The organism is Arthrobacter psychrochitiniphilus (assembly GCF_003185915.1).
Taxonomy (GTDB): domain Bacteria; phylum Actinomycetota; class Actinomycetes; order Actinomycetales; family Micrococcaceae; genus Specibacter; species Specibacter psychrochitiniphilus.
The window spans coordinates 229,206-344,548 of sequence record NZ_QHLZ01000001.1 but is presented as its reverse complement, the minus strand read 5'-3'; the positions used below and the strand labels follow the sequence as shown (position 1 = coordinate 344,548).

Annotated in this window: 85 protein-coding genes and 1 pseudogene (1 of these 86 only partly in view); 56 read left to right on the top strand and 30 right to left on the bottom strand. The window is 59.5% G+C overall.

The annotated features are described in order from the left end of the window. Positions 1-2,250, top strand: partial view of a transcription-repair coupling factor gene (mfd, locus tag CVS29_RS01515; RefSeq protein ID WP_110104561.1) — the 3' portion only. It extends 1,407 nt beyond the left edge of the window; the window shows 2,250 of its 3,657 coding nt (coding positions 1,408-3,657); the start codon falls outside the window, past its left edge; its stop codon occupies positions 2,248-2,250. Positions 2,251-2,529: 279 nt separating this feature from the next. Continuing rightward, on the top strand, positions 2,530-4,680 hold the full coding sequence (locus tag CVS29_RS01510) for an acyltransferase family protein (RefSeq protein ID WP_110104560.1): 2,151 nt from the start codon (positions 2,530-2,532) through the stop codon (positions 4,678-4,680). Positions 4,681-4,760: 80 nt separating this feature from the next. On the opposite strand, the gene CVS29_RS01505 is transcribed toward CVS29_RS01510, so the two are convergent. From CVS29_RS01505 to CVS29_RS01485, 5 genes are all read right to left on the bottom strand, one after another. Then, positions 4,761-5,969 (bottom strand): polysaccharide deacetylase family protein, encoded by a 1,209-nt coding sequence (locus CVS29_RS01505; RefSeq protein WP_110104559.1) that lies wholly within the window; start codon positions 5,967-5,969, stop codon positions 4,761-4,763. Positions 5,970-6,521: 552 nt separating this feature from the next. Then, positions 6,522-6,746 carry a hypothetical protein gene (locus CVS29_RS01500; protein ID WP_110104558.1) on the bottom strand — a complete coding sequence of 75 codons (225 nt, stop codon included), beginning with the start codon at positions 6,744-6,746 and terminating at the stop codon, positions 6,522-6,524. 85 nt (positions 6,747-6,831) lie between these two features. Continuing rightward, the gene (deoC, locus tag CVS29_RS01495; protein ID WP_110104557.1) at positions 6,832-7,536 is read right to left on the bottom strand and encodes a deoxyribose-phosphate aldolase; all 705 of its coding nucleotides are present in this window, start codon (positions 7,534-7,536) and stop codon (positions 6,832-6,834) included. 99 nt (positions 7,537-7,635) lie between these two features. Then, complete coding sequence (locus CVS29_RS01490; RefSeq protein WP_373366673.1) at positions 7,636-9,552, bottom strand: phospho-sugar mutase; 1,917 nt, start codon at positions 9,550-9,552, stop codon at positions 7,636-7,638. A 33-nt stretch (positions 9,553-9,585) separates the two neighbouring features. Then, positions 9,586-10,401: a purine-nucleoside phosphorylase gene (locus tag CVS29_RS01485; RefSeq protein ID WP_110104556.1), complete on the bottom strand. Its 816-nt coding sequence runs from the start codon at positions 10,399-10,401 to the stop codon at positions 9,586-9,588. 158 nt (positions 10,402-10,559) lie between these two features. Here CVS29_RS01485 and CVS29_RS01480 point away from each other — a divergent pair, with 158 nt between their 5' ends. Next, positions 10,560-11,996: an NAD(P)H-quinone dehydrogenase gene (locus CVS29_RS01480; protein ID WP_218867989.1), complete on the top strand. Its 1,437-nt coding sequence runs from the start codon at positions 10,560-10,562 to the stop codon at positions 11,994-11,996. A 25-nt stretch (positions 11,997-12,021) separates the two neighbouring features. Here the strand turns inward: CVS29_RS01480 and CVS29_RS01475 are convergent, their stop codons facing one another. Further along, positions 12,022-12,888, bottom strand: a complete 867-nt coding sequence (locus CVS29_RS01475) for a hypothetical protein (protein WP_146212959.1) — start codon at positions 12,886-12,888, stop codon at positions 12,022-12,024. A 291-nt stretch (positions 12,889-13,179) separates the two neighbouring features. Between CVS29_RS01475 and CVS29_RS01470 the strand changes: the two genes are divergently transcribed. The 3 genes from CVS29_RS01470 (at position 13,180) to CVS29_RS01460 (ending at position 16,598) form a co-directional block, all read left to right on the top strand. Then, entirely contained in the window at positions 13,180-14,784 is a 1,605-nt protein-coding gene (locus CVS29_RS01470; protein ID WP_110104553.1) for a sodium-dependent transporter, read from the top strand. Further along, positions 14,781-14,918, top strand: coding sequence for a MetS family NSS transporter small subunit (locus CVS29_RS01465; RefSeq protein WP_110104552.1), 138 nt, complete (start codon positions 14,781-14,783; stop codon positions 14,916-14,918). Before CVS29_RS01470 ends, CVS29_RS01465 begins: the two co-directional genes overlap by 4 nt. 270 nt (positions 14,919-15,188) lie before the next feature. Next, on the top strand, positions 15,189-16,598 hold the full coding sequence (locus CVS29_RS01460; RefSeq protein ID WP_110104551.1) for an MFS transporter: 1,410 nt from the start codon (positions 15,189-15,191) through the stop codon (positions 16,596-16,598). Positions 16,599-16,732: 134 nt separating this feature from the next. On the opposite strand, the gene CVS29_RS01455 is transcribed toward CVS29_RS01460, so the two are convergent. Next, a complete protein-coding gene (locus tag CVS29_RS01455) occupies positions 16,733-17,101 on the bottom strand; it encodes an Hpt domain-containing protein (protein ID WP_110104550.1) in 369 nt (122 codons plus the stop codon). Positions 17,102-17,457: 356 nt separating this feature from the next. Here CVS29_RS01455 and CVS29_RS01450 point away from each other — a divergent pair, with 356 nt between their 5' ends. The 5 genes from CVS29_RS01450 (at position 17,458) to CVS29_RS01430 (ending at position 21,168) form a co-directional block, all read left to right on the top strand. Further along, on the top strand, positions 17,458-18,000 hold the full coding sequence (locus tag CVS29_RS01450) for an alternate-type signal peptide domain-containing protein (protein ID WP_110104549.1): 543 nt from the start codon (positions 17,458-17,460) through the stop codon (positions 17,998-18,000). Between the two features lie 74 nt (positions 18,001-18,074). After that, the gene (locus CVS29_RS01445; RefSeq protein ID WP_110104548.1) at positions 18,075-18,668 is read left to right on the top strand and encodes a hypothetical protein; all 594 of its coding nucleotides are present in this window, start codon (positions 18,075-18,077) and stop codon (positions 18,666-18,668) included. Positions 18,669-18,680: 12 nt separating this feature from the next. Further along, positions 18,681-19,292, top strand: a complete 612-nt coding sequence (locus CVS29_RS01440) for a signal peptidase I (RefSeq protein ID WP_110104547.1) — start codon at positions 18,681-18,683, stop codon at positions 19,290-19,292. Then, positions 19,289-20,158: a hypothetical protein gene (locus CVS29_RS01435; protein WP_110104546.1), complete on the top strand. Its 870-nt coding sequence runs from the start codon at positions 19,289-19,291 to the stop codon at positions 20,156-20,158. Before CVS29_RS01440 ends, CVS29_RS01435 begins: the two co-directional genes overlap by 4 nt. Continuing rightward, positions 20,155-21,168 carry a hypothetical protein gene (locus CVS29_RS01430; RefSeq protein ID WP_110104545.1) on the top strand — a complete coding sequence of 338 codons (1,014 nt, stop codon included), beginning with the start codon at positions 20,155-20,157 and terminating at the stop codon, positions 21,166-21,168. Before CVS29_RS01435 ends, CVS29_RS01430 begins: the two co-directional genes overlap by 4 nt. 3 nt (positions 21,169-21,171) lie before the next feature. Here CVS29_RS01430 and CVS29_RS01425 read toward each other — a convergent pair whose 3' ends face one another. After that, the gene (locus CVS29_RS01425) at positions 21,172-22,839 is read right to left on the bottom strand and encodes a sensor histidine kinase (protein ID WP_110104544.1); all 1,668 of its coding nucleotides are present in this window, start codon (positions 22,837-22,839) and stop codon (positions 21,172-21,174) included. A 222-nt stretch (positions 22,840-23,061) separates the two neighbouring features. Here CVS29_RS01425 and CVS29_RS01420 point away from each other — a divergent pair, with 222 nt between their 5' ends. Then, positions 23,062-23,910 carry a response regulator transcription factor gene (locus CVS29_RS01420; protein ID WP_110104543.1) on the top strand — a complete coding sequence of 283 codons (849 nt, stop codon included), beginning with the start codon at positions 23,062-23,064 and terminating at the stop codon, positions 23,908-23,910. Positions 23,911-24,013: 103 nt separating this feature from the next. Here the strand turns inward: CVS29_RS01420 and CVS29_RS01415 are convergent, their stop codons facing one another. The 4 genes from CVS29_RS01415 to CVS29_RS01400 form a co-directional block, all read right to left on the bottom strand. Next, positions 24,014-25,813, bottom strand: a complete 1,800-nt coding sequence (locus CVS29_RS01415; RefSeq protein WP_110104542.1) for an acetyl/propionyl/methylcrotonyl-CoA carboxylase subunit alpha — start codon at positions 25,811-25,813, stop codon at positions 24,014-24,016. A gap of 122 nt (positions 25,814-25,935) precedes the next feature. After that, entirely contained in the window at positions 25,936-26,313 is a 378-nt protein-coding gene (locus tag CVS29_RS01410) for a winged helix-turn-helix domain-containing protein (RefSeq protein ID WP_110104541.1), read from the bottom strand. After that, entirely contained in the window at positions 26,310-26,753 is a 444-nt protein-coding gene (locus tag CVS29_RS01405) for a hypothetical protein (protein WP_110104540.1), read from the bottom strand. The genes CVS29_RS01410 and CVS29_RS01405 overlap by 4 nt, the downstream gene beginning before the upstream one ends. Positions 26,754-26,860: 107 nt before the next feature. Then, complete coding sequence (locus CVS29_RS01400; RefSeq protein ID WP_110104539.1) at positions 26,861-27,493, bottom strand: Maf family protein; 633 nt, start codon at positions 27,491-27,493, stop codon at positions 26,861-26,863. A 142-nt stretch (positions 27,494-27,635) separates the two neighbouring features. Between CVS29_RS01400 and CVS29_RS01395 the strand changes: the two genes are divergently transcribed. After that, positions 27,636-29,705, top strand: coding sequence for an MFS transporter (locus CVS29_RS01395; protein WP_245932000.1), 2,070 nt, complete (start codon positions 27,636-27,638; stop codon positions 29,703-29,705). Continuing rightward, positions 29,705-30,256 carry a TetR/AcrR family transcriptional regulator gene (locus tag CVS29_RS01390; protein WP_110104538.1) on the top strand — a complete coding sequence of 184 codons (552 nt, stop codon included), beginning with the start codon at positions 29,705-29,707 and terminating at the stop codon, positions 30,254-30,256. The genes CVS29_RS01395 and CVS29_RS01390 overlap by 1 nt, the downstream gene beginning before the upstream one ends. Positions 30,257-30,504: 248 nt before the next feature. Here the strand turns inward: CVS29_RS01390 and CVS29_RS01385 are convergent, their stop codons facing one another. From CVS29_RS01385 to CVS29_RS01335, 11 genes are all read right to left on the bottom strand, one after another. Beyond that, complete coding sequence (locus CVS29_RS01385) at positions 30,505-30,918, bottom strand: DUF779 domain-containing protein (protein ID WP_110104537.1); 414 nt, start codon at positions 30,916-30,918, stop codon at positions 30,505-30,507. A gap of 86 nt (positions 30,919-31,004) precedes the next feature. Beyond that, positions 31,005-32,015: an alcohol dehydrogenase AdhP gene (gene adhP / locus CVS29_RS01380; RefSeq protein WP_110104536.1), complete on the bottom strand. Its 1,011-nt coding sequence runs from the start codon at positions 32,013-32,015 to the stop codon at positions 31,005-31,007. Between the two features lie 179 nt (positions 32,016-32,194). Then, on the bottom strand, positions 32,195-33,718 hold the full coding sequence (gene exaC, locus CVS29_RS01375) for an acetaldehyde dehydrogenase ExaC (protein ID WP_110104535.1): 1,524 nt from the start codon (positions 33,716-33,718) through the stop codon (positions 32,195-32,197). Between the two features lie 236 nt (positions 33,719-33,954). Further along, on the bottom strand, positions 33,955-35,208 hold the full coding sequence (locus tag CVS29_RS01370) for a GAF domain-containing protein (RefSeq protein WP_110104534.1): 1,254 nt from the start codon (positions 35,206-35,208) through the stop codon (positions 33,955-33,957). Between the two features lie 259 nt (positions 35,209-35,467). Next, positions 35,468-38,131 (bottom strand): MMPL family transporter, encoded by a 2,664-nt coding sequence (locus CVS29_RS01365; RefSeq protein WP_110104533.1) that lies wholly within the window; start codon positions 38,129-38,131, stop codon positions 35,468-35,470. A gap of 55 nt (positions 38,132-38,186) precedes the next feature. After that, positions 38,187-38,819, bottom strand: a complete 633-nt coding sequence (locus CVS29_RS01360; RefSeq protein WP_110104532.1) for a TetR/AcrR family transcriptional regulator — start codon at positions 38,817-38,819, stop codon at positions 38,187-38,189. A gap of 167 nt (positions 38,820-38,986) precedes the next feature. After that, the gene (locus CVS29_RS01355; protein ID WP_110104531.1) at positions 38,987-39,367 is read right to left on the bottom strand and encodes a YbjQ family protein; all 381 of its coding nucleotides are present in this window, start codon (positions 39,365-39,367) and stop codon (positions 38,987-38,989) included. 173 nt (positions 39,368-39,540) lie between these two features. After that, positions 39,541-40,989 carry a dicarboxylate/amino acid:cation symporter gene (locus CVS29_RS01350; protein ID WP_110104530.1) on the bottom strand — a complete coding sequence of 483 codons (1,449 nt, stop codon included), beginning with the start codon at positions 40,987-40,989 and terminating at the stop codon, positions 39,541-39,543. A 107-nt stretch (positions 40,990-41,096) separates the two neighbouring features. Continuing rightward, the gene (locus tag CVS29_RS01345) at positions 41,097-41,840 is read right to left on the bottom strand and encodes an amino acid ABC transporter ATP-binding protein (protein ID WP_110104529.1); all 744 of its coding nucleotides are present in this window, start codon (positions 41,838-41,840) and stop codon (positions 41,097-41,099) included. 7 nt (positions 41,841-41,847) lie between these two features. Continuing rightward, positions 41,848-42,966 (bottom strand): amino acid ABC transporter permease, encoded by a 1,119-nt coding sequence (locus tag CVS29_RS01340; protein WP_110104528.1) that lies wholly within the window; start codon positions 42,964-42,966, stop codon positions 41,848-41,850. Beyond that, positions 42,963-43,841: an ABC transporter substrate-binding protein gene (locus tag CVS29_RS01335; RefSeq protein ID WP_110104527.1), complete on the bottom strand. Its 879-nt coding sequence runs from the start codon at positions 43,839-43,841 to the stop codon at positions 42,963-42,965. Before CVS29_RS01335 ends, CVS29_RS01340 begins: the two co-directional genes overlap by 4 nt. 160 nt (positions 43,842-44,001) lie before the next feature. Here CVS29_RS01335 and CVS29_RS01330 point away from each other — a divergent pair, with 160 nt between their 5' ends. The 11 genes from CVS29_RS01330 to CVS29_RS18155 all read left to right on the top strand — a co-directional run bounded on the left by CVS29_RS01330 (position 44,002) and on the right by CVS29_RS18155 (position 56,604). Next, positions 44,002-44,622, top strand: a complete 621-nt coding sequence (locus CVS29_RS01330; RefSeq protein ID WP_110104526.1) for a TetR/AcrR family transcriptional regulator — start codon at positions 44,002-44,004, stop codon at positions 44,620-44,622. A gap of 81 nt (positions 44,623-44,703) precedes the next feature. Continuing rightward, a complete protein-coding gene (locus CVS29_RS01325) occupies positions 44,704-45,915 on the top strand; it encodes a glutamate dehydrogenase (RefSeq protein ID WP_211315073.1) in 1,212 nt (403 codons plus the stop codon). A 105-nt stretch (positions 45,916-46,020) separates the two neighbouring features. Further along, positions 46,021-46,998 (top strand): DMT family transporter, encoded by a 978-nt coding sequence (locus tag CVS29_RS01320; protein WP_179442377.1) that lies wholly within the window; start codon positions 46,021-46,023, stop codon positions 46,996-46,998. 177 nt (positions 46,999-47,175) lie between these two features. After that, positions 47,176-47,769, top strand: coding sequence for a TetR/AcrR family transcriptional regulator (locus CVS29_RS01315; protein WP_110104524.1), 594 nt, complete (start codon positions 47,176-47,178; stop codon positions 47,767-47,769). A gap of 312 nt (positions 47,770-48,081) precedes the next feature. Further along, positions 48,082-49,119, top strand: coding sequence for an ABC transporter substrate-binding protein (locus CVS29_RS01310; protein WP_211315072.1), 1,038 nt, complete (start codon positions 48,082-48,084; stop codon positions 49,117-49,119). Continuing rightward, a complete protein-coding gene (locus CVS29_RS01305; protein ID WP_110104522.1) occupies positions 49,116-50,024 on the top strand; it encodes an ABC transporter permease in 909 nt (302 codons plus the stop codon). The genes CVS29_RS01310 and CVS29_RS01305 overlap by 4 nt, the downstream gene beginning before the upstream one ends. After that, the gene (locus tag CVS29_RS01300) at positions 50,021-50,845 is read left to right on the top strand and encodes an ABC transporter permease (RefSeq protein WP_110104521.1); all 825 of its coding nucleotides are present in this window, start codon (positions 50,021-50,023) and stop codon (positions 50,843-50,845) included. Before CVS29_RS01305 ends, CVS29_RS01300 begins: the two co-directional genes overlap by 4 nt. 1 nt (position 50,846) lies before the next feature. Next, a complete protein-coding gene (locus CVS29_RS01295) occupies positions 50,847-51,941 on the top strand; it encodes an ABC transporter ATP-binding protein (RefSeq protein WP_110104520.1) in 1,095 nt (364 codons plus the stop codon). 15 nt (positions 51,942-51,956) lie between these two features. Then, the gene (locus CVS29_RS01290) at positions 51,957-52,727 is read left to right on the top strand and encodes an enoyl-CoA hydratase/isomerase family protein (RefSeq protein WP_110104519.1); all 771 of its coding nucleotides are present in this window, start codon (positions 51,957-51,959) and stop codon (positions 52,725-52,727) included. A gap of 663 nt (positions 52,728-53,390) precedes the next feature. Continuing rightward, entirely contained in the window at positions 53,391-53,846 is a 456-nt protein-coding gene (locus tag CVS29_RS01285) for a hypothetical protein (protein ID WP_110104518.1), read from the top strand. A gap of 88 nt (positions 53,847-53,934) precedes the next feature. Continuing rightward, on the top strand, positions 53,935-56,604 hold the full coding sequence (locus tag CVS29_RS18155; RefSeq protein ID WP_146212958.1) for a hypothetical protein: 2,670 nt from the start codon (positions 53,935-53,937) through the stop codon (positions 56,602-56,604). Positions 56,605-57,048: 444 nt separating this feature from the next. On the opposite strand, the gene CVS29_RS01265 is transcribed toward CVS29_RS18155, so the two are convergent. Genes CVS29_RS01265 through CVS29_RS01255 form a run of 3 tightly spaced genes read right to left on the bottom strand, consistent with a single transcriptional unit; the run spans position 57,049 to position 58,180 of the window. Next, positions 57,049-57,312, bottom strand: a complete 264-nt coding sequence (locus tag CVS29_RS01265) for a zinc-binding metallopeptidase family protein (RefSeq protein ID WP_146212957.1) — start codon at positions 57,310-57,312, stop codon at positions 57,049-57,051. Between the two features lie 12 nt (positions 57,313-57,324). Further along, positions 57,325-57,771: a peptidase dimerization domain-containing protein gene (locus CVS29_RS01260; RefSeq protein WP_110104513.1), complete on the bottom strand. Its 447-nt coding sequence runs from the start codon at positions 57,769-57,771 to the stop codon at positions 57,325-57,327. 25 nt (positions 57,772-57,796) lie between these two features. Continuing rightward, positions 57,797-58,180, bottom strand: coding sequence for a hypothetical protein (locus CVS29_RS01255; protein ID WP_110104512.1), 384 nt, complete (start codon positions 58,178-58,180; stop codon positions 57,797-57,799). A 328-nt stretch (positions 58,181-58,508) separates the two neighbouring features. Between CVS29_RS01255 and CVS29_RS01250 the strand changes: the two genes are divergently transcribed. From CVS29_RS01250 to CVS29_RS01195, 12 genes are all read left to right on the top strand, one after another. Continuing rightward, positions 58,509-59,720, top strand: a complete 1,212-nt coding sequence (locus tag CVS29_RS01250) for a Glu/Leu/Phe/Val dehydrogenase dimerization domain-containing protein (RefSeq protein ID WP_110104511.1) — start codon at positions 58,509-58,511, stop codon at positions 59,718-59,720. 306 nt (positions 59,721-60,026) lie between these two features. Further along, entirely contained in the window at positions 60,027-62,066 is a 2,040-nt protein-coding gene (locus tag CVS29_RS01245) for an acetate--CoA ligase family protein (RefSeq protein ID WP_110104510.1), read from the top strand. After that, entirely contained in the window at positions 62,063-62,884 is an 822-nt protein-coding gene (locus tag CVS29_RS01240; RefSeq protein WP_110104509.1) for an SDR family oxidoreductase, read from the top strand. The genes CVS29_RS01245 and CVS29_RS01240 overlap by 4 nt, the downstream gene beginning before the upstream one ends. Further along, positions 62,881-64,548: a thiamine pyrophosphate-binding protein gene (locus CVS29_RS01235; protein ID WP_110104508.1), complete on the top strand. Its 1,668-nt coding sequence runs from the start codon at positions 62,881-62,883 to the stop codon at positions 64,546-64,548. The genes CVS29_RS01240 and CVS29_RS01235 overlap by 4 nt, the downstream gene beginning before the upstream one ends. Next, complete coding sequence (locus CVS29_RS01230; RefSeq protein ID WP_211315071.1) at positions 64,545-65,969, top strand: aldehyde dehydrogenase family protein; 1,425 nt, start codon at positions 64,545-64,547, stop codon at positions 65,967-65,969. Before CVS29_RS01235 ends, CVS29_RS01230 begins: the two co-directional genes overlap by 4 nt. After that, entirely contained in the window at positions 65,966-66,934 is a 969-nt protein-coding gene (locus tag CVS29_RS01225) for a C-terminal binding protein (protein ID WP_110104507.1), read from the top strand. The genes CVS29_RS01230 and CVS29_RS01225 overlap by 4 nt, the downstream gene beginning before the upstream one ends. Positions 66,935-66,969: 35 nt before the next feature. Next, positions 66,970-68,127 carry an acyl-CoA dehydrogenase family protein gene (locus tag CVS29_RS01220; protein ID WP_110104506.1) on the top strand — a complete coding sequence of 386 codons (1,158 nt, stop codon included), beginning with the start codon at positions 66,970-66,972 and terminating at the stop codon, positions 68,125-68,127. Between the two features lie 75 nt (positions 68,128-68,202). After that, positions 68,203-68,991, top strand: coding sequence for an electron transfer flavoprotein subunit beta/FixA family protein (locus CVS29_RS01215; RefSeq protein ID WP_110104505.1), 789 nt, complete (start codon positions 68,203-68,205; stop codon positions 68,989-68,991). Positions 68,992-69,006: 15 nt separating this feature from the next. Further along, the gene (locus tag CVS29_RS01210; RefSeq protein WP_110104504.1) at positions 69,007-69,981 is read left to right on the top strand and encodes an electron transfer flavoprotein subunit alpha/FixB family protein; all 975 of its coding nucleotides are present in this window, start codon (positions 69,007-69,009) and stop codon (positions 69,979-69,981) included. Then, positions 69,978-70,907, top strand: a complete 930-nt coding sequence (locus tag CVS29_RS01205) for a cytochrome b/b6 domain-containing protein (RefSeq protein ID WP_110104503.1) — start codon at positions 69,978-69,980, stop codon at positions 70,905-70,907. Before CVS29_RS01210 ends, CVS29_RS01205 begins: the two co-directional genes overlap by 4 nt. A gap of 134 nt (positions 70,908-71,041) precedes the next feature. Beyond that, entirely contained in the window at positions 71,042-72,238 is a 1,197-nt protein-coding gene (locus CVS29_RS01200) for a thiolase family protein (RefSeq protein ID WP_245931999.1), read from the top strand. 257 nt (positions 72,239-72,495) lie between these two features. Continuing rightward, a complete protein-coding gene (locus CVS29_RS01195) occupies positions 72,496-74,637 on the top strand; it encodes an FUSC family protein (RefSeq protein ID WP_170120858.1) in 2,142 nt (713 codons plus the stop codon). On the opposite strand, the gene CVS29_RS01190 is transcribed toward CVS29_RS01195, so the two are convergent. The 4 genes from CVS29_RS01190 to CVS29_RS01175 form a co-directional block, all read right to left on the bottom strand. Next, positions 74,638-74,874, bottom strand: coding sequence for an acyl-CoA carboxylase subunit epsilon (locus CVS29_RS01190; RefSeq protein ID WP_110104501.1), 237 nt, complete (start codon positions 74,872-74,874; stop codon positions 74,638-74,640). After that, positions 74,871-76,454 carry an acyl-CoA carboxylase subunit beta gene (locus CVS29_RS01185; RefSeq protein ID WP_110104500.1) on the bottom strand — a complete coding sequence of 528 codons (1,584 nt, stop codon included), beginning with the start codon at positions 76,452-76,454 and terminating at the stop codon, positions 74,871-74,873. Before CVS29_RS01185 ends, CVS29_RS01190 begins: the two co-directional genes overlap by 4 nt. Before the next feature lie 168 nt (positions 76,455-76,622). After that, positions 76,623-77,393, bottom strand: a complete 771-nt coding sequence (locus CVS29_RS01180) for an HNH endonuclease signature motif containing protein (protein ID WP_110104499.1) — start codon at positions 77,391-77,393, stop codon at positions 76,623-76,625. Between the two features lie 138 nt (positions 77,394-77,531). Then, positions 77,532-78,710: a DUF222 domain-containing protein gene (locus CVS29_RS01175; protein ID WP_110104498.1), complete on the bottom strand. Its 1,179-nt coding sequence runs from the start codon at positions 78,708-78,710 to the stop codon at positions 77,532-77,534. 226 nt (positions 78,711-78,936) lie between these two features. Here CVS29_RS01175 and CVS29_RS01170 point away from each other — a divergent pair, with 226 nt between their 5' ends. The 19 genes and pseudogenes from CVS29_RS01170 to CVS29_RS01085 all read left to right on the top strand — a co-directional run bounded on the left by CVS29_RS01170 (position 78,937) and on the right by CVS29_RS01085 (position 115,329). After that, on the top strand, positions 78,937-79,947 hold the full coding sequence (locus tag CVS29_RS01170; RefSeq protein WP_110104497.1) for a biotin--[acetyl-CoA-carboxylase] ligase: 1,011 nt from the start codon (positions 78,937-78,939) through the stop codon (positions 79,945-79,947). Next, entirely contained in the window at positions 79,940-80,539 is a 600-nt protein-coding gene (locus CVS29_RS01165; protein ID WP_170120857.1) for a PH domain-containing protein, read from the top strand. The genes CVS29_RS01170 and CVS29_RS01165 overlap by 8 nt, the downstream gene beginning before the upstream one ends. Continuing rightward, positions 80,523-81,602, top strand: a complete 1,080-nt coding sequence (locus tag CVS29_RS01160; protein ID WP_110104495.1) for an adenylate/guanylate cyclase domain-containing protein — start codon at positions 80,523-80,525, stop codon at positions 81,600-81,602. The genes CVS29_RS01165 and CVS29_RS01160 overlap by 17 nt, the downstream gene beginning before the upstream one ends. Positions 81,603-81,756: 154 nt before the next feature. Then, positions 81,757-86,856, top strand: a complete 5,100-nt coding sequence (locus tag CVS29_RS01155) for an Ig-like domain-containing protein (protein WP_110104494.1) — start codon at positions 81,757-81,759, stop codon at positions 86,854-86,856. Continuing rightward, on the top strand, positions 86,769-87,896 hold the full coding sequence (locus tag CVS29_RS01150) for a fibronectin type III domain-containing protein (protein WP_146212955.1): 1,128 nt from the start codon (positions 86,769-86,771) through the stop codon (positions 87,894-87,896). Before CVS29_RS01155 ends, CVS29_RS01150 begins: the two co-directional genes overlap by 88 nt. Positions 87,897-88,123: 227 nt before the next feature. Continuing rightward, positions 88,124-94,321, top strand: a complete 6,198-nt coding sequence (locus CVS29_RS01145; RefSeq protein WP_110104492.1) for an Ig-like domain-containing protein — start codon at positions 88,124-88,126, stop codon at positions 94,319-94,321. Between the two features lie 268 nt (positions 94,322-94,589). After that, on the top strand, positions 94,590-95,561 hold the full coding sequence (locus CVS29_RS01140; protein WP_110104491.1) for an AAA family ATPase: 972 nt from the start codon (positions 94,590-94,592) through the stop codon (positions 95,559-95,561). 80 nt (positions 95,562-95,641) lie between these two features. Next, a complete protein-coding gene (locus tag CVS29_RS01135; RefSeq protein WP_110104490.1) occupies positions 95,642-96,973 on the top strand; it encodes a DUF58 domain-containing protein in 1,332 nt (443 codons plus the stop codon). Next, the gene (locus CVS29_RS01130) at positions 96,970-99,537 is read left to right on the top strand and encodes a transglutaminase domain-containing protein (protein ID WP_245931998.1); all 2,568 of its coding nucleotides are present in this window, start codon (positions 96,970-96,972) and stop codon (positions 99,535-99,537) included. Before CVS29_RS01135 ends, CVS29_RS01130 begins: the two co-directional genes overlap by 4 nt. Before the next feature lie 16 nt (positions 99,538-99,553). Further along, positions 99,554-99,637: pseudogene (locus tag CVS29_RS19350) on the top strand (zinc-ribbon domain-containing protein); the annotation flags it as partial. A 3-nt stretch (positions 99,638-99,640) separates the two neighbouring features. Next, positions 99,641-101,509, top strand: a complete 1,869-nt coding sequence (locus tag CVS29_RS01125; RefSeq protein ID WP_110104489.1) for an RDD family protein — start codon at positions 99,641-99,643, stop codon at positions 101,507-101,509. 5 nt (positions 101,510-101,514) lie between these two features. Then, complete coding sequence (locus CVS29_RS01120; RefSeq protein ID WP_373366714.1) at positions 101,515-102,504, top strand: PP2C family protein-serine/threonine phosphatase; 990 nt, start codon at positions 101,515-101,517, stop codon at positions 102,502-102,504. After that, on the top strand, positions 102,497-104,668 hold the full coding sequence (locus tag CVS29_RS01115; protein WP_110104487.1) for an FHA domain-containing protein: 2,172 nt from the start codon (positions 102,497-102,499) through the stop codon (positions 104,666-104,668). Before CVS29_RS01120 ends, CVS29_RS01115 begins: the two co-directional genes overlap by 8 nt. Continuing rightward, entirely contained in the window at positions 104,665-106,446 is a 1,782-nt protein-coding gene (locus CVS29_RS01110) for a serine/threonine-protein kinase (protein WP_110104486.1), read from the top strand. Before CVS29_RS01115 ends, CVS29_RS01110 begins: the two co-directional genes overlap by 4 nt. 37 nt (positions 106,447-106,483) lie before the next feature. After that, positions 106,484-107,188, top strand: coding sequence for an FHA domain-containing protein (locus CVS29_RS01105; RefSeq protein WP_110104485.1), 705 nt, complete (start codon positions 106,484-106,486; stop codon positions 107,186-107,188). Then, the gene (locus CVS29_RS01100) at positions 107,185-111,621 is read left to right on the top strand and encodes a type VII secretion EssC family protein (RefSeq protein WP_110104484.1); all 4,437 of its coding nucleotides are present in this window, start codon (positions 107,185-107,187) and stop codon (positions 111,619-111,621) included. Before CVS29_RS01105 ends, CVS29_RS01100 begins: the two co-directional genes overlap by 4 nt. Positions 111,622-111,789: 168 nt before the next feature. Next, on the top strand, positions 111,790-112,053 hold the full coding sequence (locus tag CVS29_RS01095) for a hypothetical protein (RefSeq protein ID WP_146212954.1): 264 nt from the start codon (positions 111,790-111,792) through the stop codon (positions 112,051-112,053). A gap of 159 nt (positions 112,054-112,212) precedes the next feature. Then, on the top strand, positions 112,213-114,468 hold the full coding sequence (gene ligA, locus CVS29_RS01090; protein ID WP_373366674.1) for an NAD-dependent DNA ligase LigA: 2,256 nt from the start codon (positions 112,213-112,215) through the stop codon (positions 114,466-114,468). A gap of 18 nt (positions 114,469-114,486) precedes the next feature. Continuing rightward, positions 114,487-115,329, top strand: coding sequence for an inositol monophosphatase family protein (locus CVS29_RS01085; protein WP_110104481.1), 843 nt, complete (start codon positions 114,487-114,489; stop codon positions 115,327-115,329). The last annotated feature ends 14 nt before the right edge of the window (positions 115,330-115,343 follow it).

The window sequence follows — 115,343 nt, the reverse complement described above, 5'->3', positions numbered from 1 at the left end:
GCCGAACCGCAGCCGGGAATCATTGAAGTGACCACCGCGGACACAGGGCGCGGATTTGTTCTGGACTCCCTAAAAATGGGCCTGCTAACCGAGGCAGACCTGTTGGGGCGTGCTTCCGCGGTCTCTACCCGGGACATGCGCAAAATGCCCTCCAAGCGGCGCAACGCAGTTGACCCGCTCCAGCTGGAGGCCGGGGACTATGTGGTTCACGAGCAGCACGGTGTGGGCAAGTTCGTGGAGCTGATCCAGCGCAAGGTTGCCGGGGCAGGTGTTGGCGGTGCGGCCGGGCTGCGCGAGTACCTGGTGCTTGAATATGCCCCTTCCAAACGCGGTGCTCCGGGGGACAGGCTATTTGTACCTACCGACCAGCTGGACCAAGTGACCGCCTATGTGGGCGGGGATGGGCCGGCGCTGTCGAAGATGGGTGGCTCTGACTGGGCCGCCACGAAGTCCAAGGCACGCAAAGCCGTCAAGGAAATTGCTGGGGAGCTGATCCGGCTGTATTCGGCGCGCATGGCCAGCCGCGGGCACGCCTTCGGCCCAGACACCCCGTGGCAGGCCGAGCTGGAGGAGGCCTTCCCTTACGTTGAGACACCCGACCAGCTGGTGGCCATCAACGAGGTCAAGGCGGACATGGAAAAGGAAGTCCCCATGGACCGGCTGATCTCCGGAGATGTGGGCTACGGAAAGACCGAGATCGCGGTCCGTGCCGCCTTCAAAGCGGTGCAGGACGGCAAACAGGTAGCCATTTTAGTGCCCACAACGCTGTTGGCGCAGCAGCACTACGAAACATTCAACGAACGTTTTTCCGGCTTCCCTATAAGGGTGGCTCCGCTCTCACGCTTCCAGAGCGCGAAGGAGTCCAAGGAGATTGTTGAGGGTGTAAAGAATGGTTCCGTGGACGTGGTCATCGGCACGCACCGGCTACTCTCCAAAGATTTTGCGTTCAAGGACCTGGGCCTAGTCATTGTTGATGAGGAACAGCGCTTCGGTGTGGAGCACAAGGAAGCGTTGAAGAAGATGCGCACCAACGTGGACGTGCTGGCCATGAGCGCCACACCCATCCCACGCACACTGGAAATGTCCATGACAGGGATCCGTGAAACCTCCACCCTGGCCACCCCGCCTGAGGAGCGTCACCCCGTGCTGACCTACGTGGGTGCGCACAGTGACAAGCAGGTGGGTGCCGCGATCCGCCGTGAGCTCATGCGCGAGGGCCAGGTCTTTTATGTGCACAACCGGGTTAAATCAATTGAGCGCACCGCTGCGCACATCCAACAGCTAGTGCCTGACGCCCGCGTGGCTGTGGCGCACGGGCAGATGTCCGAGTCCCGGCTGGAGCAAATCATTGTGGACTTCTGGGAGAAGCGCTTTGACGTGTTGGTGTGCACCACCATCATTGAGACAGGCTTGGATATCTCCAACGCCAACACGCTGATTGTGGAGCAGGCCAACAACTACGGCCTCTCACAGCTGCACCAGCTGCGGGGGCGGGTGGGCCGCGGCCGTGAACGTGCCTACGCCTACTTCCTGTACCCGGCCGATAAGCCCCTCGGCGAAGTTGCGCTGGAACGTTTGAAGGCGGTTGCGGCACACAACGAACTCGGTGCTGGCATGGCCCTGGCCATGAAGGACCTGGAGATTCGCGGCGCCGGAAACCTGCTGGGCGGGGAACAGTCGGGGCACATCCAAGGTGTTGGCTTCGACTTGTACATCCGCCTGGTGGGCGAGGCTGTGGCAGATTTTCGCGGCGAGGGTGAAGAGCGTGCAGCCGAGATGAAGATTGAGTTGCCCGTCAACGCGCACCTGCCGCACGACTACGTCCCGGGGGAGCGGCTCCGCCTGGAGGCCTATCGCAAGTTGGCCGCCGCCGTCACGGTGGCAGCCATCAACGAGGTTCAAGAAGAGCTCATTGACCGTTACGGTGAACTACCACCGGCTGCCGTGAACTTGATTGCAGTGGCACACTTTAAGGTGTTGGCCCGTGCCGCCGGCCTCTCAGATGTGGCGCTGCAAGGGAACTTCATTAAGTTTGCCCCCGCAGATCTGCCGGAGTCAAAGCAGATGCGCCTGACCCGCATGTATCCGGGCGCCATGGTGAAGCCAGCGCTGAACTCGGTGCTGATCCCGAAGCCGAAGACCGCCAGGATCGGTGGCCGGGACCTGGCCGATGCTGAGGTGTTGAGGTGGGCGGAGGGCGTCCTTGAGGCGATCTTTGAGGTAACGCCGGAGACTTTGTCCTCACCCTAGCGGCACCTGGTTCCTAAGAGTCTGAAATCTATTGAGAAAGTGTCTGTTCCTCAACTTTCTTTAGTAGTTGGGATTTTTCTCACGATCTGTAATGCGGAGCTCGCAGGAGGCTTTTCAGTGATGATAATTTTTTCGGTATTTGACCGCATTACAGTTTCCTCGACTCGGGAGCCTCAGCTAGACAGCAGACGTTTCAGGGGTATAGGCGGGCAGAGTACATAACCGGATTTATGCATCCCGTAGAATTGGCAAATAATTGACACAATATGGGGGGATTTAATGGCGCTTTTAACGCGCTCGATTAGGGCTGAACCAGAACAGCCAGGTCAAAAAAAGGTGTCATCGTTTCGTCCCGACATTCAAGGCCTTCGTGCACTGGCAGTTGTAGCTGTGATCGCCGACCACCTCTTCGGGTACCCACTAGGCGGTTTCGTCGGCGTAGATGTGTTCTTTGTAATCTCGGGCTTCATTATCACAGGGCTTTTGCTCCGAGAACATGACAAGAGTGGCCGTATTTCCTTTGCGGATTTCTATCGCCGTCGTGTTCGTCGAATCATGCCAGTAGCCTTGGTCGTTCTGACGGTCACTACCGTCGCCTCGTGGTACCTATTCGCGGGAGGGCGGGCACGATCGATTCTTTGGGATGGGATAGCGTCATCGCTTTTCGCGGCCAACTGGCGATTCGCAGCCACCGGCACCGACTATATGCAAGCTGACGGCCCAGTATCACCGCTTCAGCACTACTGGTCGCTGTCCGTTGAGGAACAGTTCTATCTTATTTGGCCGTTGATACTCGTTGCAGTTCTAGGCTTCTTGGCCGGCCGTTTTTCATGGTCCGCGACCATGGCTCGGCGAGTCCTTGGTGTTGTTCTTATTGCAGTTGCCGCGGCATCCCTGGCCTTCGCATTTGGAGAAACCTCCAACGCGCCCACGGTGGCCTACTTCTCAACATTCTCACGAGCCTGGGAGCTCGGCATCGGCGCCTTCGTCGCGGTGCTCGCTCCACAGCTGGCGAGGATCCCGGCTGTCATTCGGCCAGCAATACAGTGGGCGGGCCTTCTTGGTATTATCGCTTCATTATTTGTCATTACTCCAGCCACGGCATTCCCCGCCCCTGGAGCGCTACTGCCCGTCGTCGCTACGGCCATGGTTATCGCCGGCGGTATAGGCAGCCAGCGCTACATGTTGCCACTAACTAATCCCGTGTCGCTATATATTGGTGACATTTCATACTCTCTGTACCTCTGGCACTTCCCCGTGATCGTATTTGGCGCTGTCATAGCACCCTCCATGGGCCCCCTTGGCTATCTCGTGGCACTTGGCGTTATCCTGATGCTCTCAGTTGCTTCGTACCACTTTGTTGAAGATCCGCTGCGACATTCCCAGTGGCTAGAGCCGCGTGGTCGCAATCAGCGTGCGAAAGTGCCCTTCCAGTTGACGGTAAAGACTCAGGTTCTTGGCTTGGCCCTGCTTGCCGTCGCTGCGATTGGCGTGTCAGGAGTTGCTCTTATTAAGGCAGCCCCCACTGACCACGTATACTTTGGCGCCGGTGTAGCTCAGGTGACGTCAAGGGCTGAGGTGCCCGACGCGCCAGCTACCCCGGAAGGTGCAATTCAGGCCAAGGTCTCGGCTGCTTTACAGGCAAGTGTTTGGCCAGCCCTCAAGCCCAGTGTTGACGATCTTGGTTCAGAGGGATTCGAGAAGGACGACTCCGAAGGGTGCGCCCCGGCAACACCGCGAGGAAAGGACTGCTCCCTTGCTTTGCTTGATCCTGAGAAACTAGCAGTCGTTGTCGGTGATTCCATGGGGGCTGCATGGTTGCCAACAATTAGGGCGGCATTGGAGCCCCAAGGCTGGACGGTTAAGTCGATGACGTACGTGGGATGTCCGTTCTTGGATGCAGCCACGGTTGCTGCGGACGATAGCATCACACGTGCATGTCCAGGGCACAAAGCGATCGTTTCCTCGGCCATCAAGGAAGCGAAGCCGGCACTCGTCATTGTCAGCAATCTATACAACCTAAAGTTAGCCTCAGGAGCCACAGGCGATGCCGCTGTTTCTGAATGGAATCGGGCCGCTACGACGGCGCGGACGGGCTGGATTGAGGGAGCAGGCAAGGTGGTGACACTTGCGCCACCACCCACTGGCAAGGACCCTAACGCGTGTTTCACACGTATTTCGACACCTAATGATTGCAGTTCTCGGATCACGTCAACCTGGAAATCCTATGCCGAAGCGGACCAGCGCGTGTCGAAAATTGTCGGTGACCACTACATCGACAATCGGTCATGGTTCTGTTCCGTGGATCAGTTATGCCCCCTATTCATAGATGGAACTATCGTTCGGCGCGACGCCACGCATCTGACTGAGGAATACGCAACCAAACTCGCGCCATTGCTGCAGGCCGAGCTCACTTCGATTCTTAAGTAACTGTCTGAATTAATCGCTGGCCCCTCATCCTGTTCAAGATGAGGGGCCATGCCTTGTGCTGTTATGCCATCACACCAGGATCATCCGAGGTCGCCAAGGTATTTTGGTTCGAACCACAGGTGGTCGAACCGGATTACGGCACCGCCAACGGTGGCTTGCAGTCCCACGTCAACGTTGACTGTCTTGGTGCTTTGTCCTGCTGTGAAGTCGAGCGTGAACTTCTTCCACCCCGCGCCAATGTCCTTGCCGAGTGCGGGTGTCATCTTCACGTCAAGTCCGGCGATGACAGCTTGCCCGTAGTCCAGTGACTGGATGCGAACAAATGCCTTGTCGGCAATGAGGTTTCCTGCATTGCTGACGGACACCGCCTTGCATTGTCCGCTGAAGGTGTCCTGCCTGCCGGGTAAGAATTGCACCTGCTGGCGAATGTAGGCGTAGCCGGCGTTGTCTGTCGTGGAGAGTTCCAATGCTTTGGTTCCCTGATACTCGGGCGCTGGCGTGTCGGTGACGACGCTGCATTTCCCGTTGGCGGCTGTGATGGCATGCCGGCCGGTGGGGTCGACACCGTCTAGCCCGTTTTCAAACCCTGGATTGAGTAGTGAACGAGAGGCCGGGAACGCTTCTTGCGTCGTAATCAAAGGCACGCCAAGCGCCACCGCTAGGTCCAGCATTTCCAGAACGTTCGCTCGCGTTGGATTCACAGCAGTGTCCAGGTTGTGGAAAAGGATTGGGACAACTACGGCGGACGTTGCGGCCTTGCGCACGAGTGTAAGAATCTGCGCCTGGTTAGTCGCGCTCCATGCGAGGCGGTTGATAAGCAGAGGCGGCGTGTCGCTGTAGCGCGGGTAGACCACAGAGTTAGTTGTCATGGCCATGTCGAGCCAGCGGTCGTACCCGAGATAGAGCTGCTGGTCACAGGCGAGGTTGCGGCCGCTGGAGCCAGTTCCAAACGGGTAGGCCCACGTCGTAACCGTGCCAGCGCCGATCAGGTTTTCAAGGTATGTCTTGGGGTAGTCGTATTCCACGGTGCGCTCGGCGGCAGTGATCAGTGACATGTTCGCGTGCGTCTTGGAGTGCGCGGCAATTTCATGGCCCGCATTGTGGAAGTCGATAAGATCCTGGTCAACGATCTTGATCGTTGAGACGTCATTCATAAGGCCCGGAGTGATGTAGAATGTGCCGTTCTGACCGCGTGCGTTCATCCAGTTTGTGCCTGTGCGCATAGCGGCGTAGGCGTCATCCATGGGCAAGACAATCGCGCCACGCCCTGTATCGGTGAGCCGCTGCACTGGCTTTACGCCCTTCCCAATCGTGGCAGCAAGTGCCCCCGACCGCTAGCTCGCAGCTATGAGTCTTAGGCAGGAGGAAGCGCTACAGATGTTGAGTCAAATGCAGCGTATGTTAACGAGAGCGTTGGCCTTGAGCGAGCCTGTAGCTGCAGCGAAGGGACACGCGGTAGATCGCGAGTGCCGGGGATGCCCGACTGTTAGACGAGAGGTATGCCGAGCCCAATAGGGACTACCGGTTAAGTGGATGAAAAAGTGTTGTCATCAAGGCATGAAGTTGGGTACTTGGTTGGTGAGCCGCGCATGCAGCTCCATGGACACATCACGAAGCCCCCGGTAGCCCGAATCGACTCCCGACTGCTGGGTGCCACGTATGCGCCAAAGGAAGGCCAAACCGTGGTGGTCCACAAGGTTCTCCCGCTGACCGTCCTGTGTCAACGTACAGAATGGAAAGGCACAGGCAAAGGACCCAGCCTTAAAACAAATAGGGTCATTCGCATCTGACAATCTCAGCTGCGAATGACCCTATTTAGAATATCGATGGTGCGGAGCTAGTTATTCTCCTGCGGAGTCCGAGCGGCCCATGATGGTCACGGGGACAAAGATGGCCAGCGCGCACAGGCCAATGCCAACGCCAGCCGGCACAAAGGCGTGCGCAAAGCTCTCAAGGCTCCAGTAGGAGAAGGCAAAGATGCCGCCAAGGAACAAGGCAAAGAAAATGACGAACAGAACGACGGACTGCACCAGGCTATTTTCGCCGCGGTAAGCGTTGTTGGACACGGTTCCTCCTGACCCCGAGACCGGGGAGCTGAGTGGGTGCACCGGGGTGCCGGCGCTGATGATCTACCCACGATCTTAGTACGAATTAGTAAGAGCTGGTGCCCACAGCGCCGGTGACGATGGCAATACCTGAGCTGGTACCAATGCGGGTGGCACCAGCTTCAATCATTTCCAGGGCCTTTTCACGTGTTCGAACGCCACCTGAGGCCTTCACGCCCATCTCTGAACCCACGGTTTTGCGCATCAGGGCAACATCTTGGGTGGTTGCGCCGCCGCCATTGAAGCCGGTGGAGGTCTTCACAAAATCTGCGCCGGCTTCGAGTGCTGCCTGGCAGGCCAGAACCTTCTCGTCATCGCTGAGCATAGCCGTCTCGATGATGACCTTCAGCAGTGAATCGCCCTCATGGACCACCTCGGCCACGGCGGAAATATCCGAGACCAGAGCCGCCTTGTCCAGTGCGCGGGCGGAGGCGATATTAATCACCATGTCCACCTCATCTGCACCGTCCATGGTGGCGCCGCGGGCCTCAAAAACCTTCACATCGGTGTTGTGGGTGCCGAGCGGGAAACCCACCACGGTGCACGTCAGCACACCCGTGCCCAGCAAGGCCTTCTTGGCTGTTTCTACCCACACGGGGTTGATGCAAACGGCTTTGAAGTGGTATTCAGCGGCTTCTTTACACAGCCGCAGAACGTCTGCCTGGCTGGCGTCAGGAGCCAAGAGTGTGTGGTCAATGTAGCGAGCAAGTTCGTCGCCGGATTCGGCGGGGAAAGGGCTGTTGGATGTCATGCTGGCAATCCTCCCATGGGCAATTGTGTTTGACTATCCTGCCACAGCGGCGCGCGGTAATCAGGCGCGCCGCTGTGGCAGATGCTGTGGTAGCTGGTGTTAGAGGTCCGCAAGTCCCAGCGCACCTTTGATCTCTTGGACCACGGTGGCCAGTGCACGTTGCGCTTCTTCCCTGGCCGGCTGGAGTTTGTGGTGCCCGGAGACGGGAACCACCACTTCCAAATAGCATTTGAGCTTGGGCTCGGTGCCGCTGGGGCGGACGATGACGCGGGTGTCATTCTCCGTCAGATAAGCCAGACCGTCCGTGGCGGGAAGATCTGCCGAGCCCTGGGCCAGATCGGTAAGCTCTATCACGGCAGAGCCATCGAGCACCGTTGGCGGTTGCTCCCGCAAGGTGGCCATCATGTTCTTGATGCCGGCGGGATCTTCTACCCTGATGCTGATCTGGGTACTCGCGTGGAGCCCGTGAGCTAACGCAAGAATGTCCAGAACATCAAAAAGTGTCCGTCCAACAGCCTTGAGCCCGGCTGCCATTTCAGCAATCAGCAGCCCAGCGGAAATGCCGTCCTTATCTCTGACCAGCTCCGGGGCCACGCAGTACCCCAGTGCCTCCTCGTAGCCGAAGCCCAGCCCCGGAACGCGGGAAATCCACTTGAAGCCCGTCAGGGTCCGCACATGCTCATACCCGGCAGTAGCGGCAATCTTGGCCAACAGCCTCGAAGAAACTATCGAGTTTGCGTAGACGGGAGCCCCCGCACCGCTCTGAGTTGCCTGCAGACGGCCACCTCTTGACACCAGGTGGCTGCCGAGCAAGGCGCCTACCTGATCGCCATGGAATTGGTGCCATTCTCCGGTGGCCGGATCAAGGGCGCCCACGGCCACCCTGTCCGCGTCCGGGTCATTGGCTATCACAAGGTCTGCGCCCACTTCCTTCGCCAAGGCGAAGGCCATGTCCATGGCCCCTTCCTCCTCTGGGTTGGGGAAGGAAACTGTGGGGAAGTCCGGATTAGGGGCTGCTTGTTCGGGGACGGTGTGAAGGTCCGTGAACCCTGCCGAGGCGAAGACAGCGCGTGCCATCTCATCACCCACACCGTGCATGGAGGTGTGCACAATGCGCAATTGACGTGCCGGGAACGTGGCGGGATCAGCCAACCCAGCAACAGCCGCTCGGTAGCCGTCAACAAAGTCCTCACCAAGCACGTTCCAGCCACCCTCAGCCATGGCAATCCCGGAGGTGTCGCCAAAAGAGGCGGTGTCTGAGACGTGGCTGATCTGCGTGGCAATCAAGGCATCATGAGGTGCCACGATTTGGACGCCGCGGGCCTCTGGAACCACCGCACGCCCACCCAGATACACCTTGTAGCCATTGTCCTGGGCCGGGTTGTGGCTGGCCGTGACCATGATCCCGGCATCACACTCCAGCGCCCGGACGGCATAGGCCAGAACGGGGGTTGGCAGGGGTGTTGGCAGAATAAAGGTCTCAATGCCTGCTGCGGTAAAGATCGCTGCGGTTTCCTGGGCAAAATCACGCGAGTTGTAGCGGGCGTCAAAGCCCACCACCGCCCGCGGCCGGTAGGGGCTAGTGACGGCGGCGGTTTGGCTGGCTTCGGGGGGATTGGTCGCGGGGGAGGCGACAGCGCTGTCCATCTCCTGCGTGGGATGCCCAGCCTCTAAGGACTGCTTCATTTCGGTGTGCTGCCCGGTTTCTAAGGGCTGCTCTGCCAGGGCCAGCAGGTGGGCGGCAACTCCTGCGGCTGCGCGGCGCACCACCATCCGGTTCATCCGGTTGGGGCCCGGACCCATGGTGGCGCGCAGCCCGGCCGTGCCGAACTGGAGGTTGCCATCGAAGCTGTCCGCCAGCTCGGCCGCCCCGTTGGGATCATTGATTAAGGACTGCAGTTGCGCGGCTGTTCCGGCGTCGGGATCATGCGCTGCCCATTGCTGGGCAGCTGCCTGCAGGGCGGCTAGCTCATTGGCTGCCGAGGACTCTGTGGGGCTTTCCTGTGCGTGTCTCACACCCCAAATGTAACCGCACCCACAGCTTTTGCCCTAGAGCTTGGCAATGATGGCGGCCAAAAGTGCCGAAATACGCGGCCCGGCAGCGGCCCCGGCTTCCAAAACTTCCTCATGTGAGAGCGGCTGGGAGCTAATGCCAGCGGCAAGATTAGTCACCAAGGAGATGCCAAACACCTCCATGCCGGCGGCTCGGGCGGCAATAGCTTCCAACGCGGTGGACATGCCCACCAGATCGGCGCCAATCCGCTTGGCGTACTGCACTTCTGCCGGGGTCTCGTAGTGCGGGCCCGTGAACTGGGCGTAGACGCCTTCGGACAAGGACGGGTCCACCTCCCGTGCCAGGGCACGCAGCCGGGCGGAGTACAGGTCCGTGAGGTCAACGAACGTGGCACCCTCCAGCGGGGAGGACGCCGTCAAGTTGATGTGATCGCTGATGAGCACCGGAGTACCGGGGGTCCAGTCCGGGTTCAGACCGCCGCAACCATTGGTCAGCACCACGGTTTTGGCGCCGGTGGCAGCCGCCGTGCGGATGCCATGCACCACGGCACGCACACCCTTGCCCTCATAAAAGTGCGTGCGGGCGCCCAGGATGAGCACGTTCTTGCCATCAGGGGTGCGGATGGAGCTCAGGGTGGCCACATGCCCGGGAACTGAGGGGGCGTGGAAGCCGGGGACCTCTGCGGCATCAACGGTTGCGGTGACCTCACCAATGAGATTCGCCGCACCGCCCCACCCGGAACCGAGCACCACAGCCACATCATGCTGGGGGACACCCGTTGCGCGGGCAATGTAGTGGGCCGCCTCGGCAGCTAAAAGTGCGGGGGAGCCGGAAGTCTGTGAAGGATTCATGCATCAAACATAGCCGCAGAGGCGCGCCAACGTCCTGCACAACACCTCAGCCGCATAACACTGTCAGAAGTTCTAGCGGCGGAAGGGACACGTTCCGCACTGTGTGTTGCACCACTTAATCGGGGCAAAGTTGGTGCCTACGCACCGATAGGCGAGAATTGAGAACTGTGACCAGCAATCAGGATGTCTTCAAGCCCTTTGCCCTTCCCCGCCTCGCTATTCTTGGCGGTGGCCCCGGCGGATATGAAGCCGCCATGGTGGCAGCGTCCATGGGCTCCGAGGTGACCATTGTGGAACGCGCCGGAATGGGAGGCTCCGCGGTCCTCACCGATGTGGTTCCCTCCAAGACGCTGATTGCCGCGGCTGAAGCCATGAACCGCAGCATTGACTCCACCGAGCTCGGTGTCAGTTTTAATGCCACCGACGGCAACCCCAAAGCCGCTATGAAGGCCGATCTCAAGCAAATTAATGAGCGCGTGATGCGCCTGGCCCGTGAGCAGTCAACTGATATTCGCCGCGGACTCGAAGCAGTGGGTGTCAAAATCATCATTGGCACCGGCCGGTTGCTGGATAACCGCACCATTGAAGTTGACCGCGGCGAGACCAAGGAAATCATCAAAGCGGACGCCATCCTCGTGGCCGTTGGCGCCCACCCCCGCGAGCTGGCCACGGCGCAGCCTGACGGGGAACGGATCTTGAACTGGACTCAGATCTATAACCTTGAGGAACTCCCCGAAGAGCTCATTGTGGTGGGTTCCGGTGTGACCGGAGCCGAATTCGCTTCCGGCTTCAATGGCCTGGGCTCTAAAGTCACCTTGATTTCCAGCCGTGACCAGGTCCTCCCCGGTGAGGACTCCGACGCCGCCGCCGTTCTGGAAGACGTCTTTGCCCGCCGCGGGCTGCGCGTGCTGTCCCAGTCACGTGCCGAGGCCGTGGAGCGCACTGCCGACGGCGTCATTGTCACCTTGGGAGACGGCTCGCAGATCACCGGCACGCACTGCCTGGTATGCGTAGGCTCCATCCCCAACACCACCGATATTGGTTTGGAAGCTGCCGGCGTGGAAGTCACCCCCACTGGCCACATCAAGGTTGACGGCGTCTCCCGCACCAGCGCCCCCAACGTCTACGCCGCAGGGGACTGCACGGGTGTATTCGCGTTGGCCTCCGTCTCCGCCATGCAGGGACGTATTGCGGTGGCTCATTTGGGCGGCGACGGTGTGCGGCCCTTGAAGCTGAACCAGGTCTCCTCTAACATTTTCACCTCCCCGGAAATTGCTTCCGTGGGTGTCTCAGAGGCGGATCTGGCCTCCGGTAAATATCAAGGTGATGTCATCAAGCTCTCCCTGCAGACCAACGCGCGGGCCAAGATGCGTAACGTCAACGAGGGCTTCATTAAGATCATTGCTCGCAAGGGCTCCGGAACCGTCATTGGCGGCGTAGTAGTGGGGGCGGGAGCCTGTGAACTGATCTTCCCCATTGCCTTGGCCGTGACGCAGAAGCTCCACGTGGATGATCTGGCCAACACCTTTACCGTGTACCCCTCACTTTCAGGCTCTATTGCCGAGGCCGCCCGCCGCCTGCACGTGCACATGTAACGATGTTGCCTGGTTGTGCAGCGCGCTAACACACCTTTGGGAGTGCGGCGCAAATCCGCGGCAGCATTTCTTGGACAGCAGCCTTCAGGCCGGTCATTTTAGTGCCCAGTCCTGCTCCGGGTTCCAGCGCCCTGTAGGCATCGTCCGTGAACGCAGACCATTGGGGTATCTTTGCTTGGCGGCTTTCGCGGGCGGCGCTTTTCCATGAGGTGGCACACGTTCCGGCACTGTTGCTCAGATCCCAGCCGTCCTTGAGCTGCTCAAGGGGATCGTAGTCAACGGTTGTGAGGGACTTGTGTACTTGAGCGCCAGTGTCATAGAGCGCATGAGTGCAGTCCCAGAAGGCTTGGTGCGTGGGGGAACCTTCCGCCATGATTTCATCCAAGGCATCCATACCGTAATCATTGAACGTCTTGAGAATAAAACTGCTTCCCGTCCAGGCCACGCTCAGGTCCGGGTGAATAGCCCAAGAGAGGCTCTGGTCTGCGCCGTTGACGGTGACAATTTCTCCCGGAACCATGTAGGTGGTGCTGTAATAGGATGGAAAAGTACTGTGAAAGAGGGCAACTTCGGGGCTGCGTTCATCTGCCGTGATCAGGGGCGCACGAAAAGAGTCACTGAAAGCCCACACCATCTCGCTATAATTCTGCAGTGAGATTGTCCCGGAAGTTTCGTTACTGCACACCGCTATGTAGTTCAGGTATTTAACTTCGCCAGGATCGCTGGTCTCAACCGTTTCCCGGTGCGGGAAGTCAACCGTACATCCCGGATCATGCGGTGCCAGTGTCGGTGATGGGCTTTGGTTAGAGGAACAAGCGGCGAGTGGCAGAAGCAGCGTCAGCGCCACCGTGACCGCCGCGCTGCGCAGGTGCCGTCTCCTTGCTTTGCTCACACGTCTATTCGAGCTACAAAGCTCAGAGCCCGAGGATTCTAAACTGCCCCAAGAAGCCATCGCTGCCACCTCAATCCTGCACAGAGCGGTGTCCCTGTGTAGCGAGTGTAAGGGAATCCCCAAGCCGTGGCACCAGTAGTGGTACCTGCATTTTTGCGGGCAAGTACTTGCTTCCAGCTGCGGTTGCTGAGCTCGCCGCGGCAGTGCCACTGGGCTCTCCAGGAACGTTTGAGAGCGCCAAGTAGTTCCCAAAATGACGAAACTTGCTCACGGATGGGTTAATGTGGCCTCATGACAAATTCACCCGCTGGCCGGAGTAGAGCGGCTGCTCCGGCCCGTCGAGAGACCTTCTCCTCGCGAAAACTGTTCATCCTCTCAGCGATCGGCTCCGCCGTTGGCCTGGGCAATATTTGGCGTTTCCCCTACATCGCTTACGAAAACGGTGGGGGCGCCTTCTTGATCCCTTACCTGGTGGCGCTGTTGTGTGCGGGCATCCCGCTGCTCTTTTTGGACTACTCCATTGGCCACCGCTTCCGCGGCTCAGCCCCGTTGTCCTACCGGCGCCTGCACCGCGCTGCTGAACCCATTGGCTGGTGGCAGGTACTGATCTGCTTTGTCATCGCCATCTACTACGCCGCGATCATCGCGTGGGCTGCCATGTATACGTGGTTCTCCGTGACAAAGGCCTGGGGAGATGATGCAGAGGGGTTCTTCTTTGGCGATTTCCTGCAGACGGCGGATACGGCCGGAGTCTCCTTTGACTTCGTCTCCAAGGTATTCTTCCCCATGCTCGCAGTATGGATTGTGGTCATTGTGATCATGGTGGCTGGCGTGAACAAGGGCATTTCACGGGCCAACGCAGTGTTCCTGCCGCTGCTGGTGGTCATGTTTGTGGTCCTGGTGGTGCAATCGCTGTTCCTGGACGGTGCCATGGTGGGCTTGAATGCCTTCTTCACCCCCGACTGGACAGCCCTGCAAAACCCCAGTGTCTGGGCAGCGGCCTTCGGCCACATCTTCTTCTCCCTCTCCGTGGCCTTTGGCATCATGGTCACGTATTCCTCCTACCTCAAGCGCAAGACCGATCTGACTGGCTCCGGCCTGGTAGTGGCCTTCGCTAACTCCGGCTTTGAACTTCTGGCCGGGATCGGCGTCTTTGCGGCCCTTGGATTCATGTCCGTGGCCTCCGGGGTGGCCGTGGATGAAGTAGCCTCCGGCGGTATTGGGCTGGCGTTCGTAGCATTCCCCACCATTGTTTCCGAAGCTCCCTTCGGCGCAGTTCTAGGCGTGCTGTTCTTTGGTTCGCTGGTGTTTGCCGGATTGACCTCACTGGTCTCCATCCTTGAAGTCATTGTGGCGGCGTTCCAAGACAAATTGGGCTGGAGCCGCAAGGGCGCCACCCTGGTAGTCACCATTCCCATTGCCGTGATCTCGCTGATCCTGTTCCCCACCACCACGGGCATCCAACTCCTGGACACCTCGGACGCGTTTGTGAACCAGTTCGGCATTCTTGCATGCGCCTTGGTAGCGATCATTGTGATCTCCGCCGGGCTGGGCAGCCTCCCACGCCTGCAAAAACACCTCAATGTGACCTCCACCCTGAAGGTAGGTACCGTATGGCGCATTCTGGTGGGCGGCGTGGTGCCGGTGGTCCTGGGCTACCTGCTCATCAATGAGCTCCAGTCCAAGAGTTCCGAACAGTACTCCGACTACCCTGCCTGGTTCAACGGAGTCTTTGGCTGGGGCATGGCTGGTGCCCTGATTGTGGGCGCACTGCTGCTCTCCCTGATTCCCTGGAGCGAGAAGTCCAAGCTCAAGGATCCCGAATACGAAGCATTCAATGCCGCCGCACACGCGGAAGGCGATGTTGACAACAACCTTAAAGAGGTGAATTCATGACCCCTGTAGCCATCACCATGATGATTATTGCCGTGCTGACCATTGGCGGCGGGTTTAGCCTGGCCCTATGGAACCTTGCCCGTCACCCGGAAGAGGACGAGCAGCTTCCCGAGGATCTGCCCCAGGAGCTCTAGCCTTCCTGCAGCTGAAGCGCTGCCCTGAAGTACTGCAGCTGAAGTGCTGCACCTGAAGTACGACGCCGTAAGGTTCCCTCCGCGTGGAAGGGCACCTTACGGCGTCGTACTTTTTTGTGCCCAAAGCCGGGCAGCTAATTGACAGAAGTGTCCACATACTGGCAGAAGTTGTCCATCAGTTGGACATAGGATTAGGATTGAGCGCTTGAAAGAATTGAAATCGCCGCGCCGGGTATGCAAACTCGGCACAGTCCGGAAAGAAAGCACCTCATGAGCCCATCCCACAACGCGCAGACCGTGGAGACACCTCCTGTCAACAGCCGCGGCCGGGTTATTATTGCCAGCCTCATTGGTACCACCATTGAGTTCTACGACTTCTATGTCTATGCCACTGCGGCCGTACTGGTTTTCCCCGCCTTGTTCTTCCCCACCGCAGACCCCGCCACGGCGCTGTTGAGCTCCTTCGCCATCTTCGGTGTGGCGTTCGTTGCCCGCCCGCTGGGCTCCATTGTCTTTGGCCACTTCGGTGACAAGGTAGGCCGCAAGGGAACCCTGGTGGCGTCACTGCTCACCATGGGTGTGGCCACGTTCCTGATTGGTTGCCTGCCAACAGCGCTGGTACCCGGATGGACTTTTTGGGCACCGGCACTGTTGGTGGTGATGCGCTTCCTGCAGGGCCTGGCCCTGGGCGGCGAGTGGAGTGGCGCGGCACTGCTGGCCACGGAGAACGCGCCCCCCGGGAAACGCGCCATTTGGGGCACGTTCCCGCAGCTGGGCGCACCCATCGGCTTTATCCTGGCCAACGGAATCTTCCTGTGGTTGAGCTTTGGCCTGAGCACCGAACAGTTCCAGGCCTGGGGCTGGCGCGTACCGTTCCTGCTCAGTGCCGTCATGGTGATTGTGGGCCTGTACGTCCGCCTCAAGCTGGTTGAGACACCGGCATTCCAGAAGGTCATTGACCAGGGCGAGGTCTCCAAGCTGCCCGTGGGCCGTGTCTTCAAAACCAGCTGGCGTCCCCTGATCCTGGGTACCTTTGTCATGCTGGCCACGTATGTGTTGTTCTACTTGATGACCACCTTCACGCTCTCCTACGGCACGGCTCCGGCAACTATTGAAGCTGCCAAGGCCAAGGCGGAAGCTGCTGGCAAGCCCATGACGGCCGATGCCATTGCCTCCTGGGTGCCCGGCCTGGGCTACACCCGCAATGAATTCCTGATCATGCTCATCATCGGTGTGGTGTTCTTCGGCATCTTCACGCTGGTATCCGGCCCGCTGGCCGAGAAGTACGGCCGCCGCAAGACCTTGCTGTGGGTCACCGCGGCAATTGCCCTGTTCGGGCTGACCTTTGTGCCGCTCCTGGGTGCCGGCACCGCCGGGGTCATGGCGCTGCTGATTCTGGGCTTCACCTTGATGGGGCTGACGTTTGGCCCCATGGGTGCCCTACTACCCGAGCTCTTCCCCACGAACGTGCGCTACACCGGATCCGCCATCAGCTACAACATGGCAAGCATCCTCGGTGCCGCCGTGGCCCCGTTCATTGCCGTTGCCCTGTGGCAGGCTGCCGATGGAAGCCCCGTCCTAGTGGGTATCTACCTCACCTCAATGGCGGTGCTGACTCTCATTGCCTTGTTTATCATGAAGGAAACCCGCGATCTGGAGTACACCTCCAACGTCAGCTAGCCTCGGCTAGCTTGAACGCTTCTCTAACGAGGCGTGCCGGGTATACGTGCCGGGTACGCGTGCCGGGTATAAGTAAGGGCCCGCCGGGACCGACCATTTCTGGTTGGTCCCGGCGGGCCCTTACTTATGAGGATTTAGTGTTGCTGCTTGCAGAAGTCTGCCAATTGACCGGCGGTTTGATTTCCGCAGGACTGCAGCGTGGCCAGTTTTGTCATGGCTAAAGCATGGCTGTGGGATTCCAAGAGAAGGATGAGGTCTGTGGTGAGTTCACCGAGCCGGGCTGCCCCCACCATGACGGAGGAACTTCTCAGGCTCAACGCCGCATCAAGGGCGGCCTCGTTATTGCCGGTTGCCACAGCGGCATGAATGCGAGCAAAGCGCCCAGGCCACATTTGCAGATAGCGGCTGACAAAGTCGTGGCACAAACGTCTTTCTCCACCTAAGGAATCTTGCAAATCCACCAGTGTCTCCACGCATACTAGCGGCAACTGGGTTACAACCATGTATTTCCCATGCCTCCAGACTCATTAATGGTGCGGCCTTATGCCAACGCTTTAGAAACAACGATAGCGGTGGCACAGACGAAAACTGACGTTTTTTCACTCCTGAGTAACTACTTGCGCGAAGCTTAAGTAAACACCGTGAATGAGGACTTTAACGCTAACCTTTCGGATAGGAAGTTCGCGCTTCCCGCTACATTTCTTGAGCTTTTCTTGAGCATTGAGCGGATCTTTGGTTCTTGAGACTAACTTGTTCAAACCTTCCAGATTTCCAGTGCCCTTCCTTAAGTTGGAGACGGCAGAGTAGTTCTCATCGGCAGGAACGCTTGCCAAGAAGAAAACGAACAAGGGGTCTGGCAATGAACAAGATGACAAAAGGCGTAATCGCAACCGGTGTTGGAATTGTCCTGATGGTAGGCGGCGGCGGCACGTTGGCTACCTGGAACCAAGCGCAGAGCGCCTCCATGGGCAAGGTAGTTTCCGGTGATTTGAACCTGGTTCCTGCCACCGCCGGTGTGTGGACCAACGCTTCCAACACCGTTGTTGACATTGTCAAATACAATGTGGTCCCCGGTGACACACTGACCTACACGCAGCCCCTGACTGTGAGCCTTGATGGTGACCTGATGGTTGCCCGGCTGGCAGTAACCGGCGCCTCTGCAGCAGATGGCTTTGGTGCTAATGCCACCGTCTCAGCAACCACCTTGACCAAGGCCGACAAGACGGTAGTTTCCGCCACTACAGACTTGGTCCCCGCTGATAGCGGAGTTGTGACGGCCTCCACCACCTTCACCTTCAACAAGTCCACCACCGGACGCACGGCCACTAAAACCTCAGTAGACCTCAGCGGCATTGGCTACTCCTTGGTCCAGCAAGCCCCCGTAGCTAGCAACGCCAAGTAACCAAAGCTCCCAGACCCCGGTGGTGTGCCAGCATGTAGCCGGCACACCACCAACCCCTGCCGATGGAAGCAGCCATGAAGAGCATCAACGCATTGAAAGTAACCGGCCTTGTGCTGATTGCAGTCATGCTGGCAATGTTCACCGTCCAGGGGAGCTATGCGCTGTGGAACAAGGCGGTTAGCTCCAACGCCGGTACAGTGCAGGCCGCCGATTTCAGGATCAGCTTGACTGATACCAACACCAGTAAAGTCACGGACATGACGTTGCCCAACGGCACCTCAGCCACACTCTCATTGAGCAGTACCGCCATGGGCGTCATCATCCCGGGGCAAAGTAGTTATGCGGGGGTAGAAGTGAAAAATATTACTAACGCCGGCGGAGATTTTACCGTCCGTGCCAGTACCGCCACTCCCACCATAGGCAACACCGCGGGATCATCCCTGGCACCGTATCTGAGTGTCAAAACCGCTACTGCGAGTTCACTGTCCCTGTGCAGCCAAGTAACACTTTATGACGGGGTCAAAGACTCCGAAACACCAATAGTTGACATCATCAAAAATGGTTCCGGAGTGTTCTGTTTCCAAGTGAGCCTTGCCGCCACCATGCCTGCTTCCCTGAGTGGGCAAAGCGCCCAGGTCACTATCCCGATCCTCGTTAACCAACTCTAAAAGGGACTCGCCATGTCTGTCATCAGCCACTCTGCCATTGATCTTGCGCCCCGTAATGACGCGGCTGCGGCAGAACAAGGCCGTCCCCGCGTGCTACCCCTGGTGGGACAGGCACTGAGCTACGTGCTGCTGCTGACCGTGGCCATGGCTGCCCTGGCAATGATTGTCATTCCCCTGGCCACTGGATCGCAGACCTACTCAGTGCTGACCAGCTCCATGGCACCTAAATATGCTCCCGGAACGTTTTTGGTAGTCAAGCCCACGCCGTTTGAGGCGTTGCGGGTAGGTGATGTCATCACCTACCAGATTGAATCAGGCATGCCTGGGGTCATCTCACACCGCATCATCTCCATTGGAGCTAGCCAGTCCGGTGAACGCGAGGTTCGAACCCAAGGCGATAATAATTCTCTTCCGGACCCCAACCCAGTCCTGGGAGTTCAGGTCAAGGGCAAGCTGTTCTACGCCATTCCGGTGGTGGGTTTCATCGCCAACAGTGTGGGCCAAGAACGCGAGAGCATTATCCCCATCCTCGCTGCAGCATTCATTGGTTTCGGGGCGCTGAGCATGGTTCGCGGGGCTCTCGAAAAGAAGCGGTCCGGGCGTAACTCCAGGCACAGCCAGTGACGGGAGCCAAGACGCGCGTCTTCACCGGCTTGCTGGTGCGGCGCGGGATTCGGACAGCCGCCGTGGTGGTGATGGTTGCCTTGTCCGTAGCTGCACCAGCTCAGGCCGCTCCAGCACTGACTGCACCTGCTCAGGTTGCTAATAGGCCTGAGCCACTGCTGGAGCTTAGCGGTGACGGCATCCATTACAGGACGGAAAAGTCCCTCACAGTGCTTGAACCGCACAGAGGCTATGTCCCTGGCGAATCACGAACCGGTGTTATTTGGGTTCGCAATACCAGCAGCCAGGCCAACAATTTTGCTCTCGCGGTAGCTAATACGGGCTCGGGAAAAGATTCTGCCATAGCCAGCTATTTGCAACTCGAGGCACGTTCGCCCCGTTGGATCTCCAGCGCAGCTGTTCCGGCCAGATCCGGAGCCTGCACCACCATAATTGAAGGCTGGAAAATTGCCAGTGGTGAATCCCTGCGTATTGAGCTCAGCCTGGCGTTGAACATCAACGCGCCGAATTCCACCCGTCACCAAGAGAGCCTCCTTGATGCCATTTTCCTTTTGCATGAGCCGGGCGGGGGACAAGCTGTATCTGCCTGCGCAACGCAAGAGGAAGCCCTCGGCGCCGGGGCTTCCATAGGCAGGGTCCCGGTCAGCGGACGCCCCGGGGACAGCGCTAGCGCAGCCGCGGGTACCACTCAACTTTTCATTCAGGAGGAAGCGGACCTGGGGCCCCTGTGGGAGCTAGCGCAATGGGGACAAAGTAATGTTGTCACTACCAGCCGCAGCCCTTGGCCGTGGCTGGCAATCCTTAGTGCAGGTACGTACGTGGTGATTTCACTGAGAAGGCAAAGAAGGAAAAGAAGAACTCAATGAACCCCCATCAGCTAGATGTTCCTGGCCAAGCCAGTGGTCCGGATGAGAAGAACCGGCGCGTGTCTAAGCTGCCCGGAATGAGGGCTGCCGGCGTTGCCTTTGTCCTGACTCTGGGTCTGGGAGCGGGCGGCATTGCGGTAGCAAACTGGAACCAAAGCGCCACGGCCACCATTGACATCACCGCCGGTGCGGCGCCCGCTCCGTCTCCCACGCCGTCGGCCGTTCCTTCAGTCTCTCCCACGCCCTCGGCTTTGCCCTCCGCACCCAGCCAGCCGCCAGCGGTAGATGCCGGCACCGGGACCATTGTGGTCAACCCTGCCATCAGGACATTGCCGGCAATGGTTGATGCCGGCACCATGAGTTGTGAGAGCTCCGGAAGTTCGGGACGTGTGGATGTTAGCTGGGAAGGGAAACGAGCCAGCAATATCAGCTATATGGTGACGCTGAAGTCCCAGACTTCTCAGACAGTTTTCCTACAGACCCAAACTGTCACGGCCAAAAACGCTATTTTTACACTGGGAAACACCAACTCCTCCTACGGCAACTACTTGCTGCGTATCCAGCCGGTCAATACCGCAACGGGGGCTGTGGGGGATCCGAGCTATAGAACCATGCGCTACTTCGGGAAAAACAATTTTGGTTGCGACTACGGTGCCGCCAACATTCAGCCGCCTTTGGGCGCTTTGGTTCTCAGATCGGAGCCCCCAGCCTCCCGGCCCAATGACAATGTTCTGAAACTCAGCTGGACACCCAGTGAAGCTACCAGCTATGTGGTGACTCTTGTGCTCTCCGGCTCTACTCCCAAGTACGGTACGGAATTTACTACCTCGAACCTTGGAGCAACACTGATTTTCCCTCCGCGGTCCTATAACCAGGCCGGAACTAGTGTCTCCAACGCCGCCTTCTTTGGTCAGTACTCCCTGCGAATCCTGCCCATGAATGGCAGCCAAGCTGGAGACCCTGTCTATAAGACGGTGCAGTACGGGCAATACAATTTCAGCGTTTGGTGAGTGCTAAACGCTCACGAAGTGTGCGCCCAGCACGCACGCAGGGATGACAATCTTCATGGTGGTCCCTTTTCCTAGGTGACTCAGAACGGACAAGGTGCCGCCATGCGTTTCAATGATGGTCTTAGAGATCGTCAAACCCAGGCCTATCCCGGGGATGCCACGTTCCACAGCGGTGCCTGCGCGGTAGAACTTTTGGAACAGGCTCGCTTGCTCCGATTCGCTCATACCCAAGCCCTGATCACTGACCTCGCAGTGCAAGTCAGTGCCATACGTCCACACCTTCACCGTAAGGGTGCCACCATGGGGTGAATACTTGATGGCGTTCGAGACCAGATTATCTAGCACCTGACTGATCCGTACGCCGTCGAGAAATGCCACCAGCGGTTCCTGGCATTGCTGCTCCAAGAGCACATTATTGGCCGCGGCGGATGGTGCAGCAGAGGCAAGGCAATCTGAGAGCAGCTGGGCCACGTTGGCCGGTGCGCGCTCCACAGTGATCGCTGAGTTGGTGAGCAAATCTGCCACCAGTCCGCTAAGACGGTCAGCATTTCTTTCGGCAATGCCCAAGAAGCGGGCTACATCCTGTGGGTCCATGTCCGGTTCTTCAAGAACTAAGGAAATGTATGACTGGATGGCCGTCAGCGGAGTGCGGAATTCATGGGAAACATTGGCCACGAAGTCATTCTTGGCGTTCATCGCCTTGACCATGTCAGTGACATCGTGGAAAGCAATAACGGAACCTTCGCTGGCTCCATCGCCGTGGCGGATCATGCGCGCCGTGGTGGACAATGCCCGGGCCTCTTCACCAGTGCCGATCCAGATCTGGAAGTTGGTGAACGTTTCTCCATTGATGGCACGGCGCACAGGGCGTGATTCTGGCGCCAGCGGCTCTCGGTCCGGGCTAAAGAGCAGAAGCTCACTCTCATTAGGATCGGCATTGTCCACAGGGCTGCCCAAGGAGTGGATGTGCCGTTGCGCTGCGTTCATCAGCTGATCATTGCCGTCAGCATCCACCACCAGTACGCCCACGCCCACCGTGTCCACCACAGTCTCCATAAGACGCTCGCGGTGCTGGCTCTCCGCCAGTGCTTCCCGGAGTTGCTTGTCCCTGATCAGAAGGGTGTTGCGCTGGTGCTCCATGTTGGAGGTTATGACAACCACAGTGATGGCGAAGAGCAAAATTATGAGGGGGAAAAGCAGCGGTTTAGCCAAGGCCACAGCAGTGACATTTCCGGAGATGAAGACCGAAACCCAGACAATTGACAAGCTTGCTACAGTACTGGAAACTACGGCGGTTTTAGGGGCAATTCCAGAAGCGCATAGCCAAAAAACTGGAAAGAGTCCTAGTAGACCGGCCGACGAAAGCAGTGTCTGGCTGCCTTCACGGAAGAATGCCACCACGATGAAATCGAGGTAGGGAATTACCACAATGGAGGACGGATGCAGTTTATCCCACGGGACTACGAAACAAGCTACCGCCAGGAGAGCGTTGATAGTCAAGCCGATCAGCAGACGTGGGTTGCCCCAGAGGCCCGGGTATAGAGCGGCAATCAAAATGCCGGCCAAGGCTACCGTGAGAAAGAACGGGAGCTGGGCAAAGATCACCCGCCCACGCAGGGTTCGCCGGTAGAAGAGATTGCCAAGGAGCTGATTCGGGTGGGTGTCAGGCACAATTACTTCCGCTAAATTTTTTTATCACTTCCCGTGTAGAGGTGAGAGTTGCTCCGGACCAATGTGGCGGCGCTCTCATGCAATTGCTGTCCGGAACGGGAAGAACCAAAGTGTCACAGCTTAAGATGATGTCATACTTGATGTATAAACGGGTCTGTGGGCTCGCAGGACGCCATCTGTGGCGTCATGTTCTAGTTCTCAAAGTGATGTGGTAGGGGAAAAATGGACAGTCCACGTGTGGCTGTAATTGTAGAAGATGACCAGGACATTCGGGAACTGATCAGCGTCATTCTGGGTCAGTCAGGTTTTGAGGTTCATGCAGCCAGCAACGGAGCTGATGGCGTGCGGCTGGTTCGGGATAAGAAGCCTGCAATTGTGACGCTGGATCTGGGCTTACCAGACATTGACGGGTTTGAAGTAGCCCGGCGAATCCGCCTCTTCAGCGATGCTTACATCATCATGCTCACGGGGCGTGCCGATGAAATGGACACGTTGATGGGCTTGGAAACCGGCGCCGATGATTACCTGACAAAACCGTTTAGGCCCCGTGAACTACGGGCCAGAATTAGTGCCATGATGCGACGCCCGCGCTCCGCAGGCGAGGCGCCGGTGGCCGCTGCCGCCGTAGAGAATGTCCCGGTGCTGGCTCAAATGAAAATGCCGCAATCACAGCCTGCACCTGTCAACGCAGCGCAGCCTGTGAGCGCTGTGCTACCGGTGAACGCGATGGAAACCGCCCCAGTATCCACGGCCGCTCTCTCTGTGAACGGACTGGTGCTCAATAGTAGGGACCGTACGGCGGAAGTGGACGGGACGGAACTTGAGCTGACACGCACCGAGTTTGATCTGCTCCGCGCCATTGTGGACAGTGGGCGGGCGGTACGCACTAAATCGGATCTGGTCCGCTGGCTCCGCGGTGAAGAATACGATGCGGGAACTTACATCAGCGATGCTGACGAGCGCACCATTGAGGTTCATGTAGCAAATTTGCGCCGAAAATTAGGTGACAACCCCAGGGAACCCCGGTGGATCAAGACGGTTCGAGGCGTGGGCTACCGGCTAGTTCACTAGCGCAAGCTCACAGACAAAAAGGCCTCGACGGGGCTGACCAGTGCTGGTCAAGCCCGCCGAGGCCTTTTGCGCGTTTGAGCTGTTGGCTGTGTGTGGGTGGGGACTAGTCCTCGATGGTGGCCAGCACGGCACCGGCCGAGACTGTGTCTCCTGCTGCTGCGCTGAGGCCCGTGACGGTTCCGGCGCGGTGAGCTGTGAGGGGCTGCTCCATCTTCATGGCCTCCAGAACCACGATCAGATCGCCCTCGGCCACCACATCGCCGTCGGCCACGGCCACCTTCACAATGGTTCCCTGCATGGGGGAGGTCAGAGCGTTGCCGTTGGCAGCCGCCGGGCCGGAGGTGCGGTTGCGTCCGGCCTTCTTTGCCTTCTTCCCGCCGTTACTTGTTCCATTGGCCACCTGGAACGAGGCAGGCAGCGTCACCTCAAGGCGTTTGCCACCCACCTCAACGGTGACGCTTTGGCGCGTGCCGGAGCCGTCCGCGGAACCGGCGGCACCTACTAAGTCAAAGGCCGGGATGGTGTTGTTGAACTCGGTCTCGATCCAACGGGTGTGCGTGGTGAACGCGGAGCCGTCGGTGGGGGCGAACGCCGGGTCCACTACCACGGCGCGGTGGAAGGGCAGCACCGTGGGCAGGCCGCCGATCTGCATTTCCGCCAGCGCGCGGCTGGAGCGTTGCAGGGCTTGTTCTCGGGTGGCGCCGGTGACGATGAGCTTGGCGAGCATCGAATCGAAGTTCCCACCAATGACCTCTCCGGCGGTGATCCCGGAATCGACGCGGACGCCGGGGCCGGTAGGCAATTCCATGGTGGTGACGGTGCCCGGTGCGGGCATGAAGCCCCGGCCCGGGTCCTCGCCGTTGATGCGGAATTCGATGGAGTGGCCACGGATTTCGGGGTCCCCGTAGCCGAGTAGCTCACCGCAAGCCAGGCGGAACTGTTCACGGACCAGGTCAATGCCGGTGACCTCTTCGGAGACAGTGTGCTCCACCTGCAGGCGCGTGTTGACCTCCAGGAAGGAGATGGTGCCGTCGGTGGCAACCAGGAACTCGCAGGTGCCGGCGCCTAGGTACTTGGCTTCCTTCAAGATGGCCTTGGAGGATTCGTAGAGGCGCTTGTTCTGCTCCTCGGTGAGGAACGGTGCCGGGGCTTCTTCAACAAGCTTCTGGTTGCGGCGCTGCAGTGAGCAATCGCGTGTTGAAATTACCACCACATTGCCTGCAGCATCTGCCAGACATTGGGTTTCCACGTGGCGCGGGGAGTCCATGAAGCGTTCTACAAAGCACTCGCCACGTCCAAAGGCTGCCACAGCCTCGCGGACGGCTGATTCGTACAGTTCGGGTATTTCCTCACGGGTGCGGACCACTTTGATACCTCGGCCGCCACCGCCAAAGGCTGCTTTGATGGCCAGGGGAAGGCCAAATTCGTCGGCGAAGTCCAGAACTTCCTGGGTGGATTGCACCGGGTTCTTGGTGCCAGGAACCAGCGGGGCGCCCACTTTTTCGGCGATGTGGCGGGCCTGGACCTTATCTCCCAGGGCAGCGATGGCCTCGGGGGAGGGGCCAATCCAAGTCATGCCTGCGTCAATGACCAGCTGGGCGAACTCGGCATTTTCGGCCAGGAAGCCGTAACCGGGGTGCACGGAGTCGGCTCCCGAGCGGCGTGCGGCGTCGATGATCTTCTCCATCACCAGGTAGGAGTCCGCTGCGGTGGTGCCGCCCAGGGCAAACGCCTCGTCAGCCATCCGCACGTGCAGTGCTTCCCTGTCCGGTTCGGCGTAGACGGCAACGGAAGCGATGCCTTCATCGCGGGCCGCCCGGATGATGCGGACGGCAATTTCGCCGCGATTGGCGATCAGTACTTTGCTCAGCTTTTTTGCCGGGGCAGATGGTGAAATGCTCACTGACGGACTCCTTCTATTCTCAAGAGAGCCTAGCGTGCATATGTGGATTTTCCTCACACATCATGCCCTTTATGCGTGTGGGCGCGACTTCTTTTGTGGGATTCCTACAATTATTGCCTTGGTTACTCTCCGGCAATAAGGCGCAGCGTAGCCAGGTGGTGTTCCCACGCCTGCGTTCCTGCTGCTGTGAGTTTCACTGATGTGCGTGGAAACTTGCCCACGAACGCCTTCTTGATCTCCACAAATCCGGCCTTCTCCAATGCGGAGAGCTGCTTGCTCAGGACCGAATCGCTAACTTGGATGGTGTTGCGTAGGTCCTTGAAGTCCATGGTCTCTGTCCTGGACAGGGCCGCGGCAATGGAAAACCTGACAGGCTGGTGTAGGACCTCGCTGAGCTCATGGCGGGGATGAAGTGGGGCTTCTTCATGTGCTGGCACGCTTCCCGCTTCCTGCTTACTTGCCTTCTGGCCACCTGCCTTTTGTGCCGGTGACCCGTTCATGCCCGCAGCTCCCTGAATGCGGCGGCCAGGCCAAGTACGGCTAAGGCGGCGGCGGCCGGAATGTAGTAGGCGAGGCTGCCGTGCGGGAAGACGAAGGCACCCACCAGCAGTGCGATGACGTAGAGGCCCATGTATCCGAACATGGATGTCAGGAACCGTTTGCTAAAGCCTGTTTTTGTGGTGTGCTGCATGAGTGGCCAGATGGTGGCGTTGATGGCAGCCCAGATGCCCACTGTCACAGCAAGTAGCGGAGCGCCATAGCCGGTGTGGGCCACGATGTGCAGGCCAATCATGAGCATGGAGCCAAGAATTGCCAGGGAGTTGAAAACCATGGCGGCGGGCCACCCTGCAGCGTTCGTGGCAGTGGTGCCGATTCCTTCGGCCCGGGCGAGAAGTTCGCGGGCTTCCTCGGCGGAGGGGGAGCTGTTCTGGGCTGACATGACCGTCCCTTTCATATACGTGAGCCTTGCTTCTGGCTCAACTATACGAAAGTACTTTCCGCCCCGTCAAGTGGTTTCTTAGGCTCATGGGGCCTGCGGGCGCGGACCTAGCTGCCCCAGAAATCCGTAATGGCTACTCCATGTTTGGCCAACAGGCGGCGCAGCGTTGAAATTGACAGCCCCACCACCGTGTGGGGATCGCCCTCCACGCTGGTGATGAACGCGCCTGCCAGGCCATCGATGGTGAACGCGCCCGCAACGTGCAAGGGCTCGCCAGTGGCTACATAGGCGTCAATTTCAGCATCGGAGACGTCTTCAAAGGTGACCGCAGCGCTGGTGAGCTCTCCGTACCCAACGGGAGTTTCGGCGCAGTCCGTGGCTGTATTGCCTAAAGAAATGAGCCAATGCCCGGTGTGGAGAACTCCCGAGCGCCCGCGCATCAACTGCCAGCGCTCCTTGGCAATGGCCGGCTCCCAGGGTTTGCCGTACGGGACGCCGTCGAGCTCAAAGACGGAATCGCAGCCAATCACCAGTGACCCGGACGGGGCGGTGGCAGCGACGGATTCGGCCTTGGCCCGGGCCAGTAGGAGTGCGGTCTCCGCGGGGGTGATGGGGCCGGCGGCGGCAGTCAACGCATCCTCATCGGTGTCAGAAACCTGGACGGTGTGGGTAATGCCGGCGTCGGTGAGCAGTTTGGTGCGGGCGGCAGAAGCGGAGGCGAGGATCAGCTGCAATGTCATGCTCCCAGCCTAAGTGGGGTTCCTCTCTTTGCTAACTTTTGGGGCAGAAAGATCTTGACGTGAGGTGGTGAACGGTGATTCACTAAAGGAGTGAACGAGCGTTCACCATATTCATTTTCAACGCAAGAGGAAGTACCTGCCAGTGCAATTGCGAGTCCCTCAAGGGAACCAGAGAACCGCCAAGCCAAAGCGCACCTCCCTTGTCATCACCATCTTGTGCCTGGCGGGTACCGTGGTGGCGCTGCAGCAGACCATGGTGGTGCCGCTGCTGCCGGACTTCCCTGGAATCTTGAACACCTCCCCGGAAAACACCTCCTGGCTGGTCACCATCACGTTGCTGACAAGCGCCATTGCCACGCCCATCATTTCCCGTCTGGCGGATATGTACGGCAAGCGCCGCATGATGGTGATCGCCATGATCACCATGGTGATTGGCTCCGTCATTGCAGCCGCGGGCGGTAGCCTGCTCACACTGTTGGTGGGCCGCGCGTTCCAAGGGCTCGCCGCTTCCTTGATCCCCGTAGGCATCAGCATCATGCGTGATGAGCTCCCACGCGAAAAGGTGGCCTCCGCGGTGGCGTTGATGAGCGCTACCTTGGGTATTGGTAGTGCGTTGGGCCTGCCGCTGGCCGGGCTGATCTACCAATCCTTTGGCTGGCAGGCAATTTTCTGGGTTTCTGCCGTGGTGGGCGTATTGCTGATCATCGCCGTCATCATGGTGGTGCCGGAATCTTCCCTACGCACCAAAGGAAAGTTCGACGCCGTCGGTGCTCTCTTGCTCACGGCCGCACTGACATCATTGCTGCTCGCCATCTCCAAGGGTGGGCATTGGGGATGGAGCAGCGAGCCGGTGATTCTGCTGTTCTTGGGAACGGCCGTCCTCCTCGCCTTCTGGTTCCCGTATGAGCTCAAGGTCGGCCAGCCCATGGTGGATTTGCGCACCTCCGCACGGAAACCAGTCCTGCTGACCAACATCGCCTCCATCCTGGTGGGCTTCTCCATGTATGCGAACATGCTCAGCACTACCCAGCAACTCCAACTGCCCAATGTTGGCGGCTATGGTTTTGGGCTCAGCATTGTTATTGCAGGCCTGTGCATGGTGCCCTCCGGGCTTGCCATGGTGGCCCTGGCACCCATCTCCGCGCTCATCACCAAACGCTACGGAGCCAAAATCACCCTCATAGTGGGTGGCCTGGTGCTGGCAGTTTCCTATGTGGCACGGGTGTTCCTCACAGGGGAAGTGTGGATGGTGGTTCTGGGCGCCACGTTCGTCAGCATGGGAACGGCCATTGCCTACGCCGCGATGCCAACCTTGATCATGCGCTCGGTACCCATCACCGAGACGGCGTCCGCCAACGGTTTGAACTCCCTACTGCGCGCCGTGGGTACTTCCACCATGTCCGCCGTCGTCGGTGTTGTGTTGACCTCAGCGGTGGTTCATGTGGGCCCCTTGGCGCTGCCCACCGAGGACGCCTTCAAGACAGTGTTCTGGTATGCGGCCATCGCCGCCTTGCTCTCCATTGCCGTGGCCGTGTTCATTCCGCGTGTCCAGACCGCCCCGGGAATGACACCGGGTACCGTGAGCGGGATATACGCGCCGGATCCCAGAGCCGTCAGTAGTAAACCCGTCACTGAGCGCGCCGCTAAGCCCGCCACTGAGAATGAAATTCTTGTCAACGGCACCGTCACCGGCCCGCATTTGAGGCCGATCAAGCAGGCCGTGGTCAATGCGCTGCACACTAACGGGGAACCTGCGGATTGGAGCCGTGCGGACAATGAAGGGCGCTATTCCTTGATCCTGCCCGATTCCGGCCGCTATCTGCTGGTTTCCAGCGCCGATGGCTGGACTCCGAGTTCGCAGGTTTTGGAGTTTGCCGATCCGACCAGCTGGCATGACATTCACTTAGCGCACCGGCTGATGCTCTCCGGTAGGGTGAGCGATGGTGCTGTGCCACTGGCAGGTGCCATGGTGACATTGACTAAGACCACAGGGGAGTTTGTGATGTCCACGTTCAGTAACGATGAAGGCCTCTACGAGGTTCCGCTGCCACCGGTTGGCCGCTATATTCTGACCGGACTGGATCCCCAAGTGCAGACCAGCACGTCACTGTCCGTGCTGCTCACAGCACGCTCAGCAACTATTGATTTGTGCCTGCCGGCCGCCGGTAAGCCGCCCGCCGTACTGTCAGGAAATGCCTCGGTGCGTCCCTGATGGGCCGTCCCAGTACACGCGAGGCCATCATCGAAGCTGCCAGAAAGCTCTTCGGCCAACGGGGCTACTCCGCCGTTACGGTCAAAGATGTTGCGGCGCTCGCAGGATATTCCCCTGCCATGGTGATGAAAGTGATGGGGAGCAAGGCCAAACTCTATGCGGCGGCCGCCCCCCAGGTGCCGAGTTCAGATTTACAACCGGGTCTAGAGGAGCCGTTGGGTTTTTCCCTGGTGCGGCGGATCTTGTTGCGGCGCCAGACTGAAGAGCCCGAGCCTTGGGCCATGGTGGCTCTCTTAGTCCAGGACGCCCCGGATCATGAGGCCGGTCAGCGCGATTTACGTGAACGGTATGTCCGCTGGATTGCGCAGCGGATCGGGGATACCTCACCCACCCGCTATAAGTCCCAATTAGTGGTCTGCATTGTCATGGGGTTGGGGGCCGGAATCCGGGTCTTGGGGCTCCTGCACCCGGATGAAATGGCCGATGAAGTGCTCATCCAGCAATATGGCGCCCTTGTCCAGGGCATCATTGACGATCCCGCCCTGCCCTAAAACCTGCCCAACCCGCTCCCGAGTATGGAAGTGTTCACGGAGGGGAACCACAGCGCCGGATCAACTCACCTAAGCTGGGGGATGGACACCGCAGGGATCCAGGTGCCGCGAGGCTTCACAACAAGGAAACAGGGGGTGTAGATGGAAATCGCCATGGCAGGAGCCATCATGGTGGCAGTAGTAGCAGTCATTGTGCAAAAGAGCCGGCAAAGCCGGAACCGGCGGAAGTAGCCGCCGCCGTCGCCCGTTCAGCTGGCGGGACGGAAACCGTCCACGAGGCGGGAGCGAATCAAGAATCGTTTGCCTTCAGGGGCTTCCACGGAGAAGCCGCTGCCACGTCCGGCCACCACATCAATGCTCAGATGAGTGTGTGACCAGTAGTTGAATTGTTCCTTGGACATCCAAAATTCAAGTGGCCCACAGCCGGGCACCTCAAAGAGTCCCAGTAAAATGTCAGCCTCAGCCGTGATGAACTCACCTGCCGGGTAACACATGGGGGAGGAGCCATCGCAGCAGCCACCGGATTGATGGAACATCAAGGGGCCGTGCTTCAGCCACAGTTTTTGCAGCAGTTCCACGGCGGTGCCGGACATGGCCACGCGTGAGGCTCTCTCGCCGTCGATGGTGATGGCGGCAGCCAAGGTTTCGGGTGTGGCGTCCATGGAAATGCTCCTGCGCTGAAGGGGATGAGGGGTGGATCCTGGTGCCGGGACGCAATGGGAGCAGCGGCCCGGAACCAGGATATTTTTTAGTACTTGATGACCACGCGGCCGTCAATCTTTCCCGCACGCATTTCCTCGAGGACCTCGTTGATTTCTCCCAAGCTCCGGGTGGCGACTGTGGGGTGGATCAGGCCGCGGGCGTAGAAGTCGATTGCTTCTTCCATGTCCTGGCGAGTGCCAACAATGGAACCGCGAATCGTTAGACCCTTGAGTACCACCTCGAAGATGGGCGCCGGGAAGTCACCCGGGGGAAGGCCGTTGAAGACGATGGTGCCGCCGCGGCGGGTCATGCCGATCGCCTGGCCAAATGCCGCCGGGTGAACTGCGGTCACCAGCACGCCGTGAACGCCTCCGGTTTCGCGCTGAATGGCCGCAACCGGATCCTCGTTGGCGGCGTTGACGGTGATTTCGGCACCGTGTTTGCGGGCCAGGGCGAGCTTGTCCTCGGCAATGTCCACGGCGGCCACGCGCAGCCCCATGGCTACGGCGTACTGGACCGCAATGTGCCCGAGCCCGCCAATTCCTGAGATGACAACCCACTGGCCAGGACGGGCCTCGGTCATCTTCAGGCCTTTGTACACGGTGACGCCGGCACACAGCACTGGAGCGATCTCCACAGGGTCAAGTCCGTCGGGAATGCGGGGCGCAAAGTCAGCATCAACCAGCATGTACTCGCCAAACGAGCCGTCCACACTGTAGCCGCCGTTTTCCTGTGATTCGCACAGGGTCTCCCACCCTGTGCGGCAGTATTCACAATCCCCGCATGCCGTCCACAGCCAGGCATTGCCCACCCGGTCACCCACCGCGAGGGAGGTGACACCCTCACCAATTGCCACAACATCGCCCACACCCTCGTGGCCGGGGACAAAAGGCGGGCTGGGCTGTACGGGCCAGTCTCCCTCAGCCGCGTGGAGGTCGGTGTGGCAGACGCCGGTGGCGATCAGCTTGACCAGTGCCTGCCCCGGGCCGGGAGTGGGAAGAGGGTACTGCTCAATACGCAGAGGTGCGCCAAATTCGGTGACAACTGCTGCTTGCATCGTAGACATGAGGATCTCTTTTCTGTGGGTGGGGCATGGTGGCTGGGTGCGCCGGGCACCTGCGGGAGGTGCCCGGCGTCGTGCTTGGCATTGCTGGGATAGGGATCCCAAAAAACCAACCATTACAGCGATAGCGTTCCTAGGAAACACGCCATTGCTGGGATAGCGTGCGGGGAGGGTTAGAAGAAGCCGAGCTTGTCTTCGCTGTAGCTGACCAGCAGGTTCTTGGTCTGTTGGTAGTGATCGAGCATCATGGCGTGGTTCTCACGTCCTATACCGGAGGACTTGTACCCGCCAAACGCGGCACCGGCAGGGTACGCGTGGTAGTTGTTGACCCACACGCGCCCGGCCTGGATCTCCCGGCCGGCACGGTAGGCAACATTGCCGTTGCGGGACCAGACGCCAGCGCCCAGACCATAGAGGGTGTCGTTGGCAATGTGCAGGGCGTCGGCATAGTCATCAAAGCTGGTCACCGCCAGCACTGGGCCAAAGATCTCCTCCTGGAAGATGCGCATGTCATTGGTGCCCTCAAAGATGGTGGGCTTGACGTAGTAGCCGCCGGCAAGGTCCCCTGGCAGGATGTTGCGCTCGCCGCCGGTGAGGACCTTGGCGCCTTCCTGCTTGCCGATGTCCATGTAGGAGAGGATCTTTTCCATCTGGTCATTGGAAGCCTGCGCGCCGATCTGGGTGTCCGTGTCCAAGGGGTTGCCCTGGATGATGGCTTCGGTGCGGGCTACGGCGTCGGCCATGAAGGCCTCATACATGGAGCTCTGGACCAGTGCGCGCGAGGGGCAGGTGCAGACCTCGCCCTGGTTGAAGGCGTACATGGTGAAACCTTCAAGTGTCTTGTCATAGAAGGCATCATCCTTCTCCATCACGTCATCGAAGAAGATGTTGGGGCTCTTGCCGCCCAACTCCAGCGTGACAGGGATCAGGTTCTGGCTGGCGTACTGGCTGACGAGCCGGCCCGTGGTGGTCTCACCCGTGAACGCGATCTTACGGATGCGCTTGGAGGAGGCCAGCGGCTTGCCGGCTTCCACCCCGAAGCCATTGACTACGTTGATGACGCCGGCGGGCAGGATGTCTGCGAGCAGTTCCATCAACACCAGGATGGAGGCGGGAGTTTGTTCTGCCGGTTTCAGTACCACGGCGTTGCCCGCAGCGAGTGCTGGGGCCAGCTTCCAGACGGCCATCAGGATGGGGAAGTTCCAGGGGATGATCTGGCCCACCACACCGAGCGGCTCGTGGAAGTGGTAGGCGGTGGTGTTCTCATCGATCTGGGTCAGGCGGCCTTCTTGGGCGCGGACCACGGAGGCGAAGTAGCGGAAGTGATCGGCGGCCAGCGGGATGTCAGCGTTGAGGGTTTCACGCACTGCCTTGCCGTTATCCCACGATTCTGCAACAGCGAGCAGTTCCACATTCTCATCAATCCTGTCAGCCACCCTGTTCAAGATGGCTGCCCGCTCCGTGGCGGAGGTGGCGCCCCAGCTCGGTGCCACCTTGTGCGCGGCATCCAGAGCCAGCTCAATGTCCTCGGCCGTGCCGCGGGCCACTTCACAAAAGACCTTGCCGGTCACGGGGGTGATGTTCTCGAAGTATTCGCCCTTGACGGGGGCAACCCATTCCCCGCCGATCCAGTTTTCATAGCGGTCCTTGAACGTTACTACTGAACCCTCGGTACCGGGTTGTGCATAAACAGCCATGGTGCAAACTCCTTCGCGGTGGGGGACATCGGCGTCCTTGACCAGAAGCGTACGGGGAGCCACGTTGCAACCACGTTGCATGAGCTAGATCACACGGGCGCGAGGGGTTGGTAAAAAAGCTGGATGGAACGCTGAACAAAGCCTCACTCTCGCCCACAGAAGCAGACGCGGTGAACAGCAAAGAGTTGGCGGCTGTGCCTTGGGGCGGCGTTGGAGAGACGGGGCGTCCTCGCAACTTAGCCCTCCAGTGCCTCCAGCGCCTCAAGATGAGCCACCACGGCGGAGCGCTTGGGTGAGCGCGGCGGCAGCAGACGCAGTGCTGTGCGCCAGGCATCGACGTCGTCCGCGGCTTCGCGAAGCTGGAGGTAACCCAGCAGAGTTTCCAAGCTGGCATCGGTGAGAATGGCCTCACGCACGTGGATCGCCAACCTGCTCCGGAGCGCCTCAATGGCGGGCGCCAGGGAGCGGGGCATGAGCTCGCCCGGGTATATTTTCAGGGCTAGGCGGTGCGCGCCACGGTCAAGATAATGACGGACCTGCTCGGCGTCCACCACGAGCGCGCGCGGCAGCCTGTAGGGGCGAGATTCCGGGACAAGGCTGGGTGCGGCGGACAGCAGGAGTTTGCGAAGACGCACCATTTCCGCCCGGATACTACTCAGGGATGAGCCGGCAGGATAGATCTTGCCGGTGAGTTCTTCGGCAGTGAGCCCGCCGGGGTGCAAGGCCAGCATGGTCAGGATTTCGGTGTGCCGCTCGCTGAGAATTACAGCCTGGCCGGCCACGTGCAACAGGCCCTGATCGCGCCCTAAAATTTGCAAGCTATCCCGGTACAGAGGCTTGGTGGTGCTGGGAGTGTTGGTGGTGCGGGTGCTGGTGTCCCTGATGGCGGCACGTTGTTCCAGCCGTTCGATCCGCAGCTGGGATTCTGCGGCAGCCACGGTGGCTTGGACCAGGGAGAGAGTGTTGGCGCCTACGGCCTCGGCGCCGCCCGTAATGTCCACAACTCCCAGCAGGGAGCCGGAATCGGGATCGTGCACGGGAACCGCTGTGCAGCTCCACGAATGGACGGCGGAGCTGAAATGCTCTTGGCCGGTGATTTGCACACTCTTTCCCAGCACCAGGGCGGTGCCAGGAGCGCTGGTTCCCACCACCGTCTCAGACCAGTCGGCCCCCGTAGCAAAGTTAATGATTTCGCCGTTGCGCCGGGCACTTGAGTCACCTTCCACCCAGAGGAGCCGGCCATGCTCATCGCCCACGGCCACCAGCAGCCCGGTGTCGCGGCTGGGCTCTACCAGCAGCTTGGTGATGACGGGCATGATCGAGGCCAAGGGGTGATCTTGGCGGATTTCGAGCAGTTCACGGCTTTCCCACACCAGCGGCGGGGTGAGCCCGGCCGGCGTGGTCAGGGTCTTCAGTGAACGTAACCAGGATTCACGCACCAGCGCACGCATGGCGGGCAGGTCCTCAACAAGGTGGCGTAGGGGGGACATTTACTTCTCCATTGCCTGCGTGTGGGTGGTAACGGCCGCGCTAATCCCGCATGAATGTGCCGTAGATCACCACTCTAGTGCAGTGCGCACTGCGGTTGCACGGGCTGTGGTTGCACGGCTGCGGTTGGTGGCTGCGGTTGGTGGCACTGGGCCATTGTGCAGAAACGCAATCGAGTACGCAGCTGGTGGGCCTCTTTGGCTGGCCAACAGCTGCGTACTCGATTTTCAGGAGGCAATTTTTGCCCGCCGGCGTGCGGTCCTAGCCGTTGGCTGGCGCCGGTTCCAGCTCTGAGGCATCCGAGGTAACGGTCAGGTTGGCAAGTTTGGCACCCTCAACGTCAACGTCAGGCAGGATTTTATCCAGCCACTTCGGGATCCACCATGCCGACTTGCCCATCAGGTGCATGGCCGCAGGAACAATGGTCATACGGACCACGAACGCGTCAATGAGAACACCAAACGCCAAGGCAAAGCCGAGGGGGCGCACCATGGTCAGGTGGCTGAAAATGAAGCCGGAGAACACGCTGACCATGATGATCGCTGCGGCGGTGACAACGGGTGCCGCATGTTTGAACCCGGTGCGCACAGCCTGCTTGGCATCCTGTCCATGGGCGTACGCTTCCCGCATTCCTGAGGAGATGAACACCTGGTAGTCCATAGCCAGTCCAAACAGCACACCTATCAAGATGATGGGCAAAAAGCTCAGAACCGCAGCTGGGTTGGGCACATCGAAGATCCCACCGAGCCAGCCCCACTGGTAGACGGCTACCACGCCGCCAAAGGCTGCCACCAGTGAGAGCAAGAAGCCGGCCGTTGCCAGCAACGGCACCAGGATGGAGCGGAAGACCAGGATCAACAGGATCAAGGACAGTCCCACAACAATGGCCAGGTAGGGCGGAAGCGCCGCACCCAATTTCTCGGAGACATCAACATTGGCAGCTGTTTGGCCCGTCAATCCAATGCTCACATCATGATCAGCCAAGATGGTGGCGCCTTCGCTGCGCAGATCATGAACAACCTGGACCGTGCTTTCACTGGCTGGTCCTTCCTTCGGGATGACCTGGTACACAGCAGTGCGGTTATCCGCGCTGAGCGTGACTGGAACTGCCGCGATGACGTTGGGAACAGAACGCAACTGATCAGCAACATCCAAATTCAGTACGGTAGCTTGTGCTTCATCCAGCCCTGCCGGGAGTGAAGCTACTACGATGATGGGCCCGTTCATGCCCTCACCAAAGTTCTTGCCCGTAATGGAGTACGCCTGGTAGGCGCTGGAATCGACAGGCTCGGAGCCGCCGTCGGGCAGGGCCAAACGCAGACCGGTAGCCGGGATCGCGATGACTACTAGTGCTAAGACAGCGGTGATGAGTGAGATCAGGGGATGCCTGGTGACAAGGCCACCCCAGCCTCGGGCGCTGCGAGCAATGTCCGCGGCTTCATCGGCGGCGCCCTGCTCAGTCTTAGTCAAGCCCACCAACGTGGCCTCATGCTTGGCAGTGGCAACAGTATTTTTAGCCCACGCCTTTTTGGAAATGATCCGGGTGCCAATCAGTGAGAGCAGGGCAGGTGTCAGGGTCAGGGCAATCAGCACGGAAACTGCCACGGTGGCCGCCGCGGCCAGGCCCAAGATGGCTAAGAACGGCAATCCCGTCACCGAGAGTGCTGCCAAGGCAATAACCACGGTCAAACCGGCGAAGGTCACTGCATTACCTGAGGTGCCTGTGGCCTTGGCAATGGATTCCCGCACGTCCATGCCCGCCAACAGCTGCTGGCGGTGCCTGTTCACAATGAACAAGGAGTAATCAATGCCTACCGCAAGCCCCAACATCAAGGCCAGCATGGGGGAGATGGAGGACATTTCAATAACCGTGGTCAGGGCCATGGTGCCGCCAACACCAATGCCTACGCCCACAACAGCCATGAGCAGGGGCAGGCCTGCAGCAACAAAAGTACCCAACATGATCAACAGCACGGCAGCGGCAACCGCAATACCTAGCACCTCGGAGATCCCAAACAGCTCCGAGACGTCTTCGACGATCTCCTTGCTGTAGTTCACCGTTACGCCGTCAGTCTCCAGGACGTTGAGCTTGTCCTGAACCAGCTGCCGGTTGGCTGGGGTCACAGCGTTCATTGACTCGGAGAACTGAATCTGGCCAATGGCGGCCTTGCCGTTTTCAGAAACAAAAAGGATACCCTCGGCCGCATCTGCCTTGCGCTGGCCGATCGAAAGTTCGGCCCGCTTGGCAGCCAAGGTGGCCTGCCCGGCGTCGTACTCTGCTTGCCCGGCGTCAACTTTATCCTTGCCGGCCTGCCACTGGGCTTTTTGCGCATCAAGTTGGGCTTGACCGGCGGCGAGCTGCGCGGCAGCCCCCTGGGCTTGTGGGGAGCCGGCCGGAAGGGCCGCAATTTGCTCCTTTTGGGCATCGAGCTGGGCTTGGCCGGCATCTAGTTTGGCCTTAGCTGCGGCAACGTCCTTCAGGCCTGCGTCCAGTTCAGGCTTTTTGGCGGCAGCTTGTGCCTCTCCAGCGGCAAGTTTTTTGGCGCCGTCGGCTAGTTGCGCTGTGCCAGCTTCCTTCTGTGCCGTCACCAGGAAGGGGTCAATGACACCCTTGACGCTAGGAACGGAGGTCACGGACTGCAAGGCCGCGGTGATGTTCTTCTCCTGGGCGGAGGTGAACTGCAATCCGTCAGAACTGGTGAACACCACTGCCCCGGTACCCCCGGAGGCTTCCGGTAGCTCCGCCTGGAGTTTATCCGCCATCTGCTGGGTTTCAGTGCCAGGAATTTCGAAGTTGTTGGACATGGGGCCCATGAACAGTGCAACAGCGCCACCCACCAAACCCATGATGACCGCCCAAGCGGCAATAACCAGCCATGCGCGGCGGGCGGCTAAGCGCCCTAATCGATAAAGCCAAAGGGCCATGATCAATCCGTTCTTTCATGTAGTGCCTGCGCAGAAACTGCGCCAGCGGGTAGACCTAGTTGGGGAAGCCTTGACGAATAAGGGAAATAGCGGCCTGGAGTTTGTTGCGTAGATCGCTCAGCGAGGCTTGCGTGACATCGGTTCCATGTTCTAAAAACCAGACCAGGAAGGCGGCCCGCCCACCGCCAATAACAGCACCTACCAAGGTGAAGAGGAACAGCTCATCTGTGCCTGCAGGCATCCTGTCCCGGGCGAATTGGGTGATCTTGGTGCTGCATTCATCCCACGCTTGAAGTTGGAAACGGCTGAGCTGAGGGTCCTGGGTGAGTGCAAAAGTTTCTGCCAGTATGCCCAGATCGTGGGCATTACCTAGGGCGGAGAGCGCAATTTGTGCGGACTCCAGAAGCGGCTCGCCAGCCGGGCGGGCTTCCAATTCCACAATGACTTGATCCAGATAGTTCTGGGTGAAGCTTGCAACGGCCGCTTCCACAGAGGAGAAGTAGTTAAAGAAGGTGCGCCGGGATACTCCGGCAGCTTCAGCTACGTCATCCACAGTGAAAGTGTTCAAGTCACCGCTGCGAAGAAAATCTAGTGCAGCTAGTGCGATTGCTTCACGGGTGGCTGCCTTATTGAGCTCACGCCGGGACGTGGGCGCCACCGTGAGAGGATGCGATGCAGGAAAACTCATATTGCTACACTAAGTGCAAAGATGCACTAAGTGCAAGTAGACATCTAGGATGCGGTTTAGTCGCTGTGGAGGAGGCTGGGTGCCGGCCCCGGTTGGTACCCAGCCTCCCGACCCAGCAGCTCTCAGCCCGGCGGCTCTCAGCCCGGCAGCTCTTAGCCCGGCGGCTCTTAGCCCTGGGGGTTCTGGGAAAGGTAGACCGACTGGCCGGTTGCGCCGGGTTCGCCCGCGCCCAGCGGAATGGCAAAGACTGCGGTGCCGTAGACGCAGACCTCTGTCCAGGTGCCGCCCATTTCCGAGGTGTCAAAGCGGGTGGCAACAATGGCGTTGGCACCCTTCTGCTGGGCTTCGGTAACCATGCGGGCCACAACTTCCTGGCGGCTTTCATAGAGGGCCTTGGTCATTTCGGGCAGTTCTCCCCCGCCCAAGGAGCGGAAGCTGGCGGTGAACTGTGCGCCCACGTGGCGGGAGCGCACGGTGAGGCCCATGACCTCACCAAAGACTGCATCAATCTTGTAGCCGGGCAGGTCGTTTGTGGTGACGATGATCATTGCTGGTCCCTAAATGTTCGGTGCTGAAAATTCGTTGCGTTAGGAATCATACGTGCCAGTGCTGTGGGGAACTGCCACAGGTGACAGCGCCCTCACGCAAACATCCCGCTAAGGCGAGGTCAGCAGACCGGCCCTAACGGGATGTGTACACGAACAGCGAGCTTGCTTGCGGCTTAGACGTTTGCCGTCTGGCGCTTCGGATCAACCTCATCGGTATCCACGCCGGTGTCAGCCGCGATGGTGGCGCCGGTCACATCCTGGAGCAGATCATCGGAGTCGTCTGCGAACGGGTTGCCATTGCGGGGTGCGTTGTACAGCGCCTCATCCAGGATGTTCTGGCGTTTGGAGACGATGGTGGGGACCAGGGCTTGGCCTGCAACGTTGACGGCGGTACGGCCCATATCCAAAATGGGGTCAACTGCCAGCAGAAGTCCGACGCCGGCCAGCGGCAGTCCCAGCGTTGACAGTGTCAAGGTGAGCATCACAACAGCGCCCGTGGTGCCTGCGGTTGCTGCTGATCCGAGGACGGAAACCAGCACGATGAGCAGGTACTGGCCCAGGTCCAACTGGATACCGAAGAACTGTGCCACGAAGATGGCTGCAATGGCCGGGTAGATGGCGGCGCAACCGTCCATCTTGGTGGTGGCGCCCAGCGGCACGGCGAAGGAAGCATAGGCGCGAGGAACACCCAAGTTACGCTCGGTCACACGCTGGGTCAGGGGCAAGGTGCCAATGGAAGAGCGTGAGACGAAGCCCAGCTGCACGGCAGGCCAAACGCCTGAGAAGTACTGCTTGATGGAGAGCCCGTGTGACTTGATCAGGATCGGGTAGACCACAAAAAGCACCAGTGCCAGGCCCAGGTAAATAGCTACTGTGAACTTGCCCAGTGAGCCAATGGTGGTCCAGCCGTAAGAGGCTACAGCGTTTCCGATCAAGCCGACGGTGCCAATCGGTGCCAAGCGAATGATCCACCACAGCACCTTTTGAATAACAGCCAGGGCTGAACCGTTGAGTTTCAGGAATGGGTCAGCTGCCTTGCCAACCTTCAGTGCTGCGATGCCGATGACAATGGCAATGACCAGGATCTGCAGGACGTTGAAGTTCACGCTGGTAACGAGGTCGCCAGAGTCAGAAGCCTTAGTTGAAGCACCCAGACCCAGGAAATTGGAGGGGAACAAGCCAATCAGGAAGGCCCACCAGTCACCGGTTTTGCCGGTGTAATCCTTGGGAGTGGCTGTTCCGGTGCCTGCTCCAGGCTGGATGAGCGTGCCCAGCGCAATGCCGATGGTGACTGCGATCAGAGCTGTAATGGCGAACCACAGCAGCGTGTTCCAGGCCAAGCGCGCGGCGTTGGTGACTTGGCGCAGATTGGCGATCGAGGAGACAACGGCGGTGAAGATCAGCGGAACCACAGCTGCCTTCAAAATGGAGACGTAGCTGGAGCCGATCAGGCCCAACGTGGTCATGAGCCCGTTAGTTTCAGTCTCAGGATCAGTGCCAAGCTGGCGGGCGATCAAGCCCAATACGAGGCCGGCAATGAGGCCGGCAATGATTTGTACGCCGAAGGAACTCGCCCACTTGGGCAGTTTTGAGACGCGTGGGGTGCTCGCTGTGGAAGTCATTTCTCTACGGTATGCGGCACACAATAACACTTGGAAATTTGTGTGTCCCTCTGTTACATCGGGCAAGGTATGGCTGCCGCCGGTGCCAAACGGCGTCGCCAGTTTCTCTAGAGCCTGCCAGCTTGGATCACACGGCTAAGAAATTGCTGTGTACGTTCCTCCTGCGGGTTTTCAAAGACCTGCTGGGGTGTTCCACGTTCAAGAATCTTCCCTTGGTGCAAGAAGCACACCTGCGAGGCAACTTCCCTGGCGAAACCCATCTCATGAGTGGCCAAGAGCATCGTCAGCCCATCCACGGCAAGTTCCCTGATCATCTCTAAAACATCGCCAACAAGTTCCGGGTCCAGGGCAGCGGTGATTTCATCGAGCAGCAAGACCTGGGGGTCCATGGCCATGGCACGAACAATAGCCACGCGCTGCTGCTGGCCGCCGGACAGCGCGTCAGGGAAGGAGCCGGCCTTGTTCCGCAGACCTATCTTCTCCAGTAGCTCCAAGGCCCGCTGCTCGGCAGCCTCCTTGGATACGCCCCCCACCATGGTGGGGGCTAAGGTGATGTTCTTCAGCACTGACATGTGGGGAAACAAGTTGTAGGACTGGAAGACGATTCCCACATTGCGTCGCAGTGCGTTCAAGTCCACGCCCAGTCCCGTGACCTGATCGCCGTTGACCAGGATTGTGCCCGAATCAATGGGTTCCAGGGCGTTGATGCAGCGCAACAAGGTGGACTTTCCGGAGCCGGAGGCGCCAATAAGGCACACCACCTCATGCCGTGCCACGTCCAGGGTGACCCCCTTGAGGATTTCCAGGGAACCATAAGACTTGTGAAGATCGCGAATCTGTAGAAAATGCATGGTTATCCTAACTTGATCCTGAGCGCTGGCGGGCCTGGTCTTTTTCTAGCATCCGGTCAACAAAGCGTGACTGGGGGATAGTTACCACAACGAAGATGATCGCCACCACGGTCACGGGGGACAGGTTGAACACCGCAGAACCAATCAGCCGGGACTGGGTGAAGGCATCAATGACACCCATGACACCAATTAGGGCGGTGTCCTTTTGTAGACCAATGAAATCGTTCAGCAACGGAGGGATGACGCGCCGGACCGCTTGGGGAATGATGACGGTGCGAAGGGCCTGAGGGTATGAGAGCCCCAGGGAGCGGGCGGCAGCCCATTGGCTGCGATGAATTGAATCAAGCCCAGCCCTATACACCTCGGCTACATAGGCGCTGTAAGTCAAGGTGAGGGCAAAGATCGCCAACCAGATCGGTGGCAGATCCTTGAAGAAGGGCACCTCAGCCAAGGACAAACCAAAGCCGACAAGGTAGAGGACAATGATTCCGGGAATAGCGCGGAAGATGTCCGTATATAAAATTGCCAGCACCCGCAGGGGCCGTCCGGCGCGCCCTGGCAACATGCGCATGATGGCAATACCCAAGCCCAGGACAAGGACTAGTACCTCGGCTCCGAGGGCAACACGTACGTTGACCCAAAATGCAGCGAGAACATCTGAGAAGGCCTGTGCGATGAATGCTGGACGCAAAAATGTTGAGGCGATGGCACCGTCTTTGGTGCTGACAAAGGCAACGAGTGTAGCGAGAACCAAAATGGCTGCCGAATAGCCCATGCTCGTCAAGGCTGCTTCCCGGCCGAGGGCGGCATGGTGCCGTGCGCCCACTACATCATGGGAACGCAAGAGCGCGTTGGCCTTTTGGGATCTACCCATGGCCTGAACCGCAGGAATCAGCGGAATGAGAGCCGCCAACCACAGCGCAACAAAGAGTGCCGTGAACAGCCCGGACGCACCGTTGGGATAAATGTAAGCAAAGAGCCATATCAGGGCGTAATAAGACACCGCGGCGGTCAATGCCACCACAGCAACCGCGGCAATAGTAAAGGGCGTTACGGTGGGCGGGGGTGCGTGCAAACTACTCTTTTGCAGGCTGTCACCGGCCGTGGTGGGGTTCGTGGTGCTCATGGGGTGGGGAACACTGGAATCTTGGCCGGATCTCCACCCAACGTGGGTCCAAGCCAGTCCGCTGAGAGCTTCTCAAGCGTGCCGTCCGTAGACATGGATTCGATGGCGGCATCCATGGCCGCCGCGTTCACTGAACCTTTGGGATAAATGGCGCCATATTGTTCACCCGTTTTGTACTGTCCTATAACCTCGAGGGCGCCGGAGGAACCGCTGGCAAAACCAAGCATGATGGCAGTGTCCTGAAGGGCGGCGTCAATTTGGCCGGAAGCAACACCTGTCACCATGGCGTCGGTTTCTTGGAAGACCCGTGCCGGTGTGCTCGGGTTGATCTTCTTCTGGACAAACTCCACGGCTGTTGTTCCTAAGGCCACGCCCAGTTTCTTGTCCTTCATGTTCGCGGCTGTCACATCCGCACCCTTTTTGGCCAAGATTGCAACATTGGAATCAAAGTACGGTTTGGAGAACTGGACCACTTTTTCCCGTTCGGGAGTGATGGAGATCTGGGCCATGGCGATGTCGTAATCCTTGGTCTGTCCGGCAACCAGGGCATCAAAAGAGGCATTGACTACTTTGAGTTTGCTCAAGCCCGCACGGTGGGCAATATTAGCGGCCAGGCAATATTCAAACCCTCCGGTGATCTTTTCCGGAGAGATACCCTTCCACCAGCCGGGTGAGGGCAGATTTGTCTGAACCGTGAGCGTGTCCGGGGTGACCGGTGTGAGGGATATTGACCCGGCATCGCCGTAGAGCTGGCATTCACCAAAAGCTGCGGGTCCGCCGTCGTTGGCCGCTGGTGTTGAACTGCCACAAGCCGTCAGTGCCAAGCTGGCGGCAGCTACCACCGCTGCCAGAGTTGTGAGTCGATGTTTTGCCATGTGAGACTTCGCCCTTCATTCTTGAAAGAAGACCATAATTACTGACTGGCCATACAGCTAATAAGTAGACTGTGCCGTGTGTCACAGCCAATGTCAACGGCTTGTGTGTAACTTTTTGTTCGCCACCAGTATTTTCGTTGTACGGGATAGGGTTTCGGTTATGAAGAGGATGAATGCCCAAGCGCGCCGGGTTGAGGTACTGGCAGAAACTGTCAAGCAAATTCGAGAAAAGGGAATGCAGGCAGTTCGGATTGCTGATGTGGCTGACGCTATGGACGTTAGTTCTGCACTGATCATTTATCACTTCGAGACCAAGGAAAGGCTGCTGATTGATGCACTGACTTACGCAGCGGAAAGGGACCTGCTCAAACTAGGGCGGATCATGCGAGGTTCTGGCTCTCCTGCCGAACTCCTCATGGCGGCCTTGGAGTGGTATGCCCCAACAGGGCAGGCTAGGGGGTGGCAGATTTGGGTTGATGCATGGTCCGCCGCCATGCGGGACGTGGCGTTGGCGGAGGTTTTGGTAGACCTTCATCGGCAATGGAATAAGGCGATTTCCAGCGTCATTGATGCGGGGGTTTTGGACGGGGTCTTCCAGTCCAGTAATTCCCTTGAGGCAGCTACGCGCTTGACTTCTTTCCTGGATGGGCTCGCCGTGCGGATGGTGGTCCATAAGGAGCCCATTAGTCGCGCAGATTTGCGTGCGTGGCTGGTTCGCCAAGTTGCCTGGGAACTGGCTGTGGACCAGTCCGCGTTAGGTGCTGTGGCGCCTGAAAAATAGGGCTCTTGACAAGCTTCTCTGCTGCGTGAATACTGACTAATCATTCAGTAAGAATGTTCTCAAAAAGCGAGGAGCCATCTCATGCCGGTCAGTGTCCAGGATGAAATGCGCCCAACACCGCGCCCGCCGCTGATGGAAGTGACATGGACCGATCCGGTAACCGGCTATAAGGGCTTCCTGGTGATTGACAGATTGGTCCGGGGCGTCTGTAGTGGCGGGCTTCGCATGCGCAAAGGCTGCACCTTGGAGGAAGTTCGCGGCCTTGCTCAGGGGATGACCCTTAAAGAGAGCCTGCACTACCGTCCGGACAGCGCTTACGTTCCGCTTGGTGGGGCGAAGGGCGGCATTGATTGCGATCCGCATGACGTGCACATGCGTGGCGTGCTCAAGCGATACTTACAAGGTGTCAGTGCCCTAATCAAAGCCCACTGGACCATGGGCGAAGATCTGGGGTTGCAGCAGAAGCTCATCGATGAGGTGCTGAGCGAGCTCGGCCTTGAAAGCTCCGTTCAGGCCATCTACCCATTGCTAGAGAATTGTGAAGAAGCCATAGAACGGCTCAGCCAGGCATTCACCATCACAGTGGATGGGATTGGTCTGGATGAGCTGGTTGGTGGGTTGGGAGTTGCCGAATCCGTATTGACGGCCTTGGATAAAATTCAGCGCCCCCATGCTGGATCACGGGTGGTGATTCAGGGGTTCGGTTCCATGGGCGGTGCAACGGCTAGATACTTGGCGCGGGCATCAATGATTGTTGTGGGAATTGCAGATGCCAACGGCGTGATTGTGAATCCGGCGGGGCTGGATGTGGAAGCAATGCTCGCCTCACGAAATTCATTCGGCGAGATTGACCGTGCATGCCTGCGCGCTGAGGACACGCAGTTGCCGCCCGAGCAGTGGCTTTCCGTTCCCACGGATGTTTTGGTGCCGGCTGCCATCTCCTACGCCATTACCGCTGAGAATGCGCAAGAGGTGAGCGCCTCGTTGATAGTTGAAGCGGCCAATATGCCTGTGCTTCCTGAGGCGGAGAGCCTGCTTATTGCGCGCGGCGTCCACGTAGTACCTGACTTTGTTGCCAACTCCGGAACTAACGCCTGGTGGTGGTGGATGCTCTTTGGTGACATAGACGCCGATGCCGAACAGTCAGAACGGAAAATTCGCACCGAGATGCGCAGAATCGTCACGGACATGTTTGACCGCTCGGCAGCTGAAGGCATTACTTTGCGTGAGGCTGCGTTGGCCTTCACTGCCGATCAATTGCTGGCCATTGAGACGGCGTTCGTCCCAGTCTGATAGTAAAAAAGCGGCGGTTTGACTACGCCTTCCTCTGAGTAGCAAAGATGCTTCTCACTTCTAGCATGCGATTGGACCTTAGTGACACTGGTTGAAGGACAGGCCGTGCAGCCTGATATAAATCAGCAACCCACAGCCGTGACACCGCGAACAGGGCCTGTTGCCGTCACAGTGGGTGTGGGATTCGTTCTCCTCTCGGCTGTTGCCTTCGCGAGCACTCCAGCGTTTGTCAGACTCGCTTACACCGCGCAGCTCAACGGGCTCTCCCTTGTGGCGTTCAGATGTTTGATCGCCGCCATTGTCTTGTGGCTGGTGTCACGGCTCATGCGAGAGAAAAAAGTGGCCGGAAGTATTGCCTGGCGGCTGATACTGCTCGGTGCGCTGCTGTTCGGACCGCAGATGTGGGCGTACTTCGCTGCACTGGAGCGGCTGGATACCTCGATCACGGTGGCGATCATCTACATATATCCGGCTCTTGTTGCCATACTTGTGGCTCTGCGCGTGCATCGATTTCCCAGGGTTGCAGAAATCTTGCTGCTAGCCCTTGGCTTGAGCGGTGTGGGGATTATTGTTTTATCAAATTCCGTGGGGATCGGTTCTAGTGCTGGGATGATGTTGGCCGTGGTGACCGCGGTGGGGTATGCCTTCTACGTTTTTGCGGCAGGTGCAACGGTGGGGGACACTCCGCCGTTGACGGCAGCCAGCCTGGTATTGCTAGGTGCTGGCGTGTCTAGTGTCATTGCCGCGCTGTTGACTGGGCAGCTGGAATTTCCCTCGTCTGGTCTTGGCATGGGATACCTTGCCCTGCATGGGGTGGTGATTGTCCCCATCGGGTTGGCCGCTTATTATGCTGGGCTGAAACGGCTGGGGGCTACATACACCTCACTTGTGGACACTTCACAGCCGGCACTTGCTGCCCTGATTGGAGTTGCTGCGTTGGGGGAACGGCTGTTGCCGGTGCAAACGGTGGGTATTGTGGCCATTATTGCCGCCGTACTGGGCCTGCCAGTGATGGCACTCATCCAGTCTCGAAAAAGCAGGAGGAGGGGTGCTGGCACTAAGAATATGGCCACGAAGACGTGAACCTTGAGCTGTTTGTTGCGCAGCTTGCGTGGCGCTTCCTGACACCTTCCGTGTCCGCTGAGGGTACGGCCTTGTGCTTACGCCCCGGAGAATTTTGGATCTACCCTGAACAGCTACTGCTCTGGCGCGGGTTAGAGTCAAAGCAGTATCCACATTGTGAGAGAGAAGATTGAGGCTATGGCTCGTCCAAGTGCAGTTGCAGAGCGGCGTCACCAGATTCTGGAGGCAACGCGCTTAGTGATCTCCGAACGCGGATTTCGTGATCTGAGAATTGCGGACGTGGCCAAGATTGCCGGTTACAGCACCGGCACGGTGCATTATTATTTTGCCTCCAAGGATGAGCTGTTGGTTGAAGCCTTCCGTTTCCAATATGAGCAATCTGTGGAGCGCCGGGAGAATTACCTTGCGGAGGACGACGACCCGGTTCAGCGGCTTCGCAAACTTGCCAGCGGCTATCTCCCCAGCTCTGATGTCACCATTGAGTCATGGCGAGTGTGGCTTGAGCTGTGGGTTTCTGCGTTGCGTTCGCTGCCGCTGGCCGCCATCAATGATGTCTATTACGGTGACTGGCGCCGTGCCGTCCTTGAGGCTGCCACGGAGGCCCGCGACGCGGGCCTTCTGGATATTCCGGATCTGGCGGCATTTTCAGACGCCTACGTGGCTATGATGGACGGTTTGGCAATCCAGGTTCTGATTGGGTCCGCGCACATGACCCTTGATCGGATGCAAGCCACCTGCACGGCGTTTATTGACAGCTTTCTCCCGCAGTAGCAAGCCCGCACTAGCTGAACCACGGTGGCAGGGCCTTACCGTGCCCACTTGGCCAAACCTGAACCCAGCCTGAATCCGCATGCCGGATCGGGTTGCTTTGCAGCGCCACGAAGGTGCCCGGGATCTACCGAAGTCCGGCCCAAGCCCGGCCCAAGCCGTGCCCAGGGAGATGCCCAGACTGGGGGCCCTGAGAGAACCCGGCGAAAAATTGGCATTGACAAACATCGTGAACTGCGTCACAGTTCTATTGATAACTGACTGATTAGTTAACTATGGAAGTTGGACCTTAAAATGGCACGAAGGTACAAAGTAATGGCAGGAGCGGCAGTGTTGGCGCTCTCCCTTTCCGCGTGTGGCGGAGCCGGAACGGCTTCGGATGAAAAGTCGCTCACTGTCACCATGTGGGGCGGGCAAGCCCAGTCTGCACATGTGGCTAGCTACTTCACCCCCTGGGCTGCGGAGAGTGGTGTGACCATCAAGGAAGATTCACCCACTGACTACGCCAAGATCGAGACCCAGGTCAATGCCGGCAAGGTCAACTGGGGAGTTGTTGAAGTTGAACCCAACTTTGCCAATACTGCCTGTGAGAAGGGCTTGCTGGAGAAGCTGCCACAACGAGTCATTGACGCCGCCAAGGCCGCCGGCGTTCCCGAGGCCCAAATGGGCGAATGCGCCATCCCGAATCTGCAGTACACGTTCAGCATTGCGTACAACACTGAGGTGTTTGCCGATAAGCACCCCACTAACTGGGCCGAATTCTTCGATACGAAGACTTTCCCGGGGAAGCGCGGCTTCTGGAAGTACGCCACCGGCGGACTGTTTGAGGCAGCACTGCTGGCCGACGGCGTCCCGGCAGATAAGCTCTACCCGCTGGATCTGCCCCGAGCCTTTGCCAAGCTAGACACCATCAAGAAAGACATTGTTTGGTATGACACCGGTGACCAGCAGACCCAGCTGGTGGCCAGCGGGGAAGCGCCTCTGGTGCAAGCCTGGAATGGCCGCATCACCAAGGCTGCAGCAGAGGGCCAGGCCGTAGCCAATGACTACGGGCAGAACCTCATCTCCTATGACCAGGTAGTCATCCCCAAGGGATACCCCAACGCCGAATTGGCCGCGGACTGGATGGTCTGGTTCTTGGGTAACGGGCAGGCCCAGGCGGACGACGCCGTCGCATCCGGTTATGGTCCTGTCTCCAGTGACGCGATTGGCTTGGTTCCCGAAGCTGATCGCAAGGACCTTGCCGGCAGCGAAGAAGTCTCCAAGGATTCCGCCGGGCTCATTGACTACTCATACTGGGCCAAGAACTATGATTCGGTCACCGAAGAGCTCAATAACTGGATCGCCAAATGAGTGTAGCCGCAGGGACCAGGGCAGCCCTGCGGCAGCCGGCGCCCCCCTCCTTTGCCAGCAAGATCAAAAACTTCTTGCGCATTGACGGGTGGGGTGCGCTAGTTCTGCCGCTGCTAGTGTTTCTCATCCTGGTCTTTATCCTCCCGTTGTTTGTCATGCTCCAAAAGAGCTTCACTGACCCCACATTTGGGTGGCAGAACTACACGGCAATTTTTGCCCAATCCGTCTATGTGAAAGTTTTGGGCAACACGTTCTTGACAGCGGCAATTGTCACAGCGGTAACGTTGCTCCTGGCTTTCCCCTACGCATACCTGATGACACTGGCAACACCGAAGTGGCGCACAGTGATGTTGGTTTTGGTGCTTGTGCCTTTCTGGACAAGTATTCTGGTCCGCAGCTTCGCCCTGGTCCTGCTCTTGCGTGACACAGGCGTCCTGAACTCGCTGGCACAGGATGCGGGTCTCATCGCTGAACCCGTCACCATCATCCGCACCATGAGCGGAGTGGTGATTGGTATGGTCCAAGTGGCCCTACCGTTTGCCGTCTTGCCGATCTATGCCACCATGCGAACCATTGACCGCCGCCTGTTGCAGGCTGCCGAAGGGTTGGGCGACCGCCCCTCAGGGGCGTTCTTGCGGATTTTTGTTCCGTTGAGCCTGCCAGGTGTTGCGGCGGCAATTTTGTTGACCTTCGTCCAGGCCTTGGGTTACTACATCACCCCGGCATTGTTGGGTGGGCCAAAGAACACCATGATTGGTGAATTGATTGTCCAGCAGGTCAGCACAGTCCTGCGGTTCGGGTTTGCTGCGGCGCTGGCTACCATGCTGCTTGTCACCACATTCCTCCTCATTGGCCTGGCCAGTAAGTACTTTGACCTGCAAAAGCACTTGATGGGACAATCATGAACCGCATCCTTGCAAGAACGGCCTTGATTCTCCTCGCCGCGATCATAGGACTGTACCTGCTGTTGCCCGTACTGGTGGTGGTCCCCATGTCACTGTCCAGCAGCTCCTTCCTTACCTTCCCGCCCAAGGAACTCTCCTTGCGCTGGTACCAGCAATTGCTTGATGACCCCAGCTGGGGACGGTCGGCCTTCGCTAGCCTCAAAGTGGCGCTATTGTCAGCCACCGTCTCAGTAATTTTGGGAACATTGGCCGCACTAGCTCTGGTGCGTGGCAGGTTTCCGTTCCGCAACGCCGTCACGGCAGTGCTGCTGGCACCACTGATTGTGCCGTACGTGATTGTTGGCTTGGCCGTTTACATAGCGTTCCTTAACTTGGGGCTGACCGAGACCACGCTGGGCTTTGTCTTGGTGCACACCTGCTTGGGCGTCCCATACGTCATGATCAACGTTTCCACCGGGTTAGTCTCTGTTGACCGCCGGCTGGAAATGGCCTCCATGAACCTCGGTGCCGGGCCGGTCTCCACCTTCTTCCGGATTACCTTGCCGCTCATTCTTCCCAGCGTGCTCGCGGGGGCATTGTTCGCTTTCATCACCAGCTGGGATGAAGTGGTGACCGCAATTTTCCTCTCGGGCCCCGATATGACCACTATGCCGGTAAAGATGTGGTCCGGCATACGTGTCCAGGTGGACCCGGCAGTAGCCGCAGTCTCCAGCCTTTCCCTGCTGGTGATCATTTCAACGTTCCTTTTGATGGGTGCAGTAAAAATGATCCGAAAAATGATTGACCGTCGAGCGTCCCTGACCATGAACGAAGGAATATGAGATGACGAAGTCTCAAGAAACCCAGTATGAATCCTCTGGTGCCCCGATCCGCATCTCCGGAATCAGCAAGACCTACAAAGAGCTGACAGTGCTTGATTCAGTTGATCTGGACATTCGCGGAGGTGAGTTCCTGACATTGCTTGGGGCCAGTGGTTCCGGCAAATCAACGCTTCTGAACATCCTTGCCGGATTCGTCAAGCCCTCGGGTGGCACCATAGAGGTCGACGGCGTGGATGTGTCCCGTCTGCCGCCGCACAAGCGCGGACTGGGTATGGTGTTTCAGCACTATGCCTTGTTCCCGCACATGAGCGTGGCAGAAAACGTGGCGTACCCACTGAAGCGGCTGGGCGTCCCCAAGGCTGAAATCATCCGCCGGGTAGGGGAGGCCTTGGACATGGTTGACCTTGGCCGCATGGCAAACCGCAAGCCCACCGAAATTTCTGGTGGTCAGCAGCAACGTGTGGCGCTGGCGCGTGCCATCGTGTTCCGCCCCCGCGTATTGCTCATGGATGAGCCTCTTGGAGCGTTGGATAAGATGCTACGCGAGCAGCTGCAGCTGGAAATCCGCAAGCTGCACAAGGACATCGGCATCACGTTTGTCTTCGTCACCCATGACCAAGACGAGGCACTGACCATGTCAGACAGGATTGCCTTGCTCAAGGATGGGCAGATTGTTCAGCTAGGCACGCCAGAAGAGCTGTACAACGCACCGAGCTGCCGGTACGCCGCTGAATTTGTGGGTGTATCCAACATCTTCCAAGGATCCATTAAGAATTCCGCATTTATTGACGGGCAGCATGCCCGCGAGTTCAAACTGCCCCTGGGGCATGCCAAGGAGGGCACCGGGTTAATGATCCGGCCAGAGCATATGCGTGTTTCTCCTGCCGGCCAGATAACCAACACCATTCATGACCAGATCGGAGCTACCGTGGAAGATTGCATCTACCTTGGCAGCAGCCGGACAGTCCAGGCCCGCACGGATGCCGGTGCCCTCTTGATTGCCCGCACCGAAGTTCCCCGCTCACCTGATGGCATCCACGCAGGGGCCCAGATTCAAATGCATTGGGAAGCCGCCGATGCCCGAGTCCTGGCCTAGAACAAGACGGACGCTATGACGTTTGACAATATTGTGGTGGAGCAGGAGGGGCCACTGCTGTGGCTCACCCTGAACCGCCCCGCCGAAGCCAATGCGCTCAGTGATACCTTGGCTGATGAATTTTGCGCCGCCATCGAATTGGCGCAAAACGATCCTGACTGCCACGTTGTGATCCTGCAGGGCAATGGAAAGTATTTTTGTGCCGGTGGCGATGTTCACATGATGGCAGCGGCGCAGGACCCGGCTCGGTTCCTGAAGGCGCTGGCAGAAAAGATGCATGAAGGGTTGCTGAGTCTTGCACACTCACGGCTCATCACCATTGCTGCCGTCCATGGGTTTGCTGCCGGTGCCGGCCTAGGCCTGGTGCTCAATGCCGATTTTGTGCTCGCATCGGACAAGGCTGGCTTCGTCTCGGCTTATGGCAACGTGGGGTTGAGCCCTGATTGTGGCGTCTCTTATCTGCTTCCTCAGATAGTGGGGCACCAGCGCGCAGCCCAGATCTGCCTGCTGGGACGCCCTGTCACAGCTCAAGAGGGCCTTGCTTGGGGACTGGTGAGCGAACTGGTGCCTGCTGAAGAATTGGTTGAACGAGCCCGCGCGCTGGGGACACAGCTGACAGCGGGTGCAACACAGGCTTTGGGTACCACCCGGCAGCTTCTCAAGCGCGCCAGTAACGCGGGTTTCGCTGCGCACCTGGCGTTGGAGGCTGAGAGTATTTCCTCGATAATTTCCCATCCCGACACCAACGCGCGCATCCGAGCATTTGTTGCCAAGAGCACTGCTTGAGATGTGAATAGGCGCGGGACCTGATTTTCTTTGCTCGGGATCTAAAGGGGTTAGCGGGGTCAGCCACAGCGAAACCCAGCCCAGCAACGGGACAAGGGGCGCGCCGTGGCTGACCCACCGAGGAGAACCGTTGTCAACAATGGCCAACGAAGGTCTTGGGATAGGGAAGACTTTTACAGCGCGGTGGGGCGGGGCCTGCTGGGGTTGGACCTATTGCCATGCTGGCCCCGTGCGGACTTGGATGCAGACCCTTCCTAACCGTGTTTGACGGCAATTCATGCCCAGAAGCATCAGATGAGGGTTTATGCCACTGGAGCATTCGAATACTTACACAGCCAAGTCCGCACCATCAAATATGGTTACGCCACTAATTCTGGTCACTGGCTAGGCGTGAATTATGGCAAGAAAACTCTCAACTTCTAGCTGCTGTCCTGAAGGTGGGATGGGTCCTCTTGAGAGTGGTGTGAGCATCTTGAGGCACCCTTGAGTGAAACCTGAGTAAACCTTGAGGCACCCTTGGTGAAAGCTGTGAATAACCTGATTTTTGTGTGGCATAGTGGAGCCTAGGTCGGGATTTGCCCCGAATCTATCCACGTTTGGTCCAGAATCGCGGCTTCACTGCTAATCCGGTCGAAGGACTTCTAAGAATCCCTGGGGGGAATCATGGCTCAGAAAAAGTTCAGCAAGAAAACCAAGCTCGTCGCCGCTACGGCAGGCCTCGTTCTAATCGGTGGTGGCGCCGCATTCGCTTACTGGTCCACCACAGGTGCTGGAACCGGAGCCGAGACCAATGCTGACTCCAACGGCACGGTGACCCTCGTTGCCAACTTTACCGCCGGGCTTACCCCCGCTGGGACAAGGGCTGTCACCTACACGGCGAGCAACCCGGGCACGTCCAGCCTGTACGTCGGGACCCTGAAGAACGTAGTCACCACCAGTGACATTGGTTGCCTTCCAGCTGACTTCACCATTCCCGACGTTGTTTCCAATACGACAGTTGCAGCTGGTGCTGTTGACGCACCCTTGACGGGCACTGGAACACTCACGTTCAAAGACACCGCCATCAATCAGGATGCTTGTAAGAGTGCCACGATTACTTTGACTGTCACTTCTAACTAACTGATCCGCGTAGGGGCGGTCCCGGAACGGGGCCGCCCCTACGCAATGCCCGGCGAAACATGGGCGCAAGCAACCGATAGGGGCCGAGGTGGAATCACCACGTCCGCTTAAACGCGGAACCGGGATAGTGGCGACGAGCGCTTTCCTAGTCCTTGTCCTTGCCTTTGTTGCTATGTTGGCGTCCGGTAGTAGCCCTGCCTGGTCTTTTTACAGTGCGGCCGGTGCCGGGACAAGTGAACCAGTTTCATTAGGAACACTCCAGCCGCCCACCAACGCTACCGTCCCGTCCTCAAGTACCGGAACAGTTCCGGTGTCCTGGACAGCCGCAACCCTCACTCCGCGCCCCACCGGGTATTACGTCACAAGAACAAAAACCAGTGATGGCACCACATCCGCTGCCTGCGGGACCACCCGGACCTCACCAATCGTCGGGGTTTCCTGCAATGACATCCTGGTGTCTGTCGGGGTATACCGTTACACGGTTACTTCCGTCTACCGGAGCTGGACCGCAGCCAGCACCCTTTCCGGCAGTGTCAACGTCACGCCAGCCGGCTCCCCGAGCAAGCTCGGGTTTCTGGTTCAACCCTCCAGCTCTTCCTCGGCTCAAGCGTTCGCCATCCAACCCCAGGTGGCCATCCAAGACTTTCAAGGCAGCATTGTCACCAGTGGTACCCCCCGACTAGTTACTTTAAGTGCTTCCGGTGGAACTCTCAGCGGTTGCGCAGCATCATCGCCAGCGAATTCGGCGATGACAGTCAATGGAATCGCCACATTCTCCGGATGCCGGATCACCGGGCCCGGCAGTTACACACTCACCGCCACTGTGTCCTCACTTACCAGTGCCGTCACTTCTTCGTTTACTGTCGCCGGTCCGGCCACGAAACTAACTTTTACGAGCTCGCCGTCGAACTCCACCGGGGGCATAGCTTTCGACACCGACCCCGTTGTTACAGTCCAAGACAGTGCAGGTCGCAAAGCGACCGACGCTACTGCCTTGGTTACTCTGAGCATCAGCGGTAATCCCTTGGGTGCGATCCTGAGCTGTGACAATAACCCCATCACACCCTCTGCGGGTAGAGCTGAGTTCTCCGAGTGCAGCGTCAATAAGGCCGGCACCTACACATTAACTGCCGCGTCTACCGGCCTTACTAGCGCTACTAGCGCAAGCTTCACCATCCTGGTAGGGCCAGCAAGTAAGCTCGGCTTCACCTCCCAACCCTCTCCGACCTCCACAGGCGGGGTACCCTTCGCTGCCCAGCCGACGGTCAGCATCCAAGACGCCGGCGGAAATACAGTAACCACCAGCACGGCAGTGGTAAATTTGTTCCTCACAGAGACAAAAGGCGCGTCTTTGGCCTGTGCGGCCACCACCCGGGCCGCCTCGTCGGGAGTCGCTTCCTTCACAGGTTGCAGTATCGATAAACCAAACACCAGCACATTGACCGCAACATCAGCCGGTCTGGCCTTCGCCTTCAGCACCGTTGTGACCAATACCGTGGGCCCAGGAGCGAAACTAGTCTTCACCACGAGCCCGGGTAATGGCGCCCGCAATGCCGCCTTCCCGGTTCAACCAGTGGTCACCGTTCTGGACGCTGGCGGCAACACCGTCACTACCAGCGCAGCCACCATCACGCTAACGCTCACAACACCGGGCAATGCCACTCTGGCATGCAGTCCAACCACCAGCAAAGCAGCCGCATCGGGCGTTGCCTCGTTCGCTGGCTGCCAAGTAAACGTAAACAAAACGGGGACGTACAGTCTGACTGCAACGTCAGCTGGTCTTACCAAAGCCCTCAGTTCCACCTTTGTCATGAGCAACCCACCGCCAAGAATGATCTTCAGCACCCAGCCTTCTGCCTCGGTATCTGCAGACACGGCCTTCCCCATCCAGCCCGTCATTACCATCCTGAATGCGAACGGTGCCACGGCGACAGGCCAAAGGCCCACGATTACTTTGGGCCTGAATGATCCGAACGGGGCCACTTTGACTTGCACATCCAATAGTCACAACGCTACTGGAGGTATTGCCGCTTTCTCCGATTGCTCCATCGATAAACCCGGTACTTACACTCTTACTGCGAAGTCTAGTAATGCCAAAATGGTTCCTATCAACAGCGCCACCATCACAGTGACGGGACCTGCCGCGAAACTCGCCTTCAGCACTATGCCCACCAGCGGGACCGCTGGAACCGTTTTCACTACCCAGCCATCAGTGTCGATTCATGATGCTGCTGGCAATGCCACCCCCAGCACCGCTCCAGTGTCCCTGACGCTCACTACACCCGCCGGTGCAACACTGAGCTGTACCGCAAACCCTAAAGCAGCTTTAGCAGGAACTGCCAGCTTCAGTGGTTGCAGCATTAACACACCCGGCACCTACACGATAACTGCCACCTCCCCTGCGCTAGAGAACGCGGTAAGCGCGAACTTGACGATCACGGCGGGGCCTGCCGCCAAACTTGTCTTCACGAGTGTCCCCACCGATGGTAAGGGTGGGGCGGCCTTCGCTACCCAGCCTGCAGTTGCAATACAAGACGCCGCAGGGAACACCATCACTACCAGCACTGCTTCAGTGTCCCTGACCCTCACCACACCCGCCGGCGCTGTTCTCCTCTGCGATAAAATCACTCAACCAGCGGTGGCAGGAATCTCCAGATTCACCGGCTGCCGTATAGATATACCCGGTACCTTCACGCTTACTGCAACCTCTGGTTCATTCGCCTCGGCCGTGAGCGGAATAATCAAGATCACCCCTTAGCCGCCGACGGATATGTTTGCATCAACAACAGACATAGAGAGAGTCAAGCCCGAAACTGGGCGGGATACTCCGCCAAGACTGCGGAGACTTCCTCACTGAACCCCAGAAGCGCACATCTTGTTGCGATCCGCGACAGCGAGGACCTGACTGAAGATCCTTTGAGAGATGTTCCAATTATTTTCCGGGCCACCCAAACACCGAAGATTGATACTTTAAGCGGCCGTTGTCAATCGTCTGCCTCTTCCTCGAAGTTCTTGTACTTTGATTCAAAAAAGATGAGAACTGACGGTGCCCCAAAAGTAGAGATAGCGGTGATCTAAAAGAAAATGGCGGGGATTCCCGGCCACAAGTGCGGGCCGTTGATTTGGGGAATCCGCGTCACAACGAACATGAGGATAAATGGCGGAGAGCCGACGATCCGATACTTACGAATTTAATTCACCTTCACTTAGTGCAGCAAGAATGGACAATGGTCCAGGCCATTGCCTTGCCACCGTCAATCACAGCCTGATCAGTTGATGCGCTCACGCAATACGCGGCAAACTCCGGCTGGTGGATAACTGCTGAAGCAGAATCCACCGTAATCAGGGGATGGATTGAGGGCACTAGGTGCGAGAGGTTACCCATGTCTGTGGAGCCCAAGAGGGAGGACGCGGCGCTGGATGTATCAAACACCCTGTCCAGACTCTGGGCATTACGTTGATACAACTCCACCAACTCCTAATTGTTTAGCATTTCCATGTACGCAGGGGAGAGCGATGTGCTCGAAAGCATACAGCCCGTTGCCAAGGCAGCAGCCTCAAAACAACGCTGCACCCGTTCTTGTAAAACCTGCAGTGATTCGAAATCTGCAGCACGCAGATAGGAGTGCGTTGACGTTTTCCTGGGAATGATATTGGGGGCTTCACCACCGTTGCTGACTATCCCGTGAACTTGGTCCGTGGGCTTGAGTTGCTGGCGGAGCAAAGCTATGGCGACTTGTGTGATGGTCAGTGCGTCGCTGGCATTGATGCCCTCTGACGGGGCCGCACGAGCGTGGGAATGCTTTCCCGCGAACTCGACGAGGATATCTAAAGTTGACAAGGTACGTGCAGTAGAAACATCGCTAGTGCCGGGGTTTACCATCATGGCCGCATGCGTCCCGTCAAAGACTCCGGCATCAATCATGATGGCCTTGTCCGCACCGTTTTCCTCAGCAGGTGTCCCGAATACCTCCGCGGTAATTCCCAGCCTTGAAGTGAAGGGCGCCAAGTGACGGGCACCAGCGCCAATGCCGCAGCCACTGCCGGTCCGGCAATGATGTTGTGCGCGCAAACATGACCAATTCCGGGCAGCGCATCGAATGCCGCGCAAATATCACCACCAATTCGCCTTCACCAATGGTGGCAACAAAGGCGGTAGCGAGCTCTGCGACTCCGGAGGTGATCTCATAGCCAGCATTGGCTAAGACGGAGGCGGTCCATTCAGATGCCTGAAACTCCTTGAACCCCAGCTCCGGGTTCCCATGGATTCCAAAAAACTCGGGTTCGAGGCGGTGGCTGATAGTTCCCGCACTATCCGGGTGCCATGACCGCAACTGCTGACTCGCGGTTCAGGTAATAAATCAACTGTCCGGTGAATCACAGTAGATGTCAACGGTCTTGGTTAATATCTACATCAGAAATAGCTTTTTTACATGCGAATCTCAAATGTATATGCATATTCTGAGGTGCTTGTAGCATGGGAACTGACCCGGAAATGTGACGTAGCCCGCTATTTTTCAACATTTTTCGGGGTGGGTGAGCTGCAGATCCCTCCACACACTGAGTGGGTTGACCACAATCCAGGCTCTTGACAAATGATCCAAGTCTCGTGAATGCTGAATAGCGGTTCAGTAAAGAATTTCCGATACATAGGAGTTATGCATGTCAGTAGCAGTTGAGAATGCGCCGGCCAAGACCGTGGTCCCTTCCTTGCTGGAGATTAGCTGGACTGATCCCGTGACCGGATACAAGGGCTACTTGGTGATCGACAGGCTGGTCCGGGGGGTTTGCAGTGGCGGTCTCCGCATGCGCAAGGGATGCACCCTGGACGAGGTTCGCGGACTCGCCCAAGGCATGACGCTCAAGGAGGGACTGCACTACCGTCCCGGCGCGCGGTATGTTCCGCTCGGAGGGGCTAAGGGTGGCATTGACTGCGATCCGCACGATCCCAACATGCGCGCTGTTCTCAAGCGCTTCCTGCAAAGCGTCAGCGCACTGGTCAGTGCCCACTGGACCCTGGGGGAGGACCTGGGTGTGCAGCAAAAGCTCATTGACGAGATCATTGCGGAGCTGGGACTGGAGAGCTCCGTGCAAGCTGTCTATCCGCTGCTGGAGGATCGCGCTGCTGCCACGGAGCGTTTGAGCCGTGCATTTGAGATTGATATAGACGCAGTGGGGCTGGGAGAGTTGGTTGGGGGTCTCGGAGTTGCAGAATCAGTTTTAACGGCCCTTGATGCATTGGGGCGCCGCAGGGAAGGGTCCCGCGTGGTGATCCAGGGCTTCGGCTCTATGGGCGGTGCCACGGCACGCTACCTCTCACAGGCTGGCCTGTTGGTGGTTGGCATTTCAGATGCCAATGGAGTCATTGTCAACCCGCAGGGGCTAGATGTTGAGGCTTTGCTGGCGTCCCGTAATTCATTTGGCGAAATTGACCGCGCGGTCATGAGGCCTGAGGATGCCTTGGTTCCACGTGATCAGTGGTTGCGCATTGAGACTGATGTTTTGGTGCCTGCCGCCATTTCCTACTGCATCACCGCAGAAAATCAGCACGAAATTGCGGCTTCACTCATCGTGGAAGCTGCGAATATGCCGGTTCTCAAAGAGGCTGAGGAGATGCTCCTGGCTCGCGGCATACAGGTGGTGCCGGACTTCGTCTCTAACTCCGCCACAAATGCGTGGTGGTGGTGGATGCTCTTTGGTGACATTGATGCCGATGCCCAGCAGTCCGAAGCGATGATTCGGCGGGAAATGAGCAGGATTGTCTCGGATATGTTTGTGCGCTCAGTACGTGATGGGTCATCACTGCGCGATGCTGCACTGGCTTTCACTCGTGAGCAGCTGCTTGCCATTGATGCGCAGTACGGTACGGCCTAAGCAGCTGCGCATTCACTTCCTTGGGGTCCGTCAGGTGTGCTATTGGGCGTGCCGGCGGGTGCCCCAGGGCGCCAGTGCGGAAGCTCGCAAAATTTCCACCGCCAACATTGACAACTTGCGTGATGCCAGTCACACTTAGTTATATAACTGACTGGTTAGTTAAAGAACTTCCGGTAACTGTTGTCGGGCCAGTGCAGGAGCCCCAGCCAAAGGCGGCGGGTCCTGCACTGGACCTCAACAAAGTCTCACCTACCAACTACGGTATCCATTCGGATGCCAAGACTCAGAAGCATTCGGAGGCAACTGATGCCAGCGTCCTCGCTCAAAGCGTTTCGTGATCCCTCATCCGTGGCAGTGGTTGGTGCCTCGGATGATCAAGCTAAATGGGGTTACTGGCTAGCCCGCGGGGCCTTGTCCGGAGCGCATCGCCGCGATGTGTACCTTGTCAACGGATCAGCTGCAACCGTCCAGAACGAAACGGCCTACTCCAGCATTTCGGCATTGCCGGGCGTACCTGAACTCGTTGTTCTGTGCGTCCCGCCGCGTTTTGTTACTGAAGTGGTCCGGGAGGCCCTCGCCGCCGGCGTCAAGGCGTTTCTGGGCATCACCGCAGGTGTGCTGGAAGAAGAAGCCCTGGGAGCCATGATTCGCGCCGCTGGTGCACGCATCATTGGCCCCAACAGTCTGGGACTTTTTGATGCTTCCTCTTCTTTGCAGCTGGCATGGGGGCATTTCAGCCCGGGTCCGCTGGCCATCATCTCCCAAAGCGGGCAGCTTGGATCTGAACTGGCCATCTTGGCTGCGCGTGCCGGCATGGGTGTTTCTCGCTTTGTCTCCATTGGAAATCAGCTGGATGTGAACGCTGCGGAACTCGTTGCTGATCTGGCAGATCACGAACAAAGCAAAATCATCGCCTTGTATTTGGAGAGCTTCACCAGCGGAGTTCAGCTGGTGGAAACCATCCGTGACCTGTCCCTGGCAGGAAAGACAACCTTGGTGCTCACCACCGGAGCCAGTGATGCTAGCCAACGTCTGGCCCAGTCCCACACCGGGTCACTCACCTCCGCCCTTGACACTGTTGACGCTGCCTGCCGTGCGGCTGGGGCCATCCGTGTAGCCACCCCCACCGAGCTGGTGAACGCCGCCCGTTACTTGAGTGTTGCCGCAAAACCGGCCAGCCGGCGCACTGCACTCATCAGTGACAGTGGTGGGCAAGGTGGCATAGCAGCAGACGTGGCCGCAGTCCACGGTCTGGACGCACCCATATTCTCCGAACAGTTGCAGCGCCAGCTCGCGGAAATTCTGCCCGCCGGTGCCGCAGTATCCAACCCCATCGACTTAGCTGGAGCCGGGGAAGCGAATCTGGATGTGTACGCCGATCTGGTGGAGGTTCTGATGAGCTCCGGTGAAGTGGACTCGGTGGTCCTCTCTGGATACTTCGGTTGCTACGGCTCAGACACGCCCGCCATCGAGGCCCGTGAACTCAGCGTTGCAGACCGTATGGCGGACATTGTCAAGGCCGCCGGGATGCCCCTGGTTGTCCACAGTATGAGTTCCGACTCGGCCGTGGTGGCGCGCCTCTGGGCTGATGGCATCCCCACCTACCCGGGCATCGAGATTGCGCTGCGGACGCTGTCCCTGGCAGCCCAGCTAAGCGCGTCCCCGGGGCGGGTGCTCGGCTCGCCGGAGCAGAAGCTGGCCGAACCGGAATCAGGATACTGGCAGGCTCGTGCGTTTTTGGCGGAACTGGGTATCTCGGCGCCGGAAGGACGGCTGGCAAACAATCGTGCCGACGTGGCCCGGGCCAGCGAAGAGTTGCGCTACCCTCTCGTCTTGAAGGCCGGTTGGCTTGAGCACAAAAGTGAGCACGACGGCGTGAAGCTGGGCTTGGGCTCGGCCGAGCAGCTGATGGCAGCCTTCGAGGATATGCAGGCGCGGCTGGGGGACGGCGAGTACGTAGTGGAGGAACAGGATATTCGCCAAAATACCGTAGAAGTGCTGGTAGGTGCCCGCCAGGACAGGGACTTTGGTCCGGTTGTCACGGTAGGAGCCGGGGGTACGGAAACGGAACTGCACAAGGACATCAGCGTAGAGCTGGCGCCAGTGGACCACGCTACCGCGTTGGAGATGATTGGCCGGTTGAAGTGCCTGCCGCTCTTGCAAGGATGGCGCGGCCGCCCGGCCACCGACATCCAGGCACTGGCCGCCATGGTGGTTTCAATTTCCGAAGCCGTCGCAGCTAACCAGAACATCACAGAATTTGAAGTCAATCCTATCCGTGTGGCCCCTGAAGGGGCTCTCGCAGTCGATGCATTGGTGCTCACGGCTGCCGCGGTCAACGCATGAAGGAGAACGCCTTGCTTGTTCCGGATATCAGAGAAGAATTTGCTGGAAAAATTGCGGTCGTAACAGGTGGCGGCTCCGGCATTGGCCGCGCCATCGCCGCCCGCTACGCAGCAGCCGGCGGAAAAGTCATTGTCATAGGACGCCGAGAAGAACCGCTGCAGGAGACTGTACGGCTCATTACTGACGCTGGTGGCAGCGCCGATTACATCTCCTGCGACGTCCGTGATGCCCAGGGCATGGCAGATGCCATCAACTCTGTTGTAGAACGCGAAGGACGCATTGATGCGTTAGTGAACAATGCGGCCGGCAACTTCATTGTCCCCGGCGAGGACCTGAGCCCCAACGGCTGGAAGGCCGTCATTGACATTGTGCTCAACGGGACCTTTTACGCAACCCACGCAGCAGCTCAGCACATGCTGGCGGCCGGCAGCGGAAGCATCCTGAACGTCATTGCCAGCTACGCCTGGCACGGACATCCGGGCACAGTGCACAGCGCAGCAGCCAAGGGTGGCATTGTGGCCATGACCCGCACGCTTGCCGTGGAATGGGCAGCCCGCGGAGTTCGAGTGAACTGCATTGCTCCCGGACCCACCGAAACTGAAGGTGCCGGTGCCGCGTTGTGGGGCACCGAGTCCGCCCGTGAAAAGGTCCTCAGCGGCGTCCCGGCAGGCCGGTTCGCCAGCCCCGCCGAAATTGCCGAGTCCGCCAACTACCTCCTGAGCCCGCGTGCCGATTACGTCACCGGTGAAGTCATGGTGGTGGATGGTGGCCAATGGTTAGGTAAGTCCGTCTACACAGATGAGCGAGTAAAAGCATGAGCGCCCTTACAGGTGGAGAAGCCCTGGTTGCCGGTCTGGCAGCCCACGGCGTGGACACCATTTTTGGTATCCCCGGAACACACAACTTGGCCGCCTACGCCGCCATGCCCAGCTACGGCATCAAGCACATCTCGCCGCGGCACGAACAGGGAGCCGGCTACGCAGCCGACGGTTATGCCCGCTCCTCGGGACGCCCCGGCGTGGTCCTTACCACCACGGGCCCCGCCATCCTCAACGCCGCAGCAGCTGCGGCCCAGGCGTACTCGGATTCAATTCCGGTGCTGTTCATCTCTCCCGGCATGCCGCTGGCGCACCCCGGCCGCGGCAACGGCTTGTTGCACGAAATCAAGGATCAGGGGGCAGCATTGGCGGCCGTGGTGGCCTACAGCCACCGTGTGACCTCCGTGGCAGAAATCCCGTTGGCCGTTGCCCAGGCGTTCGCTGCCATGGCAACGGGCCGGCCACGTCCGGTACACCTGGAAATCCCGCTGGACCTGCTCGATGAGGTGGGGCAAGTAACTGTGGTGCCGCCGGTGGCCGCCGGTCAGCTCATGGCCCCTACAGCACAAATCCAGGCTGCTGCGGCCGCGCTCAGCGTAGCTCAACGCCCGCTGCTTTTGGTGGGTGGTGGGGCATCCCGGGCCGCGGCCCAGGTCAAGGACCTTGCACAAGCACTGTCCGCGCCGGTCTTTGCCACCACCAACGGCAAGGGCATTTTCCCGGAGGACCACGTACTGGCCGTTGGTGCTGGAGTCCAACACCCCAGCACTTTGGCTGCCTTCAACGATGCCGACGCTGTTGTGGCGATCGGAACGGAACTTTCCCCCGCGGACTGGTGGCTGGGGCTGCCGAGCCTGGCGGGAAAACTGATCCGGATCGATATTGACGCCACCTCCATCAACACCAACGCCATCCCCGCCCACGCTCTGGTGGGCGGGAGTGTAGCCGTCTTGACGGCGCTGCTGGCGAACCTCAGTGCCACTGATACGGCCACTGATACGGCCACTGATGCAGCCACGGACGACGCCGCCGCCTCCATCGCTGCCCAGCGTATGGTGGCGCTGCGGGCGGACTTTGAAACGGACGCCCAGACTGAAGGCGGACCCTGGTTGGAGATTGTGGACGCCATTGCAGCGGCCCTGCCCCGGGACGGCATTGTTGCCGCAGACAGTGCCATGGCTTGTTACTACGGGGCCCTGTCAAACCTGCCGTTGCACCGTCCCAACGCGTTCTTGTATCCCACAGGTGTTGGCACGCTCGGGTACGGGTTACCGGCGGGAATTGGTGCCAAAGTTGCCAATCCAGAAGCCCCGGTACTGGTCCTGCACGGTGACGGTGGCATCATGTTCACCATTGCCGAACTGGCCATGGCCGCGGAGCTTCGCCTAGCACTGCCCATCGTCATTGTAGATAACGGCGGCTATGGCGAGATCCGCAATGAAATGGCTGACCGCGGCGAACCCGTGCACGCTGTGGCCTTGGGCAGCCCGGACTTTCCGGCGCTCGCCAGGGCTCTTGGCTGCTACGGCGTAGCCATTGCCAACGCCAGTGAACTAGGTAGCGCCATCAAAACAGCGCTCGACGCCGATAGGCCCACCGTTTTGCACATCTATGAGGACAGCCGTGCCGCAGCGGACATGCTGGCCGCCAAGGAGGCACTGTGAACACCGCGGTCATGACCTGGTTCCGTGACGACGTCCTCATTGGCGGTAGCTGGCAACAGGCCGGGGCTACGCAGGAGGTAGAAAACCCGGCCACCGCCGAGGTGATTGGCTCGGCAGCTCTGTGCGATGGGGCCACTGTGGATGCTGCTGTAGCTGCAGCCCGCACGGCAGCCGGCACCTGGGGTGCCAAAACTGCCGGTGAGCGTGCCGATGCCATCGAAGCCCTCGTTGCCGTGTTGCGGCAGCGCCGTGAGGAGCTCGTTGCGGTGACAGTGGCAGAAGTTGGTGTTTCCGTTTCCAACGCCCGTGCCTGGCATGTGGATCTGGCCATTGATTTGATGGCTGCCGCAGCCACCAACGCACGCAACTATGCCTTTGAGGAAGAGTCCGGGACTTCTGTTTTACTGCGCAAACCGGTAGGTGTGGTTGCCTGCATCACCCCGTGGAATTACCCGCTTTACCAGTTGGCGGCGAAGGTTGGTCCAGCCCTGGCCGCAGGGTGCACGGTTGTGCTAAAACCTGCGTTACTGGCGCCGTTGTCCTCCTATATTTTTGCTGAGGCCACCATTGAAGCCGGGCTGCCAGAGGGCGTTTTCAACCTCATTAGCGGTGCAGGCAGTGCCATTGGCGACGCTCTGACGGGCCATCCCGGAGTGGACTTTATCTCCTTCACCGGTTCCACCACAGTAGGCCGTGAGGTGGGGGCCACCGCTGCCCGCAACCTCAAACGCGCCTGCTTGGAACTGGGCGGGAAATCCTCCTCCATCATCTGCGCTGATGCTGATTTTGCAGCGGCCGTGACCGGGACCGTGGACGCGGCCATGCTCAACAGCGGCCAGACCTGCAGTGCCTGGACCAGAATGCTGGTCCCGGCGCAACGCTATGAGGAAGCTCTGGAACTGGCAGCTGCCCACGTCAAAACTCTTGTGGTGGGAGACCCCACTGCGGAGAGCACCGATCTGGGCCCGCTGGTTAGCGCCAAGCAAAAGGCTGATGTGCTTGCCGTCATTGACGGTGCCTTGTGCCGGGGCGCCCGGCTGGTGACGGGCCCGCCCGTCTCAGCCCACGCCGTCGGACACTATGTAAACCCGACCATCCTGGCAGATTTGGCGCCCACTGACCCGGCCAGTCAGCAGGAAATCTTTGGGCCTGTGCTGGTGGTACACGCCTATTCCAGTGAGGCCGAAGCCATTGAGATTGCCAACGGCACGGTCTACGGACTAGCCGGTGCGGTGTGGGCCGGCAGTACCGAGCGGGCACTGGAGCTTGCTCGGCACCTTGACACCGGCCAGGTTGATCTCAACGGTGCCCCGTTCAACCCGCAAGCCCCCTTCGGTGGGTGGAAGGACTCCGGAATTGGCCGTGAACTCGGAGTGGCCGGCCTGGAGGAATACACAGAAATCACTGCGGTGCAGCGATGAGTTCACCCCTTGCGGTCTACACCGACGTGGACGGCACCGATCTTCAGCCCGGTATTGAGCTCTTGGAAGCAGCCGGTTTCGAGGTCCGGGTGGCCAATAGTTCAGACCCTGACGTCATTGCCAAGGTAGCCCAGGGCGCACAAGCCCTGCTGATTGGCTATTGCGTGGTTGATGAGGCTCTCCTGGAGCGCCTTGAGGGTTTGAAGATTGTAGCCACCCAATCGGTAGGCGTTGACACGGTGGATCTTGCTGCTGCCACCAAGCGCGGCATCTGGGTGGCCAATGTACCTGGGGCGGCCACGGAGGAAGTTGCCACCCACGCCTTCGCCATGGCGTTGTCTCTGATGCGGGGACTGCCTTTCCTTGACCGGAGTGTGCAGGCCGGGCAGTGGGACGGGACAACGGAGAGGCTGCTCAGGCTCTCCGGGGCAACCGTTGGCGTGGTGGGGCTGGGCCGTATTGGTGCACGTTTCGCCAAGCTCATGGGACCTACTGTGGGAACTGTGCTGGGCTATGACCCCTATCTGCAAGCCCCCGACGGCGTCCAAGCGGTGGGGCTGGATGAGCTCTTCACCCGCAGCGACCTTGTCAGCTTGCACCTTCCACTAACCGAAGAGACCACCGCCTTAGTGAACGCGGACCGGCTCGCACTCATGCCGAGGGGATCGTTTTTAGTCAATGTTTCCCGTGGCGGGTTGGTAGATCACCCGGCACTGGCGCGGGCATTGGAAAGCGGCCAGCTAGGTGGGGCGGGCCTTGATGTGCTGGCCGTTGAACCACCGGCGGCGGGGGAGGCGATGCTCGGCAACCCCCGGGTTCTACTGAGTCCGCATGCCGCGTATTTATCTGAGCAGTCAGCGCGGGACTACGTGGTGCAGCAAGCAGAAAATGTTCTTACCTGGCACCACCGCCAGATCCCGGAACACCCCGTGAACAGCCCGCTTGCGGCACAGTTCACGGCCTAGACCAAAACACTTAACACCAAAAACAGGAGAAGACCATGGCAAAGAAGAATGTTGAATACTGGCCGTTGAACGATGAGCAGCGCGCCATCGTTGAAATGGTCAAGGATTTTGCTACCAACGAGATCCGTCCCCGTGGCCGCGAAGTGGATGAGGCGGACACCGTCTCACCCGTGGACATTTTCCAGAAAGCCGCAGTGGTGGGCATTACCGATTTCATGATGCCGGAGGAATATGGCGGCGGCGGCTACACCGATGCTTTCACCCAGTGCCTGGTTCAGGAACAGCTGTGCTGGGGAGATCCCGGCATTGGCAACTTTGTCTGCTCCAACGGCTTCTTCGCTGACCCCATCCTGGCGCTCGGCAGCGAGGACCAGAAGAAGCAGTGGCTCACGCCCCTGTCCGGTCCTGATGCACCGTTTACTGCTCTGGCCACTACGGAACCGGGCTCCGGCTCTGACTCCGCCTCCATGGTGACCCGCGCTGACAAGGTTCAAGGCGGTTACTCCATCAACGGCCAGAAAGCGTGGATCTCCAACGCCGGCCTGGCAGATCAGTACGTGGTATTCGCCAAGACTGACCCCTCAGAGCGGTCCAAGGGTGTCACGGCGTTCCTCATGAAGAAGGACACGCCCGGCATTTCCTTCGGGGAGCCGATGAAGAAGATGGGCCAGCGCGCCATTGTGTGCCGCGAAATGTTCTTTGACAACGTCTTTGTTCCCGAAGAAGATCGCTTGGGCGAAGAAGGCCAGGGCTTCTACGGCCTCATGAAGACCTTCGATGTATCCCGTGTTGTCCTGGCAGCAGCGTCCTGCGGCGCCGCCCGTGCAGCGTATGAATACGCACTGGACTACGCCCGGACCCGCACTCAGTTCGGCAAGCCGATTATTGAACACCAGGCTGTGGCGTTCCGTCTGGCAGATATGGCCACCCGCATTGAATCGTCATGGTTGATGACGTTGCATGCAGCCCGTCAGCTCGATGCCGGTGAGGACGTCAATGGCCTGGCCGCCATGGCTAAACTGCAGGCCTCCGAAACCGCCATGTTCGTCACCTGGGCGGCCGTGCAGACCCTCGGTGGTTGGGGCTACTCCCGCGAGTACCCGGTTGAGCAGTGGATGCGTGATGTCAAGCTGGAGGAAATTGAGGAAGGCACCTCGGACATCATGCGCTTGGTGATCTCCCGCAACCTCTAGCATCACCAGCCAACGGCCTCACCCAGCAGGCCCACGCAACAGGTCCACCCATCAGGGATGAGAAGGAAGTACAACGTGAAGATTGCAGTGTTGGTGAAGCAGGTTCCAGACACCGGGGAGCAGCGCAACCTTGACCCCGTGCAGGGGAGCTTGGACCGCTCAGGGGAGAACTTGTTGGATGAGATCAACGAACGTGCCCTGGAAGTGGGGTTGAAGTATAAGGACGCCAACAAAGGTACCGAGGTGGTTGTTATCTCAATGGGCCCGGACACCCTGACTAAGGGCTTGCGTAAAGCCCTCTCCATGGGTGCCGACTATGCTCTTCACGTGTGTGATGCCAGCCTGGCCGGTGCGGATGCGGGACGGACGGCGGAAGTGCTCGCCGCCGCCCTGCGCCACACCGGCGCGGATCTGGTGTTGGCAGGCAACGAGTCAACGGATGGTCGCGGCGGTGTTGTGCCAGCCATGATTGCCGAGCGTTTGTCGCTGCCACTGATGAGTGCTGTAGACACCGTAGAAATTTCCGGCCAAGAAGTAATAGGGGAGCGCGGCACCGAAACAGGTTCAGTGCGGCTCAGCGCACCCTTCCCGGTCATGGTCTCGGTGACCGAACGCTGTGGCGAAGCCCGGTTCCCCAGTTTCAAGGGCATCATCACCGCCAAGCGCAAACCTCTGTCAGTGCTGGGTCTTGCTGAGCTGGGCCTTGCCGACTTGGGCTCACTGCCTTCTACCGGAACAGCGGCTTCCAGCATTGTGATCAGCACGGTGCGCACCCCAGCCCGGACTGCTGGCCGAATTGTTGTTGATGAAGGAAATGCCGGCACCGAATTGGCGGCGTTCCTGCGCTCCAGCCGTTTGATCTAGGACATAAGGACCATCATGAGAAATGTCTTGACACTTATTGAAACCACTGAAACCGGCGCATTGGGCACTACTACCGCAGGTCTGCTCGGAGCCGCAGCCAAGATTGGTACACCCGTGGCTGTTCTAGCCGTAGCTCCCGGCAGCGGCGCCAAACTGGCAGAACAGCTCGGTGCCTGGGGTGCTGAGACGGTATTCCTGGCTGAATCGCCGAACGTTGGCCAGCTTGTGGTGGCCGCGGATCTTGCCGCACTCACGGCAGCGGCTCAGGCCCTGAACCCGGTGGCCATTGTGGCCGCTAACTCCGTGGCCGGGCGCGATGCGGCCGCCCGGTTCGCGGCCCGCACCGGTGCAGGATTATTGGCGGACGTTGTTGATGTCCGTGTTGAGGGTGATTCAATCATTGGCACGCACTCCGTCCTGGGCGGTGACTACACGGTGGAAGCCACCGTGAGCGGCGGTGCTGCGGTTCTCACCGTCCGTCAGGGCGCCATTGAGGACAAGGCCCCGGCCGCCACCCCTACCGTGACTACCATTTCGCTAGATCCTGCCCAGGGACCGTCAGTGACAATCCTCTCAAGCACAGCAGCCACCACAGCCAGTGACCGTCCTGAACTGCGCGGCGCGGCCCGGGTAGTGGCTGGCGGACGCGGGCTGGGCTCCTCCGAGAACTTTGCCTTGGTAGGCCAACTCGCCGATGCGTTGGGCGCTGCCGTGGGAGCTTCCCGTGCGGCAGTGGATGCCGGCTATGTCCAACAGTCGGCGCAGGTGGGCCAGACCGGTGTGAGCGTTTCACCGCAGTTGTATATTGCCCTGTGTATTTCCGGGGCCATCCAACACCGGGCCGGTATGCAAACAGCCAAAACCATTGTGGCCGTGAATTCAGATGCTGATGCACCGATCTTTGAGGTTGCAGACTTTGGCATTGTGGGCGACGTCTTTACCGTGGTGCCTCAACTGATCTCCGCGCTGGAAGCACGCTCAGGCGCATGACGGCGCTGCAGAACAAGCCCTCCCGAGTAAAGAAAAAGGTGCGGCTGGCACTCACGGCAAGTGCCGCCGCTGTACTTCTGGTTTTGATGGTGCTCGGGGCGAAATGGCTCCGCGGCACTGAGGGGGTGCAAGACTTCCTGATTCAGTACACCGGGCATTCGGCGCTGCCAGCGGGTGCGCCTGTGGGGTTGCCGCCCTGGCTGGGGTGGCAGCACTTCCTGAACGGGTTCTTCCTGCTGCTCATTGTGCGCACCGGGTGGCAGGTGCGCACCACTACGCGGCCCGGCGCCTATTGGACGCGCAATAACAAGGGACTGATCAAAACCAAGGGGGCGCCGAAAAAGATCAGCCTTGACCTGTGGTTCCATCTGAGTTTGGATGCGCTGTGGGTGTTGAACGGGATTGTGTTCATGGTGTTGCTGTTTGCCACGAATCAGTGGATGCGGATTGTGCCCACCAGCTGGGATATTGTCCCGAACGCGGCCTCGGCCATGCTGCAATACGCGTCGTTCAACTGGCCGCTGGAATCCGGCTGGGTCAACTACAACGCGCTTCAGGTGCTGGCGTACTTTCTGACAGTGTTTGTGGCTGCGCCCTTGGCATTGATCTCCGGGCTGAGGATGTCCCCGGCCTGGCCAAAGAATACCGTCCGGCTAAATAAGGCCTTCCCCATTGAGGCGGCCCGGGCACTGCACCTACCCGTGATGCTTTACTTTGTAGCATTCGTGGCTGTGCATGTGACCTTGGTGCTGACCACCGGGGCATTGCACAACTTGAACCATATGTACGCAGGGCGAAATGACGGCAGTTGGCTCGGCGCAGGCATCTTTGCGGGCTCCCTTGCCGTTATGGTGGCTGCCTGGTTCATGGCGCGGCCGTTGTTTCTGCGGCCCATAGCCTCCCTCACTGGCAAAGTTAGCCGCTAGCAGGCCCACCGCGGGCCCGCGGTGGGCAGCCCGCCGCCCGCTTGCCGCAGGCGCAGCCCTCGGGCGGGCAGCCCACCGCCCGCTTGCCGCGGGCGCACCACCATAATGAAACTTCTACACGAAGGACACACGCAATGAACGCAGCAGCGATGAATGCCGAGAAAATTGTCATCCTCGAGGGCGCACGGACCCCCATTGGTAGTTTTGGTGGGGTTCTCAAGGATGTGCCAGCCCATGAGCTCGGTGCCGCCGCAGCCCGGGCGGCTATTCTGCGTTCGGGCATATCAGGGGAAGATATTTCCGAGGTGGTGATGGGCTGCATCGGGCAGGTGGGGGCCGATGCGTACAACGCACGCCGCGTGGCGCTGGCAGCTGGCCTTCCGGAGCGCACCCCGGCGTACACAGTGAACCGGTTGTGTGGCAGCGGGCTGCAGGCTATCTGGTCAGCAGCCATGCAAATGCAGTGGTCCGGAACAGACTTCACCCTGGCCGGTGGCAACGAGTCCATGACACGCATGCCGTTCTACGATTTCGCTGCCAGGGCCGGTAACCGGCTGGGGGACCGCACACTTGTGGATGGGACCGTTGCCATGTTGACTGACCCGTTCAGTAACATCCACATGGGTGTCACAGCGGAAAACGTGGCCCGCAAGTATGGCGTGTCCCGTGAGGATCAGGACGAATTTGCCCTTGAATCCCAGCGTCGGGCGGCAACACCAGCAGCACAAGCCGCCTTTGCCGAGGAGATCACTCCTGTGGAGGTGGGCGGACGCAGGCCGCACACGGTCACCTTGGATGAGCATCCCAAGCCAAACACCACCTTGGAGACACTCGCCGGGCTCCGTCCAGCCTTTGAAAAAGGTGGGACTGTCACCGCTGGCAATGCCTCAGGAATCAATGATGGCGGCGCAGCGGTGGTGCTGGCCCGTGCCGGTGCCGCACTGGAGCGCGGACTCCAGGGATTAGTCACTCTGGAAGCCGTCACCACGGCCGCCCTGGATCCATCCTTGATGGGGTATGCGCCCACCTTGGCTCTGCAGAAATTGTTCGCACAGACAGGAACAACTGCGGCTGATATTGACACGATCGAGCTCAACGAGGCCTTTGCCGCGCAGGCAGTTGCTGTTATGCGCGATGCCGGTTTGGACCCTGCCAAGACCAACCCTTACGGTGGCGCTATTGCCCTGGGCCACCCCGTAGGTGCCACGGGTGCCATGCTGAGCCTGCGTGTTGCCAAGGACTTGGTCCGGCGTGATCTGGAACTGGGTGTGGTCACCATGTGCATTGGCGGTGGACAGGCACTGGCAGCCTTGTTCCGCAGAGTTTCCTAGCCTCGCTGGGCCGGTCTTTGGCTGGTCTGTTGCGGCTGGTCTTCTTGTGGCTGGGCCAGAAGTTGCCAGTACGACGCCGTTGCTCGAGCATGACTTTCGGGGGACGGCGTCGTGTTTGGCTTAGAGAGCGCCGGGTTGCTGGGGCCCAGCCACAGCAGGCCGGTGCGCAGTGGCTCCGAGTTGACCCAAATTGCTCCGATCAGGCTTAGCAAGCTAAATCATCTCTTCTGGGGCCGATGGCTGACATACTGGGGAACGTGTTAGCCACTTCCTCAGTCACGGCAACCGTCAAGAAATCGCTTCGGCTGGACTTTTCCCAGTCCGATCCCGTAGTTGCGGGCCGAAATGCCCTGGGGATCGCCATTCCCTTGGTGGTGGGGGTGGCCATAGGAAGTATCCCGATTGCCGTTTTCGGTGCAGTCGGGGCCATGTTTGCCGCTTTCGCTGACAGGCCAGGAAGCTACCGGCTCAGGCTTTCCCGCATGGGCATGACCGCTCTGGCCGCTGGCATTGGCGGTGGACTGTCAGTTCTGGCTTCGCATTCCTGGCTGCTCTCGGTGTTGCTGATAGCTGTTTTTGCCTTTGTCAGTGGCATGCTGCTTTCGCTGGGACCCGTAGTGGCCCAAATCGGGATTGCCGGGACAGCCGTGGCCATTGTGCTCAACCGGTTCCAGTTGCCGGCATCTAGTGCCCTTGGGATAGCGGCGCTGGTGATTGCAGCCGGATTGCTGCAAAGCCTCTTGGCCATTGCCGGCTGGCCAGTGCACCGGCACGCGCCGGAAAGAGCCGCCTTGGGCGCGGTGTATGAGGCTCTGGCGAAGCGCACCCGCTCCCCGCACCCCCAGATGATGAAGCCGGGAGCCGAAGCCAAACTTGACGCTGCCAGGGCCACGATCACCGGTTTTGGGCACGGCCACGGCCCCAGTATGCAGGCTTATCGTGGCCTGGTTGACGAGGCTGAACGGATCCGGCTCGAAGTCATCGCCTTGGCCTATTGTCTCGAACGTTTTGAACGGGTTGACCGGACTACGCAGGCCAATGCCGTGCATACTCTCTTGGCAGCGGCTGGGACCGTGCTCGATGCTGTGGCTGAGTCCCTGTATAAGGGAAAAGTCTTTGACTCCTCTGTCATGGAGGGCGTTGACGAGGCTGTGGACGTGCTCCAAACAATTGTTGGAGATCACCCGGATTCGCCTACTGGCAGGTTTGCTTCCTTGCATGCCCGGGCCTTGGCCGGACAGTTGCGGGCCTGCGCACGCATGACCACGCCGGGGGCGGTAGAAGGGCGCATTGTTGAAGAGAAAGTGCGCATCGGTGGGATACGTGTAGCCGCGCAGGCCCCGTTCGATACGCTGCGGGCTAATCTGAATCCGAGCTCGGTGGTATTTAGGCACGCTGTCAGGCTTGCTGTGCTTGTATCGGCCACGGATGGCTTATCCCGCCTGCTGCCCAGTTCCGACAGAGGCTACTGGATCTCACTGATGGTATTGCTGTTGCTGCGTCCGGACTTTGCCAGCACTCTCCTGCGCACCAGCGCCCGGCTGGCAGGAACACTCATTGGCCTGGGGATTGGCACGGTGGCCACCTCTCTGGTGGGTACGGAGAACCACTATGCGCTGATAGCGCTGGTTGTGCTCTTTGTTTTCGGCGTCCGTGTCTCCGGATTGCCCAACGCGTTTTTCATGGCTATTTGGACGGCCGCCTATCTTGTGGCGCTGCTGGATTTGTCCGGCATTCCGGCCGGGGATGTGGCAGTGCCACGTTTGGTGGACACCGTCATAGCTGGCGCCTTGGCCGTGGCGGCTACCGTGGTGTGGCCCGCGTGGGAGCGCAGCTACCTACCAGCCCGGCTTGCCGAACTACTGGCCAGCTATGGGCGTTATCTGGTGGCGGTGAGCGATCCGGCCGCCCAAAAGTCAGAGATTGACGCCGCCCGAATCGCCGCCAGGTTGGCTCGGACCAATGCGCAGACTTCCCTGGACCGGACCCAGGCGGAGCCAGTGGATGGGCTCTCAGCTCAATATGTTGGCGAAGGTTTACTGGTCCAGAGCCACTTGTTCATCCAGGCCGCCATGGTGATAGACGCAGCCCGGCTCTCCGTCTCGGCGGCCAAGGGGCCGGTGGAGAAACTGCTGGCCCCGCTGGAGCCGTTCGTCAGTGACACCGCCACCACTCTGACGGCATGTCAGGATGCCGTCAGAGACGGAAAAACTCCCCGGGGGGCCGTCAATATGCGTGATTCCTATACCCGGCTAGCTGAGATCCTGCCGCCGGTTTCTTTGGAGTCAGGAGTTGTTCAGCCAGCCATCATGGATGCAACGGACAGGATTGCCAACTCGGTGGACACCATGGTGCACATACTGCGCGGGCAGGGTTCGCCCCGTACCGCTAAGAACTAGCTAGCGGACGGAGCGACGCCAAGAACCTGCGCCAGGCCGTGGGGGCAGATGCAATTGTGCCAGGCGCGCCCACTGACGTTTTGGTTCGTTCGGAGCGTCCTCGCTGCTGCCGGATTGCAGGGCTAGGACGACGGCGGTCACCGCGGCCAGCTCTTCATCGGTGGGGTTACCCCGGGTCACGTTGAGCAACGGTAACTGAACCGGGTTACTCTCAGGACTCTGATCAGCGGCCGTCACAGCGGGATGTTCCCATGCTTCTTTGCCGGCAGGCTGGCCCGCTTATCACGCAGTGCGCGCAATCCCTTGATGAGCTGAAGACGCGTGTCTGAGGGTGCAATAACAGCATCAACGTAACCAAGCTCCGCGGCCTGGTAAGGGTTGAGCAACTCGTCTTCGTAGTTCCGGACAATTTCCGCACGGCGGGCTTCAACATCGCCGCCCTCAGCCTCGACTGCTGCGAGATCGCGACGGTACAGGATGTTCACTGCACCTTGGGCGCCCATGACACCAATCTGGGCAGTGGGCCAAGCCAGGTTCAAATCGGCGCCGAGCTTCTTTGAACCCATCACAATGTAGGCTCCACCGTAGGCCTTGCGGGTGATGACTGTCAGCTTCGGCACAGTCGCTTCGGCATAGGCATAGAGCAGTTTGGCGCCGCGGCGGATGATGCCCTGGAATTCTTGGTCCTTGCCAGGCAGGAAACCGGGAACGTCCACCAGCGTGATGATCGGAATGTTGAAGGCGTCGCAGTTGCGCACAAAGCGTGCTGCCTTCTCGGAGGCATTGATATCCAAAGTGCCAGCGAATTGCATGGGCTGATTGGCGACGATGCCCACGGTGTGGCCCTCAATGCGGCCGTATCCAATGATGACGTTGGGTGCGTAGAGTGCCTGCATCTCAAGGAAGTGACCGTCATCGAGAATCGATTCGATCACCGTGAGCATGCTGTACGGCTGGTTTGCTGAATCGGGGATCAAAGCATCAAGAGCGAGATCGTCGTCGTTGAGTTCCAGCTCCTGCTCGTGCTCCGTGACGGGCGCCTCGGCGAGGTTGTTGGAGGGCAGGAAGTCAAGGAGCTCCCGGACAAACTCAATGGCGTCAGCCTCATCCGTAGCCAAGTAGGTGGAGGTTCCCGTGGTGGCGTTGTGCTGGCGGGCCCCGCCAAGCGTCTCCATATCCACATCCTCACCTGTGACGGTCTTGATGACATCGGGTCCGGTGATGAACATATGCGAAGTCTTATCCACCATGACCACGTAATCGGTCAGGGCGGGGGAGTACGCCGCGCCGCCAGCACAGGGGCCCATGATGAGGGAAATCTGAGGGACAACACCTGATGCGTGCACGTTATTGCGGAAGATGTCCGCGAACATTGCCAGTGAGGCTACGCCTTCCTGGATACGGGCACCGCCGCCGTCATTGATGCCCACCACAGGGCAGCCGTTACGTATGGCAAATTCCTGCACCTTGACGATCTTCTCGCCGTTGACCTTGCTCAAGGAGCCGCCGTAGACGCTGAAGTCTTGGCTATAGATGGCCACTAGGCGGCCGTCCACTGTGCCGTAACCGGAGACCACGCCGTCACCCAACGGCGTCTTCTTCTCCATGCCGAACGCTGTGGAACGGTGGATGGCCAGGGCGTCGAATTCTACGAAGGATTCAGGATCAACCAGCAGATCAATGCGCTCGCGGGCGGTGTTGCGCCCCTTGGCGTGCTGTTTCTCAACGGCTGCTAAACCGGAAGGCATTTCAGCCTGAGTCATCCGGTCACGGAAATCGGCAATCTTGCCTGCTGTTGTCGATAGATCGTGGCTCATTGATACTCCGGCTCAATAGTGTGGATGCTTGCAGACCTTCATAGGAACTGCACAAAACGGCAAACTCTACTGACAGTCTAATAACGAAATCTTCGCCTGCATGTGTAGGAACCCTACAAAGTCGGCCGAAAAGAATCTGGCGTTGTGGAACAGTTGTTGTCTTTTGATCTAGTTGGTGTTTTTTGGGAGGCCGTGGTGGTAGTTGTTGCGGCGTTTGGTTTGGGTGGGGTCGATGGTGAAGGGGGGTGTGTACCAGGGTGTGCCGTTGATGAGTTGTAGTTGCCATTGGCTGTGGTGGAGGAGGGTGTGGTGGTGTTGGCAGAGGAGGGTGGCGTTGTTGAGGTTGGTGGGGCCGCCGTCTTGCCAGGGAGTGATGTGGTGGGCTTCGCACCAGGTGGCGGGGCTGGTGCAGTCGGGGAAGGTGCAGCCGAGATCGCGGGCGTAGAGGGCTTTGCGTTGGGTGGGGGTGAAAAGGCGTTGGGTGCGGCCTAGGTTGATGATGTTTTGGCCGGTGCTGTAGGTGATGGTGGTGATCTCAGGGTCACAGAGGGTTTGTGCGAAGAGGTTCAGCGGCATGGGGCCGCTATGGGTGGTGTAGATAGTGCCGGTGCCGGTGGCGGTGTTGTTGCGGAGTTCTGCTTCGGTGCAGCTGAGGATGAGTTGGGTTTTCAGGCCGCCGTTGAGGGGGAGTTTTCCAGTGCGGGCAGCGAGTTTGACGCAGGAGATGAGTCCGGCGAGGAGTTTTTGTCCGTAGGTGCGGGTGTCTTTCACGGCCGGGTCGGTGCTGTTCGGGTCGATGGAATCTAGCCCTTCGAAGGGTTCATTGCTGCCCGGGGCTGGGACGTTGATGCCGTAAAGCTGATGAGGCCACGGCACTGTTTCCTCAGCATCCACTGGATCCGCAGGGTCCGCAGCATCCGCAGGGTCCGCAGCATTCACTGGGTCCGCTGCTTGTACTGGATCCTCTGTTGCGGCTGGGGCGAACCAGAACCAGGTATCGCCGTCGAAGACGGGGGCGATGGCGTTCTCGGGGGCTTGTGGTGGCCGTGGTGGTATTTCCCCGGGTTCTAGCTTGCGTCACCATCCGTTACTCAGAGGTGGTGGTGTGACTCTGGCCGGTTCTGGTTCCGTGGTTTTCGTCAGCGTTGGCGGGTCAGATAATTCCGGTGGCTCGGGTGGCTCTGGCTCTGGTGGGTTGGGGGTGGTGAACTGGGCGGAGAGATCGCGTAGTTGTTCTAGAAGTGAGCTTTGCCCAGCACATTCTTGGTTCCGGGTGGTGTCGGTCCCGCCGCTGGTGTCTGTGCCGTCATCTTGGTCGGTGCCGTCTTCTTGGTCTGGGTCGTTGGTGTTGATGGTGTTGGGGTTGGTGTGTTTGTTGGGGTTGGTGGCGAAGCTGATCAGGGCGAAGAGTTGTTCGTATTGTTCGATGGTGCAAGCGCCGTAGAGGGAGACGAGTCCGCGGCGGGGTTGGCGGAAGAACAGGCCTTGTTTGGCGATGAGGTCTGAGGTGCTGGGTTTATTGCCGTCGGGGTCTAGGTGACTCATGATCTGGTTGCCTACGGCACGGATGAAATCGGGGCCTTGGAGTTGGGCGGTAGAGACGAGTGCTTCTTCAACCTCGGTGGCTTCTTCGGTGCTGATACGCGCGTTTTTAGCCAGCCGGGAGGCTTCATCGAGGTAATGGGCTACGGTAAGGGCACGTTCTTGAGAGAGGGAGCCGTTGAAGAATGCTGTTGCTAGGCCTGTGTAAGCGGTAGGGGCTGTGGTACCGGTAATGGGGTCGGTGATGGGGAGGACTTCTTTAGCCAGGCGGATGCGCCGGTTCGCTTCGGAGGTGCTTAGTTGCAGAGATTGCACTAAGAGGTTGGTGCCTCCTCGGGCTCCGGTCTCTGCGTAGCGCCCTGCATGGACTCGTTCGTTGAGTTCACCAGCGGCTTGTACTGCTAGGGCTTGGCCAAAGCGTAGGAGTTGCTCAAGGTCTTGAGCCCACCGAACACATTCCACATCAGTGAACAGCCCGAGATCCAGACCCACACTGACCTCCCGGCCCAGAACAGGGCCAGGATCCTGTGAAGGGCCAGCGCTGCTAGAACAGGCAGTGGGCGCAGCAGGCTCGCCCACCGTGTTAGCACCAGTGGGCTCGGTGGTGGTGGATAGTGCGTGGGCGAGGTTGAGAAGTTGATGAACGTGGTCACCAACTCGTAAAGCCCCTGAAAGGGATCCCGGATTGACCGGGTTCCCCCTTGCTGTATCCATACATCTATTCTATTAGCAGGCACTGACATAGAACATGAGACCAAGCACATCCGTGGACCACCACATCACCAACACCCCTGTGGAGGAAACAACACCGCCACCACGGCCGTCGAGATCCGGAAAGCGGACCACTGACTGCCGAAACGGACTGGAAACCCGTGGGAAATGGCCATTCTCCACCTGTGGAGTGATGCATCAGCCTTGAGGCCTGACTAAGATTGGAACCATGACTGGCACAGCCACAACACCTGAACAGAATGGTCCTGGGCGACCCCAAACGGATGTGCCGCAAGCTGATTTTGTTCTAGACAGGAACCAGCTCAAGGCTGCCCTTCTGAGCCCGCAGGGAGGCTTTGCCCGCGTTGATGTAGTGGAATCCGCAGGCTCAACCAACACTGACTTGGCTGCGAATGCTGCTGACACGCAACAATTTTGGCCTGACCTCAGCGTCCTGATCGCCAATGCTCAACCGGCCGGCAAGGGGCGTCTGGGGAGGACCTGGGAGGCGCCAGCGGGTACTGCCATGATTTCTAGCGTGCTGGTATGGCCTGGGGAGCAGTGCGTAAGCAACGGTTCGGGAACTTCCTTCGCGCCCACAGGTTATGGCTGGCTCTCGATCCTTGCCGCAGTGGCGTTGTGTCAGGCATTGCGTACAGAAACAGGTGTCTTGGCCACGCTGAAATGGCCCAATGACGTGGTGGTGAACTCACGGAAACTGGCGGGAATCCTGGCCCAAGTTGTCCCGGGAACCCCAGCTGCGCAGGCTGTCCCGGGGACTGCGGCGGCCGCACTCACCCCGGTGGGGCCCGGCGTCGTGGTTGGGGTTGGTGTCAACGTCAGTGCCCGCGAGGAGGATCTGCCAACAGATCGTGCCACATCATTGTTGGTGGAGGGCGTCCCGGCGCCGGGCCTTGATAGGAATAAGCTCCTTCCTGCGTACTTGAACAATTTTGCGGCGCTGTACCAAGCGTTTGCGGCTGTTGGTGGGGATGCCCAGTTACCTCTCGCGGGGGGAGTCAGTGCGCTGGCGCTTGCTAAGTCTCTGATGAGTACGCTGGGACAGCAAGTGCGGGCCGAGCTGCCCGGCGGCACCATGCTCTATGGCACAGCCATTGACGTCAATGCTGACGGCAGTTTGCGGCTCCGGGATAAGCAAGGAACGCAGCACACGGTCAGTGCTGGCGACGTGCTGCACCTTCGCCGTACCGGATCCGATGGTGCGATCGGCTATGCGTAAGTTACTGCTGGAACATGAGCAGGTGCACATCTCCAACCGTCCCCATTCACGAATACTTTTATGGCCCATCTCCGTGGGCCTGATGGCCGTCATGGTGGGTTCGGCGGCCTTGGAAAAGCTGCAACCTCACACCTTCTCCGAATGGGCTCCAGGGGCTGAGCCGCTCCGTGAGCCGCTGATGGTTTGTGTGGTGGTTTTGGTAGTGTTGGTGTGGCTTTTCTATCCGCTTCGGCGGGTACTGCGGTGGACTGGGACAAAATATGTTCTGACCAACCAAAGGCTGCTGGTACGTAAAGGCCTCATGGGCAGGCGTTTTCAAGTACGCGCCTTGACCCAGATCAAGGAACTGCGTCCGGTGCAGAATTGGCGCCAAAGAATGGTCGGTTCGGGTGACTTGGAACTTCTCATGCACCCCGACACCGTAGTGGTTATACCCGAAATTCCGCACTGGAATGAATTTATTAAAGATGCCCAACAATTTTGGGCTACGGAGTTCCGAGAGCCCATGCAGCAAACACCCCGGGAACGGGACTACGCTGGTGTGGTTGGGATGAGCGAAAAGGAGCAGCGCAAGCTTGGAAGAGACCATTGATCCACCCGAGCCGCTGTTGCCGCCTGCCTCGCACAATCAAACCAAGGCACTGGAAACACAACTCTTGGGCGGCGAACGGACGCTCAGGCGCCGTGAAGTTGCCGCCGGAGTTGGCGTTTCACTATTGTCGGCACGCAAAATATGGCGTGCCATGGGTTTCCCCAACATTGGGGACGAGGATATGGCCTTCACTCCGCGTGACCAGGAAGCCCTGCAAATAGTTGTCACCATGGTCCGTGAGGGGCTATTAACAGAAGAAACCGCCATTTCAGTCACCCGCTCCATCGGTCAGATGACTGACAGGATGGCTGTTTGGCAGATTGAGGCTCTCGTGGAGGACCTCGTGGTGGAACATGGTGTTAGTGACGCCGAAGCTCGGCGCGCGGTGGTTTCCGAGCTCCCCAATCTCATTGCGCCCCTTGAAGAACTGTTGATTTATTCCTACCGGCGCCAGCTCAACGCTGGCGTCCAGCGCCTAGCGGTGCGCGCTGAAGAAGGCCTCGCGTCCAGTGAATTGGGGCGCGACGGCGATGAGGACGACGCGCCGCTGCCCCTGGCACGCGCCGTGGGCTTCGCAGATCTGGTCAGCTACACCTCCCTGTCACGGCGCATGAATGAAAAGACCCTGGCACGCCTGGTCCAGCGCTTTGAAAATGTTTGCGCCGAGATTATCAGCGTGGGCGGTGGCCGCTTGGTCAAAACCATCGGTGATGAAGTCCTCTTTAACTGTGAAACACCGGTGGCCGGTGCCCAGATTTCCTTGTCACTGGCAGAAGCCATGGCAGCGGATGACTTCCTGCCCGAAGCCCGTGTGGCCATGGTCTGGGGACGGGTGCTCTCCCGCTTGGGTGATATTTACGGACCCACCGTTAACCTGGCCGCCCGGCTGACCTCCTTGGCCGAACCTGGGACAGTGCTCATTGACTCAGTGACAGCCTCGGCACTAACTAATGACGACCGCTTTGTGCTGACCCAGCTGCCGGTTGAAAACGTGCGCGGCTTTGGCGAGATTGCCCCTGTATTGCTGGGACGGGGCAAAGGCCAAGGCTTGGTAGTGGACTAAAAAGGTCTGGTAGTGGACTAGTAAAGCAATTTCTGCGGGTATGCCAATCAACTGGAAGAATCCGGTAGTCTAACAGTGGCATTTTGTGGGCACTTTGGGCCGCAAAAATGGTTGTACCCCATTCCCCACTGCAGAGGGGCAGCAAAGGCTAGTCATGGCATTAACAGACATATTCAAGCGCACCGGCAACAAAAAACAATTCTTTGGAGCGTCAGCGGCCGTATTAACGGCCGCTGCTGTTGTGACAGGTGCCATTGTGTACCCGGGATTCACTACGGCTGATGTTGATCTCAATGATGGCAGCGTGTGGGTAACTAACCGTGCTGAAGGCTTGGTAGGTCACCTCAATGACCAATCGAAGGTCCTTGACGGTGGTTTTGCTGCTACCTCCACCACTTTCGATGTGGTGCAAGATGGTGGCAACGTGTTCATGAGTGGCGAGGGCGGCAACCTCCTGAACCCTGTGAACGTGCCGATGATGGCGATGTCCTCCGAGACGGACCTGGGCGGGTCCAAGCAAGTGTCACAGGGTACCAATATTGTCTCGTTGACGGATTCTGGTGCGGGTAAGGTGTGGGCTCTGGCTAATGAGGCGGTGCCTGGTTTTAGTCAAAAGACCACAGCGCCCATCCTGACCAAGTTGGGTAGTGCTGTTTCTGTGACGGCGCCTGATGAAACCATTTTTACGGTGGATGGTGAGGCTGGCGAGCTAATCACCACCACCATGAACGAATCCGGCAAGGTTGCCTCCCAGGATCGGGTGAAAGTTGAGGGGCTGGCTGGCACGGGCGAGAAACAAATCACTGTGGCAGGGGGCAAAGCTGTTGTCTTTTCCCCCGAATCTCAGACCTTGTTCCTGCCGGACGGCAAACGCGTAACCATCCCCGATTCCAAGAGCGCCGTGCTGGCTCAGCCCACTGTTGACGGGAATTTTGTGGCGCTGCAAACGGCCACAGCGTTGTTCACACAGCCCTTGGACGGTTCTGCGGCGAAGGTACTGGAACTGGGGACCACGGCTAAGGCTGTGGCGCCCGTGGTGCAGAACGGCTGTGTTCATGCTGCCTGGTCCGGCGCCAACAAGTACGTACTCGCGTGCAACGGTGCTGGCAAGTTGGTGGAGATTCCCAAGGCTTCGGCAAAGTCTGAGTTTGTGTTCCGGAAGAACCGTGACGTGGTGGTTCTCAACGATGTGAACACCGGTAACGTCTGGCTGGTCAACCAGAACATGCTGCTGGTCAATAACTGGGATGATCTAAAAACCGATTTGAAAAAGGCAGACAACGCGGACAAGGAATCTGCTGACCCCAACGTGGTAAATACCTTGCCGGACAGGACAAAGCCGAACCGTCCCCCGGAAGCTGCCCCAGACTCCTTTGGGGTGCGGGCGGGCAAGACCACTATTTTGCCGGTGCTCTTCAATGACTCCGATCCCGACGGTGACGTACTGACTGTGGAGCCTCCCACAACTGACCCCGAGATTGGTGCACTCCAGTCCATTTACGATGGCACTGGGTTGCAGATCAACGTTCCCGAGAATGCCACTGGCGCAGGCACGTTCAGCTACACAGCCAATGATGGCCGTGCAGGAACCGCTCAGGGGTCCGTTAATATACGCGTGGTGCCCGAGAGTGAAAACTCCCCGCCCAACACCATGCGCACCACCACGTTGGTGATAGAACAAGGCCAGACCATGAAGCAAAACGTGCTGACGGACTGGATAGACCCTGATGGGGATGACATCTTCTTGAACAGTGCCGTCTCCGATGATGACTCCGCTGCCATCAAGACCACGCCCGACGGCGAACTGAGCTACACCGACGATGGTGAAGGCATCGGCATGAAGACCATGACGGTGACCGTCTCCGATGGCCAGGACGTCACCGAGAAGCAGCTCAAGGTCAACGTCAAAGCTGCGGGGGGAGTGCCTCCTGTGGCGAATGCAGACCATGTCCGCGCAGTAGTTGGCCAGCCGGTAGTGTTGGCGCCGCTAAAGAATGATCAGGATCCGGCAGGTGGAAAGCTCCGGCTCGCCAGTATCTCCCGCCCACCGAACACCACAGTGTCAGAAATTGCTGACAACGGCACAGTAACCTTCACCTCGAACACGCCGAAGGAAGAGTATCTGGAATACCAGGTGACCAATGGGCCCCAGAGCGCCACCGGTCTGATCCGGGTGGATGTGGTGGAAGCTGACCGCCAAGGGTTGCCTATAGCTGTTACGGACTTGGTGATGCTGCCTTCAGGTGGTTCGGCACTGGTTGATGTCTTGGGCAACGATTCAGATCCTGCCGGGGGAGTACTGGTGATTCAATCAGTGGAACTACCGGCAGGTTCCCCTGTTTCAGCAACCATCATTGACCGCAGCATCATCAAAATCAATGACTTGCGCGGTCTGCGTGACAAGATGAGCCTTGAATACACCATCTCCAATGGTGCCGGCAGCGCCACCGGAGAGATCTCTGTGGTCAGGATCCCGGCACCCGATAAAATCCAGCCCCCACGGGTTGAACCCGATACTGCGATGGTGCGCGTGGGTGACGTAGTAAGCATCCCTGTCTTGGCCAATGACAGTGATCCCAATGGTGAGGTGCTCAAAGAACCCGTAGTAGATGAGGTGCCTGCCGCGGAATACGGGAAGTTGTTCGCGGATCAGAACCAGCTGCGTTTCATTGCCGGTGCCACACCGAAAACAGTCCAAGGCGTGTATAAGGTGGCCAACAGCTCCGGCCAGTTCAATTCAGCGCCAGTGACCATCACCATTGTGGCACCTGACCCGGAACGTAACCTCCCGCCAGCCCCGAAGAACCTGACAGGCCGTGTCATTGCCGGGGATCAAGTGCGCATTGCCGTGCCGCTGAACGCCATAGACCCCGAGGGTGATTCCGTGGAACTGGTAGGTATTGACCAGGGCCCGGCACTGGGCACCGCAGAGACCGGCAACGGCTACATTTTCTACACGGCAGCCGGTAGTTCTGCTGGCACTGACACCTTCACATACCGGGTTCGGGACAGGCTCGGGGCCGAGGCGGTAGCCCGTGTGGATGTGGGTGTGGCGCCGCCACTGGCACTGAACCACCCGCCCTTCACTGAGGATGATTACATTACAATGCGTCCGGGCCGGAAGGTCTCCTTGGATGTTCTTCTCAACGATTCCGATCCCGACGGCGGCCAGCTGGGCCTGGTCAAGGGTGGTTTCCAAGGCCCCGAAGAGATGTTTCCCGAGATCACCGATCATGGCAAGGTGCTGGTGAGAGCGCCGAAGGAAACCGGCATTGCCACCATGATGTACACGGTTGCTGACAAGTTTGGGGCCAAAGCTACCGGCAATATCCGTATGACGGTCACCCCTGATGCCGCGTTGAAGGCACCCATCGCCCGGGATGACCGGGTCACGGTGAAGCAAATGCTGGGCAAAAACACGGTAGATGTTCCCGTGCTGGAAAATGACGCTGATCCGGACGGTGTCACAGAAGATCTGAAGCTGAGCATTCAACCGGTCAAGGGCATTGTGACCGAATCCGCCACTGTCACCAGCAATGGTGCAGTGCGCGTTGAACTGGGTCCGCAGGAACAGATGATTCCCTACACCATCACGGATCAAGATGGTTTGCAGGCCACCGCCGTGATTTGGGTGCCTGGCATGGACAAGCAGTACCCGGTCCTGAAAAACAATAAGGTCATCCGCATGACGGCGGGTGCGAGTGCCACCATGATGCTCTCCGACTACGTCCAGGTGCGGGAGGGCCGCACGCCACGCCTGAGTGAGGCCGCCAAAATTTCCTTGGTCGGTGCCAGTAATGACAAGGTCATTACCGGTGACGGTGCGGGAATCAACTACGCCTCAGATATTAAGTTCTATGGCCCCGGTTCCATCACCTTCGAGGTCACCGACGGCTCGGGCCCGGATGATCCCGAGGGCCTGAAATCAACGCTGACAGTGATGACTTTGGTAGACCCTGCACCGGCCAGCACCAAGGAAAAAAAGAAGAACACCCCGCCCACTTTCACGGGGGCTTCTCTAGATGTGCCCCAACAAGAGAGTGTGAAGCTCGACGTCGGCCCGCTCGCCTTTGATGTTGATCCCGGCGATCAGCAGAAATTCAAGTTCGCACTAGGGGAGAACAAGCCGGGCAACTTTGAGGTTGGCTTATCCGGAACTGTCCTGACCATCACCCAGCGAGACGGCACCAAGGTGGGCGAGCAAGGCACAATGACGCTCTCTGTCACTGATGGGACCAACGCGCCGGTGACGGCGGATGTAGTGTTGCGTGCGACGTCGTCCGCCAAGCCCCTACCGGTGGCCAACGAGGATCTTGTTGTGGACGCCCATGCCGGCCAGGCCGAGGTGGTCAATGTGCTGGCTAATGACGTCAACCCGTTCCCGGACACGCCGCTGCGCGTGGTGGACACCATGACGGAAACCGGTTCTGCCGGCGTGACAGTCACGCACACGGATGGGGCCGTCACGGTCAATAGCGATCAAGACTACAAGGGCACCGTGGTGGTGCGTTACGTGGTGGAGGACAAAACTAAGGATCAGGCGCGGCACGCAACTGGCCGCATCAAAATCACTATCAAGGGCAGGCCGGACGCACCCACAAAACCTCAGGTTTTGGAGGAGAAGGACCAGGCCGTGTTGCTTACTTGGGATCCGCCAGCAGATAACGGCTCACCCATCACCAAGTACACGGTGGCCTGGGCAGGCGGTTCGCAAGATTGTGGAACTAACACGTGCACCATCACGGGACTGGATAACGCTACGGGCTACAAATTCACGGTGACCGCCACCAACGCGGTGGCGCAATCGCCGGCGTCGCCGGCGTCCGTCACTGCCACTCCGGACCGTAAACCGGATGCACCGGCTGCCCCCACCACCACATTTGGTGACAAGGCAGTGACCGTGGATTGGGTGACTCCAGTGGGTAAATCTCTGCTGTCACTAAATTCACTGTGGAGATTTCCCCGGTACCGGCCGGGCAGAACGGCCAGCGGACGGGGCTCACAGGCAATTCCGTCACCTGGGACGGTTTGGCGAATGGGACCGGGTACCAATTCCGGGTCCAAGCCATTAACAATGCGCCCAAACCCTCTGACTGGGGGCCGTACTCGGCATCCGTGGTTCCGGCCGGTGTGCCGGACGCGCCTGCCGCACCCACGGTTACTGTTTTGGATAAAGTTGGCAATCAAAACCAGATTTCGGTGCAGTGGAATGAGCCGTTCATCAATGGCGCGGCCATCAGCAAATACACTCTGACCCAGTCCGGCGGAGGGGACGGCGTGAGAACCTACACGCCCACCGGTACCAGCCAGACCGTCACAGTGGGTAACTCCACAGCGCCCTACATCTTCACCGTGACCGCCACCAACAAGGCAGGAACAAGTTCCTCGAGCCCTGCCTCGGCACCGCAGCGCGCTGTTGGGAAGGTAGCTATCATGGCAGCGCCGGAAATCGCGGTGGCCAATCAGAATGCGGCCGGTGGGCAAGTCACGGTGACCTACACCCCTCTCGATGACACACAGCGCAATGGTTTTGCCGCTAATGAGGTCACCTATTGTGTGACACTTTCCACCATGGGTGAAACATGTGGTATGGCGTCCGGGGCGGTCTTGGCAAGTACCAACGGCAAGGAAGTCTCTGCCACGGTCCGCGCCGAGGCAGCGGCGGGAGGGTTGAGCTCTGTGGGCGATGCCTCAAAGGCATCACTGGGAGTCACACCGCACGGAGTGCCGGGTGCTGCCGGTGTGGGTGGGAGCAACGGTGGAGAGGACTCCCAAAGTGTGTCCTATTCGTGGTCCTATCCCGGCGGGGCAGTGGACGCGGCCTCCGTCGAAGTGAAAGTGGGCTCCGGCGGCTGGAGCGCCAAATCCGGCAACGGTAGCACCACATATGATACTGGCGGGTACAACACCTCAGTGACTATTTCGGTTCGTGCCAAAAACTCCATTGGCACCTACGGTCCCGTAGCCTCGAAGACCGTGACAAGTGGCCCCAAGAAGCCAACGCCGCCGGTCACCGAAGTTCGGGTCAAAGCCGGGGACTGGCACTCCTGCACCATGGGGCCCAGCGGGGGAGGAGTATTCAAGACCAACCCTGTTCGCTGTGATGGAGTTGAATCCCCAGGTGGGAATGTGAACCTTGGTGGCAACTGGCTGGACTACGCTGACGGCTGGGTCACGGTAACGGGCTGCCATAGCAACTGGTATGTCATGAGCAGCGGACCAGTCTCCGGACGTTGGGTCCGTAGCGACACCGTGGATGTACGCGACCGTAACGGTGGCAACATCCGCTGCTAGCTGGGGTGTTGTAGCTGCGGCATTGGGGAGCGCTCCTGTGAGGGGGAGAGCTCCCCATTGCCCTTGCTGGTGCGGTGTTGGATGCTGGCATTGGTACAGTTACGGCGGATGGGCCAGGAGTTAGTCCATTCGGCATATAATGTTGTTCTTGTGCCCCGTGCGCTGGAATCCGGCAAGGACGCGGCACACAGCAGTACCCACAGTAGCTATTTATTGGAGTCTGGCACATGGCATTGCAGTCACTCACAGGACGTTCACTGCGAAAAAAAGAGATCTTGGGGATCTCCGGAACACTTGTAGTGGTTGCGTCCCTGGTGACGGGAGCCATTGTGTACCCCGGATTTACCACGGCTGATGTTGATCTTAACGATGGCAGCGTGTGGGTGACTAACCGTGCTGAGGGCTTGGTAGGCCACCTCAATGACCAATCGAAGGTCCTCGATGGTGGTTTTGCCGCTACCTCCACCACTTTTGATGTGGTGCAGGATGCCGGGAATGTGTTCATGAGTGGCGACGGTGGCACTTTGTTGAATCCTGTCAGCGTGCCCATGATGGCGATGGCTTCCGAGACTGATTTGGGTGGTGGCAAACAAGTTTCCCAAGGTACCAATATTATCTCGTTGACGGATTCTGGTGCGGGCAAGGTGTGGGCCCTCAGTAATGGGGAGGTGCCTGGTTTTAGTGAAAAGACCACGGCGCCCATTGTGAGCAAGTTGGGTAGTGCTGTTTCCGTGACGGCGCCCGATGACACCATTTTCACGGTGGATGGTGGGGCTGGCGAGCTGATTACCACCACCTTGACCGACGCCGGGAAGGTTGCCTCCCAGGAGCGGGTGAAAGTTGAGGGGCTCGCCGGTAAGTCTGACGTTCAGCTCACTGTTGCCGGGGGGAAGCCGGTTGCTTTTTCCGCTGAGTCCGGGACTGTCTTTTTACCTGGCGGCAAGAGTGTGAAGATCCCCGATGCACAGGGTGCCTTGCTGGCTCAGCCCACTGCTGACGGGAATTTTGTGGCAGTGGAAACGGCCACGGCATTGTTCACACAGCCCTTGGACGGTTCTGCGGCGAAGGTGCTGGAACTGGGGACCACGGGTAAGGCTGTTGCTCCCGTAGTGCAGAACGGCTGTGTTCATGCTGCCTGGTCCGGGGCTAACAAGTATGCGCTCTCTTGTGACGGTGCCGGAGAGTTGATTGATATTCCCAAGGCTTCGGCAAAGTCTGAGTTTGTGTTCCGGAAGAACCGTGACGTGGTGGTTCTCAACGATGTCAATACCGGCAATGTGTGGCTGGTCAACCAGAACATGCTTCTGGTGAATAACTGGGATGATCTAAAAACTGATTTGAAGAAGGCAGATAACGCTGAGAAGGAATCTGCTGATCCCAACGTGGTGAACACGTTGCCGGATAGGACAAAGCCGAACCGTCCTCCGGAAGCTGCCCCTGACTCCTTTGGGGTGCGCGCGGGTAAGACCACTATTTTGCCGGTGCTCTTTAACGACTCCGATCCTGATGGTGACGTGCTCACCGCCGAGCCTCCTGCCACTGACCCCGAGGTAGGCGGCGTCCAGTCCATTTACGGTGGTACCGGATTGCAGATCAAGGTTCCCGAAGGCGCAGCTGGCGCAGGGACCTTCATGTACACCGCCAATGATGGCCGGAAGGGAACTGCTCAGGGCTCCGTGAACGTCCGCGTGGTGCCTGAGAGTGAAAACTCCCCACCCAAGGCCATGCGTGACTCCACCATGGTGGTAGAACAAGGCCAGACCATGAAGCAAAACGTGCTGGCAGACTGGATTGACCCTGATGGGGATGACATCTTCTTGACTGGAGCAGTCTCGGATGATGAGTCCGCGGTCATTAAGACCACCCCGGATGGGCAACTTAGCTACAAGGATGATGGCGAGAACGCCGGGCTGAAGACCATGACCATCACGGTTTCCGATGGCCAGGACAGCACCGAGAAGAAAATCAAGGTCAACGTCAAACCTGGCGGTACGGTTCCCCCGGTAGCCAATGCGGACTTCTTCCGAGCTGTGGTCAACCAGCCCATCGCGCTGGCCCCATTACGCAACGATCAGGACCCTTCGGGCGGTAAATTGCGTCTGGCCAGCGTGTCCAAGGTACCCAACGCCACTATCTCCAAAATCGCGGACAACGGCACGGTCACCTTTACGGCCAGCTCACCTGGAGAGGTGTACCTGGAATATCAGGTAACCAACGGACCCATGAGCGCCACCGGCCTGATCCGTGTTGATGTTGTTCCCGAAAACACCAAGGGCTTACCCGTGGCTGTGAAGGATCTGGCCATGCTGCCAGCCGGAGGATCAGTTTTGGTGGATGTGCTGGGCAATGACGAGGACCCGGCGGGAGGAGTCCTGGTGATCCAGTCCGTGGATGTCCCGGCCGGCTCACCTGTTTCCGCAACCATCATTGAACGCAATGTCATCAAGCTCAGCGATGTCCGCGGACTCACTGGCGCTATGAGCATTAAGTACACCATCTCCAACGGCACCGGCAGCTCCGTGGGAGAGGTTGCGATCATCCGGATTCCCGCAGCAGATAAGTTACTGGCGCCCCGCGCAGAAGCTGACACTGCCACGGTGCGTGTAGGGGATGTGGTGAGTATTCCCGTCCTTCTCAATGACACCGATCCCAACGGTGAAGTACTCAAGGAACCGCTGGTGACAGAAGCCGGCAACGCTGACATGGGTAAGTTGTTCTCGGACCAAAACCAGCTACGTTTCATTGCCGGGATGACGCCAGGAAAGCTCAGCGGCGTATACAAGGTGAGCAATAGCTCGGGTCAGTCAAACTCGGCGCAAGTGACCGTCACCATTGTGGCTGCAGATCCCGAACACAATCTACCGCCTGCTCCGAAGAACCTCACTGGCCGCGTGATTGCAGGGGACCAGATCCGTATCCCTGTGACCCTGAACGGCATTGACCCCGAGGGTGACTCAGTAGAGCTGGTGGGCATTGACAAGGCGCCCTCACTAGGCACGGCGGAAACCGGCAACGGCTACATTTTTTACACAGCGGGCGGAAACTCTGCCGGCACTGATACCTTCAGCTACCGGGTTCGGGACCGGCTCGGCGCCGAAGCCATTGCCCGCGTGGATGTGGGTGTGGCCCCGCCACTTGCACTGAACCACCCGCCCGTCACCGAGGATGATTACATTACGATGCGTCCGGGCCGGAAAGTATCCCTGGATGTTCTTCTGAACGATTCCGACCCCGACGGTGGCCAGCTGGGTCTGGTCAAGAATGGCTTCAAGGGCCCCGAGGAGATGCTGCCTTCGGTCACCGATAAGGGCAAGGTGTTGGTAACTTCACCCTTGGAACCCGGTATCGCCACCATGATGTACACGGTTTCTGACAAGTTTGGGGCCAAAGCCACCGGTAATATCCGCATGACGGTCACCCCCAAAGCAGCATTGAAGGCCCCCATCGCCCGTGATGACAGGGTCACAGTGAAGCAAATGCTGGGCAAAAATACGGTAGATGTTCCCGTGTTGGAAAATGATGCTGACCCGGACGGTGTGACCGAAGAGCTGAAAGTTTCCGTGGAAGGCGCTCCAGGGGCCCCCGCACCCGATGCCACTGTCACCTCGGACGGTGCTGTGCGAGTTGTTTTGGCTGCCGCCGATCAAATGATTCCTTACACCATCACTGATCAGGACGGTTTGAAAGCCACAGCCGTTATTTGGGTGCCGGGCCTGGATAAGCAGTACCCCGTACTCAAGAGTCATGACGTCATCCGCATGACAGCTGGCGAAAGTGCCACCATGAAACTCTCTGACTACGTCCAGGTGCGGGAGGGGCGCACGCCCCGCCTGACCGAGGCGTCCAAGATTTACCTTCTGGGCGCTTCCAATGAGGATGTTATTGCAGGTGACGGTACAGCGATTAAATACGCCTCCAATATCAAGTTCTACGGTCCGGGTTCCATCACCTTTGAGGTCACTGATGGCTCCGCTCCCGATGATCCCGAAGGCCTGAAATCAACACTGACAGTGATGACTCTGGTGGATCCTGCACCGGTGGCAAAGCCCAGTGATGACAAAAAGAAGGATGACAAAAAGGAAGAGAAGAAGAATACCCCTCCCACCTTCACCGGCTCCCTTTTGGATGTTCCGCAGCAAGAGTCCGTGACCCTCGATGTTGGGCCACTGGCCTTTGACATTGATCCGGGTGATAAAGAGAAGTTCAAGTTCGCGGTGGTGGGCGGCACTCCCGCCGGCTTCAAGGTGAACCTGGCCGGTAGCGTCCTGAGTGTTTCACTCCAAGACAGCACCAAAGTGGGCGCCACGGGTACCATCACGATGCAGGTTGAGGATGGCACTAATCCTCCTGTTCCTGCGGAAGTGCTACTCAAAGCCATCTCCTCCTCGGAACCCTTGGCTGTGGCCAACGAGGACATTGTTCTGGACGCTCATGCTGGCCGGGTGGAAACCATCAAGGTTCTTGAAAATGACGTCAACCCTTTCCCAGATACGCCCCTGAAGGTAGTGGGAACATCAGTGGAGACCGGTAGCGCTGGCATCACCGTCACTAATAAGAATGACTCCGTCTCCGTCAACACCGCCGAAGACTACAAGGGCACAGTGGTGGTGCGTTACATCATTGCTGACAAGACCAACAATGAGGACCGGTACGCCAACGGCCGGATTCGCATCACAGTCAAGGGCCGGCCGGATTCACCTGCCAAACCCCAAGTGGAAGAGGAGAAGGATCAAGCCGTCCTGCTCACGTGGGATCCGCCAGCAGATAACGGCTCACCCATCACCAGTTACACGGTGGCGTGGGCTGGCGGTAGCCAGGAGTGTGCCACAAACACGTGCACCATCACGGATCTGACCAACACCAAAACATACAACTTCACGGTGACGGCCACGAACGCCGTGGGCACCTCACCGGCATCCAAGGCCTCCGTAGGCGCCACACCGGACCGTATCCCCGACACCCCGCTGGCACCAACCACAGTGTTCGGTGATAAGTCCGTGGTGGTTAGCTGGGTGACCCCGGTGGGTCCCTATTCCGCAGTGACCAAGTTCAACGTGGAGATTTCCCCGGCACCCTCGGGGCAAAACGGCCAAAAGCCAGGCCTCACAGGAAACCAGACCACGTGGAACAATCTCGAGAATGGTACGGAATACCAATTCCGCGTCCAAGCGATTAACAAGGCCCCCAATCCCTCAGAATGGAGTGCTTATTCCACCTCCGTGATCCCGGCTGGTGTGCCCGGTGTTCCTGCCGTGCCCGCCGTGACAACCAATAAGGCCGTGGGATCCAACAGCCAGGTGAGTGTTTCCTGGGAGCAGCCGTTTATTAACGGTGACCCCATCTCCAAATACGAGGTGGAACGTTCCGGCGGTGGGCAGGGGACTTCCACGCAAACGGTGACAGGCCTGAGTACCACCTTCTCCGTGAGCACGTCAACAGAGGGCTACCAGTACCGGGTGCGGGCAACGAACAAGGCCGGCACCACCGCGTGGAGTGGAATGTCCGCGCCACAACGTGCCCTGGGTAAGATCACGGGGATCCCCGCAGCGCCGGGGCTAACCTTGGTGGGCACTGGCGGATCCGGTGGGCAGGTCAAGGTCACCTATGGCGCAATTCCCCAGAGTCAGCTCAACGGTTACGCCAGTGGTGAGGTGCAATACTGTCTCACTCTCACTCCCGGCACTACCAGCTGCGGTGTGCCGTCCGGGGTGGTCCTGAATTCCCCGAATGGCACCAACGTCTTCGCCAACGTCTATGCGCAGCCAACATCCAATGCTGGTGACCGCAGTGATACTTCCGGTCCGTCCGCGAAACTGGCACCGTATGGGACTCCTGGAACTCCTGGAGTGGGTGGCAGTAATGGGGCAGAGGATCAGCAATCTGTGAGCTACTCGTGGTCCTATCCCGGCGGGGCCGTGGACGCGGCCTCGATTGAGGTGAAAGTGGGCTCCGGTGGTTGGGCTGCCAAATCCGGCAATGGGAGTGCCACGTACAACACGGGTGGCTACAGTACTTCGGTGACCATCTCGGTACGCTCCAAAAACTCGGTGGGCACCTACGGTCCTGTTGTGTCCAAGACACTGACCAGCGGACCCAAGAAACCGCCACCGCCGCCCGTGACAGAATGGAACATTACCCACAGCATCGGCAACCGAACGTGCATGGATGCTCTGGGCAGTACCAACTGGACCGGCAGCGGCTGCTCCGGTGGGCACTGGTTGAATCCGGGTCAGACCATCCTCAGCAACTGCTACGTCTACCGAGATAGCAGTTCTGGGAACCAAGGTAACTGGTTCCGCCAGGTTAGCGGACCCAATGGAGCCAACAACGGCTTGTTTGCTCGTTGGGATTCTTTCAGTGGTTCCCGTTCCTGGAAGCCCAGCCCCAACATGCCGAAGTGTCCGCAAGGTCCCGGGCAGTGGTGATGGGCTTCTCGCCCAGAAACTTCTAACCCAGCAACTTCTAGCCCAGCGGCGCCTATTGTGTTTGGGTCAACTGCTGCATAATTCAAGCACGGCGCGTATGTCAACGGCGGCCCCGGCTCATGCCGGGGCCGCCGTTGCTCAAGTGAATAATAAAGTGAAAGTGTTGAATAAGTCCCGCTAATGGCGAGTAACGCCAACTAGTGGATAAACTAATGCAGGTTTTGCTGCAAACGATGCACCAATCTACACAATCGAAAGAGGATGACATATGTCCATGACGCCCGAACAGGCCACATGGTTTGCAGGAACATTTGAGAAGTTGGTGGCTAATGTTGGTCAGGCGATTCTGGGTAAGTCTCAGGTCATCAGCCTGACCCTGGCCGCTATGCTCGCCGAGGGTCATGTTCTGTTTGAGGACGCTCCGGGCACCGGCAAGACCATGCTCGCCAGGGCCCTGTCAGCGACGGTCAAGGGCAGCAACAGCCGCATCCAGTTCACCCCTGATCTGCTGCCTTCCGATGTGACTGGCGTCATGATCTATGATCAGAAGATTCAGGAATTCGAATTCCACAAGGGCCCCATCTTCGCCACGATTGTGCTGGCCGATGAGATTAACCGGGCCTCCCCGAAAACGCAGTCAGCTCTGCTGGAGGTCATGGAAGAGTCCCGTGTGACCATGGACGGCAACACGCACGAGGTGGGCCGGCCCTTCATGGTGCTTGCCACTCAAAACCCCATTGAGCAGGCCGGTACCTACCGCCTCCCCGAAGCTCAGCTGGACCGCTTCCTAGTCAAGACCTCCATCGGCTACCCGGACCATGCCTCAACGGTCCAACTGCTGGCCGGTTCCAGTCAGCGTGACAGGACCTCCTCCCTGCAGGCCATCATCACACCGCAGGCAGTTTCGGAGATGGCGGACCTGGCCTCAACCACTCATGCGGATGCGGCCGTGTTGGAATACATCTCGCGCTTGTGTGAAGAAACCCGCAACGCTCCGGAAACCCGCCTGGGTGTTTCTGTCCGTGGCGCCATCGCCATGGTTCGCCTTGCCAAGGTGTGGGCGGCTGCGAAGGGCCGCAACTATGTACTGCCCGATGATGTCAAGGAATTGGCGCCGTACGTGTGGACGCACCGCTTTGTCATGGATCCTGAAGCGGAATTTGCCGGTGCCACTCCCGAAGCAGTCCTGAGCCGCATCATGGCTGAGGTCGCGCCTCCGCAGCAGCGCGCTTCCGTCTAAACACACCAGCACCCTAAACACACCAGCACCATAAGCACGGAAGCACAGCACATCACAGCACCACCAGCCGAAGGTAAAACATGAGCATTAAATCCAGCGCAGGGAAGGTGGGGGAGTTTCTCTCCCGGCCTTTCCACCGCGAAGGATCCCCCACCCGCTTGCACCCCGCCTCACTCACCCGTGAGGCGGGGAAGGTGGCCAGCATTTATGCTGCTCCCGTGTGGTCCAAGATTGTGGCCTGGTTTAAGCGCTGGATCAGCCCGGCCCTAGCCACCATTAGTACTCTGGGCTGGGTTGTCCTCGGTACGGCTGTTTTCTTGTGGACCCTGGGAGCCCGGTTCGGCTGGCAGGAAGCCAAAGTGGCCGCCCTGCTGGGCGTGGTGTTGATGCTTATTGCCATTGCCTTTGTGCTGGGCAAGTCCATGTACGCGGTCAAGCTTGATCTGGCCCGCACCCGGGTTGCCGTGGGTGATAACGCCGTGGGCAGCATTGCCGTGGCCAACATGTCATCCCGTAGTGCCCTGCCCGCCGCGCTGGAACTGCCGGTGGGTCAGGCCACGGCACTGTTTCACCTGCCGCGTATGAAACCTCAGGAGATCCACGAGGATCTCTTCACCATCCCCACCACCCGCCGAGCCGTCATCACAGTAGGGCCGGTACGTTCTGTCAATGCAGATCCCTTGCAATTGCTGCGCCGTCAAATGCTCTGGACGGAGCCCGCGGACCTTTTTGTGCATCCCCGCACCACAGCCCTGGATGGCCCGGCCGCCGGATTCCTGCGTGACTTAGAGGGCCTGACAACCCGGGATCTTTCCAGCTCCGATATTGCCTTCCACGCCCTCCGTGACTATGTGCCTGGCGATGACCGCCGGCATATCCACTGGAAGACCACGGCCCGCACCGGCAAGCTCATGGTGCGCCAATTTGAGGAAACCCGCCGCTCACACATGGCCGTGGCCCTTTCCATCAACACCGATGAATATGAGCACGACGACGATTTTGAGTTGGCCATTTCGGCTGCGGCCTCGCTGGGCAGACAAGCCATCAAGGAAAGCCGCGAGCTGAGCATCATCACCCAGAAGGGTCCTATCCGTTGTGAGACGGGTAGGAATCTGCTCGATGACATGACCCGGGTGGAGGGGTTCAACCGCCGCGGCAACTCCGTGGACTTGGCCCGCACTCTCTCCGATGTGGTGCCCAATGCTTCCGTGGTGTTCTTAGTGGTGGGCTCAAAAGTGACCCCGGGACAATTACGCAGCGCGGCCGCCTCCGTACCGCCGGGTGTGCGTGCTTTTGCCATCCGTTGCTTTACCGGGGCACAACCGGCCCGTGCCAATATTGCCGACCTGACCGTCCTGACCTTGGGCGAGCTCAGTGATCTGGCAGCAGTTCTGAGAAAGGCCGTCGCGTGAGCGCCCGCAGGAGCGCGGCAGCACAGCCGCAAAACAACTCATCAGATTCCCAAGCAGCAGGGCAGGCAGGCACCCGCGCATCCGCCCGGCGCCAGTCACGGGTGGAAACGCCGAAACAGGCTCTCCCGCAGAAGCCGTCAGCGTTCGCAGGCGGGCGCCTATGGTGGCACTTTGTCCTTGACGGGGCGGTTTTAGCGATCTTGCTCGGCGTCGCCGTTCTCGGCTTTGGCCCTACTTTTGGCCACAGCCCCGCGTACTTGGTGGCTGGAATTGGCGCCATTGTGCTGGGTCTGGGTGTGGCAGCCATGGGAGCTCATTGGCGGTTTGGCCTGATCCCCTTGGTGGGTGTGGGCTTCTTGGTCTATATGCTCTTCGGTAGCGCCCTCGCCGCACCGAACGAGGCTTTCTTGGGTTTCCTGCCCAGCCTGGACTCCTTGCGCGGTCTGTTGCTGGGCATCATGCTCTCTTGGAAGCAGCTACTGACTCTTGCACCGCCGGTGGGAACCAGTGTTGAGGTCATGGTGGTGCCTTATCTGTGCGCCTTTGTGACGGCTGTTGTGGCTGGCAGCCTGGCCTGGCGCCTGCGCACCGCCTATTGGGCGTTGGTTCCGGTGGTGGCCTTATTTATCACCGCGATTCTCTTTGGTACGGCAGAAGTTTTCCTGCCTGTTCTGCGGGGCTCTCTGCTGACCGTGGGTGCCATTGCGTGGCTGGCTTACCGCCATGAACTGGTGCGCCGTGAAATGGCGGGTTCCATCTCAGCCAATCAGCAGGTGCAGGACGCTGCCGGCGCACGGGCTTCCTTGCTGCGCCGGATAGGCATGGGCGCTGGAGTGATCCTTGTTGCCGGGGCGCTGACCATGGCGGCGGCACCTGTTTTGACTCAATCATCCAGCCGTGAGGTGCTGCGCGATACCGTGATCCCACCGCCGGACTTGCATGCCTTGCCTTCTCCGCTGACCAAGTTCCGTGACTATGTAAAGAATGAAAAGGACACCGTCCTTTTCACGGTTGAGGGCATGCCCAAAAACGGCCGTGTACGCATTGCCGCCATGGACAACTACGACGGTGTTGTTTTTACTGTGGATCCCAACAGCTCTGCATCCTTTTCCCCGATTGGTGACCCGAAGGCTCTGAACCAGGGCACTGATGGTGAGGGGCGCGACGTCGGACTGGTCATTGAGGGGTATCAGGGAGTGTGGATTCCCAATGTGGCGGTGGCCCGCAGCCTGAGCTACCAGAGCGCCCAGGGCTCCACGCCCACGCTGTACTTAAATAAAGAATCCGGCACCGCGCTGAACCTGACGGGTGTCAAGGATGGCGATTCCTATTCCATGGATGTCCAATTCCCGCAGGTGGAGGGCAACAAGCTGGCCGGCTCCGAGTTTGGCCGCGTCAACCTGCCCAAGCTGGAGAACGTGCCGCAGGTTGTTGGCACCAAGGCCAATGAGATTGTTGGTGAGGCGGACACTCCGCTGAAAAAGGTACAGGCACTGGAGAGTGCGCTGCAGCGTGAAGGAAAGTTCAGCAACGGTCTGGACGGACAGGCCCAGTCCAACTCGGGCCACAGTGCTGCGCGTATCACCAAGCTGCTCAGCGGCAAGGAAATGGTGGGCGACGACGAGCAATATGCCACGGTGATGGTGCTTATGGCCCGTCATCTAGGTATTCCTGCCCGTGTTGTCATGGGCTTCTATCTGGATGAGAAGGACACCGGCAACGGGGCCAGCACCATCAAGGTCAAGGGTGCCGATGTCCACGCCTGGGTTGAGGTCAACTTTGCGGGGCAGGGCTGGGTGCCGTTTAATCCGACGCCGGATAAGGACAATGTGCCGAACCCGCCGGAGCCCCAGAACGCCTCCAAGCCCAAGCCGCAGGTGCTCCAGCCGCCGCCTCCGCCGCAGGAGCCGGCCGATCTTCCGCCGGACAGCGCTCCCGATGCCCTCGACACTGACGGTAAAAAGGATCAGCTCGCCGGTATTTGGGGCACCATCTTGCTGATCGCAGGCGTTGCTGCAATTCCTTTGCTCATCATCGCGCTGCCGCTGATCCTGATTGTGGTGCTGAAGTCGCGGCGCCGTAAGAAGCGCCTCACCACCGGACTGCCCACCGACAGGGTGGGTGGCGGATGGTCGGAAGTGCTGAGCTTGGCCACCGATCTAGGTGCGGGACCGGAGCCCAGCGGCACCCGCCGCGAGAGCGCTGCAGCACTGTACGGCGCATTCCCTGCCACGGCCGGCACCACTGCACTGCTAGCAGAACGGGCTGACGCCGCCATCTTTGGACCGGGTCAGCCCAGCGAAGAAGAAGTCGCCACATACTGGCAAAATGTGGAACATTCGGCCCAAGGCATGACTGGGTCGGTAGGATTCTGGAAGCGGCAACGGGCAAAGTTCTCACCACGATCATTGCTGGCCGATGCCAGACTTCGCGCCCAAGAAAGGGCACGGACTAAGGCGCAGAGCAAGGAAGCGGACCGCGGACTTTGGGGCGGCGAGAGTGGCGATGACCAAGGCCGTGCGGGTATCCGTGCCAAGCTGGCGCAGATGATGAAGAAGTCCTAAGAAGGGTACTAACAAAATGGTGCAGAATATGGCGGATCCCTGCCGGAATTGTGGGGCTGCTCTTTCGCCGGGCGCGGCTTTTTGCCTAGTCTGTGGGGCCACCGTGGCTAATCGGGCTGCTTCCACGGCTCCGTCAGTTGCGCCGTTGGGTGGCAGTGCACCCAGTGCTCCGGGCTTCGGTGCTCCCGGTTTCGGTGCGCCCGGTTTCGGTGCGCCCGGTTTCGGTGCGCCCAGCGCTCCCGGCTTTGGGGCCGCCAGTGCTCCCAGTGTTCCGGGTTCCGCTGTTCCGGGGCAAGCATTGCCGGGCATCATCACTGTTGGCAGTACTCCTTCCGGACCGCTACTTCCTCCCGTGCAGGTAGGGCAGGACCCTCGGGCTGCAGCGGCAACGGCTTTATCCAATGCGGCAGCGGGGCGCCGTTTGGCCGCCAAGATCATTGACGGTGTGCCACCGGGAATCCTCTTTGGTGTGGCCGGGGGCGTTGGAGCAGCACTTATCACCACCACCACCGTGCAGGGCGGCACCCAGGTGGACTTCACATGGCTCTCTGTCCTGATGGGTGTGGCATCCGTTCTCTCGCTGGCATATGCCGTGTGGCAGTGGGTGTGGGAAGCCAGGGCTGGCAAAACCCTCGGCAACCTGATGCTGGGCCTGCGCACCACCAACATGGAAGGGACACCGGCCGGATTACTCGCAATTTTCCTCCGTTCCCTCATGGTTAGCCTGAGCGGTGTGGTGCCCACTATTGGACCGATCGTGATGCTGGTTTCCAATGCGTGGGATAAAAACGACAAGAAGCAGGGTTGGCACGACAAGGTTGCCCACACCCTAGTTTTCAACGTTTCCAAGGGCCGGAACCCCCTGGAAACCGGCGGCATCGCCGAGCGGGAGACATTCACCCCCACAGAAGTTCCGACTCTTTCCCCCGTGCGCTCACCGCTGGTCCGCCCCGCTGCACCAACGGCCGGACAAGCCCACGCCGGACAGTTCCCGGCCGGGCAAACTCAGATGGGACAGACTCAGGCCGGGCAGTCGCCTGCTCCGGGCGCTGCCGCTGCAGTGCCCGCACGCCGCTTGGGGCGTGGCAAGAAGAAGGGTGCCGCCGCGGATCCCTTCGCCCCACCAGCCATCCAGTTCCAGAACCAGCCCAGCCAAGCTCAGGCCCCTGCCCAGTTCCAGAACCAGCCCAGCCAAGGTCAGGCCCCGGGACAGTTCCAGAACCAGCCCAGCCAAGGTCAGGCCCCGGGACAGTTCCAGAACCAGCAGCCGGTTCAGCAGTTCCAGCAGACGAATCATCTCTTTGCCCCGCCGCCCTCCGCTCCGGCGCCCGAGCTGCCGATAGAGCAAGGCCCCATCACTACTGTGCCAGGCATCACCCGGCCGCTGACTGAAGACACCACCGCTCCCGATGCCCAAACGGGGCAGCCGTTCCAGCAGCCCCAACAGTTCCAACAGCCGCAACCGCCCCAACGGCCCCAGCAGCCCCAGCAGCCGGCTCAGGGGATGCAGGCACAGGGCTTCGCCCCCGCGGGAGCGTTTGCACCAGCACCGGCTTCCAGGCCTGGGCCCGCAGATGCTTATGCCAGCACACCATTCGATGACGAGGCGGGGGAGACCCGGGCACGGCCACAAGGAAGCCGGACCGCAGTGCGCCTGGTTTTCGATGATGGCCGCACCGAAGAGTTGGGCGCCACAGCGCTGCTTGGCCGTAACCCTGCCGGTTACGATGGTGAGATGATTTCCCGTCTCATCCCAATCCAAGATTCCACCCGATCAGTATCCAAGACACACCTTCACGTCCGTGCCGCGGCTGAGGGGCTGTGGGTGACTGACCGTAATTCCACCAATGGCAGCGCCATTGCCAACACCGGCGGAGTCAAGACCCCTCTGATAGGCGGCACGCCCACCCTCGCGGTGCCCGGCTCACGAGTTCATTTTGGTGACAGATCCTTTGCGGTGGAACAGGTATGAGTTTGATGGATGATATGAAGGGCGCAGCTAGCTCAGGGGTCCGCCTAGCCTTCGGCTTTGGTACGGACCGCGGTCTGCGCCGGGAACTCAACGAGGACTCCTTCCTGGCAGCAGATCCGCTCTTCACCGTGGCAGACGGCATGGGCGGGCACGAGGCAGGCGAGGTTGCCAGCCGCGAGTGTGTTGAAGTTCTGAGCCAACAGCGGCTACTCAGCGCAGGCTGCAGGGAAGCAACGGCAGCAGATCTGCAACAGGCACTGCGTCAAGCCGATGCCCGTATCCGCGAACTGACCAACGCACGCGCCGGTACAACCGTCAGCGGGGTAGTTCTGGTGGAGGAACGTACAGTTCCGTATTGGTTGGTCTTCAACGTGGGTGATTCACGCACGTACCGCCTGAGCCAGGGCAATTTCAGCCAGATCAGTGTGGACCATTCCGAAGTTCAGGAACTGGTGGATGCCGGTCTCATCACCCCCGAAGAAGCCCTGGTACACCCGCGGCGGCATGTGGTGACCCGTGCGCTGGGCACCGGATCGGTCACCGAGGCAGATTTCTGGTTGGTCCCCGTGGAAGAAGGCGACAGAATTCTCATCTGCTCCGACGGCCTCTCCGGCGAGCTTGGCGACGAGCAAATTCACCGCGTCATGAGCACCCTGCGTCACCCGCAGGACGCCGTCGACTCACTGATTCAAGCAGCACTGCGCTCCGGGGGCAGAGACAACATCACCGTGATCGTGGTAGATGCTAGCAATGTCTTAGGCGGTGCGGCTGAGCAAACCCTCAACAACCCTAAGAGCGCAGAATCCGTACCAGAGGACACTCTTCCCCGCATGCCAATCATTGAGGACGTGCTGGAGTCCATTCCTGCCTCGGTGCGCGAAGCAGGGCAAAACACCGACCTCAAACTGCAGCCACCATCCCACGCACCTGCAGTTCCGGCCATGGCAGCCCCTGTCCAGGCCACAGCATTTTCACCCAAGGAGAATCATGGTTAGCAGCACGTACCGCACAGGCTCATGGCTTGGAATTGTGCGATCCGGCTCTGTCATAGTGCTGGAAGGCAACACCAACCCAGCCATCGTCAACCGGCTGTGGGATTTCCTTGGAGTAGAACCCACCATTCACGGTGTCCTGAACCAAGTGACGGCCGAGTTCGGCACCGGGCTGACCGGGCTGCCCAGCTTCGCCATCCTGGTTCAGAGTGATAAATTGCACGCCATCCTGCGCGGGGATATCACCCTTATTGCTCATCAGGGTGATTCCGCAGAAGTGGTTTCCGGCCGGGAAGTCTCCACCTGGAGCGAACGTTCGCTGGCCCTTCCGGAAGCACTGGAACTGACACTGGCGGATACTTCCGCCGGTGAGACAGAGCTCGAGCTTCCCGTGGGGGAAGCCGTTGTTCGGTTGCAGCGATTGCTCCAGGGTGATCTTCATGGCACAAAAACAGGCTTTGCCGCTGCCGTCTCTGCCCCGGAAGGGTTGGCAGAGGAGGAAAGCGCCGCCGTGGAGGCCTCACCAGCACTGGCAGCTGAGGAGGTCCTGAACCCTGGCGGCAATCATGACGCGCAGGATTCTGCTGCCGACTATGCCTCGGAGGATGAATCAACTAAATTCGCGGAGCAGCCCCAGGCTGAGGAGCACTCTGTTTCACTTCTGAAGCATGATTGGTTTGCGCCCGCGGAAGAGCCGGTTGAGAGTGCGCCCGCTACGGATGAGGCCCCAAGCAATGTACCTGTGGAGGATGCTGACGCCTATGCCAGCTTCGCGATGGCTGCAGAAGCTGCGGACGCAGAGTGGAGCGCACAGCTGGCGCCCGTTTCGGCAACGGCCGAAGAGTCCCACAATGACTTGAACCTGACCAGGTACCCGGACCTGCACCACGACGAGTTTACCGAGCAGGTAGCCGTTGAGGGTTCCGAGCAGGAACCAGGTGTGGAAGCAGGCCCGCTGGCGGCAGAACCACTTGAGCAAGACCCGCTGGAAGCAGACCCGCTGGAAGCAGACCCGCTTGAGCAAGAACAGCTTGAGCAAGAACAGCTGATGGACGAGTATGGTGTTGCCGCGGAGCCCGTTGAGGTCCAGGAAGCGCCTGAGAGCCCCTCATCTGAGGAAGAATCCTTCACAACCAACTATGACCACTTGTGGGGTCCCACAATTTCCCGCAGTGTTGAAGACGCTGCCGTGCGCCTTGATGAGAACGGGCAGCCCGTGCACCCGGTGTCCTCTGATCCAGTGGTTCCACCCTTGCCGCCAGCACCTCCGCTTTCAGGCCATGGCGAGGACCCAGCAGCCGGTATTCTCCCCGCACACCATGATCCGTTCGGGGCGCCGGATTCCGAGGGTGGGGCATTCCCCAGTGCTGAACAAGGGGCACAACACCGTCCCGACCCCGGTGCGCAGCACAATCCCGACCCCGGCGCGCAGCACAATCCCGACCCCGGCGCGCAGCACAATCCCGACCCCGGCGCGCAGCACAATTCACACTCACCCATGATTGATTCTGTGCCGTGGAACATGTCCCCCGCAGTGGAACAGCAGGCACCCCCGGCAACTTCGACACCCCCGGCAACTTCGGCACCCTTGGCACCCGAGAATGTGGCCTTTGATCCTGACCATGACGGGCACACCATCATGAGTGGCGAGGGCCAACAGCACAGCGCCCTGGCCTCAGCGCCGCTCCTGGAATCACGTCCTTCCACAGGCCCCATGGTTTTGGCACGCATGTGCCCGCACGGTCATGCCAACCCGCCCAGCCGTTCGCAGTGCACGCACTGCGGTGCTTCCATTAACTCCGAGCCCCGTGAAGTAGGCCGTCCCCGTCTGGGCACCATGCACATTTCCAGTGGCGAATCGGTAGAGCTTGACCACTCGCTCATCATTGGCCGCCAGCCCTCGGTGTCCCGTGTCATGGGCGGTGCCATGCCCCGGCTGGTGCAAGTAAAGAGCGGCAACGATGATATTTCACGCTCTCACGTGGAAGTGCGCCTAGACGGTTGGGATGTGCTGCTGGTGGATCTGAAAGCCACCAACGGCACAGTCCTAGTACGTGAAGGTCAGGCTCCGCGGCGTCTGAGCCAAGGCGAGGAAGCCATCTTGCTCAACGGCGATATTGCCGAGCTCGGTGATGGTATTTCCCTGCTCTTTGACGGACTGCTGTGAGTCAGAGGCGAGTGGCGGCACCACCACAGCTGCCCGGCTACACTTTCATCTCAGGCCTGGGCTCGGGCGGATTCTCCGACGTATACCTGTACGAACAAGAACGGCCCCGACGCAAGGTTGCCATCAAGGTCCTGACGGCTGACCTGAAGACGGCCGGAGCCAGAACCCGCTTTGAATCCGAAGCGAACCTGATGGCACAGCTATCCGCGCATCCGTACATCGTCACGATTTACGAAGCCGTGATCACTGATGCTGGCCACTCCTACCTGGCCATGGAGTACTGCTCGCGTCCCAGCCTGGATCTGCAGTTCAAGCAGGGACGTTACAGTGCTGACAAGGCCATGGAAATCGGTATCCAGGTGGCGTCAGCCGTGGAAACCGCACACCGTGCAGGCATTGCCCACCGAGACATCAAGCCCGCCAATATCCTGGTCACGGACTACAACCGGCCGGCTCTGACTGACTTTGGAATTTCCGGCACCACGGATGCGCTGGCGGCCGACGGCGGCGGGATGTCCGTGCCCTGGTCGCCACCTGAATCTTTTGGTTCAGGAGCAACGGACGGCGTGAAGGTGGATATTTGGGCCTTGGGCGCCACCATCTACACACTCTTGGCCGGACACTCGCCGTTCGTCATTCCGGGTGCGGAGAATTCCTACCGCATTCTCGGGGACCGAATTGCCACCATGGCGCTGCCACGGCTGGGCCGGGCTGACATCCCCGAAGCCCTGGAAATGGTCCTGGCAACCGCCATGGCCAAGCACCCCAGCTCCCGGTATGCCTCGGCCAAGGACTTTGCCCGGGCACTCATGCGTGTGCAGGCGGATCTGAACTATTCCGTCACCCCCTTTGAGGTGCAGGAGGAAATAGTTGTTCAGGAACGGCCGCCTGGCCACCCTGAGGATTATTCGGAACCCACACGGGTACGCTCCATCATCTCCATAGACCCTGACGCAAGCACCCCCAACCCCACTTTTCCCTCGCGGGCCACAGGCGCTGCGAGCCCTGCGAGCCGCACTGCCGGAACGTCCTTTAATGGACCCTCAGCTCTTAGAAGTCAGCAGCCCCACACCGGCTTTAGCCCCAGCGGTCCCGGGACAGCAGGCGCAGAAGGAACTGGTACAACAGGTCGAACTGGTACAACCGGCAGCCTGACCCGCAACGGCCAAACAGTTCCCTCGCAGGACACCGCGGGTGGGTCTACCGTGCCCAAGAGCTTCTCCAACGTGGCATCACCGACGCAGTGGAATGACACGGGGCTGCGGCTGGAGAATCCGGCCCAGAAGTACGCCCTGGACCAGACGGTAGAGCGCCAGGATTTGCTGGCCCCGGCAGAGCTGGAAACTGCCCCCACACCGGCGCGCAAGAAGGGGCTATGGCTGGGACTGGTCTCCGGGCTGGTACTGGTGGCCGCCGTCGTGGTGGGCATTATGGTCTTCAGCGCTGGTGGAGCAGCACCAAAACCAGACCCTCTTGCGTCCCAGAGCGCCCCGCCGCCCACAGCTCTAGTGGTGGGCGCCGAGGTGCCACAAGTGAGCGATCTGAGCGCTAAACCCATCAATGGAGGCGCCGAATGGACCTGGACCAACCCTGATCCGCAAGAAGGGGACCAGTTCATGTGGGCTGCCATCAGCATTGTGGATACGGGTGAGTTCAAACGGATCACAGATAACAGGGTGTTTGTTGTCAATGGCGCTAATGGGGTTTCCTGTATTTCCGTGAAACTACTGCGCTCCAACGGTCAGGTCTCCGATGAAATAAAAAAATGTACCGAATGAGCTCTAAGGACCAGCACCAACAAGGGGGAGAACCATCATGGCTGAACTGACCATTGACTTTTGTGGCGAATGGTATGAACCGTCGCCTGAGAGTGTTTTTAGCATTGGCCGTGAAGGCGATATTGAGGTCGATGACAACCCGTATCTGCACCGCAAGTTCCTAGAGGTCAGCAAATATGACGGTATCTGGTGGCTGACTAATGCCGGCACCATGCTCTCAGCGACCATTGCTGACGCGGCTGGGGGCATGCAGGCCTGGATGGCTCCGGGGGCACGCGTACCGTTGGTGTTCCAGCAGACCAACGTGATCTTCACGGCCGGACCCACCACGTACGAGTTCTCCGTCCACCTGGATTCACCCGCCTTCACCTCGCAGAGCCGGGAGGACGATTCCGCCGGCTCCACCACGATTGGCCCTGTTGTTTTCACCCCGTCCCAGAAGGCGCTGATAGTGGCCCTGGCCGAGCCCATGCTGCGCCGTGGCGGAACAGGTTTTAGTTCCATCCCGTCCTCCGCTCAAGCGGCCAAGCGGCTCGGATGGGCTTTGACCCGCTTCAACCGCAAGCTCGATAACGTGTGCGACAAGCTGGACCGAGTGGGTGTGGTGGGTTTGCGCGGAGGTGGCGGAAAACTCGCCACCAACAGGCGGGCCAGACTGGTTGAACATGCCGTCACCTCACACCTGGTCACACCTGATGATCTGCCCCTGCTGGAATCCCAACGTGGAATGGAAGATGAATGAGGCTGCGACTAACGCTCCGACGCGAGCCTCTTGAGGATAAGAACCTGGCAGTCACTGTTGACGGCCTGGCCACTGTAGGGGACATTGCTACGGAGTTGTTCCTCTCTGATCCCACCCGTAAGGGTGCGCAGGCTCCGGCCAACCTTTCCTTGTTAGTGGAGGAGTCACTGGTAGGTGGCATTCAGGGACGCACCTTGCCACCGGGGAGCAACTTGCTGGAATCTGGGCTGCGTCCCGGCGCCACGGTTTCACTGACTCAGGTCAGTGAGTCTTTTGCGCTGCCCAATCAGGACAGGGGACCGGCGGCTGCCACCTTGCGCGTCATGGCCGGGCCGGACGCGGGGAAAGAATTCGCGCTCCCGTTGGGCACCAGCTATGTGGGGCGCGACTTTGACGTCGACGTGCGCCTGAGTGACCCCATGACCTCCAAACGCCATGCCCGCATCACGGTGGGGGAGACGGTGGAGATCGCGGATACCGGATCAGCCAACGGCATGATGATGGAGGGAATTCAGATTTCCCGGGCCGTGCTGGGCTCCTCGGATGAGGTGACCTTGGGCGAGAGCACCATTTCAGTCATCAGCCTGGGCCGCGGCTCACAGTCGGGACCCACCAGCCCGCTGGTGGAATTCAACCGCTCCCCACGTGTTGTGCCCCAGTTCAAGGTGGAGAAGCAGACCGTTCCGGCCGGGCCCAAGCGGCCCCGGCGCGAACGCTTCCCCGTGGTCATCCTCATTGCGCCCATTCTCATGGGAGCTGTCATGTTCGGCGTCACCAGGAGCTTGTTCAGTGTGATCTTCATGGCCATGATGCCGTTGATGATCATTGGCGGCTTCGTGGATCAAAAAATGAACGCCAAACGCGAACTGCGGGAATCCATTGAGCAGTTCCGGGGTTCCGTCACAGAGTTCCGCCGCCAAATGACCGCCCGGCAGCAGGTGGAGCGGGCCATCCGCCTGGCTGAGAGCCCCTCGGCGGCGGAAACTGTGGACGCCATTTACAAGCTGGGCCCGCTGATGTGGACTCACCGCCCCGAGCACAAGGCGTTTTTGACCCTGCGCCTGGGCGTGGGCCGGCAGCCCTCCCGCACCCCCATAGAGGTGGGCGACAGCAATGACACCTTGCCGGAATATATGGCAGAAGTGCAGGAAATCAAGGCCGAATTTTCCGATATTGACGCCGTTCCCGTGGTGGCGCAGTTGCGCAACAGCGGCGCCCTGGGTGTTGCCGGCCCGCGCGGTGTGGTGGACGATGTAGCCCGGGCACTGGTGCTCCAGGCCGTGGGATTGCACTCACCGGCTGAACTGGCCGTGGCGGCCATGACCTCCGCTGAGTCCAAGGACCGTTGGCAGTGGCTGCAATGGCTTCCGCACGTGGATTCAGTCCATTCCCCGCTGGCTGCTGACCATCTGGCCTCCGGCAGCGGTGCCGCAGGAGTACTGTTGGCTGCCCTGGAGGATCTTATGGTCAACCGTGGCGTCAACTTGGCCGCCCACGCCGCCGCCCACCGTGGCAGCCAGGATCCCACCAAAGCGGATCCGCCCCCTCCTGCCACCCCGGCCATGCTGGTCATCATTGAAGATGACGTCAAAGTGGACCGGGCCCGGCTCACCCGGTTGACGGAATACGGTGCGGACGCAGGCCTGCACATCCTGTGGGTTGCCAGTTCCGTGGAAGCCCTCCCGGCCCCCTGCCGTGACTTTGTCCATGTGGCAGAGACTGCCACAACAGGCCAGGTGCGCCTGGGCCAACTGACATTCCCCGTGAGCTGTGAAAGCGTCAGCTTGGAGCTGGCCTCTCAACTGGCCCGCTTGCTGGCCCCGGTAGTTGACTCCGGCAAACCCGTTGACGATGATTCTGACCTTCCCCGCAGCGTCTCCTACGTGGCACTGGCCGGGCATGATCTGGTGGAAAACACCTCCGGAATTGCAGACCGCTGGCTGGAGAACAACTCCGTGGCCTCCCGCGCCGTGAAGAACCGCAAATACCAGGGCTCCTTGCGGGCACTGGTGGGTTCCAAGGGTGTGGAACCCATGTACCTGGATTTGAAAACCGAAGGCCCGCACGCCCTGGTGGGCGGTACCACCGGTGCCGGCAAGTCCGAGTTTCTCCAAGCCTGGGTGCTGGGCATGGCCGCCGCGTACAGCCCCGACAGGCTCTCCTTCTTGTTTGTTGACTACAAGGGCGGGGCTGCCTTTGCCGACTGTGTGCAACTGCCGCACACAGTGGGCCTGGTGACCGATTTGTCCCCGCACCTGGTGCGCCGGGCCCTGACCTCGCTCCGTGCCGAACTGCACTACCGGGAGCACCTGCTCAACCGCAAGAAAGCCAAGGACCTACTCGCCATGGAGCGGGAAGCAGATCCTGAGGCGCCACCGTCGTTGATCATTGTGGTGGATGAATTCGCCGCACTGGCCAAGGAAGTGCCGGAATTTGTTGACGGTGTGGTGGATGTTGCCGCCCGTGGCCGCTCCCTGGGACTGCACTTGATTCTGGCCACCCAGCGCCCCTCGGGTGTTATCAAGGACAGCCTGCGCGCCAACACCAATATGCGCATCGCCTTGCGCATGGCGGATGTGGATGACTCCCAAGATATTTTGGGGGAGCCCACAGCCGCCTACTTCAGCCCGTCCATTCCCGGCCGTGGGGCAGCCAAAACCGGCCCAGGCCGGATTCAGGGTTTCCAGACAGGCTATGCCGGTGGCTGGACCACACGCACCCCGCAGCGTCCGCGCATTGACATTGTGGAGATGGACTTTGGTGCCGGCGCCCCATGGGAGCAGGAACTCGCGGTAGCCCCTGTGGAGGACTCAGCCGGGCCCAATGACATTGCCAAAGTGGTCAGCAATATTTCCTTGGCCGCCGTGGAACTGGGCATCAAGCCGCCCCGCAAACCCTGGCTGAGCGAGCTGTCCGAGATTTATGACTTCTCCAAACTGCCCAACTCGCGCACCGATGAGCAATTGGTGCTGGGCGTTATGGATGATCCGGAACACCAGGCACAGCCCACCGTGTTCTTCGAACCGGACAAGGACGGCAACATGGCCATCCTGGGGGCCAGCGGTTCGGGTAAATCGGCGGCCTTGCGCACCATCGCCATTGCCGCGGCAATCACTCCGCGCGGCGGGCCCGTGCAGGTGTACGGCATTGACGCGGCCTCCAACGGGCTACAAATGCTAGAAGCGCTCCCGCACGTGGGCGGGATTATCAACGCCGAGGATGCCGAACGTGTTGGCCGGTTGCTGCGCCACATTCGCTCTGTCATTGAGGAGCGGGCAGAGAGCTTTGCCGCGGTTAAGGCCGGCAGCATTGCCGAGTACCGCCACCTGGCCAACAAGCCCAACGAGCCGCGCATCATCATCATGGTGGATGGCTTGGCCACGTTCCGGGAACTGTACGAATTCCGGGTGGGCATGACCCAGTTCGAAACCCTCCAGCAGATTGCCACGGACGGCCGTCCCATGGGCGTCCACATTGTCATTGCCGGTGACAGCCCGAAGTCGCTCCCGGCGTCGTTGGCTTCTTCCGTGCAGCGCCTTCTGGTGTTCCGCATGGCCACAGCCGATGACTATTCCAACCTGGGCCTGCCCCGCGACGTGCTTGATCCGGCATCACCACCCGGGCGTGGAATGATCGACGGCGGCGAAATTCAGATGGCGATCTTTGGTGGCACACCAAACCTTGCCCTGCAGGCGCGCCAAGTGGCCAGCCTGGGTGAAACCATGCGCCGCCAAGGGGTGCCGCAGGCGCGGCGGATTGAATCGCTGCCGGAGAACGTGGACTTGAACGTGCTCCCGGAGGCCAGCCCCGGCAACGTCATCATCGGTGTGGATGACTACAATCTGGAACCGGCAGGCTTGGCGGCCAGCGGTGCACTCATGCTGACGGGACCGCCCGCATCCGGGCGCACCACAGCCTTGGTTACCCTCGCCGAGGCGCTTAAACGTTCGACGCCGGGTACCCGCCGCGTGTACTTCGGCTCACGCCGCTCAGCGATCGCCAACCTCTCGGTATGGGATGAGGCCATTGTGACGGCTGCTGGGTTGGAGCCGCAACTGCAGCGTTTCATTGACCTGGTGGAAAGCGAAACCACCCCCGTGGCGTTCTTTATAGAGGGCGTCACCGAATTTGCCGACTCTGAAGCAGAGATGGACCTGGTCAACTTGATCAAGGCAGCCATCAAGAGCAACTGCTTTGTGGTGGGTGAGGGGGAGACCTCTACCTGGGCTGCCGCCTGGAGCCTGGCCGGGCTTTTCAAGGCTGGGCGCCGCGGCCTGCTGCTGAACCCGAGCGATATTGAAGGTGACACTTTGATGAACACCTCGCTGGGCCGGCTGCACAACAATAAGTTCATCCCGGGCCGCGGTTTTGTGGTGGGCCGCGGAAAGGCGTTCGCGTTGCAAGTGGCCACCACCATGGACCACGAACGCTAACGGGTGGGGCCGCAACTGTGGAAGGTGCCGGGGAGTGTTTTCCGGCGGCCGGGCGCAGTTGGGGAGTTGTCCCCATCGCACTCCTGACAGGAAATTGTTAGGTTATTGATAGCCGCCCGGTTGGAAAAGCCAGCACAGGGTATTTTCTTCTCACAAAGGATGTTCATCATGGCAATGATCGGTAATGATCCCCAGGACATGGCAGAACTGGTTTCCAAGTTGGCTTCAGCCATTGACCAGATCACCACGGCAATGTCCACCCTTGACGGCAAGGCTCAGTCCGTTCGCTGGGAAGGCGCCGACGCCACCCGCTTCAAGGGCACCACCTGGCCCACCTCAAAGAAGCAGCTCAATAACGTCATCAATGATCTGACCCAGGTCAAGACCTTGGTCAACAAGCAGAAGCTGCAGCAGATCGAAGCTTCACGCTAGTCCCCACTCGCCGGCCGCATAAATCGCTGACGCGATTTGTGCGGGACCTGGCGAGCGTGGGCCCAGACCGGCTCCCATTTGTGGGGGTCGGTCTGGCGTTTAAGTGCCGCTTCGCGCTGATTGGTGCGTCAGGGCAGCTTCGTGGGGCAAGATAGAACCGTGAGCAGCCAGAACGTAGAACCCCAGCCCGTAGAGTCCCCGCCCGTAGAGCCAAGCGCTGCGGAGCGTTATGTGGTTTTAGTGGAGTTGATTCAGTCCTACCGGGCTGCCTACTACAACGAGGATGCGCCGCTGGTCTCCGATGCGGAGTTTGATCTGCTCTACAGTGAATTGGAAACTCTGGAGGCGCTCCACCCCCAACTGGTCAGCAATGATTCCCCCACCCAAGTGGTGGGTGGGGATGTCTCGGTGGCGTTTGCCGCCGTCGAGCATTTGGCCAGAATGTATTCGCTGGAGGACGTCTTCTCTCTTGCGGAGTTGGAAGCATGGCTGCTCAAGGCGGCCGCCTCGGTGGAAAACCGGGGTGGTACGGCCCCGAAGTGGCTCACGGAACTGAAGATTGACGGCCTGGCCGTGAATCTGCTCTACCGCGACGGCGTGCTGGTGCGGGCGGCCACTCGCGGCGACGGCACAACAGGTGAGGATGTCACGCACAATGTGGCTACCATCAAGGACATTCCGCAAAAGCTGCACGGTTCCGGATTCCCCGCTGAGGTGGAGATCCGTGGCGAGGTGTTCATTGGTTCCAAGGACTTCCTGGCGCTCAATGAGGTGATGGTTGCGGCCGGAAAGGCGCCGTACGCGAACCCGCGTAACACGGCGGCCGGTTCTTTGCGGCAAAAGGATGCTGCGGAAACTGCCAAGCGGCCGCTGAGCATGTTTGTGCACGGCATCGGTGCCCGTGAGGGGCTCACCACGGCCACCCAGTCCGAAACGTACGAGCTCCTCAAATCGTGGGGCATGCCCATCAGCCCCTATTACAAGGTGCTAGACACGCTGCCCGAGGTCATGGACTTCATTGCCTATTACGGGGAGCATCGGCACGATCTGATCCATGAGATTGACGGCATTGTTGTCAAGGTGGATGACCTTGCCACGCAGCGCGAACTGGGCCACACCTCCCGCGTGCCGCGCTGGTCCGTGGCGTATAAGTACCCGCCGGAGGAAGTTCATACCAAGCTGCTGGACATCAGGGTCAATGTGGGGCGCACGGGCCGGGTTACCCCCTACGCCATCATGGAACCAGTTCTGGTGGCTGGCTCCACCGTGGAAATGGCAACCCTGCACAACCAGGATGTGGTCAAGGCCAAGGGAATCTTGATTGGCGATATTGTGGTGCTGCGCAAGGCAGGGGATGTCATTCCGGAGATCGTGGGCCCCGTTATGGCACTGCGTGATGCCCAGGTTCCGCCCGTGCGTGAGTTCATCATGCCCACACACTGCCCTTCCTGCGGCACTGAACTGGCGCCGTCCAAGGAGGGTGACATTGACATTCGTTGCCCCAATAGCCGCTCGTGCCCGAGCCAACTCACCGAACGCGTGGCGCACCTGGCCGGACGTGGAGGCTTTGACATCGAGGCACTTGGCTACGAGGCGGCCCGGGCGTTGACCGCCGGGCACGGCCCGGATCCGGCGGAGAACGGTGGGATCATTGCACCGGCCGGCCCTGGCCCCCTGGTGAGTGAAGCGCACGTTTTCGATATTGCGCAACTGGATTTATCCGGCGTGATGGTGTGGCGTGAAAAGCGGTCAAAGGGTGAAGGTACCGGCATCTTTGAGCTGACTCCATACTTCTACACGAAGGCCACGGCGAAGAAGCCTTCCGTGCCTTCCAAAACAACAGAGAAGTTGTACCAGGAGCTGGAAAAGGCGAAGAAGGCGCCGCTGTGGCGGGTGCTGGTGGCCCTGTCCATCAGGCATGTTGGGCCCACGGCATCGCGCGCGCTGGCCACCCGGTACGGTTCCATCACAGCCATTGCGGAGGCGCTCAAGGCCCCGAATGCGCGGGAGCAACTAGCTGATGTGGATGGTGTGGGAGCCATCATCGCAGAGGCTTTGATCGAGTGGTTTGAGGTGGATTGGCACCAGGAAATCATTGCCGCATGGGCAGCTTCGGGGGTGCTTATGGCTGATGCTGTGGACGAATCCGTTCCCAAGACCCTGGAGGGTCTGACCATTGTGGTGACGGGGACCCTGCCCACACTCAGCCGTGACGAGGCCAAGGAAGCCATCATCACCCGTGGCGGAAAGGCGGCCGGGTCGGTCTCCAAAAACACCTCTTATGTGGTGGCCGGTGAGGCTGCGGGCACCAAGTTAGACAAAGCCGAGGCGCTGGGCATCCCTGTCCTGGACGAGGACGGCTTCTTGCAATTACTCGCCAACGGACCACTTCTTGACGCCGAGCCCACTGAATAACAGACACGAAGGAGCACCATGAACGTCCACCCTGTCCCTGTTGATGAACTGTTGGAGGTAGCCCTGCGCGCCGCTGCCGCAGGTGCCGCCGTGCTTGCGGCCCGGGATCCGGCAGGATTTGGGGCCACGGAGAAATCCTCTGATGCCGATTGGGTTACTGCCTTTGATGTTGCCGCAGAGAACGCCGTGCGGGCAGTGATTGCACAGGCCCGCCCGCATGACGTCATCACGGGGGAGGAGCTGGCCCCTGCGCTTCCCGAGACGCCCTCCGGGTACAGGTGGAGCATCGATCCGCTCGATGGCACCATGAACTTCATCCGCAACATTGCCTACTACGGCACCTCGGTGGCCGTGATGGGGCCCAGCGGCGAATGGCTCGCCGGGGTGGTCAACGCCCCGGCACTGCGCCGCGTGTACTTTGGCTCCCGTGGAGAAGGTGCTTGGCTGGATGAGAAACGCGCAGATGGCGCCCAATCGGTGCGGCGTTTGAGCGGTCCTGTAGAGAAACGCGGTGGCACCCTGATTTCCACAGCACTGACGTACGATCCGGTGGTGCGCCGCCGTTTGGTCTCCGAACTGGATTTCAAAATGGACCATTTTGGTGACTTCCGCCGGCTCGGCTCCGCCGCCCTGGAACTGTGTGCCGTGGCTGAAGGCTCCGTGGACGCGTACCTGGAATACGGCCTGTTCGAGCACGACTTTGCCGCTGGTGGCCTCATTGCGGAAGAAGCCGGTGCTTGGGTGCACCTGCCCGCGCTCAGCCCGGCCATCAACGGGCTGCCAACACGTGAAGAGGTCCTGTCCGTGTGGACCGGCGCCTGCGTGCCCGGGCTTCAAGGCGGCTTCGCCCCCGAGCAGTAGGTCAAGGGTGCCAG

Excerpts from the sequence above, each read along its gene's own strand:
- CVS29_RS01440 (WP_110104547.1), top strand. The coding sequence starts at position 18,681 with ATGTCTGTCATCAGCCACTCTGCCATTGATCTTGCGCCCCGTAATGAC.
- CVS29_RS01365 (WP_110104533.1), bottom strand. The coding sequence starts at position 38,131 with ATGGCCCTTTGGCTTTATCGATTAGGGCGCTTAGCCGCCCGCCGCGCA.
- CVS29_RS01390 (WP_110104538.1), top strand. The coding sequence starts at position 29,705 with ATGGGCCGTCCCAGTACACGCGAGGCCATCATCGAAGCTGCCAGAAAG.
- CVS29_RS01175 (WP_110104498.1), bottom strand. The coding sequence starts at position 78,710 with ATGGATACAGCAAGGGGGAACCCGGTCAATCCGGGATCCCTTTCAGGG.
- CVS29_RS01340 (WP_110104528.1), bottom strand. The coding sequence starts at position 42,966 with ATGAGCACCACGAACCCCACCACGGCCGGTGACAGCCTGCAAAAGAGT.
- CVS29_RS01355 (WP_110104531.1), bottom strand. The coding sequence starts at position 39,367 with ATGATCATCGTCACCACAAACGACCTGCCCGGCTACAAGATTGATGCA.
- CVS29_RS01430 (WP_110104545.1), top strand. The coding sequence starts at position 20,155 with ATGAACCCCCATCAGCTAGATGTTCCTGGCCAAGCCAGTGGTCCGGAT.
- CVS29_RS01245 (WP_110104510.1), top strand. The coding sequence starts at position 60,027 with ATGCCAGCGTCCTCGCTCAAAGCGTTTCGTGATCCCTCATCCGTGGCA.
- CVS29_RS01325 (WP_211315073.1), top strand. The coding sequence starts at position 44,704 with ATGCCGGTCAGTGTCCAGGATGAAATGCGCCCAACACCGCGCCCGCCG.
- CVS29_RS01305 (WP_110104522.1), top strand. The coding sequence starts at position 49,116 with ATGAGTGTAGCCGCAGGGACCAGGGCAGCCCTGCGGCAGCCGGCGCCC.
- CVS29_RS01145 (WP_110104492.1), top strand. The coding sequence starts at position 88,124 with ATGGCATTGCAGTCACTCACAGGACGTTCACTGCGAAAAAAAGAGATC.
- CVS29_RS01400 (WP_110104539.1), bottom strand. The coding sequence starts at position 27,493 with ATGACATTGCAGCTGATCCTCGCCTCCGCTTCTGCCGCCCGCACCAAA.
- CVS29_RS01095 (WP_146212954.1), top strand. The coding sequence starts at position 111,790 with ATGGCAATGATCGGTAATGATCCCCAGGACATGGCAGAACTGGTTTCC.
- exaC (WP_110104535.1), bottom strand. The coding sequence starts at position 33,718 with ATGGCTGTTTATGCACAACCCGGTACCGAGGGTTCAGTAGTAACGTTC.
- adhP (WP_110104536.1), bottom strand. The coding sequence starts at position 32,015 with ATGCAAGCAGCAGTTGTCACCGAATTTGGCGCACCTCTGCGTATTGAG.
- deoC (WP_110104557.1), bottom strand. The coding sequence starts at position 7,536 with ATGACATCCAACAGCCCTTTCCCCGCCGAATCCGGCGACGAACTTGCT.
- CVS29_RS01330 (WP_110104526.1), top strand. The coding sequence starts at position 44,002 with ATGAAGAGGATGAATGCCCAAGCGCGCCGGGTTGAGGTACTGGCAGAA.
- CVS29_RS01445 (WP_110104548.1), top strand. The coding sequence starts at position 18,075 with ATGAAGAGCATCAACGCATTGAAAGTAACCGGCCTTGTGCTGATTGCA.
- CVS29_RS01185 (WP_110104500.1), bottom strand. The coding sequence starts at position 76,454 with ATGAGCCACGATCTATCGACAACAGCAGGCAAGATTGCCGATTTCCGT.
- CVS29_RS01165 (WP_170120857.1), top strand. The coding sequence starts at position 79,940 with ATGCGTAAGTTACTGCTGGAACATGAGCAGGTGCACATCTCCAACCGT.
- CVS29_RS01420 (WP_110104543.1), top strand. The coding sequence starts at position 23,062 with ATGGACAGTCCACGTGTGGCTGTAATTGTAGAAGATGACCAGGACATT.
- CVS29_RS01360 (WP_110104532.1), bottom strand. The coding sequence starts at position 38,819 with ATGAGTTTTCCTGCATCGCATCCTCTCACGGTGGCGCCCACGTCCCGG.
- CVS29_RS01460 (WP_110104551.1), top strand. The coding sequence starts at position 15,189 with ATGAGCCCATCCCACAACGCGCAGACCGTGGAGACACCTCCTGTCAAC.
- CVS29_RS01120 (WP_373366714.1), top strand. The coding sequence starts at position 101,515 with ATGGATGATATGAAGGGCGCAGCTAGCTCAGGGGTCCGCCTAGCCTTC.
- CVS29_RS01285 (WP_110104518.1), top strand. The coding sequence starts at position 53,391 with ATGGCTCAGAAAAAGTTCAGCAAGAAAACCAAGCTCGTCGCCGCTACG.
- CVS29_RS01250 (WP_110104511.1), top strand. The coding sequence starts at position 58,509 with ATGTCAGTAGCAGTTGAGAATGCGCCGGCCAAGACCGTGGTCCCTTCC.
- CVS29_RS01135 (WP_110104490.1), top strand. The coding sequence starts at position 95,642 with ATGAGCATTAAATCCAGCGCAGGGAAGGTGGGGGAGTTTCTCTCCCGG.
- CVS29_RS01345 (WP_110104529.1), bottom strand. The coding sequence starts at position 41,840 with ATGCATTTTCTACAGATTCGCGATCTTCACAAGTCTTATGGTTCCCTG.
- CVS29_RS01315 (WP_110104524.1), top strand. The coding sequence starts at position 47,176 with ATGGCTCGTCCAAGTGCAGTTGCAGAGCGGCGTCACCAGATTCTGGAG.
- CVS29_RS01210 (WP_110104504.1), top strand. The coding sequence starts at position 69,007 with ATGAGAAATGTCTTGACACTTATTGAAACCACTGAAACCGGCGCATTG.
- CVS29_RS01310 (WP_211315072.1), top strand. The coding sequence starts at position 48,082 with ATGGCAGGAGCGGCAGTGTTGGCGCTCTCCCTTTCCGCGTGTGGCGGA.
- CVS29_RS01105 (WP_110104485.1), top strand. The coding sequence starts at position 106,484 with ATGGCTGAACTGACCATTGACTTTTGTGGCGAATGGTATGAACCGTCG.
- CVS29_RS01370 (WP_110104534.1), bottom strand. The coding sequence starts at position 35,208 with ATGTCCCCCCTACGCCACCTTGTTGAGGACCTGCCCGCCATGCGTGCG.
- CVS29_RS01510 (WP_110104560.1), top strand. The coding sequence starts at position 2,530 with ATGGCGCTTTTAACGCGCTCGATTAGGGCTGAACCAGAACAGCCAGGT.
- CVS29_RS01470 (WP_110104553.1), top strand. The coding sequence starts at position 13,180 with ATGACAAATTCACCCGCTGGCCGGAGTAGAGCGGCTGCTCCGGCCCGT.
- CVS29_RS01085 (WP_110104481.1), top strand. The coding sequence starts at position 114,487 with ATGAACGTCCACCCTGTCCCTGTTGATGAACTGTTGGAGGTAGCCCTG.
- CVS29_RS01295 (WP_110104520.1), top strand. The coding sequence starts at position 50,847 with ATGACGAAGTCTCAAGAAACCCAGTATGAATCCTCTGGTGCCCCGATC.
- CVS29_RS01465 (WP_110104552.1), top strand. The coding sequence starts at position 14,781 with ATGACCCCTGTAGCCATCACCATGATGATTATTGCCGTGCTGACCATT.
- CVS29_RS01170 (WP_110104497.1), top strand. The coding sequence starts at position 78,937 with ATGACTGGCACAGCCACAACACCTGAACAGAATGGTCCTGGGCGACCC.
- CVS29_RS01140 (WP_110104491.1), top strand. The coding sequence starts at position 94,590 with ATGTCCATGACGCCCGAACAGGCCACATGGTTTGCAGGAACATTTGAG.
- CVS29_RS01385 (WP_110104537.1), bottom strand. The coding sequence starts at position 30,918 with ATGGACGCCACACCCGAAACCTTGGCTGCCGCCATCACCATCGACGGC.
- CVS29_RS01405 (WP_110104540.1), bottom strand. The coding sequence starts at position 26,753 with ATGTCAGCCCAGAACAGCTCCCCCTCCGCCGAGGAAGCCCGCGAACTT.
- CVS29_RS01450 (WP_110104549.1), top strand. The coding sequence starts at position 17,458 with ATGAACAAGATGACAAAAGGCGTAATCGCAACCGGTGTTGGAATTGTC.
- CVS29_RS01350 (WP_110104530.1), bottom strand. The coding sequence starts at position 40,989 with ATGACTTCCACAGCGAGCACCCCACGCGTCTCAAAACTGCCCAAGTGG.
- CVS29_RS01260 (WP_110104513.1), bottom strand. The coding sequence starts at position 57,771 with ATGATTGATGCCGGAGTCTTTGACGGGACGCATGCGGCCATGATGGTA.
- CVS29_RS01455 (WP_110104550.1), bottom strand. The coding sequence starts at position 17,101 with ATGGTTGTAACCCAGTTGCCGCTAGTATGCGTGGAGACACTGGTGGAT.
- CVS29_RS01225 (WP_110104507.1), top strand. The coding sequence starts at position 65,966 with ATGAGTTCACCCCTTGCGGTCTACACCGACGTGGACGGCACCGATCTT.
- CVS29_RS01335 (WP_110104527.1), bottom strand. The coding sequence starts at position 43,841 with ATGGCAAAACATCGACTCACAACTCTGGCAGCGGTGGTAGCTGCCGCC.
- CVS29_RS01115 (WP_110104487.1), top strand. The coding sequence starts at position 102,497 with ATGGTTAGCAGCACGTACCGCACAGGCTCATGGCTTGGAATTGTGCGA.
- CVS29_RS01100 (WP_110104484.1), top strand. The coding sequence starts at position 107,185 with ATGAGGCTGCGACTAACGCTCCGACGCGAGCCTCTTGAGGATAAGAAC.
- CVS29_RS01200 (WP_245931999.1), top strand. The coding sequence starts at position 71,042 with ATGAACGCAGCAGCGATGAATGCCGAGAAAATTGTCATCCTCGAGGGC.
- CVS29_RS01235 (WP_110104508.1), top strand. The coding sequence starts at position 62,881 with ATGAGCGCCCTTACAGGTGGAGAAGCCCTGGTTGCCGGTCTGGCAGCC.
- CVS29_RS01205 (WP_110104503.1), top strand. The coding sequence starts at position 69,978 with ATGACGGCGCTGCAGAACAAGCCCTCCCGAGTAAAGAAAAAGGTGCGG.
- CVS29_RS01485 (WP_110104556.1), bottom strand. The coding sequence starts at position 10,401 with ATGAATCCTTCACAGACTTCCGGCTCCCCCGCACTTTTAGCTGCCGAG.
- CVS29_RS01240 (WP_110104509.1), top strand. The coding sequence starts at position 62,063 with ATGAAGGAGAACGCCTTGCTTGTTCCGGATATCAGAGAAGAATTTGCT.
- CVS29_RS01290 (WP_110104519.1), top strand. The coding sequence starts at position 51,957 with ATGACGTTTGACAATATTGTGGTGGAGCAGGAGGGGCCACTGCTGTGG.
- CVS29_RS01300 (WP_110104521.1), top strand. The coding sequence starts at position 50,021 with ATGAACCGCATCCTTGCAAGAACGGCCTTGATTCTCCTCGCCGCGATC.
- CVS29_RS01410 (WP_110104541.1), bottom strand. The coding sequence starts at position 26,313 with ATGAACGGGTCACCGGCACAAAAGGCAGGTGGCCAGAAGGCAAGTAAG.
- CVS29_RS01155 (WP_110104494.1), top strand. The coding sequence starts at position 81,757 with ATGGCATTAACAGACATATTCAAGCGCACCGGCAACAAAAAACAATTC.
- CVS29_RS01220 (WP_110104506.1), top strand. The coding sequence starts at position 66,970 with ATGGCAAAGAAGAATGTTGAATACTGGCCGTTGAACGATGAGCAGCGC.